102 protein-coding genes, 2 tRNA genes and 1 riboswitch (1 of these 105 running past the window's edge) are annotated in these 115,343 nt (G+C 49.3%); of the genes, 18 read left to right on the forward strand and 86 right to left on the reverse strand.

The annotated features are described in order from the left end of the window. The 39 genes from H6A12_RS02270 to mtaB all read right to left on the reverse strand — a co-directional run. On the reverse strand, positions 1–205 hold a 205-nt coding region (locus H6A12_RS02270), incomplete at its 3' end, for a hypothetical protein (protein WP_204444340.1). Positions 206–211: 6 nt separating this feature from the next. Beyond that, on the reverse strand, positions 212–1,249 hold the full coding sequence (locus tag H6A12_RS02275; RefSeq protein WP_204444342.1) for an LCP family protein: 1,038 nt from the start codon (positions 1,247–1,249) through the stop codon (positions 212–214). A gap of 60 nt (positions 1,250–1,309) precedes the next feature. Then, positions 1,310–2,491: a methionine adenosyltransferase gene (gene metK / locus H6A12_RS02280; RefSeq protein ID WP_204444344.1), complete on the reverse strand. Its 1,182-nt coding sequence runs from the start codon at positions 2,489–2,491 to the stop codon at positions 1,310–1,312. Between the two features lie 90 nt (positions 2,492–2,581). Continuing rightward, positions 2,582–2,676, reverse strand: a riboswitch (SAM riboswitch). Between the two features lie 56 nt (positions 2,677–2,732). Then, the gene (locus tag H6A12_RS02285) at positions 2,733–3,197 is read right to left on the reverse strand and encodes a zinc ribbon domain-containing protein (RefSeq protein ID WP_204444346.1); all 465 of its coding nucleotides are present in this window, start codon (positions 3,195–3,197) and stop codon (positions 2,733–2,735) included. Between the two features lie 70 nt (positions 3,198–3,267). Then, positions 3,268–4,209 (reverse strand): uridine kinase family protein, encoded by a 942-nt coding sequence (locus tag H6A12_RS02290; protein WP_204444348.1) that lies wholly within the window; start codon positions 4,207–4,209, stop codon positions 3,268–3,270. Continuing rightward, complete coding sequence (gene hemZ / locus H6A12_RS02295; RefSeq protein WP_204444350.1) at positions 4,157–5,686, reverse strand: coproporphyrinogen dehydrogenase HemZ; 1,530 nt, start codon at positions 5,684–5,686, stop codon at positions 4,157–4,159. The genes H6A12_RS02290 and hemZ overlap by 53 nt, the downstream gene beginning before the upstream one ends. Next, positions 5,686–6,309 (reverse strand): MBL fold metallo-hydrolase, encoded by a 624-nt coding sequence (locus H6A12_RS02300; protein WP_204444352.1) that lies wholly within the window; start codon positions 6,307–6,309, stop codon positions 5,686–5,688. The genes hemZ and H6A12_RS02300 overlap by 1 nt, the downstream gene beginning before the upstream one ends. After that, on the reverse strand, positions 6,306–6,770 hold the full coding sequence (gene dtd / locus H6A12_RS02305; RefSeq protein ID WP_204444354.1) for a D-aminoacyl-tRNA deacylase: 465 nt from the start codon (positions 6,768–6,770) through the stop codon (positions 6,306–6,308). Before dtd ends, H6A12_RS02300 begins: the two co-directional genes overlap by 4 nt. Before the next feature lie 24 nt (positions 6,771–6,794). Further along, entirely contained in the window at positions 6,795–8,972 is a 2,178-nt protein-coding gene (locus tag H6A12_RS02310) for a RelA/SpoT family protein (RefSeq protein WP_204444357.1), read from the reverse strand. Between the two features lie 22 nt (positions 8,973–8,994). Next, complete coding sequence (gene recJ, locus H6A12_RS02315; RefSeq protein WP_204444359.1) at positions 8,995–11,022, reverse strand: single-stranded-DNA-specific exonuclease RecJ; 2,028 nt, start codon at positions 11,020–11,022, stop codon at positions 8,995–8,997. Between the two features lie 176 nt (positions 11,023–11,198). After that, complete coding sequence (spoVM, locus tag H6A12_RS13770; RefSeq protein WP_430623624.1) at positions 11,199–11,342, reverse strand: stage V sporulation protein SpoVM; 144 nt, start codon at positions 11,340–11,342, stop codon at positions 11,199–11,201. Next, positions 11,300–11,449 (reverse strand): hypothetical protein, encoded by a 150-nt coding sequence (locus H6A12_RS02325; RefSeq protein WP_204444364.1) that lies wholly within the window; start codon positions 11,447–11,449, stop codon positions 11,300–11,302. Before H6A12_RS02325 ends, spoVM begins: the two co-directional genes overlap by 43 nt. A 63-nt stretch (positions 11,450–11,512) precedes the next feature. Beyond that, positions 11,513–12,439 carry a ribosome small subunit-dependent GTPase A gene (rsgA, locus tag H6A12_RS02330; RefSeq protein ID WP_204444366.1) on the reverse strand — a complete coding sequence of 309 codons (927 nt, stop codon included), beginning with the start codon at positions 12,437–12,439 and terminating at the stop codon, positions 11,513–11,515. A 60-nt stretch (positions 12,440–12,499) separates the two neighbouring features. After that, entirely contained in the window at positions 12,500–14,527 is a 2,028-nt protein-coding gene (pknB, locus tag H6A12_RS02335; protein ID WP_204444368.1) for a Stk1 family PASTA domain-containing Ser/Thr kinase, read from the reverse strand. Positions 14,528–14,544: 17 nt separating this feature from the next. After that, complete coding sequence (locus H6A12_RS02340; RefSeq protein WP_204444370.1) at positions 14,545–15,267, reverse strand: Stp1/IreP family PP2C-type Ser/Thr phosphatase; 723 nt, start codon at positions 15,265–15,267, stop codon at positions 14,545–14,547. Between the two features lie 17 nt (positions 15,268–15,284). After that, the gene (gene rlmN / locus H6A12_RS02345; RefSeq protein WP_204444372.1) at positions 15,285–16,319 is read right to left on the reverse strand and encodes a 23S rRNA (adenine(2503)-C(2))-methyltransferase RlmN; all 1,035 of its coding nucleotides are present in this window, start codon (positions 16,317–16,319) and stop codon (positions 15,285–15,287) included. A 15-nt stretch (positions 16,320–16,334) separates the two neighbouring features. Continuing rightward, complete coding sequence (gene rsmB / locus H6A12_RS02350; protein WP_204444374.1) at positions 16,335–17,663, reverse strand: 16S rRNA (cytosine(967)-C(5))-methyltransferase RsmB; 1,329 nt, start codon at positions 17,661–17,663, stop codon at positions 16,335–16,337. After that, positions 17,663–18,355: a zinc metallopeptidase gene (locus tag H6A12_RS02355; protein WP_204444376.1), complete on the reverse strand. Its 693-nt coding sequence runs from the start codon at positions 18,353–18,355 to the stop codon at positions 17,663–17,665. The genes rsmB and H6A12_RS02355 overlap by 1 nt, the downstream gene beginning before the upstream one ends. Positions 18,356–18,380: 25 nt before the next feature. Beyond that, a complete protein-coding gene (fmt, locus tag H6A12_RS02360; RefSeq protein ID WP_204444378.1) occupies positions 18,381–19,307 on the reverse strand; it encodes a methionyl-tRNA formyltransferase in 927 nt (308 codons plus the stop codon). Then, entirely contained in the window at positions 19,308–19,805 is a 498-nt protein-coding gene (gene def / locus H6A12_RS02365; protein ID WP_204444380.1) for a peptide deformylase, read from the reverse strand. Positions 19,806–19,840: 35 nt separating this feature from the next. Beyond that, positions 19,841–22,285, reverse strand: a complete 2,445-nt coding sequence (gene priA / locus H6A12_RS02370) for a replication restart helicase PriA (RefSeq protein WP_204444382.1) — start codon at positions 22,283–22,285, stop codon at positions 19,841–19,843. Between the two features lie 20 nt (positions 22,286–22,305). Then, on the reverse strand, positions 22,306–22,521 hold the full coding sequence (locus H6A12_RS02375; RefSeq protein ID WP_204444384.1) for a DNA-directed RNA polymerase subunit omega: 216 nt from the start codon (positions 22,519–22,521) through the stop codon (positions 22,306–22,308). 29 nt (positions 22,522–22,550) lie between these two features. After that, complete coding sequence (gmk, locus tag H6A12_RS02380; protein WP_345941214.1) at positions 22,551–23,180, reverse strand: guanylate kinase; 630 nt, start codon at positions 23,178–23,180, stop codon at positions 22,551–22,553. Then, positions 23,170–23,442, reverse strand: a complete 273-nt coding sequence (remA, locus tag H6A12_RS02385; RefSeq protein WP_207753178.1) for an extracellular matrix/biofilm regulator RemA — start codon at positions 23,440–23,442, stop codon at positions 23,170–23,172. The genes gmk and remA overlap by 11 nt, the downstream gene beginning before the upstream one ends. Positions 23,443–23,460: 18 nt before the next feature. Further along, a complete protein-coding gene (locus H6A12_RS02390; RefSeq protein ID WP_204444389.1) occupies positions 23,461–24,339 on the reverse strand; it encodes a YicC/YloC family endoribonuclease in 879 nt (292 codons plus the stop codon). Between the two features lie 163 nt (positions 24,340–24,502). Next, on the reverse strand, positions 24,503–24,895 hold the full coding sequence (locus H6A12_RS02395; RefSeq protein ID WP_204444392.1) for an RrF2 family transcriptional regulator: 393 nt from the start codon (positions 24,893–24,895) through the stop codon (positions 24,503–24,505). A gap of 77 nt (positions 24,896–24,972) precedes the next feature. Next, positions 24,973–26,049 (reverse strand): RNA polymerase sigma factor RpoD, encoded by a 1,077-nt coding sequence (gene rpoD, locus H6A12_RS02400; protein ID WP_204444394.1) that lies wholly within the window; start codon positions 26,047–26,049, stop codon positions 24,973–24,975. 57 nt (positions 26,050–26,106) lie between these two features. After that, the gene (gene dnaG, locus H6A12_RS02405) at positions 26,107–27,855 is read right to left on the reverse strand and encodes a DNA primase (protein ID WP_204444396.1); all 1,749 of its coding nucleotides are present in this window, start codon (positions 27,853–27,855) and stop codon (positions 26,107–26,109) included. Between the two features lie 15 nt (positions 27,856–27,870). Further along, positions 27,871–28,869 (reverse strand): deoxyguanosinetriphosphate triphosphohydrolase, encoded by a 999-nt coding sequence (locus tag H6A12_RS02410; RefSeq protein ID WP_204444398.1) that lies wholly within the window; start codon positions 28,867–28,869, stop codon positions 27,871–27,873. A 95-nt stretch (positions 28,870–28,964) separates the two neighbouring features. Next, positions 28,965–29,588 (reverse strand): YigZ family protein, encoded by a 624-nt coding sequence (locus tag H6A12_RS02415; RefSeq protein ID WP_345941215.1) that lies wholly within the window; start codon positions 29,586–29,588, stop codon positions 28,965–28,967. A 98-nt stretch (positions 29,589–29,686) separates the two neighbouring features. Beyond that, the gene (gene rpmE, locus H6A12_RS02420) at positions 29,687–29,884 is read right to left on the reverse strand and encodes a 50S ribosomal protein L31 (RefSeq protein WP_204444402.1); all 198 of its coding nucleotides are present in this window, start codon (positions 29,882–29,884) and stop codon (positions 29,687–29,689) included. Between the two features lie 118 nt (positions 29,885–30,002). Continuing rightward, positions 30,003–30,839, reverse strand: coding sequence for a nucleotidyltransferase domain-containing protein (locus H6A12_RS02425; RefSeq protein WP_204444405.1), 837 nt, complete (start codon positions 30,837–30,839; stop codon positions 30,003–30,005). After that, positions 30,811–32,319: a sensor histidine kinase gene (locus H6A12_RS02430; RefSeq protein WP_204444407.1), complete on the reverse strand. Its 1,509-nt coding sequence runs from the start codon at positions 32,317–32,319 to the stop codon at positions 30,811–30,813. Before H6A12_RS02430 ends, H6A12_RS02425 begins: the two co-directional genes overlap by 29 nt. Beyond that, entirely contained in the window at positions 32,306–32,992 is a 687-nt protein-coding gene (locus H6A12_RS02435; protein ID WP_204444410.1) for a response regulator transcription factor, read from the reverse strand. Before H6A12_RS02435 ends, H6A12_RS02430 begins: the two co-directional genes overlap by 14 nt. A gap of 87 nt (positions 32,993–33,079) precedes the next feature. After that, complete coding sequence (gene rsmI, locus H6A12_RS02440) at positions 33,080–33,910, reverse strand: 16S rRNA (cytidine(1402)-2'-O)-methyltransferase (RefSeq protein ID WP_204444412.1); 831 nt, start codon at positions 33,908–33,910, stop codon at positions 33,080–33,082. Between the two features lie 24 nt (positions 33,911–33,934). Further along, positions 33,935–34,672, reverse strand: coding sequence for a methyltransferase (locus H6A12_RS02445; protein ID WP_204444414.1), 738 nt, complete (start codon positions 34,670–34,672; stop codon positions 33,935–33,937). After that, a complete protein-coding gene (locus H6A12_RS02450; RefSeq protein WP_204444416.1) occupies positions 34,662–35,393 on the reverse strand; it encodes a VTT domain-containing protein in 732 nt (243 codons plus the stop codon). Before H6A12_RS02450 ends, H6A12_RS02445 begins: the two co-directional genes overlap by 11 nt. A 149-nt stretch (positions 35,394–35,542) precedes the next feature. Further along, on the reverse strand, positions 35,543–39,286 hold the full coding sequence (locus H6A12_RS02455; RefSeq protein WP_204444419.1) for a phosphoribosylformylglycinamidine synthase: 3,744 nt from the start codon (positions 39,284–39,286) through the stop codon (positions 35,543–35,545). Between the two features lie 28 nt (positions 39,287–39,314). Continuing rightward, positions 39,315–40,631 carry a tRNA (N(6)-L-threonylcarbamoyladenosine(37)-C(2))-methylthiotransferase MtaB gene (gene mtaB / locus H6A12_RS02460; protein WP_204444421.1) on the reverse strand — a complete coding sequence of 439 codons (1,317 nt, stop codon included), beginning with the start codon at positions 40,629–40,631 and terminating at the stop codon, positions 39,315–39,317. 181 nt (positions 40,632–40,812) lie between these two features. On the opposite strand from mtaB, the gene H6A12_RS02465 reads away from it, so the two are divergent. Beyond that, positions 40,813–41,043 carry an HPr family phosphocarrier protein gene (locus tag H6A12_RS02465; RefSeq protein WP_204444423.1) on the forward strand — a complete coding sequence of 77 codons (231 nt, stop codon included), beginning with the start codon at positions 40,813–40,815 and terminating at the stop codon, positions 41,041–41,043. Positions 41,044–41,172: 129 nt separating this feature from the next. Here H6A12_RS02465 and H6A12_RS02470 read toward each other — a convergent pair whose 3' ends face one another. From H6A12_RS02470 to trmB, 8 genes are all read right to left on the reverse strand, one after another. Further along, positions 41,173–41,436: an HPr family phosphocarrier protein gene (locus H6A12_RS02470; protein WP_204444425.1), complete on the reverse strand. Its 264-nt coding sequence runs from the start codon at positions 41,434–41,436 to the stop codon at positions 41,173–41,175. 233 nt (positions 41,437–41,669) lie between these two features. Further along, the gene (gene trmD / locus H6A12_RS02475; RefSeq protein ID WP_204444427.1) at positions 41,670–42,410 is read right to left on the reverse strand and encodes a tRNA (guanosine(37)-N1)-methyltransferase TrmD; all 741 of its coding nucleotides are present in this window, start codon (positions 42,408–42,410) and stop codon (positions 41,670–41,672) included. After that, on the reverse strand, positions 42,400–42,915 hold the full coding sequence (rimM, locus tag H6A12_RS02480) for a ribosome maturation factor RimM (protein ID WP_204444429.1): 516 nt from the start codon (positions 42,913–42,915) through the stop codon (positions 42,400–42,402). Before rimM ends, trmD begins: the two co-directional genes overlap by 11 nt. A gap of 68 nt (positions 42,916–42,983) precedes the next feature. Next, positions 42,984–43,217: a KH domain-containing protein gene (locus H6A12_RS02485; protein ID WP_204444431.1), complete on the reverse strand. Its 234-nt coding sequence runs from the start codon at positions 43,215–43,217 to the stop codon at positions 42,984–42,986. A gap of 45 nt (positions 43,218–43,262) precedes the next feature. Further along, complete coding sequence (gene rpsP, locus H6A12_RS02490; protein ID WP_204444434.1) at positions 43,263–43,505, reverse strand: 30S ribosomal protein S16; 243 nt, start codon at positions 43,503–43,505, stop codon at positions 43,263–43,265. Between the two features lie 87 nt (positions 43,506–43,592). After that, positions 43,593–44,933, reverse strand: a complete 1,341-nt coding sequence (ffh, locus tag H6A12_RS02495) for a signal recognition particle protein (protein WP_204444436.1) — start codon at positions 44,931–44,933, stop codon at positions 43,593–43,595. Positions 44,934–44,951: 18 nt separating this feature from the next. Next, entirely contained in the window at positions 44,952–45,323 is a 372-nt protein-coding gene (gene ylxM, locus H6A12_RS02500; protein ID WP_204444438.1) for a YlxM family DNA-binding protein, read from the reverse strand. A gap of 78 nt (positions 45,324–45,401) precedes the next feature. Next, on the reverse strand, positions 45,402–46,124 hold the full coding sequence (trmB, locus tag H6A12_RS02505; protein ID WP_204444440.1) for a tRNA (guanosine(46)-N7)-methyltransferase TrmB: 723 nt from the start codon (positions 46,122–46,124) through the stop codon (positions 45,402–45,404). A gap of 158 nt (positions 46,125–46,282) precedes the next feature. Here trmB and H6A12_RS02510 point away from each other — a divergent pair, with 158 nt between their 5' ends. Then, positions 46,283–47,461, forward strand: a complete 1,179-nt coding sequence (locus H6A12_RS02510; RefSeq protein WP_204444442.1) for an ROK family transcriptional regulator — start codon at positions 46,283–46,285, stop codon at positions 47,459–47,461. A gap of 31 nt (positions 47,462–47,492) precedes the next feature. Here H6A12_RS02510 and H6A12_RS02515 read toward each other — a convergent pair whose 3' ends face one another. The 6 genes from H6A12_RS02515 to H6A12_RS02540 all read right to left on the reverse strand — a co-directional run bounded on the left by H6A12_RS02515 (position 47,493) and on the right by H6A12_RS02540 (position 53,382). Next, the gene (locus tag H6A12_RS02515; RefSeq protein ID WP_204444444.1) at positions 47,493–47,963 is read right to left on the reverse strand and encodes a hypothetical protein; all 471 of its coding nucleotides are present in this window, start codon (positions 47,961–47,963) and stop codon (positions 47,493–47,495) included. Positions 47,964–48,081: 118 nt separating this feature from the next. Beyond that, positions 48,082–49,800 (reverse strand): phospho-sugar mutase, encoded by a 1,719-nt coding sequence (locus H6A12_RS02520; RefSeq protein ID WP_204444447.1) that lies wholly within the window; start codon positions 49,798–49,800, stop codon positions 48,082–48,084. A gap of 79 nt (positions 49,801–49,879) precedes the next feature. Further along, positions 49,880–51,040 carry a putative glycoside hydrolase gene (locus tag H6A12_RS02525; protein WP_204444449.1) on the reverse strand — a complete coding sequence of 387 codons (1,161 nt, stop codon included), beginning with the start codon at positions 51,038–51,040 and terminating at the stop codon, positions 49,880–49,882. Positions 51,041–51,129: 89 nt separating this feature from the next. Continuing rightward, complete coding sequence (locus H6A12_RS02530; protein WP_204444451.1) at positions 51,130–51,750, reverse strand: Rnf-Nqr domain containing protein; 621 nt, start codon at positions 51,748–51,750, stop codon at positions 51,130–51,132. Continuing rightward, positions 51,747–52,388, reverse strand: a complete 642-nt coding sequence (locus tag H6A12_RS02535; RefSeq protein WP_204444454.1) for an Rnf-Nqr domain containing protein — start codon at positions 52,386–52,388, stop codon at positions 51,747–51,749. Before H6A12_RS02535 ends, H6A12_RS02530 begins: the two co-directional genes overlap by 4 nt. Beyond that, positions 52,381–53,382: an RnfABCDGE type electron transport complex subunit D gene (locus tag H6A12_RS02540; protein WP_204444455.1), complete on the reverse strand. Its 1,002-nt coding sequence runs from the start codon at positions 53,380–53,382 to the stop codon at positions 52,381–52,383. The genes H6A12_RS02535 and H6A12_RS02540 overlap by 8 nt, the downstream gene beginning before the upstream one ends. A 113-nt stretch (positions 53,383–53,495) precedes the next feature. Between H6A12_RS02540 and H6A12_RS02545 the strand changes: the two genes are divergently transcribed. Beyond that, positions 53,496–54,068, forward strand: coding sequence for an adaptor protein MecA (locus H6A12_RS02545; RefSeq protein ID WP_204444457.1), 573 nt, complete (start codon positions 53,496–53,498; stop codon positions 54,066–54,068). Here H6A12_RS02545 and rpe read toward each other — a convergent pair. The 7 genes from rpe to ychF form a co-directional block, all read right to left on the reverse strand. Then, positions 54,051–54,692, reverse strand: a complete 642-nt coding sequence (gene rpe / locus H6A12_RS02550; RefSeq protein WP_204444459.1) for a ribulose-phosphate 3-epimerase — start codon at positions 54,690–54,692, stop codon at positions 54,051–54,053. The two genes, H6A12_RS02545 and rpe, sit on opposite strands and share 18 nt — an antisense overlap. Before the next feature lie 395 nt (positions 54,693–55,087). Then, entirely contained in the window at positions 55,088–56,485 is a 1,398-nt protein-coding gene (locus H6A12_RS02555) for a S1C family serine protease (protein ID WP_204444461.1), read from the reverse strand. Positions 56,486–56,514: 29 nt separating this feature from the next. Further along, complete coding sequence (locus H6A12_RS02560) at positions 56,515–57,990, reverse strand: sensor histidine kinase (RefSeq protein WP_204444464.1); 1,476 nt, start codon at positions 57,988–57,990, stop codon at positions 56,515–56,517. A gap of 13 nt (positions 57,991–58,003) precedes the next feature. Then, positions 58,004–58,711 carry a response regulator transcription factor gene (locus H6A12_RS02565; RefSeq protein ID WP_204444466.1) on the reverse strand — a complete coding sequence of 236 codons (708 nt, stop codon included), beginning with the start codon at positions 58,709–58,711 and terminating at the stop codon, positions 58,004–58,006. Positions 58,712–58,875: 164 nt separating this feature from the next. Next, on the reverse strand, positions 58,876–59,541 hold the full coding sequence (locus tag H6A12_RS02570) for a potassium channel family protein (protein WP_204444468.1): 666 nt from the start codon (positions 59,539–59,541) through the stop codon (positions 58,876–58,878). A gap of 12 nt (positions 59,542–59,553) precedes the next feature. Beyond that, a complete protein-coding gene (locus tag H6A12_RS02575; protein WP_204444470.1) occupies positions 59,554–60,174 on the reverse strand; it encodes a potassium channel family protein in 621 nt (206 codons plus the stop codon). 20 nt (positions 60,175–60,194) lie between these two features. Then, positions 60,195–61,289, reverse strand: coding sequence for a redox-regulated ATPase YchF (gene ychF, locus H6A12_RS02580; RefSeq protein ID WP_204444472.1), 1,095 nt, complete (start codon positions 61,287–61,289; stop codon positions 60,195–60,197). Positions 61,290–61,586: 297 nt separating this feature from the next. Between ychF and H6A12_RS02585 the strand changes: the two genes are divergently transcribed. Further along, on the forward strand, positions 61,587–62,705 hold the full coding sequence (locus tag H6A12_RS02585) for a phosphotransferase enzyme family protein (protein ID WP_204444474.1): 1,119 nt from the start codon (positions 61,587–61,589) through the stop codon (positions 62,703–62,705). A gap of 65 nt (positions 62,706–62,770) precedes the next feature. Here H6A12_RS02585 and H6A12_RS02590 read toward each other — a convergent pair whose 3' ends face one another. Beyond that, entirely contained in the window at positions 62,771–64,513 is a 1,743-nt protein-coding gene (locus H6A12_RS02590) for a class I mannose-6-phosphate isomerase (RefSeq protein WP_204444476.1), read from the reverse strand. A gap of 149 nt (positions 64,514–64,662) precedes the next feature. Between H6A12_RS02590 and H6A12_RS02595 the strand changes: the two genes are divergently transcribed. The 4 genes from H6A12_RS02595 (at position 64,663) to H6A12_RS02610 (ending at position 69,692) form a co-directional block, all read left to right on the forward strand. Next, positions 64,663–65,535, forward strand: coding sequence for an ROK family protein (locus H6A12_RS02595; RefSeq protein ID WP_204444479.1), 873 nt, complete (start codon positions 64,663–64,665; stop codon positions 65,533–65,535). A 167-nt stretch (positions 65,536–65,702) separates the two neighbouring features. Continuing rightward, complete coding sequence (locus tag H6A12_RS02600; protein ID WP_204444481.1) at positions 65,703–67,460, forward strand: sensor histidine kinase; 1,758 nt, start codon at positions 65,703–65,705, stop codon at positions 67,458–67,460. Further along, the gene (locus tag H6A12_RS02605) at positions 67,453–68,229 is read left to right on the forward strand and encodes a response regulator transcription factor (protein WP_204444483.1); all 777 of its coding nucleotides are present in this window, start codon (positions 67,453–67,455) and stop codon (positions 68,227–68,229) included. Before H6A12_RS02600 ends, H6A12_RS02605 begins: the two co-directional genes overlap by 8 nt. Then, the gene (locus H6A12_RS02610; protein ID WP_204444485.1) at positions 68,226–69,692 is read left to right on the forward strand and encodes an ABC transporter substrate-binding protein; all 1,467 of its coding nucleotides are present in this window, start codon (positions 68,226–68,228) and stop codon (positions 69,690–69,692) included. Before H6A12_RS02605 ends, H6A12_RS02610 begins: the two co-directional genes overlap by 4 nt. 90 nt (positions 69,693–69,782) lie before the next feature. Here the strand turns inward: H6A12_RS02610 and H6A12_RS02615 are convergent, their stop codons facing one another. The 12 genes from H6A12_RS02615 to H6A12_RS02670 all read right to left on the reverse strand — a co-directional run bounded on the left by H6A12_RS02615 (position 69,783) and on the right by H6A12_RS02670 (position 86,369). Beyond that, entirely contained in the window at positions 69,783–71,852 is a 2,070-nt protein-coding gene (locus H6A12_RS02615; RefSeq protein WP_204444487.1) for an elongation factor G, read from the reverse strand. Between the two features lie 261 nt (positions 71,853–72,113). Beyond that, positions 72,114–74,612 carry a hypothetical protein gene (locus H6A12_RS02620; protein WP_204444489.1) on the reverse strand — a complete coding sequence of 833 codons (2,499 nt, stop codon included), beginning with the start codon at positions 74,610–74,612 and terminating at the stop codon, positions 72,114–72,116. Between the two features lie 27 nt (positions 74,613–74,639). Then, on the reverse strand, positions 74,640–75,389 hold the full coding sequence (rlmB, locus tag H6A12_RS02625) for a 23S rRNA (guanosine(2251)-2'-O)-methyltransferase RlmB (RefSeq protein WP_204444491.1): 750 nt from the start codon (positions 75,387–75,389) through the stop codon (positions 74,640–74,642). A 356-nt stretch (positions 75,390–75,745) separates the two neighbouring features. After that, complete coding sequence (locus H6A12_RS02630; RefSeq protein WP_204444494.1) at positions 75,746–76,918, reverse strand: sodium ion-translocating decarboxylase subunit beta; 1,173 nt, start codon at positions 76,916–76,918, stop codon at positions 75,746–75,748. 25 nt (positions 76,919–76,943) lie between these two features. Beyond that, positions 76,944–77,342 carry an OadG family transporter subunit gene (locus H6A12_RS02635; protein ID WP_204444496.1) on the reverse strand — a complete coding sequence of 133 codons (399 nt, stop codon included), beginning with the start codon at positions 77,340–77,342 and terminating at the stop codon, positions 76,944–76,946. Positions 77,343–77,456: 114 nt separating this feature from the next. Beyond that, entirely contained in the window at positions 77,457–78,248 is a 792-nt protein-coding gene (locus H6A12_RS02640) for an amidohydrolase family protein (RefSeq protein WP_345941216.1), read from the reverse strand. A 17-nt stretch (positions 78,249–78,265) separates the two neighbouring features. After that, positions 78,266–81,211, reverse strand: coding sequence for an N-acetylmuramoyl-L-alanine amidase (locus H6A12_RS02645; RefSeq protein WP_204444499.1), 2,946 nt, complete (start codon positions 81,209–81,211; stop codon positions 78,266–78,268). Between the two features lie 41 nt (positions 81,212–81,252). Further along, positions 81,253–82,620 (reverse strand): glycoside hydrolase family 10 protein, encoded by a 1,368-nt coding sequence (locus H6A12_RS02650; protein WP_204444501.1) that lies wholly within the window; start codon positions 82,618–82,620, stop codon positions 81,253–81,255. A gap of 28 nt (positions 82,621–82,648) precedes the next feature. Further along, the gene (locus H6A12_RS02655; RefSeq protein WP_204444503.1) at positions 82,649–83,830 is read right to left on the reverse strand and encodes a hypothetical protein; all 1,182 of its coding nucleotides are present in this window, start codon (positions 83,828–83,830) and stop codon (positions 82,649–82,651) included. 37 nt (positions 83,831–83,867) lie between these two features. Beyond that, positions 83,868–84,161 carry a YlmC/YmxH family sporulation protein gene (locus tag H6A12_RS02660; protein ID WP_204444505.1) on the reverse strand — a complete coding sequence of 98 codons (294 nt, stop codon included), beginning with the start codon at positions 84,159–84,161 and terminating at the stop codon, positions 83,868–83,870. Positions 84,162–84,206: 45 nt separating this feature from the next. Further along, positions 84,207–85,604, reverse strand: a complete 1,398-nt coding sequence (locus H6A12_RS02665) for a sulfatase-like hydrolase/transferase (RefSeq protein ID WP_204444507.1) — start codon at positions 85,602–85,604, stop codon at positions 84,207–84,209. Between the two features lie 15 nt (positions 85,605–85,619). After that, a complete protein-coding gene (locus tag H6A12_RS02670) occupies positions 85,620–86,369 on the reverse strand; it encodes an AAC(3) family N-acetyltransferase (protein ID WP_204444509.1) in 750 nt (249 codons plus the stop codon). Between the two features lie 182 nt (positions 86,370–86,551). On the opposite strand from H6A12_RS02670, the gene H6A12_RS02675 reads away from it, so the two are divergent. Then, positions 86,552–87,025, forward strand: a complete 474-nt coding sequence (locus H6A12_RS02675) for a GNAT family N-acetyltransferase (RefSeq protein ID WP_204444511.1) — start codon at positions 86,552–86,554, stop codon at positions 87,023–87,025. Positions 87,026–87,066: 41 nt separating this feature from the next. Here the strand turns inward: H6A12_RS02675 and rlmH are convergent, their stop codons facing one another. The 3 genes from rlmH to H6A12_RS02690 form a co-directional block, all read right to left on the reverse strand. Then, positions 87,067–87,543 (reverse strand): 23S rRNA (pseudouridine(1915)-N(3))-methyltransferase RlmH, encoded by a 477-nt coding sequence (gene rlmH, locus H6A12_RS02680; RefSeq protein ID WP_204444514.1) that lies wholly within the window; start codon positions 87,541–87,543, stop codon positions 87,067–87,069. 16 nt (positions 87,544–87,559) lie between these two features. Further along, positions 87,560–88,351 (reverse strand): MBL fold metallo-hydrolase, encoded by a 792-nt coding sequence (locus H6A12_RS02685; protein WP_204444516.1) that lies wholly within the window; start codon positions 88,349–88,351, stop codon positions 87,560–87,562. A 73-nt stretch (positions 88,352–88,424) separates the two neighbouring features. Then, positions 88,425–89,708 carry a UDP-N-acetylglucosamine 1-carboxyvinyltransferase gene (locus H6A12_RS02690; RefSeq protein WP_204444518.1) on the reverse strand — a complete coding sequence of 428 codons (1,284 nt, stop codon included), beginning with the start codon at positions 89,706–89,708 and terminating at the stop codon, positions 88,425–88,427. A 317-nt stretch (positions 89,709–90,025) separates the two neighbouring features. Between H6A12_RS02690 and H6A12_RS02695 the strand changes: the two genes are divergently transcribed. From H6A12_RS02695 to H6A12_RS02710, 4 genes are all read left to right on the forward strand, one after another. Next, positions 90,026–92,170, forward strand: a complete 2,145-nt coding sequence (locus H6A12_RS02695) for a GH92 family glycosyl hydrolase (protein ID WP_204444520.1) — start codon at positions 90,026–90,028, stop codon at positions 92,168–92,170. 108 nt (positions 92,171–92,278) lie between these two features. After that, positions 92,279–92,671, forward strand: coding sequence for an ArsR/SmtB family transcription factor (locus H6A12_RS02700; RefSeq protein ID WP_204444522.1), 393 nt, complete (start codon positions 92,279–92,281; stop codon positions 92,669–92,671). Between the two features lie 15 nt (positions 92,672–92,686). Beyond that, complete coding sequence (locus H6A12_RS02705; RefSeq protein ID WP_204444524.1) at positions 92,687–92,908, forward strand: cation transporter; 222 nt, start codon at positions 92,687–92,689, stop codon at positions 92,906–92,908. 22 nt (positions 92,909–92,930) lie between these two features. After that, positions 92,931–94,793 (forward strand): heavy metal translocating P-type ATPase, encoded by a 1,863-nt coding sequence (locus H6A12_RS02710; protein ID WP_204444645.1) that lies wholly within the window; start codon positions 92,931–92,933, stop codon positions 94,791–94,793. A 44-nt stretch (positions 94,794–94,837) separates the two neighbouring features. Here the strand turns inward: H6A12_RS02710 and H6A12_RS02715 are convergent, their stop codons facing one another. The 5 genes from H6A12_RS02715 to H6A12_RS02735 form a co-directional block, all read right to left on the reverse strand. Further along, positions 94,838–95,515 (reverse strand): hypothetical protein, encoded by a 678-nt coding sequence (locus H6A12_RS02715; RefSeq protein WP_204444526.1) that lies wholly within the window; start codon positions 95,513–95,515, stop codon positions 94,838–94,840. Between the two features lie 33 nt (positions 95,516–95,548). Continuing rightward, positions 95,549–95,950: a hypothetical protein gene (locus H6A12_RS02720; RefSeq protein WP_204444528.1), complete on the reverse strand. Its 402-nt coding sequence runs from the start codon at positions 95,948–95,950 to the stop codon at positions 95,549–95,551. A 563-nt stretch (positions 95,951–96,513) separates the two neighbouring features. Then, positions 96,514–96,601 (reverse strand) — tRNA-Leu (locus tag H6A12_RS02725). A gap of 113 nt (positions 96,602–96,714) precedes the next feature. Then, positions 96,715–98,502, reverse strand: a complete 1,788-nt coding sequence (locus H6A12_RS02730) for a Na/Pi cotransporter family protein (RefSeq protein WP_204444530.1) — start codon at positions 98,500–98,502, stop codon at positions 96,715–96,717. Between the two features lie 132 nt (positions 98,503–98,634). Next, the gene (locus H6A12_RS02735) at positions 98,635–100,014 is read right to left on the reverse strand and encodes a potassium transporter TrkG (RefSeq protein ID WP_204444533.1); all 1,380 of its coding nucleotides are present in this window, start codon (positions 100,012–100,014) and stop codon (positions 98,635–98,637) included. A 160-nt stretch (positions 100,015–100,174) separates the two neighbouring features. Between H6A12_RS02735 and H6A12_RS02740 the strand changes: the two genes are divergently transcribed. Further along, positions 100,175–100,251, forward strand: a tRNA-Arg gene (locus tag H6A12_RS02740). Between the two features lie 772 nt (positions 100,252–101,023). Here the strand turns inward: H6A12_RS02740 and H6A12_RS02745 are convergent. The 5 genes from H6A12_RS02745 to H6A12_RS02765 all read right to left on the reverse strand — a co-directional run bounded on the left by H6A12_RS02745 (position 101,024) and on the right by H6A12_RS02765 (position 110,014). Further along, positions 101,024–101,701 carry a hypothetical protein gene (locus H6A12_RS02745; protein ID WP_204444535.1) on the reverse strand — a complete coding sequence of 226 codons (678 nt, stop codon included), beginning with the start codon at positions 101,699–101,701 and terminating at the stop codon, positions 101,024–101,026. 4 nt (positions 101,702–101,705) lie between these two features. Next, on the reverse strand, positions 101,706–102,569 hold the full coding sequence (locus H6A12_RS02750; protein ID WP_204444537.1) for a class C sortase: 864 nt from the start codon (positions 102,567–102,569) through the stop codon (positions 101,706–101,708). A gap of 3 nt (positions 102,570–102,572) precedes the next feature. Further along, positions 102,573–104,312, reverse strand: a complete 1,740-nt coding sequence (locus tag H6A12_RS02755) for a SpaH/EbpB family LPXTG-anchored major pilin (RefSeq protein WP_204444539.1) — start codon at positions 104,310–104,312, stop codon at positions 102,573–102,575. A 76-nt stretch (positions 104,313–104,388) separates the two neighbouring features. Continuing rightward, positions 104,389–109,554, reverse strand: a complete 5,166-nt coding sequence (locus H6A12_RS02760) for a Cna B-type domain-containing protein (protein ID WP_204444542.1) — start codon at positions 109,552–109,554, stop codon at positions 104,389–104,391. A 310-nt stretch (positions 109,555–109,864) separates the two neighbouring features. Next, entirely contained in the window at positions 109,865–110,014 is a 150-nt protein-coding gene (locus H6A12_RS02765) for a hypothetical protein (protein WP_204444544.1), read from the reverse strand. A gap of 74 nt (positions 110,015–110,088) precedes the next feature. On the opposite strand from H6A12_RS02765, the gene H6A12_RS02770 reads away from it, so the two are divergent. The 4 genes from H6A12_RS02770 to H6A12_RS02785 all read left to right on the forward strand — a co-directional run. Further along, positions 110,089–110,253: a hypothetical protein gene (locus tag H6A12_RS02770; protein ID WP_015535538.1), complete on the forward strand. Its 165-nt coding sequence runs from the start codon at positions 110,089–110,091 to the stop codon at positions 110,251–110,253. Positions 110,254–110,397: 144 nt separating this feature from the next. Beyond that, on the forward strand, positions 110,398–111,246 hold the full coding sequence (locus H6A12_RS02775; RefSeq protein ID WP_204444546.1) for a ParA family protein: 849 nt from the start codon (positions 110,398–110,400) through the stop codon (positions 111,244–111,246). Next, positions 111,200–112,174 (forward strand): ParB/RepB/Spo0J family partition protein, encoded by a 975-nt coding sequence (locus H6A12_RS02780; protein ID WP_204444548.1) that lies wholly within the window; start codon positions 111,200–111,202, stop codon positions 112,172–112,174. The genes H6A12_RS02775 and H6A12_RS02780 overlap by 47 nt, the downstream gene beginning before the upstream one ends. Positions 112,175–112,452: 278 nt before the next feature. Further along, positions 112,453–115,343: the 5' portion of a SpaA isopeptide-forming pilin-related protein gene (locus tag H6A12_RS02785; protein WP_204444551.1), read on the forward strand. It continues 1,339 nt past the right edge of the window; only the first 2,891 of its 4,230 coding nucleotides appear in the window; the start codon lies at positions 112,453–112,455; the stop codon falls past the right edge of the window.

Consider the following 115,343-nt stretch of genomic DNA (forward strand, 5'->3'; position numbering starts at 1 on the left):
ACTTTTTTCGAAGTTTTTTCGAGGTTTTCGCTCCCGCGACTCTCTCGATATTCCTTCTCATTTCCTTGTTTTTCCTGTCCTCCGTGACAGCTATATTATAATACCACACACCCCCCACTTTGTCAACACCTTTTTTCATCTTTTTTTGACTTTTCTTTCTTATATAAAAAGAACCACTGCATGCACCGCATACAGTGGTTCTCATATTCTCTTATTCTTGTTTCGATACAGGCACGGACACATCCGATTGTGCAAGTGTCTCAGGGCTCACATCATCATAGACAAACGCCCGCCATGCATCGGAAGCGCTCTGCAAATCCACATGCAGACACTGCTGTCCGAGTGTATCATAAATCGTTCCCTTGCCATTCAAATGGCGGTTGAGCGGAATGCGCATCTCTTCCATGGAAACATCGCGCAGCATGATGCCACAAAGCGACAGTACCTCCCCGATATCCACGGACGTCTCCACATACGGAAGCGTCTTTCGTGCAAATTCAGGATAGGAAACCGGGTTCATCGCAAGCGCCTTTTCAAACAGTGCACGCATCACGATACGCTGACGCTCCGTACGGTCAAAATCGGCATTGCCTACCTTGCGGATACGCGCATATGCGACCGCCTGTGTTCCGTTAAGCGTTTGCATCCCGGCTTTTTGGATATAGTCCTCCCCTAAACCGGCGACAATCGCCTGCTCTTCGATATTTTCGTTTGCGGCAAGACGCTCTTTCTCTGAAACCTCGATCGGTACGCCTCCTACCGCATCGACAATCTGTGCCATTCCGTCAAAATTGATCGTTGCATATTCGGTGATATTCGTACCGAAGTTCTCATTGATCGTTTTGACAGCAAGCTGCGGTCCGCCATAAAAATACGCCTGTGTCAGCTTGGTTTGTCCATGACCCTCGATTTTCACATACATATCCCGCATCAGAGAGCTGAGCTTGATTTTGTTGTGCTGTTTATCCACCGACAAAATCATAATGGAATCGGAATGCACCTGCTTTTCATCGCCGCGCCGATCTACGCCGAACAACGCGATATTCACAATATCACTTGCACCGTCGTCTTTGACGCTTTCCTGAATGCCCAAATTGCTCTCATCCAGCTCGTTGTGCTGATATTCTGTCAAAATGCTCATCACATAACCCAAAACGGCAAACACGATGAGCAGCACAATAGCCCAAATCGAAAATTTCACCCACGGACGCAGTTTTGTCTTGTGTCTTTTTTTCACTGGCTTTTTCACCGCTTTTCCTCCTTGCAGGAACCGGTTCTGCGCGTCGTTACACGCAGGCAATCAGTGAAATTATGCAAAGCAAGCGCGCAGTTCATCCACGCGGTTGCGTTTCTCCCACGGCAGATCGAGATCTTCGCGGCCTACATGACCGTATGCAGCCACCTGTTTGTAGATCGGGCGACGGAGATCAAGTGTGCGGATGATGCTTGCCGGACGCAGATCAAACACGCGGCTTACAGCTTCTGCGATTTTCTCATCGGAATAAGCACCTGTACCGAACGTATCCACGAGAATCGACACCGGTTTTGCCACGCCGATTGCATATGCAAGCTCGACCTCACATTTTTTTGCAAGACCTGCTGCAACAACGTTTTTCGCCACCCAGCGCGCTGCATATGCCGCACTTCTGTCCACTTTTGTCGGGTCTTTTCCGGAGAATGCACCGCCGCCGTGACGTGCATAGCCGCCATAGGTGTCGACGATGATTTTTCTGCCGGTCAAGCCGGAGTCACCTGCCGGTCCGCCGATGACAAAACGGCCGGTCGGGTTAATTAAGTATTTTGTATTTTCATCGATCAATGCGCCGTCAACGACCGGGCGTACAACGTGTTCGATGAGGTCTGCACGGATGGTTTCAAGTGTGACATCCGGGTCGTGCTGTGTGGAGATGACGATGGTATCGACACGAACCGGCTTGTCCTCTTCATATTCGATGGTAACCTGGGTTTTTCCGTCCGGACGCAGATACGACAATGTGCCGTTTTTGCGCACTTCGGTCAAACACATTGCCAGTTTATGTGCCAGGCTGATCGGCAGCGGCATCAGCTCCGGTGTTTCGTCGCATGCGTAGCCGAACATCATACCCTGGTCGCCTGCACCGGTCTGGTCGTTGTCCTCGCTCGAACCGGTTTTCTGCTCGAGTGCTTTGTCGACACCCATTGCGATATCCGGCGACTGTGCATGAATTGCAGTCAGCACGCCGCAGGTGGTGGCGTCAAAGCCGAATTTTGCACGGTTATAGCCGATTTCCTCGACGGTATCACGCGCGATCTGCGCAATGTCGACATAAGTGTCGGTTGTAATTTCACCCATCACCATAATCATACCGGTAGTGGTGGTAGTTTCGCATGCAACACGCGCCTGCGGGTCATGTTTTAAAATCTCGTCTAAGATTGCGTCAGACACCTGATCGCAGATCTTGTCCGGATGTCCCTCTGTCACACTTTCAGATGTGAAAAAATGTCTTGCCATAAAAAAGCTCCTTTCATCATTTCCTTGTCGAGCCCAAAGAAAAACGCTCAGGAACATCCTGAGCGTCTTGTTTCACCTTGTTGGGTCAAAACCTCATCTTCGGATCGTTCCTCTGGATTTAGCACCTTACATCAGTAGGTTGCCGGATTTCGTCGGGCCAGTCCCTCCATCACTCTCGATAAGGTATTCAATTTACAATGGTATATTATACGGTAACGAACGTTTGTTGTCAAGAGAAAATTTATTCCGCTGCATTTTCTTCTTCACAGCAGCCGCAAGTTCCTGTGCAGCAGCAGGAATCTTCCGCACTTTCGCAGCAGCAATCTGCAGCCGGCGCTTCGGTACAAAGCTTTTCACCGCATTTTAAGCAATACACCGCATCTTTCGGATTGACTGCGCCGCAGTGCTCGCACAGCTGTTTGTTCTGCATCGCGACCATTGTGCGCTCGATTTCATCCAGCCGTGCAAACTGTGCATCGATCTGCTGTGTCAATGTTTCCACAGCCTCAGAATTACTCTGGTTCGTTTTTACCAGACGATACATTTCCATACCGAGCTTTTCATGCAGCCGTTTGATCTCGCCGGAAACACGAACCGTTTCCATTTTGTATTTTGACAGTTCCACCATTTCACCGGTTTTCTTTCCTGCCGCATCTGCAATGAACCGCAGTTTTTCCATCCATTCATCCACATTGATTGATGCCATACCGCTCATCCTCCTTTTAAACGTGTACGGTTTTTGTTTATTATATACGCTTTTATGCGAAAATACAACGTCACGCCAAAAATTCACGAAGCACCGTCTTTTCCGGGAGATAACTCTCAGAAAGCGGCACAAACATCGAAAGCGCTTCGCGCAGACGCATAATTTTTGCACGGTACTGCGCGCTCACCTCATCCGCAGAAAGCACCGACGAAAGATAGTGTGTCCAAATCGCCGGCTCATACAAAACCGTCGAATCCACAATAAAATCGGCTTCTTTTTTATAGGGGATGATATTCGCAATCTCACTGCGCACAACCTCCACCCACATCCCCATTGTGCCCTCCACCGGATTGTTCCGATGAAAATGATCACGCACAATCCGGCGGATCAGACGGATTTCACGTGCGGTGAGCACACGTTTATCATCCAGCACATAGTCGGAGTTCGGACTGATATAAAGCTTTAAAAAGCTGTTTTTGTCGTGCTGCGCTGTAATTTCAGGATTTAGCGCATGGATTCCCTCGACCACCAGAATCGAGTCGTGATCGACTGTGATCTCACGGCGTACAGGCGAACGCTTGCCGGTGGTAAAATCGAACATCGGAAAATCGGCTCTGCCGTTTTTCAACAGCGTATCAAAACACCGGGAAAGTTCCTCGTGATCGAGTGTATGAATCGATTCAAAATCCGTTTTGCCGTTTGGCAAGCGCGGCAGTTTATCACGATCCACAAAAAAATCATCGAGAGAGATCACCGCAGAACGCACGCCTTCCGCTTCTAAGTAAGCAGAAATTTTTCCTGCCGTCGTTGTCTTTGACGAAGCAGACGGCCCTGACAGCAGCAGAATCGAGCACTCACCGCGTCGTTTTGCGATATTCTGCGCCGTTTCCAAAAGCTGATCCTCATACATCCGCTCCGACCATTCCACAAGCTTCTGCGGATAGTAAAGCACCATACCGTTAATCCAGCTGACGCTTACTTTGTTGTTCTCGTCCTTCCCTGCAAATGTCATAAATACGATCCTTTCTTGAGAGAATTTCTTCAAACCGATCGATGTATTCAAAATGATATTTGTAGTTGAAAATGCGGGAAATCGGCTCGGTTCCAAGTCCCACAAGCTTTGTCACGCCGCCCGCACCGCAGGCGAGAATCGTCTGAATTTCATCCATGATATAGATGTTATAAAGACTTTCCGTGTGTTTTTTCGCATAGCCCACATTTTCAAGGTTGCCGACTGTATTTTTCTGCCGGTATAGATAATATGGAAAATATCCGGCGTTTATGAGTGTTTTCTGCGCATATGCCGTCATTCTGCCCGTCATGTCGGATTTGACATAATCGCGCATCGACGTTTCAAAAAACAGATCGGCACTGCGCTTAATCGACAGCGTATGCACCGTAATATTTGCCGGATCGAGCGAAACGGCACGATCAAGCGACCGGCAGAATCCCTCATATGTATCGCCCGGCAGTCCGGCGATCAAATCCATGTTAATCATGGTAAAACCGCACTCTTTTGCGAGCTCGTAACTGTCCACCACATCCTGTGCGGTGTGTTTGCGGCCGATTTTCTGCAAAACCGCATCCTCAAATGTCTGCGGATTGATGCTTACACGGGTGGCGCCCGCTTCTTTGATCACCATGAGCTTTTCTCGCGTAATCGTGTCGGCGCGTCCCGCTTCAACGGTATATTCCCGCACATGCGGCACATCAAAATACGCCGCTACTGCATCGAGCACGCGTTTTAACTGCTCTGCCGACAGCGCAGTCGGTGTACCGCCGCCGACATAGATTGTATCAAGCGATAAATGCTCATCCTTTGCGACCTGTGCCGTCTTTTCGATTTCGCGGCACAGCAATGTGACATATTCGTCAATTTTATCGGTTGCTTTCCGGCTTGTGATCGCGTGGGACACAAACGAACAATAGCTGCACCGGCTCACACAAAACGGAATCGCGATATACAGCGAAAACGAATCCGGTTTTAGCTCTTTAAGCATCGGCTCCTGGGTGTCAGCCGTCAAAAACGCGAGGTCAAGCTTTTCGTCCGATACAAGAAAGCGGTCGTGCAGTCCTGCGCGGATCTCTTCGTCCGGCTTTCCGGCTTTGCGTTCGCGCTGAATGATATTCACCGGGCGTACACCGGTCAAAATGCCCCACCGCGGTGAAACACCGAGGCGTTCTTCCAAGATACGATAGAGCATGACGCACAGCACCCGCTCACACTCCTGATCGTATTCACGAAGTGAGCCAAACGAAATCTCCGGCGCGATCGTTTCTTCACGCGCTGTTTTCTCGCCGTCTAAACAAACAGTCACCGAAAGGTGCGTGTTTTCTCCCTGGACATCGCGGCAGGTCAGCACATAGTCATGTTCCTCACTTGCCACCGGTTCCTCAAAGCGGTGCTCAAAGCGCACCACCGGGAAAAACAGCTTGCAGATGCCCTCTAATTCATATTTGAATTGCTGTCCGTTAAAATATATGGTCATTATCTTTGCAGATACGGATTGGTTCGCCGCTCAAATGCGAGAATGGTTTCCCCGCCATGGCCTGACAAAATCCGTGTCTGATCCTCCATCCTGTCAAATTTTAAAAGCGACTGCATGAGTGTTTTCGTATCGCCGCCCGGCAGATCGGTTCTGCCGACACTGCCCATAAACAGTGTATCGCCCGTGAACACGACATCCTCTGTACAGAACACCATCGAACCGGGCGTATGTCCCGGCGTAGCCATCGCGGTGAGGGTCACCTCATCGAGCGAAATCGTGTCGCCGTCTGCAATCAGCCGGTCGGGCATTTCGCCTTCATATCCTGCAAAGCTTGGGAAGAATGCACCGTCGACATCCCACGGCGCTAAAAAGCGATCCTTATCAAGCGCAGGCACAACAGTCTGCGCGCCGGTTTGTGCTTTCAATACGCTCGCCGCACCGATATGATCAAAATGGCCGTGCGTAAACAGCAAAATCTTTGCATTCAGTCCGTGTGCATGCAACAGCGAGAGGATTCTCTGCGGCTCTGCACCGGCGTCAATCACAATCGCATTTTTCTGTTCAGTTTCAATGATATAGCAGTTCGTTTGAAAGATGCCGACTGCCAGCGAATACACGTTCATGCTTTTCCCTTTCTCATCTCGTCAGTGTCCATCCAGATGGTCACCGGTCCGTCATTTACAAGCGAAACATCCATATCCGCGCCGAATTCGCCCGTCTGCACATCGCGTCCGGTGATTGCGCGGAGTCTTTCGCAGAACTGTTCATACAGTGGCACCGCCACCTCCGGACGTGCCGCCTTGATAAACGAGGGACGCTTTCCGTGACTGCAATCGGCACCGAGTGTAAACTGCGAAACGACCAGAAAATCGCCGTCAATATCGGTGATACCGCGGTTCATCTTATCGTTTTCGTCGCAGAAAATGCGGATGCCCGCCACCTTCTGTGCAAGATATTCCATCTCGCTTTCCGTATCGCCGTCCATCACACCGAGAAACACGAGCAATCCCTGCCCGATTTTCCCGATCACCTCGCCGTCAACCGTCACATCGGCACGGCGCACACGCTGCAATAATGCACGCATTCGTTTTGTCCTCCCGTCTTTTTATTACCGTCCCGAACGCTCGACCGAAATGACGCCCGGAATCTTGCGGACTGCTTTCATAATGTTTGAAAGCTGATCGACGCCCTGAATACCGATGGTCACCACGATATTTGCGTTCGCATTTTTTAATTCTCTTGCCGTCACCTCATGCAGCGGCACATGGAATCCCGCGATCGTCACTGTCACATCGGCAAGCAGCCGTTCACGGTCGTTTGCAACAATGTCAAGCGTTGTGCGGAAGCCTTTGGGCATGACCGACTCGGCAAAATGCGCCGGAATCCACCGTTCCCGCTGGCTCTCGTCCTTGAGCGCCGCACGCACGTTCACGCAGTCCTTTTTGTGAATGGAAACACCGTGACCGCGGGTGATAAAACCGATGATCTCATCGCCCGGCAGCGGATTGCAGCACTGTGCGAATTTCACAAGGCACTGATCGATTCCCTCGACAATGACGCCGTTGGATGCTTTCTGCTGCACGTTTGAAATGATCTGTGCCGGATTCGGCACATCGGCAGGCTTTGTCATTTTCAGATAATCGTCTTTTATACGCGGCATAATCTTTGACAGCAATACACCGCCGTAGCCGATTGCCGCATAAAAATCATCAACATTTTCAAAATGCTGACGCTTTGCAATCGACAGCACAAATTCCGCATACGCATCCGCAGACAGATTGATATAATTGCGCTTAAATTCTGCCTCCAGCTGCTGTCTGCCCTGGACGATATTTTCCTCACGCCGCTCTTTTTTAAACCACGCACGAATCTTGCTGCGCGCTTCACTCGTCTTTGCAATGTTGAGCCACTCACGGTTCGGCCCGTGATCTTTATTTTTCGATGTGATAATTTCAACAATCTGACCTGTTTTCAGCGGTGTGTCAAGCGGTACAATGCGTGAGTCAATTTTGGCGCCCACCATCCGGTTGCCAACCGCACTGTGAATCGCATACGCATAGTCAATGACCGTCGACCCCGCCGGCAGGCTCTTGACGTCGCCTTTCGGTGTCAGCACAAACACGTCGTCGGTTGCAAGGTCTGTTTTGATCGTCTTGACAATATCCTCCGCACCCTCGGATTCCTGCTGGGTTTCCAAAATTTTGCGCACCCATGCAAGCCCTTCTTCGAGCTTATCCTTGCCGGTGATGCCGGCTTTGTATTTCCAGTGCGCCGCAACACCGTATTCTGCCGTATAGTGCATATCCCAGGTTCGAATCTGAATCTCAAACGGAATGCCCTCGCGTCCGATGACCGTCGTATGAAGCGACTGATACATATTCGGCTTTGGTGTGGAGATGTAGTCTTTAAACCGGTTCGGAATCGGGCGGAACATATCGTGGATGATACCCAAAATATTATAACACTCGATAACAGTCGAAACGATGATACGCACCGCGTAAATATCATAGACCTCTTCAAAACTTCTGCCTGCCATATACACTTTGCGGTAGATGCCGTAAAGACTTTTGACACGGCCTTCGATATGCGGCTCCATTCCGTATTCGTAAAGCCGTGCCATGATGCGGTCCTGCATGTTCTGTACGAAGTTTGACCGCTGTGTTTTGTTCATCTCGAGTGTGCGCTCGATCTCCTGACAGGCCACCGGATCAAGATAATGGAGCGCTAAGTCCTCAAGCTCCTCTTTTACCGCGCGAATACCTAGGCGATGTGCAATCGGTGCAAATACCTCCATCGTTTCGAGTGCCTTTTCGCGCTGTTTTTTCTCCGGCATAAAACGCAGGGTGCGCATATTGTGCAGCCGGTCAGCCAGTTTGATGATGACCACGCGCACGTCCTCCGACATAGCAAACAGCATTTTGCGCACATTTTCTGCTTGCTGCTCTTCTTTCGTAAACAGCGGCAGCTGACCGAGTTTTGTCACGCCATCCACCATGAGTGCAACATCCGCGCCGAACTGTTTTTTGACTTGTTCGACAGTGACGTCCGTATCCTCCACCACATCATGCAGAAGACCGGCGCAGATACAGTCGGAATCCATGCCAAGCTCCGCTAAAATACACGCCACTTCGATGGGATGAATGATATATGGCTCACCGGAAATGCGCTTTTGCCCCTCATGCGCCTGTACAGCCAGATCATACGCTTCTTTGATTTTATCAAAGTCAAGCGTTCGTTCCGCTGCCTCCATCCGCTGCTTTAGTTCCTCAAACGATAAATAATCCATAAATCCTCCCCCGCTCCGTCAATCAGGACAGACGCCGATATGTCGGCGTCTGTGTCAGATCTGCCTTTTTGGTGGGTGCACAGAGCGCAAACGTGCCGCCCGATGTCACAGAAAGCAGATCAGCTTCTTTTAATATATCCAATAAAACCAGAAGTTTACAATAATTGATTGTTTTTTGTCCCAACGCAAACAGCAATCGTTCGGAATCGAATGAAAGCGATGCATTTTGACGCAAAAAGCGATACACAACGGCAATTTCCTCTCTTGTCGGAAGTGCACGTGCGCGAACGCCGTCCGAAACCGGCTCTCCGCGTTTGATTTTTTCGTAATAGCCTTTCGCGTTGAAAAAGCGCATTTCATCAAAATCGGCAGGACGAATATCCCGCAGCTTGAGCGAAACGCTCTGTCTTCCATTGTATTCATTGATCTCGGCCGTAACCGCAAGGTCGACATATGCGCCGACTGCAAACGGAACGGCGTTTGCTTCCATTCCAAACCACAGCACCGACGCTTCCTTTTTGTCAAACACAACCGATAGCCGCTGATGTTTCCCGCCGGAAAGCGGTGTAATCGCTGTAATTTGCGCATTCTTCATCAAGAACACCGGTGTTTCGTTTTCCGCGCCGAACGGTTCAAGCTGACTGATTTGAAAAATCGTTTCAACCGTCAAATCAGCGGCAGTCAATTCGCCTGCAAGTAAAAGTTCCTGCTGCGGCATAAAATCAAACTGCTCTTTTGCATACGCTTCCATTCCGGCACAAAACGCCGGAAAATCCTCCGCTTTGAGCGAAAAACCAGCCGCAAGCCGATGACCGCCGTACTGTGTGAGCGTTTCGCAGTTCGCCGAGAGTGCTTTGAACAAGTGAAAATCACCGACACTGCGCGCAGAACCGCGCAAAAACCCGAGTTCATCCATCGACATAAGAAGCGTCGGCTTTCCGTATTTCTCCAAAAGACGCGCCGCCACAATGCCGATCACACCGTGATTCCAGTGTTCTCCGCGCAGAATCAGCAGCCGGCCGCGCAGAAGTCCCTGATTTTCAGCAATCTGCGCTTCAATCTCCGACAGGATCAGCTGCTCCTCCGCCTGCCGTTTTGCATTCATATCGCAAAGCGATGCGGCAAGCTGCTGTGCTTCCTCCGCGTCTTCACTTAACAGAAGCGAAAGTGCCAGTTTCGCACTGCCGAGTCTGCCTGCCGCATTGATGCGAGGCACAATCGAAAACGCCACGGTCTGCGAAGAAAGCTTCTGCGGTACAATTCCTGCCTGCTCCATCAGTGCACAAAGTCCCGGAAGCTCACAGTACCGAAGCGATGAAAGCCCTTCCATGACAATCCGACGGTTTTCCGAAACGAGCGGCACGACATCGCCGACCGTTCCGATTGCCGCAAAATGCGAAAAGCTCTCGAGCGCGCCTTCCATATCGTTGTCAAGTGCGCCGACCAATTTGAGTGCAACACCCACGCCGGCCAAATCCTTAAACGTGCTCATATCATCCTTGCGATGCGGATCGACAACCGCAACCGCCGCCGGAAGCAGTTCACCCGGCTGATGATGATCGGTGATGACCACATCGACACCAAGCGACGATGCATAGTCTACCTCGTCCACCGCAGAAATGCCGTTGTCCACCGTGATAATCAATGTGACGCCCTCATCCGCAAGCGTTTTGATCGCCCCGCGGTTCAAGCCGTATCCTTCGGTTGTTCGTTCGGGGATATACACGGTCACATCGGCGCCCATCAGCTGCAAATAGGTAAACAGCAGTGCCGAAGCGGTCACGCCGTCACAGTCATAGTCACCGTATACCGCAATTTTTTCCTGTGTATCGAGTGCGGTCTGAATCCGATCGACTGCCTGTTCCATATCCGCCATATCAAACGGGGAGGAAAGCGGTGACTGCCGGTCAAAAAAACGCGCTGCCTGTTCATAAGTACGATATCCGCGCGACAGAAGCACCGATGCCGTCAGCCGGCTGATGCCGCATTCACTCGCAAGCGCGGATACATCTTCCCTGCGCACTGTTTTCATCGACCAACGTTTGACCATTTTCACACCCTCGTTTTCTCTCATACAATTTATTCATGCGGCCTTATTCCAAAAGGTATACCACACCCAGTTTAATTTAGATAATATTATAGCATTCCCGCAAATAAATTTCAATCTTAGACAAAAAAGAACGGATGCGTATGCATCCGTTCTTTTTTCTATGTTTGTTTGCGCAATTAAACATCCTCTTTTTGAATTTTAAATATGAGCCGAAGAATTCCTGCCAAAAACTTTGGACTTTTCAACACAACAACTTTCATGAAAATCGGCCTCCCTCTCAGATGCGTTTGCGCAGCAGCCAAACAAGCGCGCCGATACATGCAAACAGCAGCACATATTTAAACGAAACCATCAAAAGCAGTACGCTGACCGCACCGCACACCATTCCGTACAAAAATGGCGCAAGCATGCACTTGCATCGTTTCACAACGCTCACCTGCCTGTTTGTGTATACCCCAGTATACGGCAAACGTACAAAAAGTGTGACACCTCACCGTCTTAATGGCTTTTTCATCTTTTTGATTTCCCAGTCTTTTAGCTGTTTTGCCTGCTCATAAAACGCGCAGTAACTCTCGTATCGATGCTTGTCAATCACACCGTCTGCAACCGCCTCACGCACGGCGCATCCTTTCTCCGCCGTATGCGAGCATCCGACAAAACGGCACGCTCCCTCATAGGGCGAAAACTCACGAAAACAGCCGGCAAGCTCCTCTTTTCGAATGAGCTCATACTGACCGATTTCCATCGTACCAAATCCGGGCGTGTCTGCGATGAATCCGCCGCCGCCCGCATCATACAGCGTTACATGACGCGTTGTATGCCGGCCGCGTCCAAGCTTTTGGCTGATTTCGCCCGTGTCCACGCAAAGCGACGGAAACAGATTATTTAAAAGTGACGATTTTCCAACGCCTGTGTTTCCTGCAAATGCGGAAATTTTTCCCGCCATCATCTGCCGGATGGTATCAAGATGCTGCGGCTCTTCGTTTGAAAGCGACAGCACCTGAAAACCCGCCTGTTCATAGACACGGCAAAAGGAAGAAGCATCTGCCAGATCAATTTTTGTGACGATCAAAACCGGTTCAATATGCTTATACTCGCACACGGTGATCATCTTGTCAATGACCTGCATATTCGGCACAGGATCACAGATTGAGATCACCAAAAACAGCTGATCGAGATTTGCGACAGGCGGCCGCACCAGTTCATTTTTCCGCGGCAAAATCGCCGTAACCGTACCGCCCTTTTGTTCTTCTCCGGGGAAAAATTCAACCAAATCGCCCGCCAGCGGTGTAATTTCATTTTTACGGAATGCGCCCCGGCCGCGGCATTCGTACAAAACACCGTCTGCCATACAATAATAAAATCCTGCAATTGCTTTGACAATCCGGCCTGTTTTTGTCTCCAAACGTTGTGTCATTCCTTTCCATTCACAAAAACGGACCCATCGGGTCCGTTTTGCGTTGTTTCTTTGCGTATTTTATGCATTAGGCTTCGATGATTCGGAAGTTTCGGAAGATTCCTCTGAAGATTCTACAGAAGATTCAGGTGCAGAATCTTTGATGAGGCTATAATCCGGTCCGAATTTTGTGCTTGCCGATTGTGTTTTAAAGTCGATCACATATTTCGCAAATGTCCTGCCGTTGACTGTAATTTCGACTTCGTTATACTCCTGCTCGGTGACTTTGCCGTTCACTTTGCCGTTCATGCTCACAAACACCATCGAAAGTGTTCCTTCTTGTTTCGGGTTAATCTGCTTTGTTTCAAGCAATGTTCCGTTTACACTGATGACAAACGAATAGCTCTTATCGCTTGCATCACTCGGGAATTTGATGCTGATCGGAACAGAAATCTCTTCGGCAGAAGCGCCTTTGCTCACTTCCACGTTGATTGCCGTTCCTTTGGAAACGCGCGAATCTTTTTTGATGCTCTGCGAAACGATGGTGCCTTCCGGCTCATCCGATTCCACTTCGGTGACTGTTCCGAGCGAAAGGCCAAGCAGTGTCAGGCGATTTCTCGCGGAAACGACTGTCATTCCAAACAAATCCGGCACCTGAACCGGCAGATCTGCCGAACCAAGGCTTACAAACAGAGTCACCGTTGCGCCTGCTTCCAGGTCCTCGCCTGCTTTCGGGTTTGTGGAAATGATGCATCCCGCTTCTACCTCGGAATTCGTCTGGCGAATCTCTTCAATCTCATAACCTGCGAGTGCCTCACGTGCTTCCGACACCGTTTTTTCGACAACATCAGGCATCGGAATCGTCTGCATACCGCTGCTGACAATGACCTCGACTTCCGAGCCGACTTTGACTGTCATGTCCTTTGCCGGTTCCTGCGAAATAATCTGGTTTACATCATATTCAGCAGACGGAATTTTGTCTTTAATGACGATTTTGACGTTCGGCAGTTCTTTCTGCGCCTCTTCGACCGTTTTTCCGGTCAGATTCGGCAGCACCACGTCCGGTGTTTTCTGTCCGAGGCTTTTAAAGAAGAAGAACACCGCAACCGCCGCAAGCAGTACGCATGCCACTGCAACACCTGCCAAAATACTGATCGTATATTCGCCTTTTTTCTTCTGCTTTTCACGGCTTGCCTTTGCTGCGTGATCGTGCACCTCGGGACGTTCAAAATATTTGGTCGAGCCGTCCTCATTAAAATATTTATACTCAAACACAACATCCGGATTCTGTTTGAATTCATCAATGTCCTTAAGCATTTCGGAAGCCGACTGATACCGCAGCGCACGGTCTTTCTGCATCGCGCGCAGTGCGATTTCCTCAAGTCCCACCGGAACGTCCGGGTTAATATCCGTCAAAAGCCGCGGCTCTTCCTGCATTTGCTTAATCGCAATTGCCACAGGTGTTTCACCGTCAAACGGAACCTGTCCGGTCAGCATCTCATACAAAATGATGCCCACCGCATAAATATCGGTACGCTCATCGGTCTGTTCGCCGCGCGCCTGTTCCGGACTGATATAGTGAACGGAACCGATTGCTTTATCCGCAACTGTGCGGCCGTTTTCGCGTGCAAACCGCGCAATGCCGAAATCCATCACTTTGATGGTGCCGTCCTGCAAAAGCATCACATTCTGCGGTTTTACGTCGCGGTGCACAATGCCGTTGTCATGTGCATGCTGCAGCGCGCGCAGAATCTGAACCGTAAAATGGATTGCCTCTTTCCAGCGCACAACTTTCTGCTGACTGATATATTCTTTGAGCGTGATGCCGTCAATGTATTCCATGACGATATACTGCACGGAATCGCTTAAATTCACATCGAAAATCTTTACAATATTCGGATGCGAAAGCATTGCAATCGCTTTTGATTCATTGCGGAACCGGCGTCTGAACTCCTCGTTGTTGAGATATTCCTCTTTTAAAATTTTGACTGCAACATACCGGTTTTCGAGCACGTCATATGCTTTGAAAACAACGGCCATTCCTCCAAAACCAATCAGCTCCTGGATCTCATATCTGCCGTCAAGCTTTTTGCCGATATATTTATCCATTGGCCAAAAACCTCCCTTTATTCGATCACAGCGGCCGTGATGTTATCGGTTCCGCCGGCTTTTTTCGCTTCTTCAATCAAACAATCACACGCATATTGTCCGCCGTATGCACGCAAAAGCGCCGCAATGCGGCTGTCCTCCACCATGCTGGTGAGTCCGTCGCTGCAAAGCAGGAGTTTATCTCCCGGCAAAAGCGCTGTCGAAAGTGTATCCACATCCAATCGGAGCGATACACCGACTGCACGGGTAATCATGTTGCGGTTTGGATGTGTCCGCATTTCTTCGGGTGTGATCTCGCCTTTTTCCATCAGCTCCCAAACCAAGGAGTGATCCCGGGTCAGCTGTGAAAGCACGCCGTCTCGAAACAGATAAATCCGGCTGTCTCCGACATGCGCGCAATAGGCAGTATCCTCGCGCACAACAGCGGCAACGATCGTCGTTCCCATTCCGCGCAGTCCCGCCTCGGTCACCGATCGTGTGTACACCGCACGGTTTGCCTCTTTGACAGCGTCTGTCAGCAGGGATTCTGCTTCACATGCATCATTTTGCGCAATCGCTGCAATCAGCGTATCAGCGACAATGCGGCATGTCATTTCGCTCGCAATGTTCCCGGCGGATTGCCCGCCCATACCGTCGCACACAACCGCAAATCCCTGGCGATCATCAAACCGATGCACACAAAAGATGTCCTGATTCATACTGCGGCAGCATCCGATGTCTGTTTTTCCGTAAAACTGCAAACCATATCCCTCCTTATTCAAAGCTGTTCCCGCCGAAGCTGACCGCATGCGGCACTGATGTCCGCACCGAGTGTCCGGCGCACTGTAGCATTGATTCCGCGGCGGATCAAGCGCTGCTGAAACGCATAGATCCGTTCTTTCTGCGATTTTTTATATGATGTTTCCTTGATTTCGTTGACCGGAATGAGATTCACATGACAAAGCATTCCTTTTAATCTTGACGCCAGTTCGTCCGCACATGCATCGCTGTCGTTTAACCCTGCGATCAACGCATATTCAAACGAAATCCGCCGCGACGTTTTCTCAGCATATCGTCTGCACGCGGCAATGAGCTCATCAATCGGCCATTTTAAACTGACCGGCATCGTCTGGTTGCGGATGGTATCGTTGGGTGCATGGAGCGAAACGGAGAGGGTCAGTCCAAGCTGTTCTTCTGCCAGCCGGTCAATACGGTCAACCAATCCGCAGGTCGAGAGCGACACATGACGAAGACTCAGATTCGCACCGCGCTCATCGCTCACAAGCCGTAAAAATTTCAGCACGTTGTCATAATTATCAAGCGGCTCGCCGATGCCCATGAGCACGATGTGACCGATTCGCTCACCCAAATCCCGCTGTGCCGCATACAGCTGCTCGATGATCTCCGACGGCGTCATATGCCGCACAAATCCGGCTTTTGTCGACGCACAGAACGAGCATCCCATGCGGCAGCCGATCTGTGTTGAAATGCAAATACTCTTGCCGTGCTCATATGTCATCACAACCGATTCGCACAGCGACCCGTCCGGCAAAGAGAAAAGATATTTGACCGTACCGTCAATCTTTGATACAAGCTTTTTTTCAATCGTATGCGACGTGATGAACGCGCATTCCTCAAGCTGTGCAATCAGTGCCTTTGAAAGGTTTGTCATCTCGCCAAACGACGTGACCTGCTTATGATGAAGCCAGTCAAACACCTGTGCCGTGCGAAACCGCGGAAGAGAAAGTCCGCTCAAAAATGTACCCAGTTCGTCAAACGAAAGCGATTTGATATCCGTTTTCTGCGCTGTCATAGCTTCCTCCCCGCATTATTCCCTGCGTGTCATTGCCGCAAAGAAAAATCCATCCGTATTTGTTTGATGGGGCAACAATACTGCCATAAAATCCTGTATAAAATCTATTTTACCGAATTTTTCTGATAAATTCAACGGGGCAGCCCAATTATTTTCCGAAAGGAACCGCAAAATCACGTCCTCGTTTTCGGCTTTGTTTGTCGTACACGTCGAATAAACAAGCACCCCGCCCGGTTTTAAGTTCTTTGCCGAATGAGAAAGAATCTCATACTGAAGCTTCGGCAAATCGGCAAACGAAGCGGGATCTTTAAACCGAATTTCCGGTTTTCTTCGAAGAATGCCAAGGCCCGAACACGGCACATCGCAAAGGATCCGGTCTGCCAAAGGCAAATCGTCGCCCGTCCGCGCATCCCGCACCGAGGCATCCACAATCGAAAGTCCCAAGCGATGTGCGCCTTCTTCAATCAAGCGGCATTTGTGCTCGTACAGATCGAACGCATGAACCACACCCTGGTTGTTCATCTGCTGTGCAATCGTAAAGCTTTTCGATCCCGGTGCGGCGCACACATCGAGCACCGTATCGCCCGGCTGTGCACCGAGCGCCTGCGCGCAGAGCTGGGAGGCGGCGTCCTGAATATGAAACCATCCGTCCCGGAATGCATCCAATCGCAGCAGACTTCCCGTATCCGAAAGCACAACGCAGTTTTCAATCCATTCATGTTTTTGTGCCGTCACACCTTGACGGGCAAGCATGTCGCACAGCGTATCTGCGTTAGCTTTCAAAGGGTTCACCCGCGCGTAGAGCGGCGGGCGCTCAAGTGCCGCTTTTGCCATTGATTCGGCGTCTGCTCTGCTGTACTGCGCTTCCCACTGTTTTAACAGCCACACAGGACACGACGTTTCCACCGAAAGCCGCTTAATCGGTGCATAATTCTTCGAAAACGACAGAACGTCCGCACCTGCACGCTGGACATTTCTGAGAATCGCATTCACCATTCCGCGTGCACTCGTCTTTTTGACATACGGCACAAGCGACACGGTCTCGTTGATTGCCGCACGTGCGGGAACACCGTCCATGAAGCAAAGCTGATACACGCCCATGCGCAAGAGAATCAAAATCTCGCGGTCAAGCGCACGCACGCCTTTTTTCACATACTGACCGATTATCGCATCAAGTGTGATCTGCCGCTCGAGCACGCCATATACAAGTGCCGCCGCAAATGACGCATCCGCACCCGAGAGCTTTGCCGCTTTAACTGCCTGGTCAAGTGCGATCACCGAATAAGCCGCATCTTTTTCTACTTTTAACAGTACGTCAACTGCCAGTTGTCTTGCTGTTTTCATCAATCGTTCCGTCTCCCGCGAAGTGCTAACAGACGCAAGAGGTTTGCCACCGCAACCACCAGTGCCGCCACATACGTCATGGCAGCCGCCGACAGCACACGCCGCGCACCTGCAAGCTCTGTCTGATTTAACATCTGATCCGTTTCGAGTGTACGAAGTGCCCGGCGGCTTGCATTAAACTCCACCGGCAGGGTGATAAGCTGAAACAGCACCACTGCCAAAAACAGCAAAATGCCAAGATCTACAAGCCACAAATAACCGAAGATAAGGCCCAACACCGCAAGCGGTACCGCAAGCGACGAACCGATATTCGTAATCGGAATCATCGCCGCCCGAATTTTTATGGGAAAATAGCCCACATCATATTGAATCGCATGACCTGCCTCATGTGCTGCCACACCGATTGCGCCAACCGACGAAGAACCGTACACCGAATCAGACAGCCGGATCACATTATTCCGCGGATCAAAATGATCGGTGAGGTTTCCAGCCACCTGCTCAACGCAGATATGGGAAAGGCCGTTGCTGTCCAAAATGCGGCGGGCAGCCTCTGCCGCCGTCACACCCTGCATCGTGTGCACCTGGTTATACTTTTTAAACGTCGACTGTACTTTAAACTGCGCAAACAGCGCAATCAGCATCGCCGGAACAACCAAAATCCAGTAATACGAATCAATATAAAAATAAGGCATCGTTCATTCCTCCAAAAAAGAGTATTTACCCCAGCAGAATCCCACTCTTTGCACGTCTGCCGCGCAAAAAGTCGGCGCCGTTCATTCGTTTTGCCCCTTCTGCCTGCACTTCGCAGAACATAATTCCCTGATGATCGCCGCACACAACGACAAACCGGTTTTCATCAACCAGTGTGCCCGGCGTTTCCTTATATTCTGTGCGAATGAGCGCACTTTTATAAACCTTTAACCGTTTTCCTTCAAATTTCGTCACAGCGCACGGCCACGAAGAAAGCCCGCGGATCTGATTGTGCACAAGCTGTGCCGGTTTCTGAAAATCAATCGCACACAGCTCTTTTGTGAGCATCGGTGCATAGGAAGATTCCGCGTCATTCTGCGGCACACGCGCCGCTTTGCCCTCTTCCATCTGATAGATCGTTTCGATGAGCAGGGATGCCCCCAGTTCGGAAAGCTTATCGTGCACTTCGTCTGCCGTTTCGTTTTCACCGATCGGCGTTTTCATCTGCAAAATCATATCGCCGGTGTCGAGTCCCTCTGCCATATACATTGTCGTGACACCCGTTTCGGTTTCACCGTTTAACACGCTCCACTGAATCGGACCTGCACCGCGGTATTTCGGCAGAAGCGACGCATGGACGTTTACACATCCGCGCGGCGGGATCGAGAGAATCTCTTTCGGCAGGATCTTTCCGTATGCCACCACGACAACCAGCTCCGGTGAAAGCGCACGCAGAAGCGATGCAGCTTCTCCGGTTTTTAAGGATACCGGCTGAAATACGGGAATGTCATGCGACTGCGCGCACACCTTAACCGGCGGCGGCGTCATCTGATGGCCGCGGTTTTTCGGTTTGTCCGGCTGTGTAAACACGCCGACCACCTCATGACCGGCCTGCACCAGTGCATCAAGACAAGGAACCGCAAAATCGGGCGTACCCATGAATACAATTCTCATTTATCTTCTTCTCTTTCTCTTATTTTTAAACGACTCTTCCGTTTCATACATCTCGGTCGCATGATCAGGGAACAGCACACCGTTTAAATGATCGATTTCATGACAGAACGCACGTGCGAGCAGTTCCGTGCCCTCCGCTTCATATTCGTTGCCGTCGCGATCGAATGCACGCACTTTGACATGATTCGGACGTGTCACCTCGCCGTATTCCTCCGGAAACGACAGGCATCCTTCGGTGCCGGTCTGTTCGCCGTCTGTTTCGATGATCTCGGGATTTACGAGTTCATACAGACGATCACCGCAGTCGATGACGACGACACGTTTTAAAATCCCGACCTGTACTGCCGCAAGGCCCACACCGTCGTTTGCATACATTGTTTCTCTCATATCATCGAGAAGATCGTGCAGTTTTTTGTCAAACACTGTCACTTCACGCGACCGCTTGCGCAAAATCTGATCTTCGTCTTTTTCAAACACCACAATATTTCGTTTTGCCATTGGTTTTACTTCCTCCTTTTTTCATCCGTCTTTGTCTATAACACTTCGCCGTTTACATCGGCAAAGATCGTCACACCTGAAAAAATCCGCTCCCGTCCGCACCGCTTTAACACGTTTGTTAGCATTGCCCGAAACGGCGCGTTGTTGCGGCACTTCATCACAATTCGGTAGCGGTATTTTCCGCTCACACGCGCCACTGCCGCCGGAGAAACGCCAAGCACCTTGAGCGCAACCCCTTGTGCCTGCGTAGCCTCTTCTTCAAGCACAGAAAGTGCTGTCGAGGCGGCGTGTTTGACTGTCTGTTCTTCCGCCGCCGCGAGTCCGATCGTCACAAGGTCACAAAACGGCGGATACATGAGCGTTTTGCGCAGTGCAATTTCCTCGCGGTAAAATGCGTCATAATCCTGTGCCGCCGCATATTGAATCACCGAATTGTCCGGCGCATACGTCTGGATATACGCACGCCCGGCCTTTTCGCTTCGGCCGCTTCGTCCGACAACCTGCGTAATCAGCGAAAACGCACGCTCCGTACTGCGGAAATCGCCCGAGCCCAAACCGCTGTCCCCGTTTAGCACGGCGGCAAGCGTCACATTTTTAAAATCGAGTCCCTTTGCAATCATCTGCGTGCCGATCATCACGTCGTATTCCCCGCGCCGGAACGCATCAAACCGTTGTTCATACGCGTGGCGCGAATACGTCGTATCCGTGTCCATCCGAAGCACACGAATGTCCGGAATCAATCGGTTTAGCTCCTCTTCAATCCGCTGGGTACCCGCGCCGGTGCGTTTTAAAATCCCGCCGCAGGAAGGACATCGTGCTGTGACCGGTTCGCTGTGGCCGCAGTAGTGGCACATCAGCCGTTCGTTCGCCCTGTGATACGTCAGCGCCACATCGCAGGACGGGCAGGTGAGCACTTTGCCGCACGCCATACACGTCGCATATGCCTGATAACCGCGGCGGTTTAAAAGCAGTATCGACTGCTCACCCGCCTGCTTATTTTTTGAAAGTTCGCCGATCAGCGTACCGCTCAAAAACGACAATGCCGCTTCCGGCGGTTCTGTTCGCATATCGATCAAAAACACCTCGGGGAGCACGGCATTTGCATACCGGTTTTTGAGCACGAAATACGCATACTTCCCGCGCTCGGCCTGATACCGCGAATCAATCGACGGCGTTGCCGAACCGAGCAGAAGCGTTGCATGATGTTTTCCGCACCGCCATTTTGCAATGTCTCTTGCATGATACCGAGGCGACGCGTCCGATTTGTACGAACCCTCGCCCTCCTCATCCATGATGATGAGGCCGATATCGGCAAGCGGAGAAAACACGGCGCTTCGTGTGCCGACCACAATCCGCACAGCGCCTTGCCGAATCCGTTCAAATTCGTAAAGCCGCTGGGATGGTGTCAGTCCCGAGTGAATGACTGCCACGATCTCGCCGAACTGCGCGGTAAACTGTCCCACCATCTGCGGTGTGAGTGAAATCTCAGGAACGAGCATCATCGCATTTTTGCCCATGGCAAGCGTTTGCTCGATGAGCTTTAAATACACCTGCGTTTTTCCGCTTCCGGTCACACCTTGAAGGAGTGCGGCGTTCGGCTTTGGTTCGCAGACAAGTGCAAAAATCCCGTCGGCAGCGTTTTGCTGTTCTTCACTGAGCACAATTTCGTGCCGCACCGACAGTTTATTTTGTGCCGGCGAAAACGACTGTGCACATTCCTTTTCAAAATAATACGCGCCGCCCTTTTGCACGAGTGCCTTGAGCACCGCCTCGGTCACGCCGCACAGATAGCAAACCTCTTTCGGTGCGGCTTCTTTGACGGTGCACAGCATCCGATAAAGCTCCGCTTGTTTTTTCGAAAGCGGCACCGTGTCTGCATCAAACGTCTCACACACCGCCACACGCCGCTCTGTCGGCACTGCAACCTTTCGACAGGCATTTTCTTCACAGACAATCACGCCTGCATCAAGCAGTGCGCGCACGGCTGCGTTTTTATTTGCGGACTGCTTGCTTTTTAGCAATGCACGCAATTCTTTTTCTGATTTTGATGTGGAAAGAAAATTGAGAATCTGCTGCTGTTTTGCCGGATATTCCGTGATTTCCTCATCTGTCAGCCGTTTGGCTGTGCGAAAGGTCTGTTCGACCGTCACATTCGTGCCAATCGGCAGAATCGTGCGCACCGCTTCATAAAACGTGCAAAACGTATGCTGCACCAAAAACGATGCCATCTCGGTCATCTCGCTTGTAAACAGCGGTGTTTTGTCAATCAGCGCTGCAATCGGCTTTAAAGGCGGATCGTCCGGTTCTTCGGTGATCGCAGCGACAAATCCCTGTACTTTTCTGTTTCCGCCGCCAAACGGTACGAGCACACGGCATCCCACCGCCACCTCACCCAAAAGCGAGGACGGAATCTGATAGGAATAAGGCGTGTCGATCGCATAGACGGCTTTTTCCACATAAACGTGTGCAACGCTTCGCATTTCGCTGCACCTCCCGGCTCTTATTCGAGCGTTTTGCCGATATCTTCGCGCTCAACCAGTTTGTAGTCACCTCTTGCAAACTGCTCCACTGCGAGCTGAACCGGTTTTTCAATCAAAATTTCACCGTTTTCCTCGGCTTCCTCTGCGATCGCACGCGCACGTTTTGCCACGCCGATGACGAGTGAATAATAGCTCTGGTTACCCTGTAAAATGTCAGAAGCAGATGGTCTATGCATAATAAAATCCTCCTAAAAAATCATGTTGTTTATTCGCAGACGGCCTGTTTTTCAGAAAGAAGCGCGTCCACGGTGGCTGTCATATGTTTGTTTAAAAATGACTGCGAGCGGATAATCGACCGCAGTGCATCAGCAGTTTCCTCGACGACATGGTTTGTCACCACATAGTCGCAGGTGTACGCAAACGGAATTTCCTCCACAGCACGTGCAAGCCGTTTTTCAACGACCTCCGGTGCTTCTGTGCCGCGGCCTACAAGCCGGGCACGCAGTTCCGAAAGGCTCGGCGGCAGAATGTAGATGGTCACTGCATCCGGGCGAAGCTTGCGCACCTGCTCGGCGCCGTCCACTTCGATCTCCAGAACGACCGGATGACCGTTTTCCATATGGTCGTCAACCGGTTTGCGCGGCGTGCCATAGTAGTTTCCGCAGAAGCATGCATGCTCCAAAAAGCCCTCCTCGCCAATCAGCGATTCAAACTGTTCCGTTTTTAAAAAATGATAGTGAACGCCGTCCACTTCGCCTTCCCGCGGCTGGCGTGTCGTTGCCGAAACGGAAAGGAAAATATCCGGTTCCCGCGTCAAAAGCTCTTTGATGACCGTTCCCTTTCCGCATCCAGACGGGCCGCAGATGATAAACAGCTGTCCTTTATTAGCTTTCACTCTCGTCGTCCTCCTCTTCGTCATCCTCGTGCTCAATCACGCGGTTTGCAACCGTTTCCGGCTGGATTGCCGACAAAATGACATGATCGGAATCCATCACAATGACTGCGCGCGTGCGGCGGCCATAGGTTGCATCAATCAAAACGCCTTTGTCGCGCGCATCCTGAATAATCCGCTTAATCGGCGCAGATTCCGGGCTGACGATCGCAACCAGCTTTGAAGCGGAAACCATGTTGCCGAATCCAATGTTGATCAGTTTCATCACGATGTCCCTTTCCGATTATTCCACATTCTGAATCTGTTCGCGGATTTTTTCGATCTCCGCTTTCATCTCGACGACCAGATTGGTCACGCGCAGATCCTGGCATTTAGAACCGATGGTGTTCACTTCGCGGTTCATTTCCTGGACAAGGAAGTCGATTTTTCTGCCGGTTGGCTGATCGCTGTCCATCATGGATGCAAACTGTTTTAAATGACTGCGCAGACGAACCGTTTCCTCGTCGACGGCAATTTTGTCAGCAAACAGTGCCACTTCGGTGAGCACACGCGCTTCGTCGACCGACCGGTTTTCGAGCACTTCTTCAATTTTTGCAGTCAGCCGCGCTTTATAATCAGCCACTGTCTGCGGTGCATATTCCTCCACCTTCAAAAGGTGTGCTTCAATCGTGTTTAATCTGCCGCGGATATCGTCATAAAGTCTTGCACCCTCAGCTTTGCGCATCGAAAGAAAGCGTTCGAGCGCTTCTTCGGCAACCTGTTTGACACTTTCCCAAACGGCATCCTCATCCTCCGGCACCTTTGTCACCTGAAAAATATCCGAAAAGCGCGTCAGGGTCGAAAGCGAGAGTGTATCGGAAAGACCAAGCGGTTTGCCGAGCGAGCGAAGCGCCTCAATATAACTGCGTGCCAGCGGTTCATTCACGGAAACCTGTGTGTCTGCGCTGTCTGTCGAAAAAATCGTCACGCCGACTTCCACTTTACCGCGGGCAATTTTTGTGTTCAAAAGCGCTTTGAGCTTTTCCTCTAAATAACCGTATGCACGCGGAAGCCGTGCATTGCACTCAAAATAACGGTGATTGACCGCTTTCATTTCTACCAAAATATCTTTGCCGTTCACAGTTTCCTGTGCCCGACCGTAGCCGGTCATGCTGTTAAACATAAAAAGCAACCGCCTCCTTTTTTATAAAAGCAATTTCCAATCGATATTGTATCAGATTTCTCCGCGCGAAACCGCAAAACTTCATCTTTTATTCATATTATTCATAATATATTTACAATTATAAATCAAAAAGAAAAGCCGATGAAATCATCGGCTTTCTTTCTTATAACAAATCGGCAATTGTAACGGCAGCCAGCTTTTCCTGTACCGTCTTGCTGATATCAGAGAACACACGCTGTACTTTGCAGCAGGTGTTTTCCGGCCGTGTGCAGTCACCGCTTTCCAAACAGCGACTGAACACATATTTTCCCTCTACAAGCTCCAAAATATCGCGCAGTGTGATGTCTTCGGGAGAACGATTCAGTTCATAGCCGCCCTGTGTGCCTTTGAACGAACGCACCATCCCGCCGCTCACAAGATTTCTTAAGATTTTGAGTGCAAACCGCAGCGTTACGCCGGTATTCTGCGCAATCGTATTCGCATCACAGCGGCATCCCCACTTTGCCAGATATACAACAATCCGCACGGCATAATCCGATTCCAATGTAATATGCATCCGCACACCCCTTTCCGGTCAAAACTATACTGTATTACTATACATTATAGTCCATTATTCCGGAAAAGTCAAATCTTTTAATCCAAAAAGTCTTTAAGCTTTTTGCTGCGGCTCGGATGACGCAGTTTCCGCAGTGCTTTTGCCTCGATCTGACGGATACGTTCACGAGTGACGTTAAACTCTTTGCCGACCTCTTCGAGTGTGCGAGAACGACCGTCCTCGAGTCCAAAGCGCAGACGAAGCACTTTTTCCTCACGCTCGGTCAATGTCGAAAGCACATTCGACAGCTGCTCTTTGAGCAGGATGTGTGAAGCTGCATCATCCGGTGCAAGCGCCTCATCATCGGGAATAAAGTCACCCAAGTGGCTGTCCTCTTCCTCACCGATCGGTGTTTCGAGCGAAACCGGCTCCTGTGCGACACGCATAATCTCGCGCACTTTGTCGATCGGCATATCGAGCTCTTCTGCGATCTCCTCGGCGCTTGCCTCGTGACCGTTTTTATGCAGAAGCTGGCTCGACACCTTTTTGACTTTGTTGATCGTTTCGACCATATGCACCGGAATACGGATGGTACGCGCCTGATCGGCAATCGCACGAGTGATTGCCTGACGAATCCACCACGTTGCATACGTCGAGAATTTAAAGCCTTTCGTATAGTCGAATTTTTCGACCGCTTTGATAAGGCCCAGGTTTCCCTCCTGAATCAGGTCAAGAAACTGCATACCACGGCCGACATATCGTTTTGCAATGCTGACGACCAGACGCAGGTTTGCTTCGGAAAGGCGTTTTCTTGCGCTGATGTCGCCGTTTGCCATACGGGTTGCAAGGCTGATTTCCTCATCGGTTGTTAAAAGCGGCACGCGGCCGATCTCTTTTAAGTAAACCTTGACCGGGTCATCGATATTCACGCCTTCTGCCTGCAGCTGCATTTCAACAGAATCGGTTTCATTATGATCAAAATCAATCGTTAAGTCGGCGGTAAAGTTCTCGACCACCTCAATATTATTTGCTTTCAGCGACTCGTAGAGCTCCTCCACCTGCTCCATGTCATAGTTCAAGTCCTCGAGTGCGTCTGTAATTTCCTGTGTTGTGACTTTGCCGCTTACCTTGCCATGTTCCAGCAAATCGGCAACGGTGTTTTTCTTTTCTGCCATAAAAGTAGTCTCCTTTTAAAAAACGCGTGGTGATCTATGAAAAAACGGACAAGTCCGTTATTTTTTTGATTTGAGTTTTTGACGGTACTGTTCGATTTCGCTGGCATCCGCCGTTTTGACGGAATCAGCGGAAAGCACCTCGTGAAACGACTTGAGCACCCGGATATAGTCCGCGAGCATTTCCTCCGTCACTGAAAATTCTGAAGAACGTGCCAGAATCCGTGCGACGCCGCTTGTTTCCTCGCTCGAAAGCAGTGTTCCAATCAATGAAAGCGACACATCCCCGCTCTCATCATAAAGCTGTTTCATCGCGGAAAATACACGCTTATGATAGCTTGTGACAAACTGGTCGGGGGAAATTTCCCGCAAAACCCGCTCATAGCCGTCCGGATGACGCAACAAATAGGCGATGATGCCCTCCTCGGCTGCCGCTTCCTTTAAATGCTGCGCACGCTCAGGGTTTAACCGGTCGCGCACGACTTCGCGGTTTGTCTGGATGGCGTCCCACTCTTTTTTTTCACGGGTACGCCGCTTTTTCGAAAGTACTGCGGACAGCTGTGTCATCACCGTTTCCGCCGGAATCCCAGCCTCGCGTGCAACCGTTGCCGCATACACTTCGCGCGAAAGCGGATCGTCAATCTCCGAAAGGATGTAAGCGCATCGTTTGACATATTCGATTTTTCCCATGTCGGTTTTCATATCGACGCGGGACTTGACCTGCGCAAGCTCATAGGCGATCATATCGGACGCATGGTTTAGTAAAATTTCAAACCGTTTGGCGCCGAACGTCTTGATATATTCATCGGGGTCTTTTGCACCCTCCATACGGAGCACCTTCACCGAAAGCCCTGCCGCACCAAGCAGATTGATCGCGCGGTGCGTTGCGGCTTGTCCCGGCCCGTCGGAGTCATAGGCAATCACGACTTCTTCGGCATATTTGCTCATGAGCCTTGCCTGTTCTTCCGTGAGTGCTGTGCCGAGCGTTGCAACGACGTTTTCAAATCCGGCGGCATAGATGGAGATGACATCCATATATCCTTCCGCCAGAATGAGCCTGCCGTTCGTCTTTCCTTTCGCAAAGTTCAGCGAAAACAGATTGCGGCTTTTTTTAAACACCGGCGTGTCATCCGTGTTTAAATATTTGGGCTTACTGTCGTCTAAGACACGTCCGCCGAATCCCACGACGCTTCCTTTTAAATCAATGATCGGGAAAATGACACGGTTTCGGAATTTATCGTACACATGTCCTTTTGACGAACGGGAAACGACTGCCGCATCGAGCATTTCCTCCTGCGTATAGCCTTTGCTGCGCAGAAACTCTCGCAGGCTGTCCCACGAATCAGGCGCAAAGCCAAGTCCGTACGTTGTAATCGTCGCATCGGAAAGCCCGCGGTCTTTTAAATATTCATAGCCGGAGGCACCTGCCGGTGATTTTAAGCACCGGTGAAAAAAGCGTGCAGCTTCGCGGTTTAGGCTGTAAATGCGTGCTTTGTGACGTGCCGCACGGTCGTCGCCATCCTCGGGAACGGCAAGTCCCATCCGTTTGGCAAGATACCGCACCGCTTCCGGATAGTCAAGATGCTCCGCCTCCATCACAAACCGGATGGCATCGCCGCCTTTTCCGCATCCGAAGCAGTAAAACGACTGACTTTCCGGATACACCACAAACGACGGCGTTTTTTCCGAGTGAAACGGACACAATCCCTTTAGGGTACGCCCTGCTTTTTTGATGTCAATATAGGAACGAATCAGATCTTCGATATCGCACTGCGATACAAGCTGTTCGATAAAACTGCGCGGAATCACAATGCATCCCTCCGATCAGCGCGTCCAAAACTTCGGAATAAACAGTTCTTTGTAAAGCTCCACCGCATAATGGTCCGTCATGCCGGCGATATGATCGCACACCGCCTTAGAGAGACCGAACCGCCGGATAATCTGTCCGTAAAAATCGGGGAGTTTTTCCGGATTATCATAAAAATACGTATAAAGCGCTTCCATCACGCCGTGCGCTTTGTCCTCCTGTGCTCTGGCGGCCGGTGTGCGGTACACCTCATCAAACATAAAGTCCTTCAGCCGCAGATGCGCTTTATAAATCTCGGGCGCCATGCGGATCGAATCGGTCGAATGCTCCACGATTGACCGTAGGATCGTTGTAATCCGTTCGCTTTTGGTACGTCCTAAGATGTACAAACAGTCATACGGCAGATCCGTGTCCCGCAGCACACCTGCACGCACTGCATCTTCAATGTCGTGGTTAATATATGCGACTTTATCGCAAATACGCACAATCTGACCTTCCAATGTTTGTGCAGGTGCGGTGTCGTCCGAATGGCAGGCAATGCCGTTTTTCACTTCATACGTCAGATTTAAGCCGCGGCCCTCGTTTTCCAAGAGTTCCACCACACGCACACTCTGCAAATTGTGACGAAACCCGTTTTCACACAGCGTATCGAGCGCCCGTTCTCCGACATGACCAAACGGCGTGTGTCCAAGATCATGCCCGAGTGCAATCGCCTCGGTCAAATCTTCGTTTAACCGAAGCGCACGTGCCGCCGTCCTTGAAATCTGCGAAACTTCAAGCGTATGTGTGAGGCGAGTACGATAATGGTCGCTCGACGGCGCCAAAAACACCTGTGTTTTATGTTTTAACAGCCGAAACGCATTGCTGTGAATGATGCGGTCGCGATCCCGCTGATAAGCGGTACGCAAATCACATGGTGTCACCGGCCGTGTTCTGCCGCGCGTATTTGTGACATGCGCCGCATAAGCAGACAGCGTTTGCCGTTCCATCTGCTCAAATGTTTCGCGAATGGTCATCGTTTCGCCTCTTTTCCGCTAAAAAATAAGTTCCAACTATATAATACAGAAAAAAATCAAAAAATCCTTTTTGAAAAAATAATTTTTTTAAAAAATCATGGCATATCGTCAAAAAACGTGTCAGCCACCACCGGCGACACCTGCCCGTTCGACAGTTCTGTAAGTGCCTTTTCAAACGGCTCATAGCGATCTTTGCGGATGATGAGCGTCAATGTCACATCCTCGGCAAACACGCTGTCCTCCACCCGGATCTGATAATCCGGCAGAAGATAGGTAAGCTTGCCGTAAAATCCGTATTCGCACCGCACCGTCATACGGATACACGGTGCCATATGCATCACATGCGCCGCATCGACGGCAATTTTCGCGCCGTGGGAATACGCGCGCACCAGTCCGCCGGTACCTAACAGAATGCCGCCGAAATAACGCGTGACAACGACACAAACGTCTGTCAGTCCCTCTTTTTGCAGCACATCCAGCGTCGGCACACCGGCAGTTCCCTGCGGCTCACCGTTATCCGAACAACGCGAAATCTGTCCCTCGCGGATGACATAGGCATAGACGTTATGTGTGGCGTTCCAGTGTTCTTTTGAAATTTTGGCTACAAACGCCTGCGCTTCCTCTTCGGTTTTGACCGGCGCAATGTGTCCGATAAAGCGCGATTTTCGTTCCACAAACTCAGCCGTTGCCGCTTCTTTAATGGTTTTATACGATGTCACACGAACCGCCTCCTGTTTTTTCGACCGATTTTTTATCCCGTAACAAACAGAAAGCGATGCAGGATTCTGCATCGCTTATTTTGTGCCGGAGCAAAAGATTACATGCCGAAACGTTTTTTGAATCTGTCGACACGTCCGCCGGTGTCATTGAGTTTCTGACGTCCGGTGAAGAACGGATGACATTTCGAGCATACCTCAACTCTGATGTCTTTTCTTGTAGAACCGGTTTCGATAACCTCTCCGCAAGCACATTTGATTGTAGTCTGTTCGTAATTCGGATGAATTCCCTGTTTCAACTTCTTCACCTCTTTCAAAGCGTTAGTCTTACAATTCAATATAATATCATATCCAAAGCAAAAAAGCAAGCTGTTTTTTTCGGAAAAATCCAACAAATTTGATCTTTTTCAAAGAAGATCAGCCGATATGCGCAGATAAATCCGCTCTGACCGCACGCAAAAGCTCCCGCTGCCGAAGCAATGCATCAACGTCCCGCGGTGCAGACAGCAGAAATTCCACGTTTTGAAGCAGTGCGCTTGGACAGTACGGCAGCGTGCTAAGTGCCTTTTCCAGTTTTTTGTCGCCGGTGAAATACGTTTCATTGACCGCGAAAATCACCTGCACAAAATCCATCACCGTATGCACCAGAATCGGCGCAATAAACATCAGATCCGCCCGGCGAATCGCACTTTCATAGTGGAAGTTCTCAAGCCATGTATCAGCCCTGCCCATAAATTCGCGGATAATCGCCTCTTTGAGCTTTCTCGGATACACGCGCGCCTGCTCGTTATACTGTTTGATGACTCCGTCCGGGTCATATACCGGTTTAATGAAGCTTGCCTCGCACAGATAGATATATGTGTAATATCCGTTTGACGTCCATGTTGCCGGAATGATTGAAAATATTCCGTCTAAACAGTCCTTGACACCTGCATCCATCTTCTCGATCGTGCGCGCCGTTACTTCCACCGGTGTACCCTGATACGTAAAATCCATGCTGCCGCCCCACGGCGTCGCATCAAACGATTCGTCAATCCATGGCGTTGTACCCGCATCCGCAGCCGCCGTGATGATCGCTTTGCGCGCTGCATACGGCTTTGCGCCGTCCGCAAACAGATACAAATCAATATCCGACGACGGATCGGCGACGCCTTTTGCATGCGCACCCGCCAGTGCAATCGCACATCTTCCCGTTGTCGTTTGCTTTAAAATCTCAATAATCGCATCAATTTTTTCCTGCGTTTGCTGATCCATTGGCTCCCTCTTCTTTCTGCGCTGTATGTTCTTCATTCGGCAGCGGCTTTGTTTCATCATACACCGTGAGGCCAAACCAGAATGTACTTCCCTTGCCGAGCGCCGTATCGACACCGAACGGTGCATTGTGTCCGTTCAAAATGGCTTTGACAATCGAAAGACCCAGTCCGGTTCCCATACCCGGACGATCCGTCTTGCGGTACGGTTTATAATACCGATCCCAAATGAGCGGCAGATCTTCCGGACGAATGCCTTTGCCGGTGTCTTTCACAGAAATATACGCAATGCCGTTTTGCACAACAAGCGACGCTGTAATCACTTTCGGCTCACCGATATGGTTGACCGCGTTATTTAAAAGGTTATAAATGACCTGCTCAATCCGCATTTCATCTGCATACACAAAACAGGAATCCGGCGTGTTGCACACAAACGTAAAGCCTTCTGTTTCGGACAAAAGCTGATAGCGCGACAGAATGTCATGCAGCTTTTTCGCACCATCAAACACAGTCTTATTCATCATGACCTGACCGGCCTGCATACGTGAAAGATCAAGCGCATCGCTTGCCAATCGGTTCAAACGGTTCGTTTCGTCGACAATGATATCGAGCTGTTCCTCGCGTTTTTCCTTGTTGTCACCAGTAATGTCCTTAATCATTTCGGCATAGCCGCGGATCATCGTGAGCGGTGTGCGCAAATCATGCGACAGATTGGCAACCAGTTCCCGCTGCAAGCGATTTACTTTGGAAAGCTCGGTCGTCATCCGGTTAAAGTTTTCGCACAGATCGCCGATTTCGTCGTTGTTTTTCACCGGAACCGAAACATCAAGATTCCCGCGCGCAACATCCTGTGCCGCATTCGACAATGTCCGAATCGGTTTTGAAATAAACCGTGCAATCAAAAACGCCGCAATCGTTGCAAGTACCACCAAAATGATCGACAAATATGCAAGCTGATTGCTTGTGACCGTTGCGGCCTCCCGCACCGGTGCCAGCGTTTGATTGACAAGCAGAACATAAGGATCTTCGTCGTATGTGGAATATTTTTGCGTACAGAAAATCAGATACTCCGTTTTGGCCGCCTGATCCCAAACATCCAAAGGTCCTGTAATCTCACCCGCCATTGCACGTCGGACGAGTTCCTGTCCGACACCGCTGTTTCGTTTGTGAATATAACAGTCGTACGGCATGCCCTCGACCTTGATGATCTGTCCGCTTCGCTGGATAATCTGTACACAAAGCCGGTTTTTCGCAACAAGGTCCAAAATACCGTTCTGCGAACCGATATAGCCAAATCGATTGATCTCCTCTGCGATTTGATCGCATACAGCGGAAAACTCCGATTTTTTCATTCCGACATAGTACTGCTCCAAAAACACGACCTGAAGTCCCCAGATGAGCAGCAGTACAGCAATGACCACCGCCATGATGGCGCTCCAGATTTTTAACAGCAGCGAAATGCGAAAATGCTTATTCTTCATCATACCGATAGCCTACACCCCAAACGGTTTTGATCAGCTCGCGGTATTCTCCAAGGTTGTTGCGGAGCATTTTGACGTGTGTATCAACGGTACGGGAATCGCCGTAAAAATCGTATCCCCAGATTTCATCGAGCAGCTGCTCGCGTGTCATTACCGAGCCTTTGTTTTTGATAAAGCACACGAGCAGTTCAAATTCTTTCGGTGTGAGCGAAAGCTTTTTGCCTGCAATCGTCACTTCATACGACATCGGATTGACGACCAAATCTTTATACTGATAGGGTTCTTCGTTTTTCTCCGGCTCGCCGCCGTTTACGCGCTTGAGCACTGCTTTGACGCGTGCAATCAGCTCTTTTGGCGAAAACGGTTTGACGACATAGTCATCCGCGCCCAGTTCAAAGCCGAAAATCTTGTCGTATTCTTCGCCTTTTGCAGTCAGAAGAATCACCGGTACATCCGATTTTTCCCGAATCATGCGCAGTGCTGTAATACCGTCCATAAACGGCATCATAACGTCCATGATAATCAAATCAAACGGACGATCGCCCTCCGTTGCCATCTCGACGGCCTGTTTGCCGTTCGATGCCTCTGCACACGAAAACTCCTCAAATTTCAAATACTGACAAACGATATCCCGGATTCTCGATTCATCATCCACCACTAAAATACGAGCTGCCATAAAAAACCCTCCTGTTTTTTCGATTATTAGACAAAGTCATTATATCATGCACATTTGATGTTTGTGTGATGATTCTGTTTCAAAAAATCACGACTGAACGAGCGCTTTATAAATGTCTGCTTTTTTGTATCCATATTCCTTTGCAAGCCGTTTGGATACTTCTGTCGCCCGTTCGCCGCCTTCCACTAAAGATACACCAAGCGCACAGACTTCCTCAAACGAAAGTGTTTCTTCATTTGCCTGCTCCGGCGCACCGGAAACAACCAGCACAAATTCGCCTTTCGGTGTGCTCTCTGTAAAATGTGCGAGCGCTTCACCCATCGTCATCCGCAGCACCTCTTCGTGAATTTTGGTAAGCTCTCTGCAAACGGAGATCTGCCGATCTTCGCCGAATGCTTCACAAAAATCCGTCAGTGTGGTGAGCAGTTTATGCGGCGCTTCGTAAAAGATCATTGTACGCATTTCATTTTTCAAAGATGCCAGATGCGCCATGCGTGATGTCCGGTTTACCGACAAAAAGCCCTCGAATGTAAATCGTGACGTAATGAGTCCGCTCACAGCAAGCGCTGAAATCACCGCACTCGGTCCCGGCACCACTTCCACGGGAATATTATTTTGTGCACAAAGCCGCACCAAATCTTCACCGGGATCGGAAATGCACGGCATTCCCGCATCCGACACAACGGCACACGTTTCACCCGCCAAAATCCGTCCGATGATCTGTTCGCCTTTTTGCCGCAAATTGTGCTCATAATAGCTGATCATCGGTTTTTTGATTTCAAAATAGTGCAGAAGCTTTCCGGTCACGCGTGTATCCTCTGCGGCAATAAAGTCCACCTCCCGCAGTGTCTGCTGCGCCCGCGGGCTCAAATCGCCAAGGTTTCCGATCGGTGTTCCCACAACATATAATTTTGACAAATTCACTTCGTCCTTTCTCTTATCTCATTCACCTTTTTCAAAACTGCCGCCGTACATCCGGTGCGTTTCCGCGGTATATTCGCCGTTTTCATACACAAAAAAATTCGGCTCAATCCGCAAATGCGGCTTTGCACCCCGCTGTCCCATCAGCAAAAAGAGCCACGGCGCGCTGTCTTTGTCCCGGCACACAAGCCGGAGCCGTTTCGGCTCGATGCCATACTGCCGAAACAGCACCATTGCATCGGAAAGCCGTTCCGGCCGCTGGCAGATGCAAAACCGTCCGCCGAACCGTAAGAGCCGCTTTGCCGTCTTGCAAAGATCTTCAAGCGTGCACATCGTTTCGTGTCTTGCAATCTGTTCGGCAGTTTCCTCGCTCAAAATCCCGCCGCCTGCCGCTTTGTACGGCGGATTGCAGGTAATTAAATCAAACTGCTCGCCTTTGAGTGTTTCTCTGCTTGTAAGATCGGCGCAGACCGGAATGACCGGCATCGCTGTCGACGAATCCCGCACGGACGCTTCAAACTGCATCACACCCTGCTGCTGAATTTCAACGCCGACCACTTCGCGCGGCTGTTTTGTGCGTGCAAGCAGCATCGGAATAATCCCACATCCTGCGCCAAAATCACAGACGCGCTCACCGCGCTTCGGCTTTGCAAAATCGGCAAGCAGAAACGCGTCAATTCCAAACGCATGCGCCGCGCTCGTATATATCGTGATCTCATCACCGATTGTCTCTTTTGACCATTCCGTTTTACTTCTCACGCGTCTGTCTCTCCTGCTTTTTCTCTTCGCGTTTTTTCATCAGCCGGTCATTGAGCCAGATGCCTAATAGTCCCACTGCACCGATTGCCAAAAAGATAAGAATCGACTGCACCCATTGTCCCTGACTCAAGCTCTCGCCCACAAATGTGGACGAAACGATCGACGGAATCCGCGCAACCGTCACGATGATAAAAAACGAAAGCGGCCGAATACGCGTAAGCGGCATAAAATACGTCAGCACATCTTTTGGCGTGCCCGGGATAAAAAACAGCAGAAACACAATCGTTTCAAGCTTTTTCTCGTTGTGCAAAAACGAAAACCGCTCAAACTTTTTGCTGTCGCTGAGCGTGTCCGCAAATGACTTGCCGAGCCACTTAACACCGTAAAAAATGAGAATGGTGCCCGTGAGCATGCCGAGCGTGCAGATCACATATCCCCAAAACGTACCATACAAAAGCCCTGCAATCACCTCGACCGGTTCGCCGGGTATGATCGCCACAACAACCTGAAGCACCTGAATTGCAAACAGAATGCAAACACCCCAGATTCCTTTGCTGTAAATAAAGTCCTGAAATGCTTTTCTGCCCGATTCGTCTTTTAATGAAATGATCCATGGCATCATATAAACCAATAAAACAATCACAAGCACAATCGCAGTGATGCCGATGGTCCATTTAATCATCTTTTGCCGTTTTTCCTTTTGGGAACATTGCTGTTTCACGCCAACGGTTCTCCTTTTCCGCATTGTTTCTTTCAATATAGCATGACTTTTAAAAGATTGCAAATCCAGAATGTAAAAAAACTTGCTTTTTATCGAGAAAAAGAAAAACGAGCCCTAAAAGAGCTCGTTTTTCATGCATCCACTGCATATTATTTTGTAAAGTATTCCACACCGGAACGGAAGATCTTCTGATCTTTTTCGCCGTATACGTTTTTGGAAATATGTTTGCCGACACGTTCGCTGTGTGCCATTTTACCGAGCACACGGCCGTCCGGCGAGGTGATGCCCTCAACTGCCATATAGCTGCCGTTCGGGTTGTACGAGAGATCGTAAGTCGGCTGACCTGCAAGGTCAACATACTGTGTTGCAATCTGACCGTTTGCCTTGAGCTGTTCAAACAGGTTTGCGCTACAGATAAACCGTCCCTCACCATGAGAAATCGGCACGTTGTAGACTTCGCCTACATGTGTGTTATACAGCCACGGTGATTTGGTGGAGCAGATTCTGGTGTTCACCATCATCGACTGGTGACGGCCGATTGTGTTGAAGGTCAGTGTCGGCGATTCTTCTGTGATATCGCGGACCTCACCGTACGGTACAAGACCCAGTTTGATAAGCGCCTGGAAGCCGTTGCAGATACCGAGCATCAGGCCTTTGCGGGTATCAAGCAGTTCCATGACCGCATCTTTGATCTGCGGGTTTCTGAAGAACGAGGTGATGAATTTCGCACTGCCCTCCGGCTCGTCGCCGCCCGAGAAGCCGCCCGGAATCATAATCATCTGCGACTGTGCAATCCGCGAAGCAAATGCGCCCACTGATTCTTCAATCTGTGCGCTGGTGAGGTTTTTGATCACGAAGATCTCTGCTTCTGCACCGGCATTTTCGAATGCACGTGCGGTGTCATATTCGCAGTTGGTTCCCGGGAACACCGGAATCAGCACGCGCGGTTTTGCGAATTTCTCAGGGCTTCTGATAATCTGCTTTTTGGTCAGCAGCGGCACACGGATTGCCGGATAGCTGACAGCCTGCGGTGCCGGCTGTTTTTCCGTGCTCTGATACGGGAACACCGGAGCGAGCACCTGCTCATATTTTTTCTGCAGGTACATCATGTCGACCACTTCTGAACTCGACAGGATGAGGATGTATTTCGAAATCGTCACACCGATGACCGGCAGGTTTTTAACGTCTGCGTGGCTGTCGATTTCCAAGAGGAATCCACCGTAAATCGGGTTGAACATCAGTTTCGGCGAAATCTCTTTGGTCAGTTTTGCGCCGATGCGGTTGCCCATTGCCATTTTTGCAAGTGCTTCGGACAAGCCGCCGTAAGTAAGTGCGGAGCAGGAGTGTACAACGCCCTGTGCGATCAGGTCTTCTACCTGTGTAAACACCTTTTTGACCGAATCAAAGTCCGGCTCGCCGTTTGCACGGTAGGACGGTGTGATGAGCACGAGCGGGTTGCCGCAGCGTTTGAATTCCTGCGAAACGGCACGTTCTGCAGTCGTGAGCGAAACAGCAAACGAGCAGAGTGTCGGCGGAACGTCGATATTCTCAAAGGTACCGCTCATGGAGTCCTTGCCGCCGATGGAGCCGATGCCCAGTTCCACCTGTGCTTTATAAGCACCGAGCAATGCAGCCATCGGTTTACCCCAGCGTTTCGGATCGTTTTGGGTACGCTCAAAATACTCCTGGAATGTGAGCCAGCATTTTTTGTGGCTTCCGCCCACAGCGATTGCTTTTGCAACCGATTCTACAACAGCGTACATTGCGCCGTGATACGGGCTCTGTTCGCTGATATACGGGTTAAATCCCCATGCCATGACAGAACAGGTTTCTGTTTCACCGTTCACCGGGATTTTTGCGACCATGCCCTGTGTCGGTGTGAGCTGGTGCTCGCCGCCGAACGGCATCAGTACGGTGTTCGCACCGATGGTCGAGTCAAAGCGCTCGGAAAGGCCTTTCTGCGAGCAGAGGTTTAAGTCGCAAAGATGCTCGACTACGTCGTCTGCAGTTACTTCACGGTTGTGCACCGGTTTCACGGAAGCGGATGTAATTTCAATATCGGTGTGTTTGGTTGCACCGTTGGAATTTAAGAAGTCACGCGACAAGTCAACAATACGTGCACCGTTCCATTCCATCGTCAGACGGTTTGTATCGGTGACGGTTGCCACATGGGTCGCCTCGATGTTTTCCTCGCCGGCAAGTGCGATGAAGCGGTCTTTGTCCTCTGCACGGACAACGCACGCCATACGCTCCTGCGACTCACTGATTGCAAGTTCAGTGCCATCCAAGCCGTCGTATTTTTTCGGCACGCGGTTTAAGTCAATGTGCAAGCCGTCTGCCAGCTCGCCGATCGCAACAGAAACACCGCCTGCACCGAAGTCATTGCAGCGTTTGATCAGACGGGTAACTTCCGGGTTACGGAACAGACGCTGAATTTTTCTCTCCTCCGGTGCGTTGCCCTTCTGGACCTCTGCACCGCAGGTTTCGAGTGACTCGATGGTGTGCGATTTCGAAGAACCGGTTGCACCGCCGCAGCCGTCGCGTCCGGTCCGTCCGCCGAGCAGGATGACAACATCGCCCGGAGCCGGCACTTCACGCACAACGTTCTCAGCCGGCGCTGCACCCATAACTGCGCCGATTTCCATACGTTTTGCCGCATAGCCGTCGTGATACAGCTCGCTGACCTGTCCGGTTGCCAGACCGATCTGGTTGCCGTAGGAGCTGTAGCCTGCTGCTGCGCCGGTGACGATTTTTTTCTGCGGCAGTTTGCCTTCGATTGTATCCTCAACAGCAACGAGCGGGTTTGCTGCACCGGTCACACGCATTGCCTGATAGACATATGCACGGCCGGACAGCGGATCGCGGATTGCGCCGCCCAAGCAGGTTGCAGCGCCGCCGAACGGTTCGATCTCGGTCGGGTGGTTATGCGTTTCGTTTTTGAACATCAGCAGCCAGTCCTCTGTCTGACCGTTCACGTCCACTTTGATTTTCACAGAACATGCGTTGATCTCTTCAGACTCGTCGAGATCCAACAGTTTGCCTTCGCTCTTTAACTGTTTTGCACCGAACACAGCCAGATCCATCAGGGTTACCGGTTTATCGGTTCTGCCGCGATAGAGCACCTCGCGTGCTTTCAGATAACGCTCGTACGTCTGTTTGATATTTTCGTCGGCAATATAGACATTGTCGATGTTTGTAAGGAAGGTGGTGTGACGGCAGTGATCCGACCAGTAGGTGTCGATCATGCGGATCTCAGTGATTGTCGGGTCACGATGCTCGGTATCTCTAAAGTAGGATTGGCAGAATGCCAGGTCGTCCGAATCCATTGCCAAACCATAGGATTTGACAAAGTTTGAAAGCTCCTCTTCCGAAAAACCGATGAAGCCGTCGAGTGTTTCAACGGTTGTTTTCACTTCATAGTTCTGCGCCAGTGTTTTGGGCATCTCGAGCGAAGCTTCGCGGCTTTCAACCGGGTTAATCAGGTACGCTTTGATTGTGTCGATCTCCTCTGCTGTCAGTTCGCCGGTGAGAATATACACCCGTGCGTTGCGAACCGTGGGACGATCGCCCTGCACAAGCAGCTGAATACACTGTGCACACGAATCGGCACGCTGGTCAAACTGTCCCGGCAGATATTCGATGGCAAACACGTGCTCGTTTTCTGCACATGCGGGAAGATCAAAAAAGACATGATCCACACTGGGCTCAGAAAAAACGGTCGGTTGTGCTTTTCTGAACACTTCCTCCGATACACCCTCGACATCGTAACGGTTAATCAGCCGCACCGACTCAAGCGCCGTCATCTGCAAAGACGTGCGAACATCCGAAAGGATGCTTTTTGCCTCCACGGCGAACGGCGCTTTTTTCTCCACATAAATTCTGTAAACTGACATGCTGGTTTTCCTCTCCTGTCTATAAAGTTCACATTTCTTCCGGCAAGGCACCGGAAACGATCTCTCCGCTGCATCCCTCGCTGTCGCAGGACACAAGACGCACCGGAAGAATTTCTCCGCAGATATCCCGATCACTTGCCGCAGTCACCCGCGTATAGTTTTCGGTATATCCGGTATACAACCCGTCAGGCTGTCTGGTTTCAAACAGCACCGACTGGACAGTCAAAAGTTGGGACTGCAAAAATGCAGCATGAAGCGCATCGGTTCGCTTGATCATCTCGCGGCTTCGCGCTTCTTTGACGGATTTTGGAAGATGTCCGTCCATTTTTTCGGCACGCGTACCTTCTCTGATCGAGTAGGCAAACACATGAACGCGTGCAAACCCGATTTTTTCGGCAAACGAAACGGATTCCAAAAAATCTTCCTCTGTTTCGCCTGCAAATCCCACCATAATGTCGGTAGTGATCGCGGCGTTATCAAACCGCGCACGAATCCGCTCAACAAGTGCTTCATATTCTGCTGCCGTATAGTGGCGGTTCATCCGCTTTAAGGTGCGGTCGCAGCCGCTTTGCAGCGAAAGGTGAAACTGCGGACAGAATTTTTTCTGCCTTGCCATGCGGTCAAGGTCATCGTCCGTCAAAAGCTCCGGTTCAAGCGAGCCCAAACGCACCCGCTCAATTCCATCCACCGAGCAAGCCGCTTCCACCGCTTCGGCAAGTCGGAAAGCACCGGTTTCCTTTCCATAGGAGCTTAAATTGATGCCGACAAGCACCACTTCTTTATATCCGTTTTGTGCGAGAACGGAAAGTTCTGTTTTAATCTCTTCAATCGGTTTCGAGCGAATCGGACCGCGTGCTTTGGGGATAATGCAGTAGCTGCAATATCGGTCACAGCCATCTTCAATTTTGACAAACGCACGCGTGTGCTCTGCAAAAAAGTCAGCCTGCATCGGCTCAAACGGTTCGCCCGGTGTGTGCGGTGAAAGTGTGACGACACGCTGTTTCTCTTCGATTGCTTTGCGCACACTACTTAACAGCCCGCGGCGGTCTTTGGCACCCGCCACGACATCCGCTTCCAGAATCGCGGCTGCTTTTTCGGGGAAGGCCTGCGGAAAACATCCGGTGAGCGCAACCACTGCGTGCGGGCTGCGCCGCTTCGTCTGACGCACCAGCTGCTTTGTCTTTTTGTCGCCGGTCGATGTAACGGTGCAGGAATTGATCACATAAACGTCCGCTTCTTCCTCAAACGGCACGATCGTAAATCCCTGTGATGCAAAATACTGCGAAAGCACTTGCGTTTCGTATTGATTGACTTTGCAGCCAAACGTATAAAATGATGCCTTCATCTGTTCCCCCGTGAGTCATTTCTTATGCAATTTATGGAAAATCGCTCGATATTCGCATGTTGTTTAATACAATTATAAAGGATTTTCATGAAGTTTACAATTAGCAGTTGACGAAAAAGAGTTGACCTGTTATATTTGAATTATAGTGAAAAACTATAAAACAACTTTAGGAGGTTTCCATATGAAAACAGTCATGATCCGCTTAAACACTATCAACGATGTCAAAGAATTTGTAAACACCGTCTGCAAATGTGATTACGATGTCGATTTAATCTCCGGCAGATATGCTGTTGATGCTAAATCCATCATGGGTATTTTCAGCCTCGACATTTCCAAACCGATCAAACTCGATGCACATACCGACAACGCAGACGCGTTCTTTGCTGATATCAAAAAATTCATTGTTGAATAAGAAGTGACTCTAAGCACGAAAACGCACCGGAATACCGGTGCGTTTTTTCTTTTGATTTTTTGCGCACATCAGACCTATGACAAAAAAATAAAACTGCCGCAAAGCACTTGCAGCAGTCTTTTCGTAAGATTATTCTGTAAAACCGTTGTCGATCAGACGAACCAGGCTGTCAACAGCCAGCTGCTCATCAACACCGTCCGCAATGATGCGAATGTCCGTGCCGCCGACAATGCCGAGCGACAATACACCAAGAAGGCTCTTCGCGTTCACGCGGCGCTCATCTTTTTCCACCCAGATCGACGATTTAAACTCATTTGCTTTCTGAATAAAGAAAGTGGCCGGACGTGCATGCAATCCTACCTGATTTTGAACTTTTACCTCACTTACGTACATCTCAAGCGCTCCTCTTCATCATAAATCTAATTAAAATATAGTATAAATCAAAGTGTGCGATCTTATTATAACATAATCATTGTGCTCGTCAACGCATCCGAAAAAAATTCCGAACCGTTTTTTTCGATTTTCTGCTTTTTCGCCATTTCGCCCCGTTTTTAGATTTCCCCCGATTGTGCAACTCTTACACAATTTTTTCAACGCAAGAAGCAGAATGCACAGGAATTTATTTTCTATTTCCCAAATAATTCCGGATGCTTCTGCATGAGTTTTTGTTCTTCTTTGGTAAGGGAATACTTCTCATACAAATCGGGACGCTTTTCGCTCGTGCGCACAAGCTGTTTTGCACGCCGCCAGTCGGCAATATTCTTGTGGTGTCCGGACAAAAGCACTTCCGGAACGGGTTTATCATGCCAGATTTCCGGGCGGGTATACTGCGGATACTCGAGTAATCCGGAAAAATGACTTTCCTCTTCATAGCATATGCTGTCTGCCAATACGCCGTCACACATCCGCGCAACCGCATCCGTTAAAACGAGCGCAGGCAGCTCACCGCCGGTCAGAACGTAATCACCGATTGACACTTCCTCATCGACGATTTCTTCAAGCACGCGCTCATCCACGCCCTCATAATGGCCGCACAGCAAAAACAGATGCTCCATCTTCGCATATTCGACACACCGCTGCTGTGTGAGCACCCGGCCCTGCGGAGAAAGATAGATCACGTGCGGTTTTTTCGGCAGTTCGGCACACACCGCCTCATAGCAGCGGAAAATCGGGTCAGCCTGCATCACCATGCCTTTTCCGCCGCCATAGCCGTAGTCATCCACACGGCCGTGTTTATCGGTCGTATAGCTGCGGATATTGTGGCAGTGCAGTTCGATCAATCCTGCGCGGCGTGCACGTCCAATGATGCTCTCGTTGAGCACTGTCTCGCACATTTCGGGAAACAGTGTGGCAATATCAATCCTCATCGTCAAAAAGCCCTTTCATCGGACGAATTTTCATCACGCCCGCGTCGATATCGGTATCAATGATGACCTGACGGATCGCCGGAATCAGCGTCACTTTCTTGTCCTTCTCGATGTGATAGACATCGTTTGCACCCGTCTGACTGACATCGGAAAGCGTGCCGTATTCGATCGTTTCATCATCTGCGTCAATCACACGCAGACCGATCAGATCCTGCACAAAATAGGTACGGTCATCGAGCTTTACATCTTCACGCGCCACATACAAAATACGTCCGCGCAGTGCATTTGCCTGCTCGACGGTGTTGGCGCACGAAAGCTTCAATACGACAATATTTTTGTTCAAACGGCCTTTTTCCACGTTGACCTTTTCGTTTCCTGCGTCAAAATACATCGTTTCAAACGACAGCAGAAACGACGGCGAATCACTCCACGGCTGGACACGCACTTCGCCTTTCAATCCGCTGGTTGAAACGATTTTTCCAATTTCCAAAAACGCTTTTTTCATGCCGGGTTCCTCCGTATTCTTTTCTTTGATACGCAAAACGGGAAGCAAACGCTTCCCGTTTTTTCGTATCAGTCAATTTCGACTGCAACTTTTTCTTCTGTGCGCGATGCACCTGCGCGCATCACCACACGGATTGCTTTTGCAATCCGGCCCTGTTTGCCGATCACACGGCCCATATCGTCTGGTGCGACATGAAGATGATATACGGTGACGCCTTCCTCATTCGGCTCGTCAACCGTCACATTCACAGCGTCCTTATCATTGACAAGGCCTTTTGCGATGGATTCCAACAACTCTTTCATATTGCCCTCCGTGATTCCTTTGCGTTTTGCAAAACGGATGTCTGATTACAGAGCGCCGTTGTCTTTGAGCAATTTTTTCACAGTGTCGGTCGGCTGAGCACCGTTTTTGATCCACTCTTTTGCTTTGTCTGCGTCAACTTTTACAACAGACGGATTTTTGGTCGGATCATAGTAGCCGATCTCTTCGATGAAACGACCGTCTCTCGGATATCTCGAGTCAGCCACAACGATGCGATAAAACGGTGCTTTTTTTGCGCCCATACGGCGAAGTCTGATTTTTACTGCCATTTGAAAAGTCCTCCTGAAAAAAATAGATTACATATTGTATTAAAATATATAGATTCAACCCACTGTAAGCGGGAGAATATCAAAAATTTACTGCATTGGGAAATTCGGCATCCGCATCCGGCGACCTTTTTTTCCTTTCATATTGCCGCTCATCATCTTCATCATCTTCTGCATCTGCTCAAACTGCTTCAGCAGGCGGTTGACGTCCTCGACCTTACGGCCGCTGCCGGCTGCAATACGGCGTTTCCGGCTCGGATTGATGATTGACGGTTTTTCGCGTTCTTCCTTTGTCATTGAGGTGATCATCGCCTCGATATACACAAGCTGACGGTCATCGATATCCATATCTTTGATTTTCGCACCGACGCCCGGGATCATCGATAACAGCTGCTTCATCGAACCCATGTTGCGGATCTGATGCATCTGATCCAAGAGATCATTCATATCGAAGCTGTTCTGCTTCATTTTCTGAAGCATCTCATCTGCTTTTTTATCGTCAAGCGCTGTCTGCGCTTTTTCAATCAGTGTGAGCACATCGCCCATACCGAGAATACGGGATGCCATACGTTCCGGATGGAACGGCTCGATCTCGTCGAGTTTCTCACCCATACCGACGAATTTGATCGGCTTTCCGGTCACTGCCAGAACAGAAAGTGCCGCACCGCCGCGGGTGTCGCCATCGAGCTTTGTCAAAAGCACCGAGTCGATGTCCAGTGCATTGTGGAACGATTCTGCCACATTGACGGCATCCTGACCGGTCATTGCATCGACCACCAGCATGATTTCCTGCGGTGAAACGGCTGCTTTGATGCGTTTTAACTCATCCATCAGCGTTTCGTCAATATGCAGACGGCCTGCGGTATCGATAATCACAATGTCATTGCCATAGTCTTTTGCGTGGCGGATGGCCGCCTGTGCAATTTTCACCGGATCGCCCTGCCCCATCTCAAACACGGGTGCGCCAACCTGCGATCCAACCACCTTGAGCTGATCGATTGCCGCCGGACGATAGACGTCACACGCGACAAGCAGCGGACGGTGATTCTGCTTCATAAAATATTTTGCAAGCTTTGCCGCATGCGTCGTTTTACCGGCGCCCTGCAAGCCGCACATCATCATAATAGTCGGCGGATTGGAAGCAAAGCGAATCCGCTGATTCTCATTTCCCATCAGCCGGCAAAGCTCGTCGTTTACGATTTTGACGACCTGCTGTGCAGGTGTAAGGCTTTCCATAACCTCTGCACCGACGGCACGTTCGCTCACCGATTTGACAAAATCGCGCACGACTTTATAGCTGACGTCTGCTTCGAGCAGTGCCATTTTGACTTCGCGCATCGCTTCTTTGATGTCCTGTTCGGTCAGTTTGCCTTTGGACCGCAGCTTTTTAAACGCCGCAGACAATTTATCGGACAACGATTCAAATGCCAAATCTGTTCCTCTCCTTACTTATGCGTTTTTCTCAACATAGCGTTCGATCACACGCTTGATCTGATCGATATTATCGGAAACCGCCCGCGAGTGATGCACCGCATCATTTTCCCGTGCAATCCGGTCGACAACATAGCCGATTTCCTGAAATGCTTTGAGCGTTTCGATGTACTGATCGAACATATGAAGCTTTTCCTCAAGCTCAAACAAATAGACCTCGCCGCGCTTAATCGAGTCGCGCACACCCTGGCGTGTGATTTCCTGATGCTCGGCAATCTCCGAAAGCGAGAGATCCTGATTATAATAAAGGTCGATGGCGTCGCGCTGTTTTTGTGTCAGCATATTGCCGTAAAAATCGAGCAAAACCGCAACGTTTAAATTCTTACTCATCAACCCACATCCTTTTTTGCGGCTTGTAAAGCAATTAAGCTTTACAAGTGGATATTATACCGAAAAAGAAGAGCCGTGTCAAGCCTTATTTTCCGCGGTTTCTAAACTTTTTTCGCGTCTTGGCGCCAAAAATTCGCCCGGCTGTTTGACTGCAATCAAAAACTTGGTTTTGATCCCCTGTGCGGTATACATTTCCTCATGTTCCGTACGGTAATTCGGCGAAAAGCCGCTCGTGTGCAAATCATAAGTCAGATACCGGATGGTGAATCCCATCTGCTCAAAATAACCGATCGAATGTTTAAACAGCAGATCATCGTCCGTTTTAAACCAGATTTCGCCGCCGTCTTTTAAAAAGGCGCGGTATTTCTCAAGCTGGCGCGGATGTGTCAGCCGTTTTTTGTGCTGGGACGGCTTAAACCACGGATTACAGAAATTGATGTAGATCCGCTCTGCCTGATCGGCCGGTGCATCCGAAAAATCCATGTCAATCCGTGTAATCTCCATACTCGCAAGCAGAATATTATCCACTGGACGCTCTGCCTGTGCATACGCTGCTTCGATTGTACGCCGCGCAACACCCAGCATATCGCTGATTAAATCAATCCCGATAAAGTTTACCTGTGGGTTTTCAACGCCCGCCTGCGCCAAAAAGCGGCCTTTTCCGCATCCCAACTCCACATGAAGCGGCTGTTTTTTTGAAAATACCGTGTCCCATTTTCCTTTATATTCCTGCGGTTCTTTCACATAATACGGACAAGCCGCAAGCTCCGGCCGCGCCCATTTCTTCGCACGCATCCGCATCAATCGTCACATCCTTTTTCCCATTCTTCCAGCGTTTTATCATATCATGCGAGGTGCCAAAAAGCAACCGTTTCCCATTTGATTCCTGCGAATTTCTTGACACTGTGCCGTGCGCGCCGTATAATACAAATGAGTATCTAACAGAAAGCGGTGAACATATGCCGGCAGGTAACCAGACACTGTTAAAGCAGAACAATCAGCGTGCGATTGCCAAATATATCATTGAACACGGGCCGATTTCCAGAGCCGATCTTTCCAAAAAGCTCTCCATCAGCAAGCCCACCGTCTCCGCAAACATCACTGCACTGATCGAACGGGATCTGTTGATGGAAATCGGCTTTTCCGAAAGCGAAATCGGCAAAAAACCGATGCTTGTGGATTTTAATAAAAATGTACGGTATGTGCTGGTACTCGATTTTATCAGCTACATCACACGCGGCAGAATTCCGGTTGCTGTCTGCAATTTATATTGTGAACCGATTTTTATTGACTTCATTTCTCTTCCGCCCGATTTTTCCGGTGCATGGATTGACAGCGAAGTCCCGCGGCAAATTGACGCACTGTGCAAAGCACACCACATTCCGCATGAACAAATCGGAAAGCTCGTCATCACAGCACCGACTTCCTGCTACGATGAACAGCATATTCCGTTTGAATGCCGCAACGGCGATAAAATCAATCTGGCAGATGTGTTTCACGAGCAATTTGCCGGAAAAATCGCTGTCAAGAACGATATTGACTTAGCCGCGCTCGGCGAAAAGCATTTCGGTGTCGGAAAACACGTGGATAACCTCTTATTTGCATGGATCGGACTCGCAATCGGCGGCGGTCTGATTTTAAACGGCAATTTATACGAAGGACATGCGCATTCCGGTGGTGAGCTTGCCTATTCCATCGTCTATAACGACTGGCTTCACCGTTATGACGAATTGCAGAACATCACCTCACTGGAGGGTATTCGCCGTTATATCGCCGCCCATCCCGAAGAAGCGGCCGCCTCAGTGCTTGCACCGCACTTTAAAAATGATACCTTCTATCTTGATATGATGATCGAAGCTGCTGCAAACGGCGATATCTTCTGTATTCAGTTTGCAAAAGATACCGCACGCGTCGTTGCTCGCGTGATTGCAAATCTTGCATACACACTGAATCTGCAAATGGTGATTATCGGCGGTGAATACACCGGCTTCGGCAGTATTCTCACCGATACGGTCATGCACTGTCTGGCACAGATTCCGTTGCCGCCGCCTGCTGTCACCATTCCGTTTTACACAAACTCTGCGATGTACGGTGCGTTCCGCTTTGGTGCCGACAGCATTTTAAAAACACTCATTTAATACAAAAGACCACCGATTGGTGGTCTTTTTCTTATTCTGCATTTGTGAGCAATGCGGATACCTCGTCCAATTTTGCAAACGCCTCTTTCATCGCCTCGTCACCGGGTGCAAGGGAATCGACAAACGATTGATTGAACGTCGACGGACTCAATTCACCGATTGCTTTTTCGTAAATTTCAATACCGGCGGTTGCCTTTGCGGCACTTTCCGCAAGCAGGGTCTGCACCTGTTCATATTCGCTCGGTGCCTTGAGTTGTGACAGAGATGCATACGCCTGTTTCATTGCCGCAAGATCGTCAAGCACCTTTTTCTTTGTTTCATCAGTGATGGAAGAAAACATGGCATCCAAATCGGCGGAAAACGGTTCGGTGGCATCGGAAATCGCTGTCATTGCTGTGCGTACCGACTGTAAATATTCTGTATTTTTTTGTTCACTGCTTGTACATCCCACCAGCAAAAAAGCGGCAATCACACAAAGCAGTGCGCATAATTTTCGTTTCATGAAAAATCCTCCCGCATGCATGTTTGCATTCTACAGTTTAACACAATGCTGCTTCATTTGCAATAAAAGAAAAAACACGGAATCGTAAACGATTCCGTGTTTTTGTGTGAACGTTCAATCAGAAGCCCAATACTTTTGTAAACGAAGCTTTCATCTCTTCGATTGCAGCCAGTGCACCCTCTTTGGTTGCGCTGATTGCAGTGTAGTATGCTTTGATTTTCGGCTCTGTGCCGGACGGACGAAGCACAATGCTGTTGCCGTTTGCCAGTGTAAACGACAAAACGTCCGATTTCGGCAGTTCAATGACAGTTTCTGCGCCGGATGTCATATCAACTGTTTTGCTTGCCAAATAGTCGCTGAAGCTGACAACAGCCTGACCTGCGATCTCTTTCGGTGTATCGGTGCGCAGCGAAGTCATGATGGCTTTCATCTGCTCCATACCGGCAGCGCCTTCACAAGTGAAGCTCTGCTGACGGTGGATGTAGTTGCCGTATCTCTCATAGATGCTGTTGAGTGCGTCGAGGATCGAAACGCCTTTGAGTTTGTAGCTTGCAGCCATTTCGCAGATGAGCATCGAAGCGACAACTGCGTCTTTATCTCTTGCATAAGTACCAGCCAGATAGCCGTAGCTCTCCTCAAAGCCGAACAGATAACGCTCGGTTTCACCTTTCTGCTCAAGATACAGAATCTGCTCGCCGATGAATTTGAAGCCGGTCAGCACGTCGATGACTTTTACACCGTAATCTGCTGCGATTTTTGCTGCGAGCTCGGTGGTAACGATCGTTTTGACTGCGATCGGATCTTTCGGCATAGTGCCTTTTTCGGTGCGCTGTTTGCAGATGTATTCCATCAGCAGTGCGCCCACCTCGTTGCCGGTGATGAGCACATATTCGCCGTTTTTGTCCGGAACAGCGATGCCAACACGGTCACAGTCCGGGTCGGTTGCAAGCAGCAGGTCCGGTTTGACCTCTTTGCACAGGTCAAGACCAAGTGCAAGTGCTTCCGGAATCTCCGGATTCGGGAACGGGCAGGTTTTGAATGTGCCGTCCGGCAGCTCCTGCTCTTTGACGACGGTTACATCTTTGATACCGCGCATTGCAAGAATTCTGCGAACCGGAATGTTGCCTGTACCGTTGAGCGGTGTGTATACCACTTTCAGGTTTGCTTTTTCGCAAGCTTCCAGATCGAGCGCCTGTGCTTTGACGTTCTCCAAGAATTTCTCTTCCACTTCCGGTTTGATATACTCGATGCTGCCGTCTTCGATTGCTGCATCAAAATCAACCAGTTTCACGCCGTGGAACAGGTCAACCTTCTCGATCAGGCTTAAAACACGGTCAGCTGCTTCAAGTGTCAGCTGGCAGCCATCCGGGCCGTATGCTTTGTAGCCGTTGTATTTTGCCGGGTTGTGCGAAGCGGTTACCATAACGCCCGCATCACAGCCAAGCTCACGAACGGCAAACGACAAGCACGGTGTCGGCATCAACTGCGGATAGATGTATGCTTTGATTCCGTTTGCTGCAAATACGCGCGCGGTCTCTTTTGCAAACTTATCCGATTTGATGCGGCTGTCGTAGCTGATTGCAACGCTCGGCGACTCAACTGCTTCGTTCAAATAATCCGCAAGACCTTGGGTTGCTTTGCGAACGGTATAGATGTTCATGCGGTTTGTACCCGCGCCAATCACACCGCGCAAACCACCGGTGCCAAATTCAAGTTCACGATAAAAACGGTCTTTGATCGCATCGGTATCGCCGGCAATCGCTGCCAGCTCTTCGCTCAAATCTGCGTCTTCCAGTTCGGTTTTGCTCCACAGTTGATACAATTCCATTTCCTTCATGACAGTTTCCTCTTTCCATTGCAAAATTTCCTTGTCCCAAGGAACCTTTTTATTAAAGCGGTCACCCGCTATAATACAATTATACCACAAGATAGCTCTCGATTTCCAGTTCTTCAAGCACCGGAAGCAGCGTTTGCACATCTTTTTGCAAAATAACCGGCATCAGTTCACCTGACAGCGTTGCATCCGCTTTCATCTGACGAAGCATTTCTTTTGCAATCGTCAAATCATCTGCCTCTGTGCCAAATTTCTGCGAAAGCACGCTTCTTTGCTGCGCAATCGAATCAAGACTTACTTCCGGTGCATTTTTCTCATAGCCGATTGCACGCAGATCGACAAGTCCTGCATTTTCACTCAGTGCAGTCTGCTCTGCCATATCCACCCAGTTATATACCGGTACATCACCGGCAGCAGCCTGCATTTCATCGAGTGTTTGACCGAGAATCACAGTCCGTGCCGGTTCGGTCAAAATGGTATTCATATTCCGCGTATTGCGCGTCGGGAAGTTCACATCACTGACAGCAATCTGCTCAAATCCTTTTGCTGCCGCATCGGCTGCAAGCTGGCTCAAGTACAGTCTTGCTTTCTCCATATAGGGGTTAAGCCATGCTTTTCCGCCCAGCTCCACAGAGGAATCAAGCCAGTTTGTCGTGAGCTGATTTGCATAGGCAAAGGAGTTTTCGTTGCGTACATGCGCCGCTTTTGGGTCTCTGAGTCCCGTGATATGCGCCGCCGGCGTAAGTCCTGCTTTTTTGATCTCTGCACACAGCGCCTGTGCGTCAAATGCATCCGCACGCACTGTATTCAACCGGATTGCTTCCGCAGCATCCGACTGATACCAGACATCGCCGTTTTCATCTTTTAATGTGACAAACACAGTCGTATATCCCTGTGCTTTCAGTTCATTCAGATAATCTGTGAGCGCTGTACCGGTCAAAGATGCCTTGTCCGGTGTCATCACAACACCGCGCACTGCTGTCTGCTCCGGTTCTTCGCTCGATTCAGGCAAGGATTCCTCCGGTGTACTCTCGCTCGGAACACTCGACTGCGTGCTTTCTAAAGACTGCTCGGGTTTTGCAGAAAGCCATCCGCCGATCGCCTTGCTCACCATATATCCAAACCCAACCAGCAGCACCAAAAGCAGCACGAATAACACGCCGCGCGCCACACGTCCCGGTAATTTGGAATGCGTCTTCTTATAAATTCGCTTTGTTCGCACAACTTTTCTTGGTCTTGCCATAACAATCTCCTTAAAAAACAAACATCCTGATGGGAAACTCCAGATATTCTTTGTTTTATGCAGTCAAAAACAAAAATATGCCTGTCCGCTTAGAACGGAAGCTCATGTCCGATAACGCCATACAGTGCAAGGGAAACAAGTCCGATGTAAATGAGCGTAATCGGAAATCCGCGAAACGCTTCGGGAACGGATTCGCTCGACAAGTGCTCGTATGCGATGCGCACCGTATACGATGCAAGCATAAAGCCGATTCCTGTACCGATTGCAAATCCAAAAAACATGCCAAACGAACCTGTCACGTTGTTGGTTGCAAGCAAAAGTGCACCCAGCACCGCACAGTTGAATACACCGACATGGATAATCGAGAGAATTTCCTGCTTGCGTTTTTTTGCGAATTTCTGTGTCAGCAGCAGTGCAATCACATACATCACACCGATGACTGCAACATAAACCGGCGGCAGTACATAATAGGAATAGGAAAGCGGTTTTAAGAGCGGGAAAATGAAGTAAACCGCAATCGACGAAACTGCCAGCATGCAGGTCATAATCAGTCCAAGCAAAAAGATATTATATTTTTTGCGCACCGAAAACAAGACGGTTGAAACGCCGATCGAGCGCGAAAAAATTGTATTTTCAATAAAAATAGCAATCATGGCATAGGTGAACATATCACCAAGGAATGTCCGAAGCGCACTCATAAATTCATTCATTGAAGGCCCTCCTCTTTTGAGCGGGGATGTTCAATCCGCTTGCGGATGATGTTTCCGAGTGCAGCCAAAAGACCCACCAGAATAAAGCCGGAAAACGGCATAAGCAGTGCAGGTGCAACAACCAGCTGGTTCACTGAAACACCGAACAATGCGCCCGAACCAAAGAACTCACGAATCAAGCCGACCAGCACAATGACGATGAAAAATCCAACGGTATGACTGAATACATCAACTGCCATATATCCTTTATTGTGCTTGTGGAAGCGGGATTCGCTCTTTACAACAATCAGCGAGTTTGCCACAAGAAGCGGCAGGAAAATACCGGTTGTATACAGTGCATCTTCAAACATCCAATCAATCAGCATTGCTGTCGGAACAAAGACCACACAACCGATGAGTGCATACAAAATCGTACGAATGGTATAGGGAATCCGTTTGGAAATAAACGAAGAAAGCATCACTGTTAAAAACGTGATAATCATAAAGCCGATGCCGAGCGACACTGCATTTTTACAGCTGTATGCCGCTGCAACAACAGGTGCCAAGATAAATCCGCGCTCCACCACAGGGTTTGTCATAAACAAGCCGTTTAATTTTTGGAGTTTTTCGCGGTGGCGCTGATAAAACGTCTTATTCAACTGCATCACCTGCTTTCTCTGCGGATGCTTCCGCATGATGATGGGATTTGCGCAGCCGCCGTTTCATTCTTGACCATGCAAACCGGAGTTTGCGTGCATAGCGGTCGCAGGACGGCGAAAATGCATTTGCCAAAAGAAGCGCAAAGACAAATTCTACGTCGAACGATCCAAACCGGCGCATCAGCACGACAAAGATACCGAGCAGCACGCCATAGATGATTTTACCCGATCCGGTTTTCGGCAGTGTGCACGGATCGCTTGCCATAAAGGTAAGTCCGAACACCAGTGCGCCCGATGCAAATTCAAATTCGAGCGAATGCATACGTCCCGTCATCAAACGCGGGAAGAAAACGGCACAAAATCCGACAATCGCAATCACCGGCACAATCACGCGCAAAGAAACGGTACGGCGGAAAATCAAAAACAGCAAGCATGCCGCCAGCACGATCATTACAGTCGCGCCCATCGGACCTGCAAAATTACCGAGCAGCAAATCAAACACACCAATGTTCGGCGTGCCGCCAACACGCAGCGTACTTGCCGGTGTTGTGGAGAAAATGAGCGTCTGCGAAAGCGGCTGCGGATACTCATTCATCACCTGCGGCCAGCAGATTGTTACAAATGCAATTCCTGCGGCTGCCGGATTGAAAATATTCATTCCTTTTCCGCCGAACGGATGCTTTGCGATGCAGATGCCGAACAGCACAGCTGCCACAACCATCCAGACGGGCGCACTCGCCGGCATTAACAGCGCCGTAATCAGCGCGGTGATCAAATGGGAAAAATCCCCTTTTTGGATTCTGCGCTGACCGCGCAGCAAGGTGCAGACATATTCCGCTGCAAACGCGGTTACCACTGCGGATGCGATGATCCACAGCACCTGAATACCGTATAAATAAATCGGCATGACACAAAGCGCGCACAAAACCAGCAGCATATTGATCTCCCGCCGGCGTATCACGGCTTGTGTATTCGTTTTTATCGTTTGAGACATTTTTTCTCCTCCGTGTTTTTCCTGCCGCATGAAACATCATTCTTTGCAATATGATGCAAGAAACAGGCTTTTTTAACCGTTTATCAAAGAAGACTGCATTGGAGTGATTGTCTTTGAAAATAGAGCTGTTTGATCGACGCGGCATCAAAATCGTACTGAGTGCCGCAGATCTTTCAAACCTGAATCTGACTTACGAAACGATCGATGAACAGCATCCGCAGACACGCCGCGCACTGATCTTGCTGATGCGCGCTGCAAAACAGCAAACCGGCTTAGATCTCATCAGCAAAAGTCTGCTGATCGAAGCCTATCCGTATGCCGACGGCGGATGCATTTTATATATCTCAGAAAAAGAATCATCCGGCACCGCAAAACATCATCCGTGTGAACATGTATTCAAACTGCCCTCTCTGTTTCATGCCGTTTGCGTTTGCAGAACGCTTGAGCAGTATTTCGGACACATCATTTTAAAAAGTGCACTGTATCATCAAAATCATATCTATTATCTGATTTTATACTCGTACAATGCGGCAGATCCGCTTTTTTTAAAGCTGCTTGCCCCATACGCCGCCTGGCGAATCGAGTCAAACACAGCCGGATTCCTGATTGAGGAGTATGCGCAGCCGGTGTTTGAAACACAGGCGACCGCATCAATCAGTGCATTATTTTCAAAGATGCATGAGTGAATGGACAGCCGCAGCTACATCGTCGCTTGCAAATACATACGAACCGGCAACCAGTACATCTGCACCGGCCTGTGCACAAATTGCCGCAGTCTCCAGGTTGATGCCGCCGTCCACCTGAATCGGAACGTTCAGACCGTTTTCATTACAAAATGTGCGCAGTGCACGAATTTTCGGCACCGTGTCGAACAAAAACGACTGTCCGCCGAATCCCGGTTCCACCGTCATAATCAGCGCAAGATCGAGCGAGTCCATCACGTCGTAAAGCACTTCTACCGGCGTACCCGGTTTAATGGCAGCGCCCACCTTTGCACCCGCATTCCGAACTGCACGAATGACTTCTTTTGGATCGTCATCCGACTCCATATGAAATATTACAAAATCCGCACCGGCTTTTACAAACCGCTCCGCATAGATAAGAGGATTGGAAATCATCAAATGAACGTCAAGCACCTGTGCAGTCAGCTTGCGCACAGCAGAAACAATCGGCAGTCCAAACGAAATATTCGGCACAAAATGACCGTCCATCACGTCAATATGAACCCATTGAGCTTCGCTGATGCGTTCAATCTCCTTGTTCAAATTTCCAAAATCGGCTGCAAGAATCGATGGTGATATAATATTCATGAAACAACTCCTATCAAATATTCCACTGCTTTCACAAAAGAAAGTCAGACGATACCAATATTATTTTACTAAATTCGCCTCGCATCGTCAAGGTAAACACCCTATTTTCTTGCTCTTGCTTCCATAAAAATTGTAAAATCCCGCACACTATTTTGTGTTTTTGCAAACACACAATCTTTTTTTCACTCAGACGCCGAAACAGCAACCGATTCAAGAGGCATTTATGCACACAAAAACCTCGTGTCTGTCTTTTGCATAAAATAAGATACCACACGCGGAAGTGTGCAGAGAAAGTGGACTTGTCCTTTAAAACAGCTTTCTGCAGCTTTATGCAGCAGTTCCGCTTTCAATAAAAAAGCCTGCCTTTCTTTTTGAAAAGGCAGGCTTTTTTCAGATTACGCTGTTTTTTCCGCAAGAACGGCGGTAATTTCAACGGTCGAAGCCACGCCCGTTTCTTCATTCACACGATAAACCGTCAGCAAAATGGTATCTCCCGGTGATTTGGAAACAAGCACCGCATCCACCGTCTGGGTGTCATATACCTCTTGATTGTCAAGCTTTGTGATGATATCGCCCACTTGAAGTCCCTGTTTTGCGACATCGGCATTCTCGTCAATCGCAATGACGCGAAGACCGCGCGGAATGGAATTGAGCTCGGCGATCGTTTCGGAGATCGGCCGGTATGTGATGCCAATATAGACACGGCCGGTCACATATCCGCTTTGAATCAGCGATTCAATAATCGGTTTTGCATCGTTTACAGGAATGGCAAATCCGATTCCTTCAAATCCCTCCTCCGCAAGCTTTGCAGAGGTGATGCCAACGACCTGACCGTATTTGTTCACCAGCGCACCGCCGGAATTTCCGGGATTGATGGCTGCATCGGTCTGAATAAAGTTGACATTTGAACCGAGGGTCGACACATATACACTGCGGTTGAGCGCAGAAATATATCCGTGGGTAAAGCTGCCCGCAAGCGCAAGACCGCTCGGGTTACCGATAACGATTGCTTCGTCACCGACCTCAAGCTTATCGGAATCACCGAATACCGCTGCGTGCATACCGGTTGCATCCACTTTCAAAACGGCAAGATCCGACTGCCGGTCACCGCCGATAAACGTTGCGATATAGCTGTCGCCATTCGAGAGAATGACTTCAATTTTATCATAAACCGCGCCGCTCTCTTCATCGGTCACGACATGGTTGTTTGTGACAATATATCCGTCCTCACGGAACACAACACCCGAACCTTGGCTTGCAGGCTGTGTGCCGGTCACACCACGCACATATCCCACGATACCAACCACTGCCGGCTCCACCTTACGGTAAATCTGGCTGTTTGTAAGCGGCTGTCCTTCGACAATCTCATCGTCCGCTGTGCCGTCCGGCGTTGACTCCGTCTGAAACAACGGACCGGAAGCCTCTGAATTCTCCGGTTTCTGCGTGTTTTTCATCGTACCGCCCAGCAAAACGGCAGCAAATCCGCCGGCAGACAGCACAAACAGCACACTCATGACAATCGCGAACACACGCAGTCCCATACCCGGTTTCTTTTCTTTTTTGGGTGGCTGCTGCGGATCTGTTCCGCCGATGGGACCGTAATCACAATAGGTCCACTGCGGCTGCGGATTGGGTGATGCAGAATATGGATCGTTTTGATGCATTTGCTGCGGCTGATGAAACGACTGTGTATTTGTTTCATCTGCCGGCATCGGGTTTTCCGGATGATGATTCATCGGTTCTCCCTGCCCGTTTTCACCGCCTTCAAACGGCGGTCTATATTCTTCCTGCATGAAAGCTCCTCCTTATTTTCACACGCCGGTCACGTATTCTCCGATTCCAGAACCGCCGCGGCATTCTTTTTGAATTTCACGCCCTGACGCATATACGGCAGCGAGAACATAAATTCCACAAACTCGCCCTCTGTACTGCGCACAATGATTTCGCCGCCGTGCAGACTTACAATCGAGCGAACGATATAAAGTCCAAGTCCGACGCCGTTTTTATCCAGTCCTCTGGAACGATCCGTTTTATAAAACCGATCGAAAATTTTGGGGATTTCCTCTTTGGTGAGCCCTGTGCCGCTGTTTTTGACGCTCACATAGATATGCTTTGCGTCAGACGAGAAATCAAACGCCAGATATCCGCCGTCGTTTACAAATTTCACGGCATTTTCCGTCAGGTTATACACGACCTGATACATCAAATCCGGATCGGCCTCCACCATGACCTTTTCATGATCGAGCCCGCGGACTTCAAGATGTTTTTCTTCAATCTGCTTTTCAAACAAAAACACCGTCTGACATATCGTATCCACAATATTGAATTTCGTGCGCTTCATCTGCATTTCGCCTGCTTCAATCCGCGAAAGATTGAGCATCGTGCGCACAAGCCGTGACAGCCGCTTCGTTTCCTCCGACACGATCGTCAGATAATGCCGCTGTTTTTCCGGCGGAATCGTTCCGTCCAAAATGCCGTCTACAAAGCCGGAAATTGTCGTCATCGGCGTTTTCAGCTCATGAGAAATATTTGCCGTAAAGCTGCGGCGCGCGCTTTCCGTGGTCGACAGCGACTGTGCCATCTGATTTAATGACATTGCAAGCTGACCCATTTCGTCATAGCTTGTCACTTCAAGACGCGTGTCAAACTCGCCTCTGCCGAATTTTTTCGCCGCCTCTGACATCTGACGAAGCGGTTTTACAAGCTGTACTGAAATGAAATACACCGCAATCGACGCAATCACCAATACAACCGCAGCGGAAATCAAAAACATCTTGATCAGTTCGTTTAGAAAAACCTGCTGCTGTCCCATATCATAGACAGAAACAAAAATGCAAAATGTCTGAAGATTTGCCGCCGCTGTCACAGCTACGGTATGATACCGCCCGTCATACACGCCGCCCAATTTCCCGAGCTCCGCATAATTTCCTGTCGTAACAAGCGTTGTAATAATGTCAGACGGGATCGTCTGCGCTGTATGACGGCAAGGCGTTTGTTCAGTACAGTAAATCGTCTTGCCTTCCGCGTCGGTAATGAAAATTTGGGCACCGAGTGTTTCAGCGGTATTTTTCAAATAGACATCAAACGTTGTCTGCGTAAACCCGCTCGTTCCCGCAGAATACTCCGCAAACAGTTTGCCGATGCTTTTGGCATTCCGGTTTAAGGAATCAAACGTCTGTGTTTTGTTGTACTGTGCAGCAAATCCCAAAAACACCGTGCCCAAAATCACAATGCTTGTAAGGATCAATGCCGCACAGATCGTAAAATATTTCGAGAAAATACTTTTTTGCATCGTCATTGTGCTGTTTCACTCATTCCGAAGCCGGCGAATCTTTCACCTCAAATTTGTATCCAACGCCCCAAACTGTTTTTAATGCCCATTTGTCGGAAACGCCCTCGAGCTTTTCGCGCAGACGTTTGACATGTACGTCGATGGTACGGGAATCGCCGTAATACTCAAATCCCCACACCTCGTCAAGCAGCTGGTCACGTGTGTAGACGCGGTTCGGATTCGACGCAAGATGGAACAAAAGCTCCAGCTCTTTCGGCGGCGTATCCACAACTTTTCCGTCTACTTTCAGCTCATAGCGTGTCATGTTGACAACAAGTTTATCATACGAAACCTCTTTGACTTCCTCTGCCTGAGAAGTCTGCGAAATGCGGCGGAACACCGCTTTAATCCGGGCGACAATCTCTTTGGTGTCAAACGGTTTGACCACATAATCGTCTGCGCCGAGTTCAAGACCAAGTACTTTGTCGAACGTTTCACCTTTTGCGGTGAGCATGATGATGGGCACGTTTGATTTTTTGCGGATTTCGCGGCAGACCTGCCAGCCGTCAAGCGAAGGCAGCATGATATCAAGCAGAATCATATCAGGGCTGAGCGCGTTGAATTTCACAACCGCCTCCTGACCGTCATGACACAAAATCACGCTGTAGCCCTCTTTTTCGAGATAGAGACGCAGCAGCTCGCAAATGTTTTTATCATCGTCGACAACCATAATTTTTTCAGAAGCCATTAAAATCTTCCTCCCTGCAAACCGATTTTTGAATTAAGGCTGTTTTTCAAACCAATTTATAATGAAAGTATACCATATCGGACAAAAAAGAAGTGAATAAACCGTAAAGATTTCCCTTTAAAACAATGAAAGCAGCCGGGTTTCCGGCTGCTTTCTGCGCTTTTTTACAGTGTTTCAATTTTTAAAAGCTGCTGTACTTTATACAGCGCGTCATTTTTCGTCAAAAACAGCACTTTGTCGCCTGACAAAAGCTGTGTTTCACCACGGGGAATGATCGTTTTACCACCGCGGCTGATGGAAATAATGACCGCAACACTCGGCAGCCGAATCTCCGACAGACGAATGCCGTGGAGCTTATAATCCGGCGGAAGCACTGCCTCACAGATCGACGCCTCGCCCTGATTGATGGCAACAAGCCGTTTGATTTTCGCTGTATCCACCTCATGCTCGATGAGGCTTGCAATGTTCTCGGTACTGCTGATTGCAATGTCAATGCCAAGCTCGCGCATCACGCGTGCATTTTTTGGGTTGTTAACCTTTGCAATCGTTTTTTTGACGTTAAACACCTGTTTGGCAAGCTGACAGCTGATGAGATTTCCCTCATCCTGTCCGGTGACACTGACAAATGCATCGCACTGTGCAGTTCCAGCCGCTTTGAGCACATCTGTCGTCGTGCCGTCACCCCAAATGACCGAAACATCGAGATTATCTGCCACAAACGCACAGGTTGTGCGGTCTGTGTCAATCAATGTCGGAACATGCCCGTGCTCCATCAGTGTTTTTGCCAGATAATATCCGACTTTTCCTGCACCTACAATTACAACACGCATTGCACGTCCTCCTCAATCCACGATGGTGCTGATCACAAGCCGATCAGTTACTTTCAGTTTTTCTTTGCAGTTGTTGTTCAAAGACATGGTATCGTCCTCGTGCAGCACCGCAAACAGCGAAGACTGTTCGCCCGGATCATACGCAAACGCTGCCATGCCCACCAATGCACGCGGAACCGGATGAATCGAAAACTTCATTGTATGCGATCCGATATTGAGCATCCGCGGCAAATCATGTTCCACAACAGCGGAATGAATGGCGCTCACCGTCAAATGCGTCGGGCAGACCGTGCTTAAACCAAAATGCGAGAACACATCCTCACGGTCCGGTGTATAAATCCGTGTGACCACGTTTTGAATGCCGAAAATCTTTTTGGCAACCTGACTGACCATGATGTTCACGTTATCATCCGAACTGACTGCCGCAAGCGCGTCACAGTTCTCAATGCCGGCTTCTCGCAGAACATCCTGATCAATCGGCACACCGCATGTTTTCATTCCGTCAAAATCATCGGGAAGCGATTCTAGTCGCTCCTCACTGCGGTCAACGACTGAAACCATGTGTCCTTCTTCCGCCAGTACAGTTGCAAGCCGGGCACCGACTTTTCCACATCCTACCACAAGAATATTCATAACTTTCTCCTCAACCTGTCTTACACATTAAACCGGAACAGCACAATATCGCCGTCACGCATTACATACTCTTTTCCTTCTGAACGGACAAGGCCTTTTTCCTTTGCCGCCGTCATCGAACCGCATGCCATCAGATCGTCATAGGAAACAACCTCTGCACGAATAAAGCCGCGCTCAAAATCGCTGTGGATTTTGCCGGCAGCCTGCGGCGCTTTGGTACCTTTGGTGATCGTCCAAGCACGCACCTCCGGCTCACCTGCGGTCAGATAGGAGATCAGACCTAACAGTGCATAGCCCTCTTTGATGATACGGTCAAGACCCGATTCATGAAGATTCAGTTCCTCCAAAAACATTGCCTTGTCCTCAGCAGACATATCGGAAATTTCCTCTTCAATTTTTGCACAGATCGGCAAAACAGCCGCGTGCTCTTCTTTTGCAATTTCGCACACCTGTTTGTAAAACGGATTGGTATCGATATTGTTCACAAAATCGGATTCACTCATGTTGGCCGCATAGATGACCGGTTTCATCGAAAGCAGCGAAAAGTTTTTTGCAAGTGCTGCTTCCTCTTCGGTCAAATCGAGTGAACGTGCCGGTTTGCCCTCCTGCAAGCATTCCTGAATGCGAAGCGCCAAATCAAGCTCCGGCTGATTCTTTTTATCGGATTTCACAAGCTTTCTGAGTTTGTCAATCCGGCGGTCGATGATCTCCATGTCGGAGAATACCAGTTCCAAGTTAATCGTTTCAATATCGCGCGCCGGGCCGATTTCGCCGTCGACGTGGATAATATTCTCATCTTCAAAACAACGGACAACGTGGACAATCGCATCCACCTCACGAATATCCGCCAAAAACTTGTTGCCAAGACCTTCGCCTTTGGATGCACCTTTTACAAGGCCTGCAATATCCACAAATTCAAGCACAGCCGGCGTAAATTTCACCGGGTGATACATTTCTGCCAAACGGTCAAGCCGCTCATCCGGAACAGACACCACACCGACGTTCGGCTCAATCGTACAAAACGGATAGTTTGCGCTTTCTGCTCCCGCATTGGTGATTGCGTTAAACAAGGTGCTTTTGCCGACATTCGGCAGCCCTACCATACCTAATTTCATTTCATTTCCTCTTTCATCATCAGTTGAAAAATTTGATTTTGCCCTCATTATACATCATCTTTTTTTCTTTTTCAATGTGCACAATGACAGATTTTGCGAAATACACGCCGCATTTTCCTTTTTTTTTGCTTAAAAAAGCGCTTTTACCTTTACAAACGCGAAAAAGCGGAGTATAATAATATTAAATATCTCATTTATAAAAATAAAAGCGGCGCATTTGCTCCGCTTTTTGTTTGCGCACGCATTCATCTCGGTGCATATTGAACATGCCTTTGGCCAATCGGAGGAATCTCTATCATGAAAAACAGCTTAAACTATGCGGCACGCAATCAAGCATTGGCTGCATATGACTTTGGCGGCGAAATCACAGACGCAATCCGCTTCGGCAGCGGCCATATCAACGAAACCTTCAATGTTTCTGTGCTTCGCGACAACAATGAGACCAAGCGCTTTATTCTCCAGAAAATTAACACGAATGTTTTTAAAAATCCCGGACAGGTAATGGATAACATCATCGGTGTCACAGAATACCTGAAAGAAAAAATCAAACAGCGCGGCGGTGATCCCTCACGCGAAACGCTTTCCGTGCTGCGTACGAAAAAAGGCGAAAGCTTTTTTAAAGACAGCGCAGGCGGCTGCTGGCGCTGCTATGAGTATGTAGAAGACACCTTTTCGCTCGACAAAGTCGAAGTACCCGATCATTTTTATCAGGCGGCAAAAAGCTTTGGTGCATTTCTTTACATGCTCAAAGATTACGATGCATCCTCACTCTATGAAACGATTCCGCGTTTCCACGATACACCGCATCGATACAGAAGCCTGCGCAGAGCCGTTATTGCCGACAAATTCGACCGCGTCGAAAGCGCAATCGATGAAATCGCATTTGCCGCAAGACATAAAAAAGACTGCAGCCGGCTGTTTGACCTGCAAAAAGCAGGTGAACTGCCCTGCCGTGTCACACACAATGACACAAAACTCAACAATATTTTGTTTGACCCGCAGACAGGTGCAGGCATCTGCATCGTCGATCTCGATACCATTATGCCGGGACTTGCATTGTTTGATTACGGCGATGCCGTCCGTTTCGGCGCCTCAACTGCGCTGGAGGACGAGCCCGATCTTGACAAGGTGCATTTTGACCTGAATTTGTACGAGCTGTACACCAAAGGCTATCTCGAAGGCACAGACGGTGCGCTCACACCGCTTGAATGCGAATGCCTGCCGTGGGGTGCCAAAATCATGACACTCGAATGCGGTATCCGTTTTCTCACCGACTATTTGCAGGGCGACACGTACTTCCGCACGCATTATGATGATCATAACCTCGTCCGCGCACGCACACAGTTTAAACTCGTTGCGGAAATGGAAGAACACTGGGAAGAAATGTACGAGATCCTGCACAAATATATCGGCTGATTTTACAGCATCAAAAAAGACCTGTTAAAAAAAACAGGTCTTTTTCTTTTTTATATTGTGATTGATTAACCGCGGACTTCCGCACGGATGACTGCACAGTGTTCACCTTCATGAAGCGGCGCAATCCGGTATGCACCCGCACCTGCCGGAACGATAAAGGTTTCCGCATAATGAACGGTAAACGGTTCAAACGCACCGGTCGGTGAAGAAACAACAGCCGCTTCGCCTTCAATCAGGTTGAGCATGCTGACGGAATCATTCCGTTCAAGGTCAAACGGCGCATCAAACCAAAAGCGTGTGGTTTCCAAAAATTCGAGTGCGTGCAGTCCGGTGTGCTCTGCTTTCAAATGTTCATCTTCATGGAGCACACGCACTGCATTGACGAGATTTTCATGCACCCAATCCGTTGTACGGTCAAACTGAATCACCTGCTCACCGTGCTCGATGTGAATCGGACGCGGACGGCCATCCAATCCCAAACGTCCCCAGTCATACAGCTTGAATGTGAAAATATACGGCGTCGCACTGATCTCAAGCACCATTGCGTTTCTGCCGGAGCAGTGCACTGTGCCTGCCGGAATCAGGAAATGGTCGTGCTTTTTCGCCGGAATGCGGTTGACATACCGTTCTGCATCAAACGGCTCGCCTGTTTCCTGTGCTGCTTTGAGCGCTTCAATCATCTCTTCCGGCTTTGTACCGGTTTTGATGCCGAGATACACGCATGCGTCGTCCTCAGCATCGAGCAGGTAATAACTTTCATCCTGTGTGTAATGCATGCCAAACGTCCGCTGAATATATTCGGTCAGCGGATGCACCTGAAGCGACAGATTGCCGCCGTCCATTGTATCAAGGAAGTCAAAGCGGATCGGGAACTCCGCGCCAAACCGACCGTATACCCGGGTACCGAGCAGTGCCTGCGGCTGATTGAGCACGAGATTCATTGCCGGAATCTCCATGACATCTTCACCGTTTTTGAGCAAAAGGCTGTTCTCCTCCGGAACACCGTCAAAACTCCATGCAAAGTTTTTCTCGTTTTGATCAAGTCCGCAGATCTGTTTCATCCACTGACCACCCCACGGACCGGGATCAAAATACGGAACCGTACGGAACGGCTGATGTGCAATTTGCTTGAGTGCCGCACGGAAATCATCGCCGTTCATCATTTTCGGCATCCCTTTTTTGTTTGTATCAATCAGAAAATCAATCGTTTTCAAAAGCGGCTGTTTTAAGCGATCGCCCAAACGCCACTCAATGAAAAAGCCGCGTTTATATTTTGTGAGCTGTGGATCATCCGGATTGTCACAGCGCCAGTTGGTACCGCCTGCACGCCAGCGCAGCTGAATCTCCCAGCGGGACAGATCACAATAAGCTGTCACATCGCCCGGATGAATGAGCGAAGCACCTGTGCCTGCCACGACACACACACCTGTGTCGACTGCGTCAAGCTGTGCGCGCGCCGCTTCAATGGCATCGGATTCGTAATAATCGGAAAGCTTTGCCGTCGTCATTTTTCCGAACACGCGGTCATCCGTCAGTTCTTCTTTCCATGTATCTGCAAGTTTTTCTTTTGAAAATGCGCAGAAATCTGCATCAATCAGGCACACCGGAGAAAGCGCATCTGCAAGCGCAAACAAATCTGCACGATCCACACCCGGATATGCTTCCAGCACAACAATCGTCTTTTCTTTTTCGCAAGCAGCCAGAATCTTTTTCGCAATCGCCGCGAACCCTGTTGTAATCTCCCCTGCAACAGAAGTAACCGGCGCTTTTTCATAGTTATGATAACTTTTATACTGTTTCGTCAACATGACCACTTCCCTTTTTACTTGTTTCGTTTTATATCATACATTATGTAAATACATAATGCAACTGTTTTTTGCATTTTTCAGAATATGTATTTACATATTTGAACTTTCTGATATAATAAACACATGAGGACGAAACAAGGAGGAGTTGTATGGCTCATTATCTGGCTGCTGACTTTGGCGGCACTGTCATCAAAACACGCATCTTGGACGAAAACGGCAGCTTTTGCTCACCGATTCGGACATTTCCTTCCCGGTCGAAAGAAAATGCCGACACCTTGCTCTCACATTTTAAAGCAGTACTGCACGATGCACTGGATGATGCACCCGATCCGCAGGATGTGCAGTTTGCCGGACTTGCATTCCCGGGACCGTTCGACTATGAAGCCGGAATCCCGCTGATGAAAGATATCAATAAATATGATGCGCTATACGGTGTAAACCTGCTCGAATTTTTCGGTGAACATTTTCCACAGATGACATTTCAGTTCGCAAACGACGCGGATCTGTTCGGACTTGGCGAATATCGTTTTTGCGGCGGTACGCGTCCGGAACGCGTCATGTATTTGTGCATCGGCACAGGACTCGGCTCCTGCTTTGTAGAAAACGGCACACTGATTAAATCCCGCGACGACGTACCGCCGCGCGGCTGGGTATTCGACACGCCGTTCGAAGGAGATATCATCGATCGGCTGGTTTCCGGTTCTGCACTTCGTCAAATGATGAACGAAATCCCGTCACTGCGCGCTTTGCCCGATGTCAAAGCTGCCGCAGATCGTGCGCTCGCAGGAGATCCCGACGCCATCACATTATACCATGCATTCGGCGGCCGTCTTGCGCGGGCAGCTGCACCGTTTCTTGACCGGTTCTCTCCGGGCATGCTCGTCATCGGCGGGCAGATCGCCAAAAGCTTTGCGCTGTTCGGCGATGAAATCCGTCAGGTATGCAATGACAGACAGATCGCACTGCATCTCTGTCCGGATTCTGCCGATTTTGCAATGAAAGGTGTTTTGTGCTTATTTTAACAATTTCATCGACGAGAAGCGGCGGCAACGCCGCTTTTTTTATTCCTAAAAACGATAGTTTATAGTCAAAAACAATAGGTTCGAAACAATTTGTTCAAAAATGCACTTGCTTAACCTGTCTTTGCCTTTTATAATGAAGACGTAATCTTAATGAAAGGAATTCTGCCATGCCTCCTCTGTTTCAGCACAAAATGTATTACTCCGGACTCATCAAAAAAGCCATCGTTTTACTTTTTTGTGCTGTATTATTGTTTTTGTTTGTCGCAGAACAAATCATCACAAACGCGGCAAACAGTTTCTATGCCTCTACTGCATCGGGATTTGAAACCATTCAAAACCGCCTCGACTACGCTGTGCAACGAATTGATTTTTTCATGAACCGCGTCTATACAGACGAAGCCATTTTAACCGATTTTCTGCGGTACTTTTCTCATGACGCTGAAAGCTATCTCTCCTCAAGACTTGATCATTTGTCCTATGACGAAAAGGAGAGTTATTTTCTTCGTGAATGCAAAAACTTTGTCATCGAATCCGGCTATCAGATTTCGTCTATCGTATTTTTGTCAAACGAAAAAACGGCGAACCTGATTCATTATTCCAAAAGCGGCAATATCACGTTCGAGTTTTCCGTTCCTGAACGCGATCTGTTTTCACTCCAATACGACACCGACGGCGCATACACCTATGTAAAAACGCTGCCCTATCCGAATGATGTTTCACAAGAGATGGGAAAAATCTTTTTCATCTTCAACAAAGAAGAAACGCTTGGCCGTGCGCTGCCGTCCTTCTGGGGAACAACCGTGCTTGAAACGCAGTACGGCAACATTATACTCACCGGTTCCAAAGAGGAGTACGACAATTATTCCATGCAAATCCTCACCTCTGATTCAGTCACCGGTGAATTCAGGTCTTCTTTATTCTCTCGCACCTACTATACCCGTCTGACCGATAAGCAGTACAATGTTTCGCTGATTTCGTTTGTAGACGCAGCTGACGTATATCAAAAGCAAGCTACATTGTTTCTCTATACGATTCTGATCTTTATATGCGGATATTTCCTGATTTTATTTTATTTCGTGCATCGCAGCCGTCATGATGCAAGCTTTGTCAGCGATATCATTGCATCCATCAACGCTGCAAAGCAAGGTGAGTTTACGCGCACCATTCTGCGCAAACGAAACGACGAATTCGGTTTGATTGCAGAAGAGTTAAACGACATGTCCGAAAAAATGAATGACTACGTCAAAAAGGAATTCATCTTGAAGCTGGACCAGGAAAAGGCGGAAATGGCTGCTCTTCAAAACCAAATTGACCCGCATTTTTTATACAATACACTCGAGATCATTCGTTCCCGTGCATTGCTTTATGGCAATACCGAAGTATCCGACGCGATTTCAAACCTCGGCAGCATGTATCGCCATATTGTACGTGCCAAAAGCGAATTGCCGCTTTCTGACGAGGTAACGATTTTAGACGAATACATTCGATTGATGGAATTTAAATATCCGGACAATTTCTGCTGCCAAATCGACATCGCAGAGGAAATGATGACGATGATGACCGTCAAACTGTGGATGCAGCCGATTGCAGAAAACTTCTTAAAACACGGATTCCGTCCGGACAATCCATATAACCTGCTGATGATTGTCGGCGAACGCACAGAAACCGGTTATCATATCCTGTTTTCCGATAACGGCACCGGTATGAGTGAAGAGGCCATTGCCGCTTTATCCGAGCGTCTGCACGATGAATCACTTCAGACCTCATCCGCAAGCATCGGTCTGCAAAATGTATATCGCCGGCTGCGCTATTTTTACAACGATCAAATCGCTATCAACATTTACAACAACAAAGAAGCCGGAATGACCGTGGAATTTTTGTTCACTGATCCGCTTCCTTTCCTTGAGGAGAATGAACATGTATAAAATGCTTATTGTAGACGATGAACCGCACATCATTGAAGGCGTTCGCCGTATCATTGACTGGAACCGATATCAAATCACTGATATTCAGGCTGCTTACAGCTTTTCGAAAGCTGTAAAGCTTGCATTGTCACAAAAGCCGCATATCATTTTGACCGACGTACGCATCGGCGAGGAATGGGGCTATGAGCTGATTGAACAGCTCACACGCGCTGAACAAAGCAGCGTATTTATCATGATGAGCGGATATGATGATTTTAACTATGTACGCAAATCACTTTTAGCAGGTGCACGCGATTATCTGCTCAAACCGATCGATAAAATCAAACTCCAAACCATCATTGAAAAGGTTATCGTAAACGATCTGCACGGCATCATTCCCCAAAACACGGCAATGGAGCAGATTGACCCGATTCTGCACGTTCCGCTGTCCAGCCTCTCGAAGCTCACCAACAAAGTGCTGCTGATCGTTCAAAGCTCGTACAGCGAAAACTTAAACCTCAAATACATCGCCGATATGTTCCAAATGAACAGTGTCTATATCGGACAAGCATTTTTGAAAGAAACGCATATGAAGTTCAGTGAGTATGTGCTCGCATACCGGATGCATGTAGCCTATGAGCTCTTAAAAACGACAGACGAAAAAATTTCGTACATCGCACGGCGTGTCGGGTTTCAGCATCAAAGCTATTTCTACTCTCTGTTCCGGCACTATTATGACGTTTCTCCAAGCGAACTGCGCAGTATGCAGAAGGAGGAAGAAAAACAATGAGCCGCAGCCGTCGTATTCTCACTGTTTTGGTATGCTTTTTATTTATATTTGTTTCCTCCGGCTGTGAAAACGCCTTGCAAAGCGATACAACACCTGAAAAAGAGCCGATCAATCTGATCTACTATACCATCGGCAATCCAGATCCGGATTTACCCGAAGTCAACGAAGCGCTCAACGAACTGCTTGCCGAAAAAATCGGTGTCACCATTACGTATAACAAAATTGCATGGGCCGATTACGGCGAGCGTTTGGCAGCAATCATCCGCTCCGGTGCTTATTTTGACGTTGCCTTTTGTTCCACGCCTTCACAAGGCGATTTTATCGGCAATGCGCAAAAAGGCGTCTGGATGCCGCTCGAAGGGTATCTTGAGACGTCTGCAAGCGAAATGTATGAAGCGATTCACCCGTTTTACTGGGATGCTGTAACGCTCAACGACCATATCTACGGCATTCCGACAAATAAGGAAACATGTGCGCTTGAAATGTTCATGTTTGCCAAAGATCTTGTGGACAAATATCAAATCGATATTTCGCGGTATCAGACGATTGAATCACTTGCGCCGATTCTTGACGTAGTTGCCAAAAACGAACCGGAATATATCCCGTTTGAATTTGATACAAACGCCAGAAATCTGTTCGCGCAGGACGGATATGAAACACTTCTCGGACATCTGCCGCTGATGGTCAACTCGCTGGATGAGAGCTGCACGGTGGTCAATATTCTGGAAACACCGCTTGGCGAAAGCCGTTTAAACACGATGCGCAATTATTATACAATGGGCTATATCAATGAAGATGCTGCCATTAAAGAAAGCGGCAGCTTAGTAAAAGATGAACGTGTTTTCTGCAAAATTTCTTCGGGCGGCCCGTATTCCGAAGTCCTGTGGTCTGCTGACCGCGGATATGATATCGTTACTCAGGCGATCTCCCCAAAGGTGATGACAACGGAATCGGCACGCGGCGGTATTATGTGCGTGAACGCCAAAACGATTCACCCGATGGAAAGCGTCGATTTTTTAAACTGCTTGAATACAGATCCGGAAGTACGCAACATGATCAACTTCGGCATTGAAGGCAAGCACTATACACTGACCGACAAAGGTCAGGTACACCGCATTTCCAACGACTATTCCGGTGTGCAGTATACACAGGGAAACTGGTTCATCTTAAAAACACTCGAAGGTGAACCGCTGAACAAATGGGATGTGTTCCGTGACTTCAATGAATCGGTGCAAAAATCGCAGACACTTGGATTTACGGTTGATCCGACACCGTTTGCTTCTGAGCTGGAAGCTGCCGAACGCGTGTGTGAGCAATACTATTCTTCGCTCATGACCGGAAGCGTCGACATCCAGACATATCTGCCCAAATATCTAGAAGACTTAAGAGCCGCCGGCATTGACAAAATCGCTCGCATTCTCCAAGATCAGCTGACCTCTTGGAAAAAGCAGCAATCAAATTGATTTCCCCTCTCCTTTCTTTTTTTATAAACACACAAAGAGAACAGCCATTTGGCTGTTCTCTTTGTGTGTTTCTTATTTGTTTATGGTTATTTATTCGTCTGTTCCAAACAGCACTCTTGCACGCTCAATAACGCCTGCTGCCAGCTGATTCGGAAGCTGCTCATACCGTTCAAAAGTAAACGTGAACGATCCGCTGCCCTGTGTCATCTGACGGACGAGCGTTGCAAAATCGTGCATCTCGCTCATCGGGACATCTGCTTCAATCACAGTGGTGCCATCCTCATCCGGCGACATACCAAGCACACGGCCGCGGCGTTTGTTCAATTCGCCCATCATATCGCCTGTATTTGCATCAGGAACCGTAACGCTCAAATGACCGATCGGTTCAAGCAATACCGGAGAAGCCTGCTGCATGCCGGCTTTATAGGCAAGCGATGCCGCTGTTTTAAACGCCATCTCGGAGGAGTCTACCGGGTGATACGAACCGTCAAGCAGTGTTGCTTTCAGTCCGACAACCGGATATCCGGCCAGAATACCGCGGGTAATCGATTCGCGCAGGCCTTTTTCTACTGCCGGGAAGTAGTTCTTCGGCACAGCACCGCCGACCACTTTCTGATCGAACAGAAGATCTTCGCCCTCATACGGCTCAAACTCAATCCACACATCGCCGTACTGGCCATGGCCGCCCGATTGTTTCTTGTGTTTGCCCTGTACTTTGACTTTCTTTTGAATGGTCTCACGATATGCAACAATCGGCGGTTCAAGATTGACATCTGCGCCGAATTTTGTTTTCAGTTTTGTGATGACGACATCAAGATGCTGTTCACCCAAGCCGGAAATGACCTGCTGATGCGTTTCTGCATTCTGTGCAAATGCAAGTGAGCCATCTTCCTCAAGCAGACGCTGCACACCCTGTGCAATCTTGCTCTCGTCGCCTTTTGCTTTCGGCATAATCGCCATGGAATAGCACGGTGCATCATATTTCGGTTTTTCCACTTTCACAGAAACACCATTGCACAATGTATCGCCTGTTGCTGCGTTCATCTTTGCGGCAACGGCAATGTCACCTGCCGGCACAACACTTGCTTCCTCCTGCTTTTTGCCTCTTAAATACGAAAGCTTGCCGACTTTTTCGGTCTGTCCCGTTGTCTGATTGACAACTTCCATACCGCTCGAAATCTTACCGGAAATCACCTTGATATACGAAAGCTTGCCGATAAACGGGTCTGCTACCGTTTTAAACACCTGTGCAACGACCGGGCCTTCCTCGTCGCAAATAATTTCAACCGGATCGCCAATCTCATCTTCTGCCACAACACCTGTCATCTCCTGTGCGGTCGGCAGGAAATCTGCAATGCCGTTTAAGAGCAGGTCAATTGCCTCCATCTCCTGTGCAGAACCACAGAACACCGGTGTAACCGATCCGTTTTTAATGCCCTCATGCAAGCCTTTTGCAAGCTCTTCTTTTGTAAATTGTTCGCCGGAGAAGTATTTTTCAAACAATTCCTCATCCGTTTCCGCAACTGCCTCACTGATTGCCGCAATCAAACCGTCAATGCGATGATCGCTCTGCGGCACCGGCACTTCTTTTGCCTTGCCGTTTTCATATGCATATGCTTTCATCTGGATTAAATCCACATAGCATTCGACCTTCTTGTCGCGCATGACCGGAACGACCAGCGGGCAAACCGAAGGACCGAAAATGGATTTTAACTGTTCGAGTACCTTGTAAAAATCAGCGCTTTCACGATCCAGCTTCGAAACAAAAATCACGCGTGATTTTCCTTTTTTCTTTGCGAGTTTGTATGCTTTTCTGGCGCCGACTGTCACGCCTGATTTGCCGGAAATTGTAATGAGCACGCTTCCTGCCGCCTGCACACCTTCATACAAGCCGGTGGTAAAATCAAAAAGGCCCGGGCAATCAAGCAGATTCACCTTTATATCCCGGTACTCATATGGCGCTACCGCGAGGCTGATCGAAGCTTTCCGTTTGATTTCCTCCGGATCATAGTCACAAACGGTATTTCCGTCTGCAACCGTTCCCAAACGGTCCGATGCGCCGGTTGAATATAAAAGCGCTTCCACCAGTGTTGTTTTGCCCGAGCCGCCGTGGCCTGCAACCGCAACATTTTTGATTTGATTCGATCTGTACTGTTTCATAGTGTCACCATTTCTCCGCGCAGTTTAAAACTGACACAGCAGCGGCGCGGACACAGCTGTGTTTTTGCTCGAACGCCAAACAGGTTTTACGTCTTTGGGTAAATAAAACAAATGGCACGATGCTTGTTAAAGAAATAATATCACATTCGCACATACAATACAATACGAAAATTAAAAAAACACTGTGATATTACGAAAAAATTTTCGTTACCACAGTGTTTTTTTAGTAAATAGATAAAAAATGTTTTTTAATGGTTCCTGTTACAGTCTCAAATTCCGCTGATACATCCAATAAATGAGCAGAAGCACAATGCTGCATGCGGCTACAGCAGCTGCACTGAGCGCAATCATTTGTCCAAATGCAAACAAGGCAGTCAGCAGCAGCGAAAGCAAGATTGTACCAATCAAATACAACCGCTTGCCAAAGCGTACACAGCGTGTGAGCAGCTTGCAGGCCGCCAGAGACACCGCAAAGCTCTCCATATCACCGCTGTTCAACAGTGTGATGCTCATGCGTTCACGCGGCTGCATTTTTGCCTCAAACGGCTCATGCAGTCTTGCAGGGATCACTTTAATTTCCTCCGACGACAGTCCAAACACACGCATCAGCAGATCCGCATCAATCGCCGCATCCACCGACGAAACAACAACACCAATCTTTTGACGCTGCAAAATGGACAGCATGGTGCGTACCGATTCTGTCGCCACAAATTCTACAATAAATGCGGCATACAGCTCGCCTTCCCGTGCCAAGTAGATGACTTCCTGCCCTTGCTCGCGGTATTGATTTTCATACTCGCGTTTCGGCACTGCAACCGAATGATGAATCATCAAATCACGGTTGCCGATCAAAATCCGTTTCTGATCGACCCACGCAGACAGTCCCATCAGATCCTCATACTGAATGGAATCAACCGGCTTTAGCAGTTCTTCTCTGCCGTTGATAATGTACAAAAATGTATTGCGAAGCACGCTGTTTGCCTTGCAGACAACGCTGGCTGCGTCCACGATTGCCGTATCGATCCGTGTTCCCTGGAATGTTTTAATGCCGTGCAGCTCCACTGCGCCTTCCGGGAATAAATCAGTCGCATGCATCATTGCAGCGTTGACATCTGCCGCATCCATCACGCTCTCCCAATCCGGAATCGAAACACCGTATTCCTCGAGCAACGCTTTGCTGCCATGCAGGGACATCTCACAGATCACAGGCGCTACAACGCCAGCCGCAAGCGCCTCTACGGCTGAAAAAACAGTCAACGCGCCGTATAGATTGCTGGTAATCGCATAATATCCGCCTGCACAGCAAATCCCCAAAAAGAATGCCCCGAGTGCAAACCGTCCGTATGTTGCATCGATCGGTGTTCCTTTTTGCTGACGTGTCAAAAATCCGTCAAAAAAGTCTGCCTTCACATTTGATGCAAGCACCGCCTCTTTTTCCACCGAGAGGCCGCGCGCCAATTCTCTTGATACTGCATTCTCCTGTGCAATCGAAACACCGTATCGTTCGCTGTTTTCTTCCGTCATAAACAAAAAGCTCTTTTCCTGACGTTTTGCCTGCCACACGCGCGCACAAGCACCTGCAAACAATGAAAGGCTCATCACCGGTGCATACATGACGGCATATCCTGATACAATCTGCTGCGGTGCAAAGGTAAAGAACACGCCGCAAGCAGCGGTAAACAACAGCGTCATCAACGCGAATCCATCTTTTTTCGATCCGCGGCCGATTGCGTCAAACATTGGGAAGTTTGCAATCAGGCACAAAACAAGCAGTGCAAGATTCGAAACAGCATAATAAAGCGACGGAATCTCCACCACACCAAACAAATAGATGGACTCTTTCCCCATCTGAACACAAGCAAGCAAGATCCCTAAAAATGCACAAATTCCTGACATCACACAGCTCACCTGTGCACGGCGGCGCCATTTCCGCATCATCGCTGCCACCTGCGGCTGCTGAGACGGGAATACATACTCATCTTCCTCTGTCAGCTCATATTCCTCTGTGGAAGTTTTCAGCGTACGCGCTTTCTCTTGATGCGGTGTCTCCACAATCGTTTCTGCCGCAGTATTTTCGATTGCCGCATTGAGCAGTATAGACGATTCCTGTGCAGTCGGCTGTTCTTTCGGATTTGAATCTTCATTCGCTGGTGTCACCGGAGTCTCAGGCTCGCTCACCATTTCTTTTGTCTGCACTTCCTCAGCTGAAACGGCTTCTGGTTCTGGCGCAATCTCTTTCTGGAGCGGCTCTGCTTTTGTTGATAAATCCGCTTCGTCCGCCTCTGCTTGCGCAAAGGAAAGCGGCGAATCAACGGTCGGCGCTTCTTTTTGAATCTCCGGCGGCTTTTTGGGCTCCAGCACAAATGCATCAACACGCTGCATCCGCGCTTTATGCATCTCTTTGAATGCTTCTACCCCCATACCGAGCGTCGGCGCCGGCGTATTGTCTACTTCACCTGAAATCTGAACGCGGATTGCCGCTGTATGTCCTTTTTTCTGTTCTGTTTGGATTGCAGCAAACCGTCTGGTCAGCGAATTGGTCTGGACGCGAACTTCACGTTCGATCTCCGCTTTTTCTTCATCCGTAAATTCACGGCTGTCCTTTTTCAATTCTTCTTCCTTGCTTTTGGTGAGAATTTCGCGGATCAATTCATCAATTTTATCCATGTCAACCGTAGATGTGCCCTGACGGTCAACTTTCATATGTTCACCTTGATTGAGCTCCTCCAAAATGTCATCGACGCTCATTTTGTTTGCCATCTTCCCCACTCCTTTGTCCTATTTCTATCACGCATTCCGCTGGCGAACCACTTCATACATCAAAATTCCTGCCGCAACAGACGCATTGAGCGAATTGATCTGTCCATGCATCGGCAGCGATACAATAAAATCACATGCTTCTTTGACAAGACGGCTCATTCCTCTGCCTTCCGAGCCAATCACCAATGCAACTGCACCGCGCAAATCCGTTTGATCAAACGAATTGCCGTCCATATCGGCGCCATACACCCAGATATTGCGCTCTTTGAGTTCCTTGATGCAGGCAACCAGATTGGGCACGCGCGCCACTTTGACAACCGATGCCGCACCGGCACTTGTCTTATATACCGTGGCATTCAGCGAAGCACTGCGCCGCTTCGGAATAATTACACCGTCTGCACCCGCTGCCTCCGCTGTACGCAGAATGGCACCCAAATTATGCGGGTCCTCAATCTCATCGGCAATAATCACAAACGGCGGGGTTCCTTTTTGTTCGGACACTGCCAGAATCTCCTCCACAGTCGAATACTCTGCACATGCAAACATCGCCAGCACACCCTGATGATGAATATCCGGCGCCATCTCGTCCAGCTTTTTTCTGGAAGCCGTTTTGACAACCGCGCCCGATTCTCTGGCAAGCGCTTTGATCTTGCCGATACTGCCCGAAAGTTCTCCTTCTGCAATATACACAGTATCCGGCGTCTTGCCCGTCCGCAGTGCTTCAATCACTGCGTTGCGTCCGCCGATCATCTGCACATCTCGTGTTCCTTTTTCCATGTCCGAAAGCCCTTTCCTTGTTTTTCTTACGTTTATATTTTATTATACCACAATCCGATTTTTATTTACAACTACAATCACTCAAATCCAACATGCTTTTTCTTTTCCATTATACACATCGTAGTTTTTCGTTGTCAAAGGACAAAATTTTCCCCAAAACAGTTTTCCACGATTTCCACCGTGTTGTTGAAAACTCAGTTGAAAGCGTGGAAAAACGGGCTTGATTCGCGAATGTTTTCAACAGTTCTGCGCAGTGTTTCAACATTTCACGCGTTCTACCCATTGTATAAGGCATATTTTATTCCACAAAAAGAAAAAAGCTCCGCAGAAAGCAGAACTTTTTTACTTTTAAAATATTATGCAAAGATTGCGAGCAGAACACCTGCAGCAACTGCCGAGCCGATAACGCCTGCGACGTTCGGACCCATTGCATGCATCAGCAGGAAGTTGGTCGGATTCGACTCTGCACCGACACGCTGCGAAACACGTGCAGCCATCGGTACTGCCGAAACGCCTGCCGAACCAATCAGCGGGTTGACCTGACCTTTTGTCACGATGTACATCAGTTTGCCGAACAGGACACCGCCTGCTGTACCGATGCCGAACGCAATCAAACCGAGGATAATGATCTTAATTGTCTGGAAAGTCAAGAAATAATCCGCAGTTGCGGTTGCACCAACGGTAACACCCAGGAAAATCGTAACGATATTCATGAGCTCGTTCTGGGCTGTTTTCACCAGACGATCCACAACACCGCTCTCTTTCATGAGGTTACCGAGCATCAGCATACCCAGAAGCGGTGCTGCCGACGGAACAATCAGCGAAACAACGAGTGTAACTGCGATCGGGAAGATAATTTTTTCGGTTTTGGAAACCGGGCGGAGCTGTTTCATAACGACAGCGCGCTCTTTTTTCGTTGTCAGCACACGCATGATCGGCGGCTGAATCAGCGGAACGAGCGCCATATACGAATATGCCGCAACGGCGATGGAACCGAGAATGGTCGGTGCCAGTGATTTTGCAACATAGATTGCAGTCGGGCCGTCTGCACCGCCGATGATGCCGATTGCTGCTGCAAATTCCGGCGAGAAGCCGAGCATAACAGCGCCGACAAATGTGACGAAAATACCGAGCTGTGCAGCTGCACCGAGCAAGAAGCTCTTCGGATTCGCAATCAGCGGACCGAAGTCAGTCATTGCACCAATGCCAAGGAAGATAAGCGACGGGTAAATACCCAGTTTTACGCCCAGATACAAGAAGTCAAGCAAACCGCCGTTTTTCATGACTTGTCCAAAATCAATTTCTTTATTTACAAAGAAATCCATGTGGAACATTTCGGTCATCGGCAGGTTTGTCAAGAACATACCAAATGCGATCGGCAACAGCAGGAGCGGCTCAAATCCGCGCACGATTGCCAAATAAATCAATACAAACGAAATGCCGATCATCAGCCAGTTCTGCCACTGCATCGCAGCAAGACCGGATGTCGTCCAAAGATCGGAGATCGTGTTTACAAATACGTCAAACATACTGTCAGATTCTCCTCCTTCTCAGTTAAAACGGACGGGTGTTTTCCGCAATACCAGCCGCATTCCAAGCGCTTCTGCCGGTTTTTGCGCGTTTTACACTGCGCAGTGCAAACGGTTTGTCCGGACCCATCATGCATGCAATCGCAGCTGTGATCGCTGCAACCACTTCTTCACTCACACCGGCTTCCACGTTCGGAAGTACTTCCTGTTTCGGTGCAGACGGTGTCTGCACTGGTTTTGCAGGTGCTTTTTCTTCCTTTTTGGAAGCGCTGCCGCTGTTTTTGCTGATTGAGCTGAAGATTTTGCCGAGCAGCATGCAGATCAAAACCAGGATGATCAGAACTGCAAATACGACAACCAGTCCGACCAGGACAACCGAACCGGTCTGCGTCCAGTCAATGTTCGCAAAGTAACTAAAATCCATACTCGCATCTCCTTCTATCAGTTTATCATGCTGCCCGCAGGCAGACGAACTTATAAAGTATTATAACGCATCTTTTTGCGTTTTTCAATTCTATTTTCTTCTCAAATATTGATTTTATTTTTCATGCAGCACAACGCGCGAGAAATTTTTCCAGAGGATCTGTTCTTTCACATCTTCCGAAAGATTTAATTTCTGAAACCGTGCAAGCTCGTCCTCATGTGTCCACATCGGAAAGTCCGTGCCGAAGAAAAACCGTTCTGCTCCCATTCGTTCAATCAACTCTGCCGCCTGCTCCGGTTTTAAAAACGGAAGTGAGCTCGACGTATCAAAGTAAACATTCGGATATCCGTGGTACACCTGCTCCACTTCGTTCCAGCACGACCATCCGCCGAAATGCGCACCGATACAAACAAGCTCCGGGTATTTATCCATCATACGTGCAAGCTTTTTCGGATCGGAATAATCGTAACGGCGGTCACCCGTATGGAACAAAATCGGCAGTTTTCCCTCTGCAGCCCGGTAAATCGGCTCTGCACACGTATCGTCGATTGCAAACTGCTGAAAATCAGGGTGCAGCTTTAAGCCGTAAAATCCGGCTTCGATCGCTTTTTCCACGGTTTCTTCAATATTGTCAATGCCCGGATGAATCGCTGCAAACGGAACAAACGCCGGATGCATCTGTGTTTCTTCTGCCAAAAACCGGTTAATTGATTCCACCTGATCCGCACGTGTTGCAACCGAGCAGACCAAGTAACGTGAAATTCCCGCTTTTTCACCACTTTTCAAAAGCGCCTCAGCCGTTCCGCCGGCATCCATTTTGATGTCGTAAAACGAACCAATGGAATCGACCGCCCGCTCGGCCACTTTTGACGGGAAAATATGTGCGTGTGCATCGATGATCTGCACGGAAATCTCCTCCTTCTTTAACGATATGCGCTGTAATAATTCACGACACCCTGTGCCACTGCTTTTGCAAACTTCTGCCGATGCGACGCGCTCATTGCAAGCGCCTCATCCGACGGATTCGACAAAAATCCGCATTCAATCAAAATACCCGGACGCTGTTTGCTCCGCGTCACATAGAAGTTATAATGCGCATATTTGTTCCATTTACTTGACGGCATCACACCTTGCACCTCTGCCTGCACTGCTTTTGCAAGCGGCTGTGAGAACGGTGTGTTGTAGTATGTCTGGACGCCATACGGCCCTGAATCATTGCCGGCTGAATTATAATGCACCGAAATAAACAAATCACAGTTGCTCGTATCACCGTACTGTGCACGCTGTTCAAGCGACAGATATGTATCGCTTGTCCGCGTCATGACAACCGTTGCACCACGTGCACGAAGCTCGTCTGCAATCGCCTGCGCCTGAAGCAGTGCAACTTCTTTTTCGTCCACGTCTTTTCCGGCTGTTGTACCCGGGTCCCATCCGCCGTGACCGGGGTCAATGCAGATTTTTACGCCCGACAGATTGGAGGTTGCACCATGGTTAAACCGAAGCACAAGTGTATTTGACGAATATTCCGCATAGCAGCCGTAGTATTTTCCGGTTTTGCGCATTGTCAAAATGATCTGATACCGATACATTTTGAATTTCGAATCATAGATCCGCTGTGTCTTTGCACCGGAGAAAATCGGACTCGACGAAAGATTCATCGCCACATTTTCAGCCTGCAGCTCGGATGCATAATCGAGTGTGATCGTGACCGTGTTGGCTGCAAACTGATAACTTGCACCGATTTCATCCTCGTCACTGACAGGACCGGGCGACAACGCAATCGAAAACGGCGCATTCCAGTCAAGCGCAATGCGGAACACAGTTTCTGTCCCCTCCACGCCGGCTTTTAAGCTGTTGATTGTATTATTGCCGCCAAATGCCAGATTTTGAATCGTAACATCCGATGATTTAATGGTTGTGCCTGAACGAAGGTTTAAATAACTTCCGTTTTTGCTTTGAATAACGTCACGGGTATTTTTCGGAAGCGGGAACAGCACACCTTCTGCATACGTTGGCGTAGACAAATACGGATATTTTTCGGCATACGTGCTCGTCACGACCGCATGCTGCAAAACAGCGCCACCGCCTTGACCGCCGCTTCCGCTCTCTTCACCGCCGCCCGACGATGAACTGTCCGAACCGTCGCCGCCCGATGGCTCATCCGTTTTCATGACCGTGATCGAGCCGCCGCGCTTGGATTCGCTCATGCCCGCATACGTTGCATAGACCGATACGCTGCCGAGTTTTTGATCCGACGAAGTCGACTGCGGACAAGTATAGCTTCCGCTGTAGTAAACATACAGCGCATCCGCAGTATCCGCAGCACCGCTGTCCTTCTGAGTCAGACGGATCGTTTTTCCGTTTAATGTCGCAGAAACGGACGCCCCCTTGTATGCCATTGCACCGATCTCCAGTGTTGTGCCGCCGACAACCGTCATACTCTGTGACGGCGTTACGCTGTCAATAATTTTTACGCGGCGCTCCACCGTATAGACAACGGTTTTTCCCTTATGCTCCAATTTGATTTCATTTTTGCCGATTTTTAAGTCGACCCACTCACTGAAGCCGCCTTTTTCCGAAGGTTCGATCACTTCACCGTTTAATTTTACTTCCTGTGTCGAGTCAAAGCTTCCGCGGAACTGAACGGATTCCTCGTATGTCACAGTGTTCTTCTGTGCAGGAAGCGTGATTTTCAAATCCTTAAACAATTCATCCTCTGCATACTCGTTCTGATAATATTTCATGAGCAGCGTGAATGCACCGTTCGGATCAGTGAGCAAATGAGAAAATCCCGTGAATACACTGCCGTAGTAATTGCCCGATTTGAGTGCAGTGGAAACCTGGCGTGCAAGCTCATCCGTGCCGTCAAATCCATTCGGCGCGCACGCTTTTTCACCTGCGTGTGTCACCACCATCGGCAAATTCTGCTCTTTGCAAACGGTTCCCCACTGCGAAACGGCATCCGCAAACGGAACAGCCGCATCATCCAGCGCATACGGCACTGACACATTCAAAAAGTCATAGTTTCCGCTTTTTGCAGTCTTCAAACTGTCAAAATAGCCGTCATCAAACGAAGCAAACGGCGCTTTCGATCCTTCTTGCCGCTGGCAGACCGCCGAAACGGAAAGGCCTACCGGAAGCGACGGGTTCACCGCATGAACTGCCTGTGCGACGCGTGCACTTGTTCCTTCGGAAACCGAACGCGCCCAGTCTTCAAACGAAGCTGCGGAGCCTGCGTTCATATACGCCTGATACAGCGCACCTGTTTTCTCCAACGTGCTCTTTGTAATCATGATACCGGTAAGCGGATAGTTTTGCACCAGTTCAGCCGAGACATCTTCCAAAAGCTGCGGCGACGCAATGCCGGGAATATCATACTGTGTGCCGTCTGCCGCCAAGAGCGTAGAAATCGGCAGCGCCGCATAGACCTGGATGCCTTTTTCAGCGGCTTTTTCACACAGCACCGACAGCACGTCAACCGCTTCCGATTTGAGCAGATCCGATGCAAAAAGCGCCTGCCCGTCTTTTAACACATCGACAAACAGCGTGTTCATTTCATACGTTTCCATGTTCGAAACGAGCGTATCAGCCTCCGCAGTGACAGACGTCTCATCCATCTGCAAAAAGCTGTCTGTGCCCGGTTGAATCCAAACCGCACGAATCTGATCGGGAATGGTTCTGTCATAGATCGACTCTTCTTCGGATTCCTCCAGTGTTTCGTTTGTACCGGTTGTCTGGGCAGCAGCAAGTGCCAGACGCTGATTTTTTGCCATCAGCCAATAGCCAAACACAACCGATGCTGTTAACACCAGCACGCCCAGCACTGCCCCAAGACTCAAAACAGCTCGTTTCGCTGTTATTTTCTTCATCCTTTCACTTCTTTCCTTCCTGTCTAAGCCGTTTTATCTCACTATTTGATATTGTCATATCGATATAAACACCAGCCGGCCGCTTTGCCCGATACGGAATCTGCTTTCTGCCGTTCGATGATATCGGACCCGTATTTATACGGTGCCAAACCGATATAAAGCTTCACGCTCGACGCTGTGACAAACGACTTCCATTTTTCAAGCGTCATTGTAAACGGCTGGACGGTGTGCGCATAGTCCCAGTAAATCTGCGGCATCACGTAGTCGATGTAGCCGGATTTACTGCACCAAAGCGCAAGATCCGTCGAGAGATATCCGGTATCGGACGCCGGCAATTTGCTGTCTGCACGGAATCCGCCTGCCGGACTGACGCCGAACTGCGCCGAACTGCGCACCGATTTCACGGTTTGATACAGCGATTTTACAAGCGCTGTATTGTTCGCTTTTGCCTGTGCAGTCGTATCGCCGTACTTTGACGGCGCATCGGCATAGAAATAATCATCAATATGGATGCCGTCAATCGCATAATTCGTAAGCAGTTCCTTTGCACCCGCTGTAATCAAGCTGCGCACCTCGGCATTGCCGGGCTTTAGCCACCAGGTACCGCTGACATTCACCATATAATCATCGCGATTTGACGCACGGTACCATTTTCCGATTGCATACGACTGATCTACCTTTTGCATATCTCCGTCTTTCATCAGACGATACGGATTGATCCATGCATGAACCGAAAGCCCCTGCGCCCTTGCCTGTGCAACGATGATCTGCATCGGATCGTATGAAAGCGCTTTTCCTGTCTGACCGCTCACGGTTCTTGACCACGGAAACAGCTTCGACGGATAAATCGCATCGCCAAACGGACGCACCTGCACAAACACAGTGTTGATTCCCTTTTGCTTGCAGGTTTTCATCATGGATGCAATTTTTGTGGTAAACGTCGACTGCGACGAACCGGCAAACGCAGAAAGCTCGATATACGAAATCCAGACGCCGCGCATTTGTGCGGTCTGCGGATTAGAGGGCGTACTGCTGCTCCCGCCAGCTGACGGCTTGGAACTGCTTCCCTGCGAAGATCCGTTTGAACTGCCTTGCGACGACGATCCGTTCGAACTGCTTTGTGACGATGATCCGCCGGGCGATTCATTTGAGGAATCCGACGAAGAAGCAGTGTCCGATGCACTGTCAGACGTGCTGCTTAAAGACTCTGACGCCGCTTCATTTGCTGATTCAATTTGGTTCATTAAATCACCCATCACAGACTCCGGTTCCTCACTCTGGTCTGCGATGGAGTCCACGATTTCTCCCGATTCCATAAGCCATGAAAGCTCATCGGGTACATATGGCTTACACGCGCCAAACAGTACTGTGACCGCCAGCACAGCGGCCAAAAGCACTCGTTTTTTCATACGATACTCCTTATCAAACACACCGTTTTTATTTCACATCAAAATCATCTGACTGAATGTCCTCAAGCGGACGCAGACGCGCTTCCTCAAGCTCCATTGTGAACTGCTCAATGATTTCATCCGTTGTCATATCCATAAACGACGGACGCGACGTCACGCCGGACTCCTGTTTGGTTTTTATTTCAGAAGATACAGGCTGTGTTTTTGTTTCGCTGATCACCGGCGTTTGTGTCACCGGCGGCTGCGGTTCGGGTATTGTCTGAGTCGATTTGCCGATTTCAGCCATCAGCTCATCGAGCAATGCATCCACGCCTTTTTCATAATCAAAACGAGTGCTCTGTTGTTTCGATACCGGCTGCGGGTTCTTTTTGGCAATCGTTTCTTTTAAAATATCAGCCACAGGCGGCTGCGGGTTCAGCTTGTCTTCCTCCGCTTTTGCCGGCACTGGTTCTTTCACTGTTTCAACAGATTCCGGCACTGTTTTCTGCTTTGGTTCCTGCTCTGAATCTTGTTTCGGTTCCTCGTTTTTTTGCAGATCGACAGTTTCTTCAGTAACCGAAACGTTTTCATTGATCATATCAATCCGGAGTGTTTGTTCAGATTCTGTTTCGTCTGCCTCTTCCTGCACCATTGCCTCTTTGATCCGACGCCGGTGCGCCAAAAATGACAGCACAGCAATCCAGACAATCAAAACAAAAAACGGCACTAAAATCATCACAAAAAAGCCAACAGGCATCCGCACAAAGTCAAACAGCGTACCTACCCCTTTGACCACGTACGCCACAGTGCCAAGCACCTGCGCCGGTGTAATCGTCATCAGCTGCGGAGAGGATGTGCGTGTCACAATCTGAAAACTGCCGTCGTTCTCCGCCAAAATACGCGCAAGAACAAATCGTCCATCGATCAGCTCTTCGTTCGGAAGATCGGTTGTATTTTCAATTAAAACGCAGTCTCCCACTGCATACGGTCCGTTTTGCGACATCACCACCAAATCACCGCGCACGAACGGTTCCTGTGCTACATCGGACGTAATCGGCACAAAACCGTTTCCAAACAATGCCGGTACAGTTTCAGTTTCTCTCGCACGCACGTCAATCCAGTTGACCGTAATCACAAACGTCACCGCACAAATCAAAATGAGTGCCAGCAACACCGTGACACCTCTTCTGACAATCGCGCCACCTGCTTTCTTTTTCTTTTTCTTTGCCATTTGCTTTTCCTTTCTTTTTTCTGTGTCTTGCTGCGCATCAAGAAAACAGCTGCTCAAAAAAATTGGGCTTTGCCTTTTTCTCCACTGCAGACAGTGAATCACTGCGCACCAAAATCGTATCCTCGCCGATTTTTTCAATCTCGTTCCACGGAATTGTCAAATCGGCGCCGCGGCCGAATAAGCCAAACAGCCGCAGCTTCCCAAAGACGACGACTGCACGCACCTGCGCGCTTTCGGCGTCAAATAAAATATCATCCACAAAGCCGATTTTCATACCGTCTGTCACGTTGATAATCTCTTTGCGTTTAAACGAAGTAAAATTTGCTGTCATATCGCGTTTCCCCTTTTTTGCATTCCTATGCAAAAAAGGCGCGTGTTATTCCTGCCAAAATGCGCGGGTGCACTCGTTTTCGGGATTGTCCTCATAAATCCTGTGCGCAGAAAGAAGCTGTTTTTCAAGCGAATCACGCACTGCGCGATACGATTCGTCATGATACAGATTGCAAAGCTCGTTCGGATCGTTTTGAAGATCAAACAGCTGTGTGCAGTCCGGATTATTTTTATACCGAAGCAGCTTAAACCGACGGTCTTTCATGCCGCGGATGAGATGCGTGTACGCAAGATACAGTGTTTCACGCGCCGGTGCATCCTCGAGCAGTGTCGGCAAAAAACTTTTGCCCTCGACAGGCGCCGGGACTTCCATCCCACAGAATTCACACAGCGTCGGATAAATGTCCATCAAATACACATAGGCATCGCGCCGCGCACCCGCAGGAATGCCCGGGCCACGCAAAATCAGCGGCACACGAATGCTGTGTTCATACAGATTCTGTTTGCCCATCAAGCCATGACGTCCCACAGCCAGTCCGTTGTCACCGGTATACACGATGATTGTGTTTTCAAGCTGGCCGGTACGGCGCAGTGCATCGATCATTCTGCCGACATAGGCGTCAATATGCGAAATCATTGCATAATAATCTGCAATGTGTTGGCGAACTTCCTGTTCTGTGCGCGGATAAGCGGCGAGATTTTCGTCGCGGTCCTCGCCGATTGCCGGATTGATGCCAAAATCAAACGGATGTGATTCCATAAAGTTTTCAGGCAGCGAAATCTTTTTTGGATCATACATCTTTTTAAATTCTTCCGGCATTGTCCGCGGATCGTGCGGCGCAAGCATTGCCGTATAGAGGAAAAACGGTTTTTCATGTGGCTGCTCAATAAACCGGACAGCCGCATCGGTGAAAAGCTCTGTCGAATGTTTTCCGGCTGTAATCCGCTCCGCGATCGTATCCATCGGGTGATTGCAATGCAAAAAATTCGGCGTAGTGCGCACAATGTGATCGTACACACCGTCTTCGTGATAGCTGTTCACCGGCACATTCCAGTGATCCCACATGCCGCCGAAAAAGATTTCGTCACCGCCGCAGAAACTGCGCGCATACGACTCTGTGCCGTTGTGCCATTTACCGATGCCGAACGTTTCATATCCGTTTTTTAGAAACTGCTCACCCATTGTCACATCGGTTTTCGGAATTTCCTGTCCTGCGCCGTACAGATGGAACAGCGTTTTTCCGGAGTTGATCATCGCACGGCTCGGCATACACACAGCGCCCGAGGTGCCGCCCGGAATATGCGCGTGCGTAAACGCAGTACCCGACTCTGCCAGCCAGTCAAGGTTTGGGGTGTGGATGTCATCATTTCCAAGCGCATGAATCGTATCAAAGCGCTGGTCGTCTGCCAAAATGAACAGAATATTCGATCTGTTTGCCATCATGTTCCCTCCAATTTCTTACGGTTCATCGACAAAAAAGCGTTCTTTTTTTCGGATCGCACTCTTTGCAGCTTCTGCTGCTGCGGCTGCATCAATCACATAGGCGTCCGCCTGAAGGACTTTTCCCATATGAAGCTGCGGCTCGGTCAAAAGATCGGCAAGCCGGTCATACCGCTGAATCAGCGGACCGAATGCGTGCGGATAATAAATTTTCCGCACCGTATGTTTTTTGCCGTCTGTGAGTGTGTATAAACATGGCTGGCGTCCCACGGCATACCGCACGCGCGCCATTTCCTCCACACCATGCATGAAGGTATTCGGGCGCAGTCCGCATCCGAGCATCAAAATCTTTCCGTGGAGAAGCGGCAGCTGCCAAAACGGCGAATGCGGTCCGACAGGCGTTTCATCGAGCGCATGCCAAACCGTCATGCTGTACGCATATTTTCCCCACGCACAAACCGAATGCGTCGGATGGACGCTCCGATACTGTGCATATTTCGTGCGAAAGCACTCCGACAGTGCACCCACACAGCTTTTCGTTTCGCGGATATCAAACACCGGCGACTGCCTGGTGACAGTTTCATAGGAAAGAGCGGGAATCAGCAGTGTTCCCTGGTCGGTCAAAATCTCCATCAATGTTTCGATCACTTCTTCTGCACGAAGCTCCGGCACACCGAGTGCGTGCATCGAAGAATGCACCAGCAGCACATCGCCCGCTTGAATGCCAAGCCGTTTTAAATCAATCATCAGTCGTTCTGTATATTTCATGCAGCATTCCTCCGTCTGCGTATTGTCATACCTATACAGTTTTTATTGTACTGAAAATCACATCTTTTTTCAAGTGCATTCCCGCTTTTTTGACAGGAAAATCCCGCCTGCCGCTTCTTGCATTTCGAATCAAAATATGATATAACCAGCTTAACAGTATCAGAATAAAGGAGGAGCTTTCCATGCCGGATATGCTTGTAAATCTCTCACACGATCATTCGTGCGGCGACCTGATTGCCGCATTGAAAGAAGAAGGAATCTTCATCAAACGCGCAATGGCGCCCGATCTTTACGAAATCATCGCATTTGTTCGCGAGCAGTTTAATGAAAAATGGGCAGGCGAAACAACCAAAGCGATTTTGAACACACCCGCTTCCTGCTTCATTGCCGTAAAAGACAAAAAAGTCATCGGATTTGCGTGCTATGACGCAACCGCACGCGGCTTTTTCGGTCCGACCGGTGTGCTCGAATCGACACGCGGCAAAGGTGTCGGCAAAGCACTTTACTTAAAATGTCTGTGTGACATGTGGGAGCAGGGCTATGGCTACTGCATCGTCGGCGATGCAGGTCCGGTTGATTTTTATAAAAAAACATCCGGTGCTATCGTCATTGAAAACAGCTGGCCGGGTGTCTACGGAAACTTGGTCGGTGTATAATCGCGCCATACAAAAAAGCGTCTGCGATGCAGACGCTTTTTTCATTTATGATATTTTCCGCCCGACTGAATCTGAAATGCGCGGTACACCTGCTCGAGCAGCATAATGCGTGCAAGCTGATGCGGAAATGTCATCGGCGACATCGAAAGCTTGAACGCGCCGCGCTGTTTGACCTCATCCGAAAGACCGAACGAGCCGCCGATCACAAATGTGATCGTACTCTCGCCGCAGTTTGCAAATGAAGCGATCTTCTCCGCAAGCGCGGGCGAGGAAATCGTTTTTCCCTCGATGCAAAGCGGCACACAGACGCCTGAAAGCTTTGCAAGAATCTGTACGCCCTCTTCCGTCAGTCCCTTTTGAATCTGGGCTTCGCTCGGTTTGTCCGGCAGACGGTATTCGGACAGCTCCACGATTTCAAGCTTGCAAAAAGCGCCGAGCCGTTTTGCATATTCCGCCTGTGCATCACGCAGATAGGACTCTTTGAGTTTTCCGATACAGACAATTCGGATTGTTAACATGGCTGTTCTCCCTTTCTCAAAGCGCAATCACCTTTCCGCAGTTCTGCGGCGGCGCCACCATCAGTGAAACGTCTTCGTTTATTACAGCACCCGCCTTTGAAAGTGCAGAAATCGTTTTAAAATAGGCAAGCTCCGGGCGGTTGTTCTGTTCACTTAAATGCCCGAGCAAAAAACGCGTCGTCCCATCCGCAAACAAGCTTGCCACCGTATTGGCACAGTCCTCATTGGAAAGATGTCCGTGCGACGATGCAATCCGGCGCTTTAAATAGGACGGATACGGTCCTTCTTCGAGCATCTGCGGATCGTAGTTTGATTCAAGCAGAACAAGTTCACTGCCCTTTAACCGGTCATAGATCTCTTCGGTCATGTGACCAAGATCGGTGCAGGTGCAGACATACCGCCCGTCCGGCAGTGTCACACGATAGCCGAGCGAATGCGCGGCATCGTGCGGTGTTTCAAAGGCAGAGACAGAAAGTCCCGCAAATTCCGCCGATTTATGCTTGATTTCACACACAGTTGCGCCTGCCGGAATCATATCCTTTTCAATCAGCGCTTCAAGTGTTTTGCGTGAACCGTAAATCGGCACGTTTAACTGTTTTGCTACAACCGGCAATCCTTTGATATGGTCACTGTGCTCATGCGTGATGAAAATAGCACGAATCGCATTCCGTTCGATCGAGGCAAGTGAAAGCTTTGAAAAAAGCTGCCGTGCCGACAGCCCGATATCAATCAAAACGCCGGCTTCACGCGTTCCGAAATACGTTGCATTCCCTTTTGAAGAGGAACACAACGGATAACAAAATGGCATGGGTCAAGGTTCTCCTTTTGATGTCAACGCAAAAAAAGGGTGCCTTGCACCCTTTTTCTTTGATACGAAAATATTACAGTGCTTTTGCAATCTCGCTGTCCGGCACGACAATCTTTTTGATATCGGCACCGAGCATTTGCAGTTTCTCTTCAATGTCCTCATAACCGCGCTCAATATGGCGGATATCTTCAATTTCCGTCACACCGTCAGCAACCAGTCCGGCAATCACCATTGCCGCACCTGCACGCAGATCGGTTGCTTTGACCGGCGCACCGGAGAACTTTTTCGGACCTTCAATGATGGCGACACGTCCGTCTACAGAGATCTCCGCACCCAGCCGGCGCAGCTCATTGACATAGCGGAAACGGTTGTCCCAAACACCCTCGGTGAGCAAAGAGGTTCCCTCCGCCAAACATAAAAGCACTGCAATCTGCGGCTGCATATCGGTGGGGAAGCCCGGATGCGGCATTGTTTTGACGTTTGTTTTCACATAGGGCTTGTCCCCGGTGACACGAATCGCATCGTCAAACTCTGTCACAGTGACACCGATGCTCTGAAGTTTCGATGTGATCGATTCAAGATGTTTTGGAATGACGCCGCGAATCAGCACATCGCCGCGCGTCGCCGCAGCAGCCACCATATAGGTACCTGCTTCAATCTGATCGGGGATGATGTTGTGTACTGTTCCGTGCAGTTTTGTGACGCCGCGCACTTTAATCACATCAGTACCGGCGCCGCGCACTTCTGCACCCATCGCATTCAAGAAGTTTGCCAAATCCACAATGTGTGGTTCTTTTGCGGCGTTTTCGATGATGGTTTGTCCCTCGGCAAGCACCGAGCACAGCATCGCATTGATCGTTGCGCCAACCGTTACCACATCAAAATAGACATGTGCGCCTTCGAGTTTTTCGGCAGACAGCACAACAACGCCCGATTCCACCTCGTGCGTCGCACCCAGCGCGGTAAAGCATTTTAAATGCTGGTCAATCGGACGTACACCGAAATCACATCCGCCCGGAAGCGGCACTTTCGATTCGTGGAATTTACCCAGCAGTGCGCCCATGAAATAGCTCGATGCACGCATGCGTCTTGCCATCTGATACGGCACTTCCGGCGTTTTGATGCCGGTCGGGTCAATTTGAAGCGTATGTTTATTGATAACGGTGATTTTCGCACCCATTTCATTTAAAATGTCGACAATGCTGGAAACGTCGCTGATATTGGGGATATTCTCAATGACACAAGGTTCATCACAAAGGATGGTAGCCGGAAGAATTGCAACGGCTGCATTTTTGGCACCGCTGATTTCAACTTCGCCGACCAAACGATGGCCGCCGTGAATCATGTATTTTTCCAAATCGTTCGCTCCTTTACATACTATCGATTATAGTATAACATAAAACAAAAAAGAATACAAAGATTTTCACAAAAAAACAATCGGATTCTTTTGTTTCGAATTTGTACAGAAAAACGAAACCGTCCGCCCAAAAAAGCGCAGGAATCATGCCGCTCTTTCGCTGATGCAAAGCGGCCTTTTTACCATACACGGTTTTGCGTTCATTTGTGTAAACAAAATTTTAAAATTCATGCTTGTATTTTTCGTTTGGTTGCGCTATCATAATCACGAATTGGTTGTCCCCGCCTGGGGATCGTAAAAAGAGAGGAGATATTTGAATGATCGATTACACAAACTATGTTGACACGAACATCGGCACTGTAGGCCATCTGCTGACCTCCACATCGCCGAGTGTTTTGTCCCCGCATGGTGCGGCTGTGGTTGCACCGCTGTTTCGTCCGGGCATGAAAGACCGCTATAACTCCGACAAAATTTTCGGATTTTCCGCAGGTCTTACAGCTGTGATGCCGACCGCTTACGAAGACCATGCACCCGACTACATGAAAACGGCAAGTGTGTTTGACCACGATATGGAAACCGCACGCCCTGATTTTTATGAAGTTCTGCTTGAAGACCACGACATTTTAGAACGCCACACCGCTTACAAAAACACTGGTGTGTTCTCGTTTACATTCCCGGAATCGTGCGAACCGGCTGTCGTGTTCTACACCAAGTTCTGCACAGCATACAAACACGAAGGAAACCTGCTCGCATTTTTCGCCGCAAGACATAAAAACGACGCGCCGTATCTCGGTACCATTTTTGCGCTCAGTGATGTCGTTTCCGTCGAAGCATACGACATTACCACCCCGCAGGACTACCGCCCGCACATCAATGAAGAGGCCAAAGCAGTTGTTGTACGCTTTTCCTCCCGCGAAGTGACGCTTCCGTTTGCTGTATCGTCGCTTTCGATGGAGAGCCTGTTCGAATGCGCACAAAACGGCATGCTGTCGCGCTCGTTTGACGAAGTGCGCAGCGACTGCAACGCCGCATGGAACGACGTACTCGGCAAAGTCCGTGTACAGGGCGGCAGCGAATCGCACCTGCGTTCATTCTACACCGCAATTTACCGTGCCGCTTCGAGAATGCACAATTACAGCGTAAACGGCAAATATAAAGGCTTCGACGGCAAGATTCATGACGACGAAGGCCATGGCTATTATTGTGACGACGGTATCTGGGACACATTCCGCGGCATGCACCCGCTCCAGCTTCTGCTCGAGCCGCAGGTACACGAGGACACACTTTGTTCCTATCTTAGAATGTACGAGCAGAGCGGATGGCTGCCTCGCTTCCCGTATTTAAACGGCAATATACCGTGCATGCTCGGTCATCACACCGTTTCTCTGTTTGCAGAAGCTGCTGCAAAAGGTGTTTCGTTTGATCTGCCGCTCGCATATGAAGCAGCATACAAAAATGCAACAAAGCGCACCATGCTTCCGTGGCGCGACGGTGAAGCAGAAGATCTGACCAAATGCTATTATGAAAACGGCTTCTTCCCGGGCCTTGAAGAGGATGAAGAAGAAACCTGCGATGCTGTTCATGAATTCGAAAACCGTCAGTCGGTTGCCGTCACGATCGAGCATTCGTATGACGATTGGTGTGTTGCACAGCTTGCCGCAAAACTCGGTCATCACGACGAAGCCGCACTGTTTTTGAAACGGGCGCTTAATTACCAGAACGTCTACAACAAAGAAACCGGCTTCATGCATCCGAAAAAAGCGGACGGCACCTTCACAAAAGAATATAATCCAAAATTCTGCGGCGGTCAGGGCGGACGCAAATATTTCGCTGAGAACAACGCTTACATTTATAACTTTGCCGCACAGCACGACATCCCGGGCACCGTCGAGATGATGGGCGGCAAAGACGCATTTGCCGCAAAACTCGACAATCTGTATGTCGAACAGTATGACGGCGTGCTCAAATCGACATTCCTCATGCAGTATCCGGATGCCACCGGCCTGATGGGTCAGTTCTGCATGGGCAACGAACCGAGTTTCCATATTCCGTATCTGTATAACTACTGCGGACAGGCATACAAAACACAGCGCAAAATCCACGAAATCATCGATATGTGGTTCCCGGATTCCCCGCTCGGCATCTGCGGCGACGAAGACGGCGGCGCAATGAGTGCATGGATGGCATTCTCCGCAATGGGATTCTACCCAGTCAACCCGGCAAGCGGCAACTACGACATCGGCAGTCCGATTTTTGACCGCGTGGAACTGACACTGCCAAACGGCAAGGTCTTCACCGTCATCGCTGAGGGTGCTTCCGGCAAAGCAAAATACATCCAGTCGGCATCCTTAAACGGCGAACCACTAACCGCCCCGCTGTTCAGCCACGCACAGATGATGGAGGGCGGTGAGCTTCGTCTTATCATGGGCGAACGTCCGAACAAAGCACTGTTTGCGGAATAAAATCGTTATATCGCTAAAAACGCCTCCTTTCAATCGGAGGCGTTTTTCTTTTTTCAAAAATCGTCAATTTACCGTTGACTTTTCCGTTTCCGGTGATATAATAAACATATGAACAATGATTCATATGATGAGGTGATCAAATTGACAGAAGCAGAGTCCCCGCGCTGTGACTATCTCCATGCGCACGACGAACTGGTCGAAGCGGTGAACGAGCGGATGCCAGACGAAGAAATTCTCTACGATCTGGCGGAGCTTTATAAAGTATTCGGCGACAGCACACGCATTAAAATTTTGTATGTCCTGCTCGAATCGGAGATGTGCGTCTGCGATATCGCACAGCTTTTGAACATGAGCCAGTCGGCGATCTCACATCAGCTGCGTGTTTTAAAGCAGTCAAAGCTCGTGAAATACCGCCGCGACGGCAAGGCTGTGATGTATTCGCTCGCAGACGAGCACGTCAAAACAATCATCAACCAAGGTATGGAACACGTTGAGGAATAACAGGGAGGATTTTTGATGAAACAGACATTTAAAATGGAGAATCTTGACTGCGCAAACTGTGCAGCAAAAATGGAAGCAGCTATTGCTAAAATTGACGGTGTAGAAGATGTATCGATCAGCTTTCTGCTTGAAAAAATGACACTCGAAGCCGATGAATCCCGTATGGATGACATCTTAAAAAAAGCACAGAAAGCCTGCAAAAAAGTTGACGCGGACTGCCGCATTGTTCTGCCGTAAAGGGGTGTTTTCTAAGATGAAACTGACAACCAAACACAAGAAAACGCTTGCCCGCATCATTGTGTCCGTCGTATTGCTGCTCATCGCCTGCTTTTTGCCGGTATCCGGATGGCTCAGACTGTGTGTATTTCTTGTGCCATACCTGCTCATTGGATGGGATGTGCTGTTTCATGCAGCCCGGAACATTCTGCGTGGTCAAGTGTTCGACGAAAACTTTCTGATGGCATTGGCGACTGTCGGCGCATTTTTCCTCGGCGAATATCCCGAAGGCGTTGCCGTGATGATCTTCAGCCAAGTGGGCGAATTGTTTGAGAGCGTTGCCGTCAACCGCTCGAGAGATTCCATTCGAGCGCTGCTGAGTATCCGTCCCGAAACAGCCACTGTCAAACGGGACGGCAATCTTTTGACCGTATCGCCCGACGAAGTACAGATCGGCGAAACGATTGTTGTTGCTCCGGGCGAACGCATTCCGCTTGACGGAACGGTGTTGACCGGTGAATCGTTTGCAGACACATCTGCACTGACCGGTGAGTCTGTTCCGCGCGTTCTCTCTCCGGGCGACACGGCGCTGAGCGGCTGTATCAATCAGACAGCGGTCATCGAAATCGAGGTAACAAAACCGTTCACCGAATCGACTGTTTCCAAAATTCTCGAGCTTGTAGAAAAAGCCGCCTCCCGCAAAGCGAAGACCGAAACGTTTATCACGCGCTTCGCCAAATGGTACACCCCCTGCGTGGTCATCGGCGCAGCGATTCTCGCCACCCTGCCGCCGCTCATTCTGCAAACCGGATTTGCCGAATGGATTCAGCGCGCGCTCATTTTCCTCGTTATTTCGTGCCCGTGTGCGCTTGTCATCAGTGTTCCGCTCGGATTTTTCGGCGGTATCGGCGCGGCATCAAAACGCGGTATCCTCATCAAAGGCAGCAACTATTTAGAAGCGCTTTCCCATGCACAGACGGTCGTATTTGACAAAACCGGCACACTCACAAAAGGCAGATTTTCCGTTTCCGGCGTGTTTGCCGCAGACGGGTTCACCGACGAACAGCTCCTTTACTACACTGCGGCTGCTGAATCGTTCTCCTCTCACCCGATTGCACAGTCTTTAAAAGCCGCCTGCACCGATGCACAAAACGCCTCTGTCGAGCAGGCATCCGAACAGGCAGGTCACGGCGTTTGTGCCATTGTTGACGGTCATACAGTCATTGCCGGAACGGAACGCTTCTTGGCTTCGCAAACCATTTCCGTTTCACCGGTCAGCGAGCCGGGAACCATCGTATACACAGCGGTGGACGGCAGATTTGCCGGTGCAGTGCTCATCCGCGACGAAGTAAAACCGCAGGCCGCACAGGCAGTCGCTCAACTGCACGGCGTTGGCATCTCGAAAACGGCAATGCTTACGGGTGACTCCGCTGTAATCGGCAAACAGATCGCCGCCGAAGTCGGTATTGATGACGTTCACGCAGAACTTTTGCCGGATGCAAAAGTGTCGGCGCTCGAAACCATCGCTTCTTCCACAGAAAACGGTACGCTTGTCTACACCGGCGACGGCATCAACGACGCACCGGTACTCGCACGCGCAGACGTCGGTGTGGCAATGGGAGGACTTGGCTCTGATGCTGCCATTGAAGCAGCCGATGTCGTCATCATGGACGATGATCCGACAAAACTCACCGATGCCATCCGGATTGCAAAACGCACCATGCGGATCGTCAAACAGAACATCGTATTTGCGCTGGGTGTCAAATTCGCTGTGCTGATTCTGGGTATTTTCGGAATCGCCACCATGTGGGAAGCGGTATTTGCAGATGTCGGTGTATCCGTAATTGCAATTTTGAATGCAATGCGTGCACTGCGGTACCAAAGCTCATCCGAAAAATCAAAATAATCGAACGCTAAAAAGCCCGCCGAAGATCTTCGGCGGGCTTTTTGTTATGGATGTGTTTTAAAATAAGGCGTGTCTTCAGTCGTGCATTCACACAAATCCCAGAGCATGCGCCGGCAGTTATCAAACGCTTTCTGCGGATTTTGTTCATATGGTACCGGATTTTGCTGTGCAATATCCGCTTTCATCAGCGTCAGATACTCCTCAAACGTTTGACTGTCGATCTTTTTGCCGATGCAATCGGCAAATTCTGCCCGAATGTAGTCACATGCTTTTTCATAAGACGGCGCTTTGGGTCCTACAAGCGATCCCTCCGACCGAAACGGCAGCCGATCTTCAAACAGCGCACGCACTTTAGTCACATACGCCTGCTGATCGGTTTCAAACAACGCAAAATCAACGCTTGGACTTCCCTGCTCATGCGCAATCATCTCAGCAAGCACCGTGCTGTCAATGCGGTCTTCGTATTCCTTGCCGACCGCATCGATCGCCTCCTTGCGGTTTTGATGCGCAGCCTGCGGCGGCAGTTTTTCACTCTGCTCGCCGGTTTCCTCTTCCGGTTCCGATCGTTTCGGCGGGTCCGGCGCAGGAACAGAGGTTTCCTGTTTGTCTATCAAATCGGGGATCAGCGTGCTTTCTTCTGTTTCCGTATACTGCTTACAGCCCGTGCACAAAACCGCTACCGCAAGCAACGCAATGATTCCACTCAAACAAATTCGTTTCATACAATCACCTAACTTTATGATTCTCCGTCGAGCTTAATCACGGGGTCCCCACGGAGACTGAGCACCATGACGTTCTTGTCCTGCGGTGAATGTTTCATAAAACGGAAGTGATTTCGGGTCCTTGAGTTCATAAAAATATCCGTCGATTTCGAGCATGCATTCTTCCTGTTCATCAATTTCCGGATTCAGCCGATAAAAATAGATACGATACTCTCCCGACTGCGTTTTGAACGCTGCAACGCCAGGTCCGCCGCCGACAGTGTCCTTCCTGTCCGGTGCTTTTTCGATACGTTTCACCTCGGCACTCTGAATGAAATCCGTCCACATCTTCACCAAATCTTCATCGTCGAATACTGCCCAATCGGCTGAATCCAGCGGCATATGCTCCTCTATTTCCAAAATCGGTTCTTCCAGAAGTTCTTTGTACTGCTTCATTTCCCGAAGCGGCTCCCACTGCGGCGGTTTTTGATTTACAAGGAAAAATGAAACGCAAATGACCGCCGCAATACAGATCGCACCGATACAAATCAGCACGATTTTTAATGGTTGCTCATAGGGTTCGCCTCCTATTTTGAATTAAAATAAAAAACGCGCATTCCTGTTCATTGGAATCAACCCCTTAAGATCATCCGTAATTGGTGTTATTTTCTTGTCAATCTCATTATATCAACCTTATTATAATATGTCAACAGTTATCAAGATATATAAATCAATTTTCTGAATATATTTTTATTTGCGCCTAAGGCGCACCTGCGGTGGGCACGCCGCGCACGCAGAGACTGCATATTTTCTTACTTTGATTCCCGCGTCAAACTTCGCCGCGAGCGTCTCACTCTATAAAAACAAAAAACCTGCGGCCGCGGCGCCTAAGGCGCTTTGATTCCGCGCACGCAGAAACTCCATATTTTCTTACTTTGATTCCCGCGGCAGACTTCGCTGCGAGCGTCTCACTCTATAAAAACAAAAAACCTGCGGCCGCGAATTGCTGACCGCAGGTCTGGTGCTGGTGACCGGAATCGAACCGGTACGAGGGAAAGCCTCACGGGATTTTAAGTCCCGGGCGTCTGCCAGTTCCGCCACACCAGCACAAAATTACTTTATTATTATAGTAAAAAAACAGCCGCTTGTCAAGAAAAATCTCTTCAAACACAAGAAAAAAGCGACGGAATGTTCCGTCGCTTTTTGTAGTTCGCAAAGAATCAGATGCGGGAAAAGTATTTCTCGTTGTATTCTTTGAATACGCGGCTGTATTCGCTGTCTTCACCTTCGTGCATCTGTTTGATATATTCGTGACGATCCAGCGTATCAAGCTGATGCTGATAACCGATAACATACACCGCGATATTGGAGCAGTGGTCGGAAATTCTCTCGAGGTTTGTCAGCAGTTCGAGGAACACAAGACCACCGTCAATCGTGCACTGACCGTTTTTCAGTCGTTCAATATGACGGAATTTCAAGGTGTCTTCCATCTTATCGACAATTTCCTCAAGCGGCTCAACGCGTGTTGCCAGCTTGCTGTCATTATCTTTAACGCACGCAAGCGCTAACTCGATAATTTCAGTGACAGCATCCGAAAATGCATGAAGCTCTTCAATCGCTTTATCAGAAAGCTTCACACCCTTTTGATGAAGCTGTTCTGCCAATTCAAGCACATTGATTGCATAGTCACCGATACGTTCGAATTCCACAATCAGCTTCATCTGATAGGTGATTGTACGGCTGTCCTGCTCACTAAGCTCTTGATTGGTCATGTCAACCATATAGCGGTTCAATCTGTCCTCCATACGGTCGATCGCATCTTCAAACTCAAGAATATTTTCTTTTTTCTTTAAATCAAACGACTGGAACATTGTAACAGAACGTTTGAAGTTTTTCTTTGCATAAGTGCCCATGAGTTCAATGATCTCTTTGCTGTGCGAAAGCGCCAGCTGCGGTGTACGCAAAAAGCGCTCGTCCAACACAGAAACCTGCGGAACTTCTTCGTCCTGACCTTCGTTCTTTTTGCCGCGAACCGTCAAAACAGCCAGCTTTTCAAGCAAACCGGTGAACGGAATGAACAGGATGGTGGTCACAACGTTAAATGTAATATGAACGTACGAAATTCCGGTCATAGAAATCGGATCATTCCAGAACGGGAAGCCGATAAACATCTGGATTAAATAAATGGCGATGAAGAATATAATGGTACCGATAATATTAAAATACAAATGCACCATTGCTGCACGGCGTGCGTTTTTGTTTGCGCCGATACTTGAGAGCAGTGATGTCACACAAGTACCGATGTTCTGACCGAGAATAATCGGAACCGCCGCCGAAAACGGAACCGCACCGGTTGCCGCGGTCGTCTGCAAGATTGCAACAGATGCCGACGAACTCTGGATAATCGCTGTAACAACTGTACCAACAAGAATGCCCAAAAGCGGATTGGACAACGTTGCGAAAATATTGCGGAACATGTCTGACTCAGACAACGGTTTGAGTGCATCGGTCATGATCATCATGCCGTTGAACAAAATTGCAAATCCGAACATAATCTCTGCAATCATACGCGGTTTGCTTTTTTTGGTGGACATGATCACAATAATTGCAATCACCGCAATTACCGGTGTAAACGTTTCCGGCTTTAAGAATTTTAAGATCATGTTTGCACTGTTTGCATGATTCGGGTCAGCAAGACTGACAATCAACGATGTCACGGTTGTACCGATGTTTGCACCCATGATAACACCGATTGCATTGCGCAGTTTTAAAATGCCCGCATTGACCAAACCGACCACGATGACGGTTGTTGCGGAAGAACTTTGAATCGTCGCAGTGACGACCAAGCCCAAAAGCAAGCTTTTAAAAACATTGCTTGTCATTTTTTCAAGCGCTTTTTGCATTCGTCCGCCTGCCGCACGTTCAAGGCTGTTGCCAAGCAAATTCATGCCGAACAGAAAAAACGCAAGTCCGCCTGCTGCCGTAAGCACACTTAAAAACGTTTCCATAAAACCTCCAACATTTCATCTGAATTTTTCTGATCGCTTTCTTGTACCAAAATACCTGATACGAGTTCATCATACCATAAATCGACACGTTATGCTATAGAAAAATTAAATTTATATGAAATCTTTTTTAAGTTATCCAACCATAATCTTGCCTTCCGGCAATACGGTACTCTTTTGAATCGGGCGCATTGCAAGCGAAAGTGCCAATGACATCGGGCCCACACGTCCCAAAAACATGGCAAGAATCAGTGCAATCCGGCCAAATACACTTGCGTGTTCTGTGACACCGATGGTCAAACCAACCGTACCAAACGCAGACACCGATTCAAACAGCGCATTGATTTCCGAAAACATCTCCGGGTTGGCTGTAAAAATGACAACAGCTGTACAGATCATCACCGCAATCAATGCCGCCACTGTAATTGCCAGCGCTTTATACACAACGCCTTTTTCCACTTTACGATGATTGATTACGGTATCATTCTTTCCGGTTAACACGCAAACAACCGTTGCAATCAAAACAAACATCGTTGTAACCTTGATACCGCCGCCGGTGGAACCGGGTGCTGCACCAATAAACATCAGCGCAATGACGGTAAGTTTCGCGAGTCCGGTCATATTTTCAAGCGGAAATGTATTGAATCCGGCTGTTCTTGAAGACACCGACAAGAAAAAGCTGTTTAAGACCTTTTCGCCCGCGTCCATTGAACCGAGTGTTCCGGGATTTCTCCATTCCAGCAATGCAATAAATAATGTTCCAAGCACAAGCAAACCCGCTGTGCCGATGAGTACTACTTTTGTGTGCAGTGTAAGCCGTTTGCGCACCTTTGCGTGATAGATGTCCTGCCATACAATAAAGCCCAAACCACCCGAAATAATGAGTACAGAAATCGTGATTAACACGAGCGGATTATCGTAAAGCGGACACAGGCTGCTTTGTGCACCAACACCGCCCAGCAAATCAAATCCGGCATTGCAATAGGACGATACGGCTAAAAACAATGAGTGAAAAATTCCCTGTACGCCATATTCCGGAACAAAAGCGATCATCAGCACACATGCACCGGTCAGCTCAAACAAAAGCGTAAGAATCAAAATCATGCTCATCAAACGACTGATATCGACTGTCGTATCTGAACTGATGGATTCTTTTGCCACCTGAATGCTTTTAAATCCGGCTTTTTTTCGAATGGCAAGGTTAAAAAACGTTGCAAACGTAATAAGTCCCAATCCGCCGCACTGAATCAACGCCAAGATCACTCCCTGGCCAAATCCTGAAAAATACACACCGGTATTCTGTACTGTAAGGCCTGTCACACAAGTCGCAGATGTTGCAGTAAACAACGCATCAAGCGGCGAGGTAAACTGACCCGATGCAGAAGAAATCGGCAGCATCAATAAAAGTGTTCCGACAAAAATAAGCAGCGCGAAACTGCTCACAATCACACGTGCCGGATTTGCTGAAAACCGGCGGATAAGACTTCCTTTATTTTTACCAAATTGCGTCAGCACGAATGTTTCCTCCTAATTTTATTTGTCAATCCATTGTGCATTATACCACCCGAATGAACAGATTACAACCATATTGTGAACAACGCAATTTCGATTTGCATTTTTCCTCCTTTTCGATTATAATAAAGATTGTTTCTTGTGCATATTTAAAAAAGGAAATGTTTCCGTAGCTCAGCTGGATAGAGCGACCGCCTCCTAAGCGGTAGGCCGGGTGTTCGAATCACCTCGGGAACACCAAAAACTCCGCCGGAAAACCCAGTGAAATCAAGGGTTTCCGGCGTTTTTTCATTTTTACGGGAAAAGAGAAAAATCGTGAAATTCACAGATTTTCATTAGCAAATCTTCCGTCAGCTAATGGAAATTAGAACTAATGTCGTCCGCCTTTCAGGTGTACGGCTTGCTAATAAAAATTAGCAAAAAAATCGCTGTTTTGATAATGAAAATGTCCTCTCTGCTAATGGAAGAAAAAATTGAGCAAAATTTCTGCTAATGAAAAAGGCGGTCGTTACCCTGTTAATTTGTTCATTTAGCGGAAGGCGATACTTTGCTGTCCCACAGGGCCTCAGCGATATCCTCCACATGCCGGACAGATACATCTCAACGAGAGCTTCCTCTACGCTACCTCGCACAAGTTCCTTGAGTTCACTCTTGATTCTCCCTCGTTTAGTTGTACAATTTTCTTGGACATGGTTGCTGCCCTTTCGAATGGTGTGTCGCAACTTCATTCTACCAGAGACCGCAAACCATATCTTTTATTTTGGCGAAACTTATTCTACCTTATCCCGCTTACCTTTACACTCTGTAAGATTTTCCAAACAACTTACTATCTACAACTATCGCTCCAACATCTTTCCTATGCAGTCCTCCAATGGAATTCTTTTTTAGAGTTCGCTGTCCAATATGTTTGATACCTACTGAATCAAAAAGTTCTTTTTCTTTTTTCTCTTTTCTCACTTAATATAAAAAACAGCAAGTGCTGCTTCATTCGCAACATTTGCTGTTTTTTATATTATCCTATTTTTTTGAATGATATTAAGCCTACCAGTAAACAACTCATCCCAGTAGTCAGCCAAAATATTCCCTCTACCAGCCAATTAGTATCTCCCGTATCCGGTTGCTCCACAACGGGATGATATTCAAACTTTGGCGTTGCCGTTACGGAATAAATCAATGTATCATCAATCATCACCGGAATGCTGACAAGAAATGGATCTGTTTGATACGATTCATTTTTTTCAGAAACCGAAGTTCGCACAACAAGATATAATCCTGTTTCAAGAGAATTAAAAACAACTTGCCCATGTTGATCTGTTGTCTGTTTTATTGACAATAGATTCATTTTTTCAGCATATGCTTGCAGCGCTTTGGATTTTGCACGCAGTTCTTCATCGGTCAAATTGTCCCAATCACAATCAAATGCTTTAAACGCTTCACAGATTTGATAGGTAAACGACGGAGATCCCTCCGCATTTCCCACCGAAACAGTTGCAATCTGCACCACTGCATACGTATCCCCTGCCAAAAAAAACGTATCATTATCGTGATGCACCTTACACTCTATTTGCAGTGATCCCGATTGTTCTCTGGCGTAAGCCGGTGCACTTTGACACACAAACAGTGTCAGCAACGCAACCAAAAACACAAGCTGCCGGCAGTGCCTTGTACAAATCGGCAGAGACTTCTTCATGTTTTCATCTCCTCTTTTGATATAAGCGTAAAATGCGGATGATAATCAGACGCAGCAAGAGAACCCCGACTACAATCATTGCACCCAGTAACATATGACGGTATTGCATGGGAAGCCTTTCCCAAAACGATTCGTTTTGCAGTAAAGTATTCTCTATTTCTTCCGGATTATACGCACTGCGCACGCCGCGAACCAATAAGCGATGTGAGTTAATCCCATATGGTGTACAGGTAATCAGTGTAACATAATCCTGTCCAGGTGTAATTGCAAGCGCATCCATCTCATCCGGTAACACCGTGAGAATTTGATCAACAGTATAGCACATTGTCTGATTCAAAACTTTAATGAAAAATTGATCTCCAATTTTCATGCGGTCTAGATCTGTGAACAAACTGTATGTTGGAAGTCCACGATGACCGGATACCGCCGCATGTGTGGAGGCACCGCCTACAGGCAACGAGGTGTTTTGCAGGTGTCCTACACCCACTTGCAAAACGTTCTCCTTTGTACCGTGATAAATCGGAATGGTTGTATTCAACCGCGGAATCGAAATATAACCCATCATACCGTTCCCGTCAATATCCAATAAATCCCAGTAGCTGTCGAGTGTGATCGGTTCCCCGTTTTCATCCGTCAGCGGTGCACCGCCGCCGGTCATGCCGGCAAGCTGCTGATTGTATTCCTGTGCTTGTGCCAGCAGCTGCGCAATCTGTTCATCTTCCATTTGACGGATCGTCTCATCGTAAGATGCCGTTGCCTGACTGCCGTTTTTTTCCGCCAAATACTGGCTGAGCGACGGATAAATCAAAATCCCGAGACCCAACAGAATCACCAACACGCGGATCAATCGCCACAGCTTTTCTTTCATCAATTATGCCTGTGTGCTTTTTTTCTTTCTGCGCGGAACAAAAATGCCTGCGAGCACGACACCGACACCCAAAATGGTCAGGCCAATCGTACCGATGCTACCGGTTTCAGGCAGTGTAATACCGTTGTTGTTGAGCACAGGGATGACATTCGAATCAGACGCTTCGGCCGTTTTATCATTGATGATGTAAACCGGATCCTCGTAGCTCGGTGTCTTTTCATTGACCGTTTCACCGGAAACACGAATTTCAATTTTAATCGGATTGGTCAGTTTGTTATAACCGGCAGGCGCTTTTACCTCATGGAGATAGTAGGTGCCTGCTTCCAAACCGCTGATGGTGATTGCTTTGTCCGTGGTTGTGAAATAAATCGTTCCTTCTTCTTTTTCTTTTGCGACACGATAATTATCACCTGTTGCAATCAGCTCAATGCCATTTATAACATCGGCATAATCTGCACCATAGTTGCCGTCTGTGATGACTCCGCCACTATTTCTCAGCTGATCTTCTTTGCTGAGGATAAAGGTAGCGCCTTCCAAGTAGCCTGTTGTACCTCCATTCCAGCTGCCGGTGTATTTGTGCACATTGATATCATATGTGTAAACTTTCGTTGTACTCGGTGTAGATTCACCTGTTCCACCACTCACAGGATCATTGCTGTATTCAACTTTTGCACTGTTGGTTACCGGGTCGGTAGTCACTGCGTTTTCGTTGATAACAGCCTTATAAGTAACAGTGATCGTCTTACCCGTTTGAATGCCAGAAACACCTTTCAGATTTTCAAATGCTACTGTCAGGGTATTATTGTTGCCGGAAGTCGGAGGAGTGACTTTATAAGAAGTCTGCACTTTTTCATTGTCAACAGAATCGATTGTCACCTCGACACTGTCCCGTACAAAAGTCAAACCGTTAGACATGGTATCGACGAAATTAAATTTATACGTCGTATAATCGGTCATATCCGGAACGGTCGATGTGAGTCTAAAGGTTACGGTATCACCAATCTGAGCACTGCCGGTTTCCGCATAATTACCATTCGAATCAGTCTGCACTGTTTTGTCAACGGTTGGATAGACGCTCTTGATGTTCCAAGTTGCATTCAATTCGTCGGTGGGAATGTTGATGAGCATTGCATCCGTTGCACGGCTGTCTTCACCTGTCGAACCGCCCTCTGGGAACACCAGATAGTAGCCGGCATTGAGATCTGTAAAGGTTGCTTTACCTTTTTTCTCGCCTGGGGTTACGGAAACAGCTGTGGCTGTTTGTGTCTCGCTCAAATTAGTAAAGGCAGCAGTATGTGCGCGGTACCATTTCTGTGCTTTGTGTGCAAAATCAGCAAGCGTTCCTTTGTTCTGCTCATCGTTTTCGAGCGATTTTACATATTTAAGCGCTGCTTCTTTGTATTCCTCATTGGTTGGAGTACCGCTGAATGTCGCGCCACCCACAGTCACAAGCTCATCTTTACCGATGCCGCCGTTGCCAGGCTCTTCTTTAAAGAACTCGAGCCACGCATCTTCCAGTACATATGAGTCAAATACATAGCTGTTTGATGGTTCGCCCACTGTTGCGCGAGCGGTAAACATCAAAATTGCAGTAACCTCTTTACCGATCAGTTGATCGCCGGTTACAGTAAGATTACCGGTTGCCACAACATCGCCCTTTGCGGCAAATGCGGTAGCAGAAACGCATACCATCATGGCAAGCGCCAACAAAAGCGCTGTCATTCGTTTGAATGTTTTTTTCATTTTGGTCATTTCCTTTCATGCATCATTTTGGTTTATACCCGTTTCACCTTCTGAATCATACAGAAAGCAACAATCCTCATGCACCCTCCTTTCTGCCGCCGCGGCGCTTGCGCACCAGCAAAGCCGGCAAAAGAATTCCTACGCCAACCACAACAAAAATCAGACTGCCGATACCGCCGACATCCGGCAGTTCGGGATCATGATGGTTCGTGATAGTGACTTCATAAATTCCCTCGTTGTAGCCAAGCGTTTCAGTATATCCTGCAACAGCCTGTTCTTCAAACGAGTAAATATAGTAGGCTTTAACTTGATCGGTGGGCGCGCCTTGTTCATCGGATTCGTATTCGATCACCGGCAGATCCGCCACAATTTTGCGCCAAAGATTGCTGTCGTTCGGCACAAGGTCTTCTGTCGTCAGTGTGATCGTTCGATACAAGACCTGTTCACCGATCTCTTTACCATCCGGCGCAAATTTTTGCTGATAGATATCAATTTTAATTTCTCCGGGACGCAAGCCGTCAAAGTTGCCCCAATCATCCCAGATTTTGTTGATCGTCAAATCGACGGTATCTTCACACGGGTCTGCTGTCTGTCCAGGCTCCGGTGTTGTCGGCTGCGGATTGTCCGGTGCATTGGCATCCATCATGAGTACAGCCTTCGCCGCGCTTACATATACAAGGAGTTCACGCTGTGTGTTGGATTTTCCGGTTTCCAGCGCGCCTTTTAAGTCATTAAACGTGTCAAACAGCGCGAGATGCGTCACATCATAGCGATTATAAGTGATATCCACGGATGTGTCCTGCTGTGCAGATGCAAACGCTGTACCGCCAGCCAAGATGACTTGTGTGAATGCACTGTTAAATGGGCGATAGATGGAATAACGGTTGTTGTTACCCTCGATTGACGTAATTGTATTGAAGTCATAGACTGATTTTAAATCATTATATCCACTGAATGGTCCCACACGGTCAGCCGTACCGCGGACCACGTCACAGCGTATCATTGTGCAGTTCGACAGCTTTCCCTCATGGTTATAGCCGACAAAACCACCGCTGATACCCATCGGATGCGTACCGTCCGCATCTTGAGAAGCACCACCGCCAAACACGTCATATCCGTTATTCACGCCGGTAACCGTACACTGATTGAGTTCCGTTCGATTTCCTTTGATCAGATTGATCTCTGCATTTTCAAGGTCTTCACGTTTAACACCGTCCTGCTCACTGCAGGGCAAGCGAACCACTGAATCGCCAATGGTAACAATCGCAATATCCGTCTGCTGATCAGGATTATCCGCCTGTTTTGACAGTGCCACCGTAATAGGCAGTCCGAGCAATTCAACTTTCAGCGTATTTCCGTCACTTAACAGCTCAACCTCCAAAATACCAAGGTTCAAATCCCCCAGATTAATGCTTTCCAGTCTTGTGTCATTGAGATATAACGCTTCAAGCAATTCATTAACCACTTGCAAAACTGCCTCAAGCAATACCGACTGGATCTGTGCGCTGACAATATAGTTCATATCGGTCTGACCGATAAAACCACCGGCTACCTGCTCGCTCGTCACTTTTTTCAGCTGCGTTGCATGGCTTGAATCGATGCGGCCAAGATCACTGTATCCTACAAATCCGCCGGCAATCGGCTGTTCACCGCCTGCCGCTTCAATGACAGCACCCATAGCATATCCCTGCACGCTACTGTCGTACACCTGAGAGCCAAAGAGATCAAGTGCACCCACGGTTGCACCCAGAAGCTTCGCCAATATTTCAGCGCTGTCGATATCAACAACACCGCTTTTGCCCATATGGCCGACAAAACCACCGGTATAATTGCATCCGCGCACTGTGGAAAGGCCACTTGCAGCACTGTTTCGAATGGTTCCGTTGAGCAGCCCGCCGCCAAATCCACCGGCGCATCCGGTTTGCCGTTTTTCATCCATGATACCTTCGGCAGTCGTAGTATGCGCTTGTACGGTATAGCCTTCTTTAATGCCCTGCACACTTGCATGATAGATATAGGTACGCAGAACATCCAGGGCATCCACACTGCCGAGATTGATGAGTGCACCCAAAATGTCGGTGGTTGCACCCTCTGCATTAGTGCCGGATATCTCTGCTACAGCCGCCGTATCGGCCAGACCGAAGAAGCCGCCAGCATACAGTCCGCCGTCAACACTGTGCAGCCCTGTCACAGCCAGCATATCGCCTGCGGCATCCCTTTCTCCGAGAACTGCCGCCTGTATATAGCCTGCGAAACCGCCGGCATACGGCGCATATTGCACCGTTGCGTTATCTGTTGTATATGCGCCGCTGACAACGAAGCCCCATGCCTCATCAGCAGGAGAAACAGAAGCCTTGTGGATTGTTGTAACCGTTGCAGGCAGCAAATCAACCAAATTTGCGGCGCTTGTAATCACATGATCCAAAATTCCCTGCAGCAATCCATCGGATGCATTTGTATTCACGCTTGCCAGTGAAGCTGCCGAAGCAAGCCCCACATAACCGCCGACTGCATTGCGTCCTGTTACCCGGCGCAAATTCCGCACATCACACGAAGCGAGGGGTGCAGGGTATTTTTCCGTAGACTGCCAAAGCTGCGCGCTTGGCAGTCCATCGCTGTTAAGCTGAATCTGTGCGCCATAGGAACAACCCACATAGCCGCCGGCATACCCTGCATCATCAGTTACAAGCCCTGTGGACTGCACAGTCATACCGGAAGTGTATCCCTGGACGGAAGAGTGTTTCACTGCAGGTACAAAAACTTCTGCAAGCTTGATCAACTGACCGACATTTAAATTGAGTCCAAGAATGGAGATGTTTCCGAAATCCGCTGCCCCACCGGTCTGCATCTGTCCCGCAAAACCGCCTGCAGCGTGCCATCCGCTCACCAATTTCACATCGTATGCCATACAACTGGTCAGTGTACCACTGCACATCAATCCGACATAACCACCGGCATCACCGCCTGAACGCGCAAGCATTTCGTCTGCCTCACTGCGTCCCGCAACAACATGAAAACCGTATATATACTGTTTCAGCTTATCCTCAAGCTCTTGCTGCGTCTCCGCTTTTCCATTGAGAGACAGCGTGTATCCGTAACCACCGTGAATTCCAACATATTCGACCCAGCGATTCCATGTATCCAAATCAAGATTTGCCAGAGGGCCATATACTGCTGTATTTTCCTGTGTTGGATAAACAACACTCAACGCACCCAAAATATTGTTTACACTGACCAGTCCCTCAAGCAGACTTACGCCTCCTGTGCTTGCCGTATCCGCAGATTCCATCAATCCGACATATCCCCCCGCATATTCTGCACCGTACACGGAACGAATACGGTCTGCTGTACACAAACTGATCGGTCCGGCATATGCCTGTGTACTTTTCCATGAATCTGTATTGAGACCCCAGATACTGCCTCCCATATTATGACCGACATAACCGCCGGCCATTCCGCGCTGCACAGCCTCATCGGAAAATGCCTGTGCACGTACTGCACCGCCACACGGCACGCAATCGGTGGTACTGTTTCGAATGGTAGGAATAAATGTCTGTACCAAAGAAGCCAAAGCGGTGTCTGTGCTCACCAACGCATCGAAAACGCCAACATTTTCCATCAATCGTGCTGCATCACCGGGCATCATTTCTCCAACATAGCCGCCCGCCGCAATCTGTCCGATCACATATTCAAAAAGATTTGCATGAGAATCCTGAATATGACCGCCATACACAGCTCCTGCATATCCGCCTGCCATGCCATGCATCGTATGGCTCTGCGGCATGACCGCACTCGCTAAAACGGAATATCCCCCGGCACTGCCTGTCACATCAGAATGTTCGATCGTTGTTACAACGACCGATAACACATCCAGCACATTCGACAGCTGTATGCTGCTGCCAAGTACTTTCAGTCCGCCGCCGACCGATGCCGCGCTTCCGATATTCATATTTCCAACAAATCCGCCTGCATACCGGCCGCCGGTGACAGCATATGTGCTCTGTGTGCTGTCAAAATAACTGGGCGCCTCCACTGCTTCAAGATCGTCGGGCGGTGTTACAGTTGTATGTTTTAAACTCTGCACATCACAATACGAAATCTGTGCACCGCTCGCATAGCCGACGAATCCGCCCGCACTGCCGGAAGCAATATCTATTTCATCAAATTTTTTGGCGACAACGGTGAATCCGTTGTCGGATTTAACGCCTGCATACTGTACATACGGCACATATGCCTCAACAAGAGCGAGCAGATCAGAAAGATTAATATTGAGCCCGTCAATTCCGCCCAGAATGGAAATGCCGCCGCCGGCATCTGCCAATGCACCGGAAGAAATGATTCCTGCAAATCCGCCGCCGTATGTCTGCCCGTTGACATGATCAATATTATATACTGCATACCAGTCAGATTCTCCGCGCACAGCGTTATTGACCTTTCCGCTCTGCATTTCTCCCGCAAATCCGCCTGCTACCTGCGCCTCAGTGTATCCGCCGTCGATAAAACGAACCGTACAGTCCGTATAAGACGGAATGAGGTATGTGACAGTTCCAAGCAACTGATTTAGTTGTATCAGCTTCAGAATATTATCTTCTTCAGCCACTTCAGCCAAACCGCCCGTTTGGGATGTGCCGACATATCCACCCGCAAATCCATCCCAAAGCGGTGCTGTAACAGAGTTTAATTGACTGACATGCGAACGTGTAATCTGTGTGCTGTTGCTCTTGCCGATAAATCCGCCTGCAGCAAAATCCGTCACATCGCTCGTATTATTCGATGCATTTGCTGAAACCCTCAGGCCGGTTTGAATACCGGTTACATGACAATCAGAAATCTGAACGCGCACACCTTCCGCAACGGATAAGAGGTTTTTGAGTTCCAGCAGCTCAATGCCGAGCAAGCCAAGCTTTAATCCGTTGCTGCCTGCCAAATCACCCGGTCCCGCGCATCCGACAAATCCGCCTGCACGGTTGTTTGCCGCTACCGAAGAAATCTCAGAAAGCACAACATTCGAAGCGGTTCCGCCTGTTGCAAGTCCGATTGCACCGCCGGCATAATCACCGACCGCCGTCACATGATATCCGCCGGAACATCCTGTTACCTCCGTATTGGACAAGGTGAATCCAAGGAAATTTCCGACACCAAGTGTTCCGTTGAGCAGTCCTGTCACACTTGCAGTTCCCAGGCTGCCTGCAATACCGCCGGCATAATCGCCGACCGCCGTCACAGTCGAAAGACCATGCAATTCATTATTCCGCTGTGCAATTGTTCCTACAGGAGGAATAGAAGTATGGCCTCAAAGCCGCTCGTCGCGCGCCCCAGTTCTCCAAGAGATAACAGGCCCGACAAACCAATTCAAAAAAGCTCAAAAAGCCCGGAACCATGCGGTTTTTCGGGCTTTTTCCTTTCCAAAAAGTCTGTTGTCCTTTGTCCGATTTTGGAAGGATTTGACCTTGCCTGACCCGGTTTTTCTTGATTAATAATGGGGCAACAGGCCCTTTTTGACCCCGTTATGATTAAAAAATGGGGCAACTGCGAGCCGAAATCGGGGTGTTTTAGAGGGTATTTTCCCCTTCATTTTTTCGATTCCATGACAGCCTTTGTGAACGGTTTTTCTTTTGAAGGGGATGTCCTGATTTGTCAGGATTTGACCAAACCGAATCCAGTTTATCTTGTTCTTCTGAGTTGCCGCTGTTACGTTTCAAGTGGATGAACTCTCGCACATTTGCGGCGTAGCGTTCCTTCCATATATACTGAAAGCGTAAAGGAGGAACGCCCTATGAAAAAACGGAAATTCAAGATATACCTCACCCCCGCCGAGAACAGTATTGTGATTCAGAGCCTTAATCACCTGCGCAATACTATGCTCCGTGAAAATCGGGACACCGGCTGCCTGGATGAACTTCTGCTCAAAGCCATGTGCGCCCCGGTGAAGAAGATGTAAAATTACATATCGCAGCTTAATGAGCCGCTTATTCTTTTCAGAAAGAGTAAGCGGCTTTTTTCATGTCCATCTTTCAGACTCCCCATACATAGCCGTCCGTCTTGCCAACGGGCGGCTAAATCTACGAAGAAGGAGGACATGAAAATGCCGGAACAGAGAAGCCGCCCGAAGGAAGGCCGTGTCATCGCATTGGCCAACCAGAAAGGCGGCACAGGCAAAACCACCACGACGGTGAATCTGGGCATTGGTTTAGCCCGTCTGGGGAAAAAGGTGCTGCTCATTGACGCAGACCCCCAGGGCGACCTCACCACCTGCCTGGGCTGGCAAGACCAGGACAGCCTGCCCACCACCCTGGCCACGGTCATGGAAAAAGTGATCCGGGATGAGCCATTCACCACAGATGAGGGCATTTTGCACCACATCGAGGGTGTAGACCTTATGCCCGCCAACATTGAGCTGTCCGCGCTGGAAATGAGCCTGGTCACCGCCATGAGCCGGGAGTTTACGCTGAGAACCTATGTCAATGAGGTCAAGAAGCACTATGATGTGGTTCTCATTGATTGTATGCCGTCCCTGGGCATGATTACGATAAACGCCCTGGCTGCGGCGGACAGCGTGATTATCCCGGTGCAGGCCCATTATCTTCCCGCCAAGGGCATGACCCAGCTTATGAAAACCATCAATAAAGTGAAGCGGCAGATCAACCCGGCTCTGAAGGTGGACGGGGTGCTGCTCACTCTGGTGGATGGGCGCACAAACCTTGCCAGACAGACAGCGGATACACTGCGGCAGAGTTACGGGAGCGTGTTGAAAATTTATCGTTCCGAGATTCCCGTAGCCATCAAAGCCGCAGAGATCAGCGCCGCAGGCAAGAGTATTTACGCCTACGACAAGGGAAGCAAGGTGGCCCAGGCTTACGCGGATTTTTCAAAGGAGGTGCTGGCGGATGGCGAAAAGCAGCGGGCTAAACTTCCAGCTTCCCTCAGTCGATGATTTGTTTTCCACGGAGGAAGAACGGGCCGAGGCACGGCTTGAAAAGGTTGTCAATCTTTCGCCCTCGGAAATCAGCGACTTCCCGAATCACCCGTTTAAGGTTCGCATGGACGCAGCCATGCAGGAAATGACGGAAAGCGTGAAGCAGTACGGCGTATTAGTCCCTGCCCTGGTGCGCCCCAAACGGTCGGGCGGCTATGAAATGGTGGCCGGACACCGCAGGAAAAAGGCGGCGGATTTAGCGGGGCTTGAGGAAATCCCCTGTATTGTGAGGCAGCTCACCGATGATGAAGCCACGATTATCATGGTGGACTCCAACCTGCAGCGGGAGCAGATTTTACCATCGGAAAAGGCGTTTGCCTACAAAATGAAGCTGGACGCTATGAAAAGGCAGGCTGGGCGGCCACCAAAAGAAAATGGTGCAACAGTGTTGCCCCATTTTTCCGGGAAGAAAAGTCGGGAAATACTTGCGGAACAATCTGGCGAGAGCCATGAGCAGATACGCAAATATATCCGCCTTACCCACCTCATCCCGGAAATTCTGGAACTGGTAGATAACTCGGTTCTCAAAGACCAGGAAATGCTCCAGATTGCCATGCGCCCAGCGGTGGAGCTGTCTTACTTGCGAAAAGAAGAACAGGCGGACTTGTTCGCTATCATGGACGAGATGGACTGCACCCCGTCCCATGCCCAGGCTATCAAAATGCGCCAGATGTCCGAAGCCAAGACCGGCGAGGAACGGCTGGCCAAAGACGCCCTTGTTTCCATTATGAAGGAGGAAAAGCCCAATCAAAAAGAACAGTTCAAGATCCCAAAGGAAAAAATCAGCCGGTTTTTTGCGCCGGGGACGCCCACGCAGAAGATCGAGGACACCATTGTTAAGGCGCTGGAACTCTACCGAAAGCGCCAGCGCAGTTTAGAAAGATAACCCACTACCAAGGGAGCAGTGCGCCCATTTGCAGGGAACTGGCGTTTTCGCTGTTCCCCCTCTCCACACCTCACCCCCTCGTACAACCTAAACAGCCTAAAAAAGAAGATATTTGGGGAGGCTGATTCTTTCAGGAATCCACAGGTTTGCAGACAGAACGGATAAGGTGGAGAACGATTGGCGCGCCTCTCTTTTTTAGAACGTAAACAGAATCCAGCCGCAAGCAGCACATCCAGAGCGATGTGCTTTTTTTGCGGCCATTTCAAGGAGGTAACACGATGAAAGCATTGAGAAAGCCTCTGTCCCTGTTCATGGCCCTGCTCATGTGCCTGGGCGTGTTCGTAGGGACAGGAACCACGGCTTTTGCCGCAGGCGAAACCATGACGACGTATATGATCGACCTGCCCCGTGCCAATGACCCCAACAAGGCCGGCTGGGGCCATCCCGCCCTGAATTTCCTGGGCGGCTGGTCCACCGGAGAGAACGACAGCTTTTCCGTCCACACCCAGGACGCATTCAATGGCAGGGCCATCTACTGTATTGAGCCGGGCGTCGGTGTGAATACCGGCGACCAGTACACCGGGCGCGGTGAGGATTTCTGGGATAACTACCCGTCCAACTTAAACCCCACCATCCCGCCGGATACCATCAAGGAATATATCGGGCGGATCATGACCTATGGCTGGCAGGGCAACGCCAGCACTTCATGGATGAGCGGGGACCCGGAGGACGCCAGCAAGATCGCGGGATATATCGCTACCCAGCTTCTTGTTTGGGAAACTGTCGTGGGTGAGCGCGACAGCCAGTTTAACCATGTGGACGCCAATGCTCAGGGCAAAAACAACGTGACGGAATATATCAGCGCCGATCATCCCCTATACAGCGAGATTTTCAACCAGTATTCCGCCATTGAGAGCGCGGTCAAGCGCCACACTATGCTTCCCAGCTTTTTCAGCAGCACCGCCGACGCCGGGGCCTATGAGCTGAAATGGGACGGCCAGCAGTATTCCCTCACTCTCACGGATACCAACGGTGTGCTGAGTGACTACACCTTCTCCAGCAGCACCACCGGGCTGAATTTCTCCGTGGACGGCAATCAGCTCACCATCACTTCCGCCCAGGCCATCAAAGGTTCTGTAACGGTGAAAGCAGAGAAAATCTCTGCCCAGCGCAGCGGCGTTGTGGTTTGGACGGATGGCATTACCGGCGGCGGCAAGCAGGACTTTGCCACCTATGGGGAAACCGTGTCCGATTCTATGGTGGGCTATCTGAACCTAGAAGTGAAAACCGGCAATATGAAGCTGATTAAGACTTCCGAGGACGGACAGGTAGCCGGGATCAACTTCACTATCACCGGCGAGGGGTACAGCGCCACCAAGACCACCAATGAGGCGGGCGAGATCGACATCTCCGACCTCAACCCCGGCGTTTATACCGTAACCGAGCAGTCGATTGATAAGTATGAACCCCAGGAAACCCAGCGCGTGACCATCGTCAGCGGCCAGACTGCTACCGTGAATTTCAACAACAAGCTGAAGCGTGGCAGCCTGGAAGTGACGAAAACCAGCGAAGACGGGCTGGTGGAGGGTATGACCTTCCACTTGTACGGCACATCCCTCTCCGGGCAGCCGGTGGATGAGTATGCTGTGACGGATTCCAGCGGTGTGGCGCGCTTTGAAAACGTGCTCATCGGCACAGGCTATGTATTGGAGGAGGTGGATACCCCCATCCGTTATGTGGTGCCGGATTCCCAGACAGCCACCATCGAGTGGAATGAAGTTACCCACAAGAGCGTGAACAACGTGCTGAAGAAATTCCGCGTCACCGTCACCAAGAGCGATGTGGAAACGGGTGCGCCCCAGGGCGACGGTTCCCTGGCCGGCGCTGTGTATGGGTTGTATAAGGGAGATACTCTCATCGACAGCTTCACCACGGACGAGAACGGCCAGTTCACCACCGGATATTACGTCTGCGATTCGGACTGGACAATCCGTGAAATCAGCCCCAGCGAGGGCTACCTGCTGGATTCCACCATCCACAAGGTGGGTGCGGAGCCAGAGCTGTATGAGATTGAGCTGAACGATACCGCCAACGACGTGACGGAGCAGATCATCAAGGGCGACATCGCCATCATCAAGCACACCGATGACGGGGAAACCCAGATCGAAACCCCGGAATCTGGCGCGGAGTTCCAGGTGTTTTTGAAATCAGCCGGCAGCTATGAAAATGCCAAGGAATCCGAGCGCGATGTTCTCGTCTGCGATGAGAACGGCTTTGCACAGTCGAAAAAGCTGCCCTACGGCACCTATATCGTCCGCCAGACCAAGGGCTGGGAAGGCCGCGAGCTGATGGACGATTTTGAAGTGTATATCGCTCAGGACGGGCAGACCTACCGCTACCTTATCAACAACGCCAATTTTGAGAGCTTCATCAAGGTGGTCAAGGTGGACGCGGAAACCGGCGTCACCATCCCCTATGCGGGGGCCGGGTTCCAGATTTACCGCCCGGATGGCAGCAAGGTGGAAATGACCTTCACCTATCCGACGCCCACCACCATTGATACGTTCTACACCAATTCCGAGGGCTACCTTGTCACCCCGGAAAAGCTGGAGTACGGCTCCGGGTACTCTCTGGTTGAGGTACAGGCCCCCTACGGCTATGTGCTGGACAGTACCCCGGTTTACTTTGATGTGACTGAGGACAATTCCAGCGAGGAAGGCGGCGTGACGGTGATCGAAGTCACTAAGCCCAACATGGCCCAGAAAGGAATCATCAAAGTCAGCAAAACCGGCGAGGTGTTCTCCTCCGTGGTAGAAAGCGAGGGCGTTTACCAGCCGGTGTACGAGGTGCAGGGCCTGCCCGGCGCGGTGTTTGAAATTACTGCCCTGGAGGACATCTACACCCTGGACGGCACCCTGCGCTATTCTGCGGGCGAGGTAGTGGACACCATCACCACCGGCGAGGACGGAACGGCCCAGAGCCAGCCCCTCTACCTGGGCAAATTCCAGGTGAAAGAAATTCAATTCCCCCACGGCATGGTGGATACCGGCGAGAACATCACCAACGTGGAGCTGGTGTACGCAGGCCAGGAGGTGGAAGTCACCGAAACCTCTGCCAGCTTCTACAATCAGCGCCAGAAAGCCCTTGTGACGCTTGACAAGGTGCTGGA

This window comes from Merdimmobilis hominis (assembly GCF_016901855.1).
GTDB lineage: Bacteria > Bacillota > Clostridia > Oscillospirales > Ruminococcaceae > Paludihabitans.

Bases quoted from the DNA above. Each gene is read 5' to 3' on its own strand.
- rpoD (WP_204444394.1), bottom strand. From the start codon at position 26,049: ATGGCAGAAAAGAAAAACACCGTTGCCGATTTGCTGGAACATGGCAAG.
- rlmH (WP_204444514.1), bottom strand. From the start codon at position 87,543: ATGTTAACAATCCGAATTGTCTGTATCGGAAAACTCAAAGAGTCCTAT.
- H6A12_RS02290 (WP_204444348.1), bottom strand. From the start codon at position 4,209: ATGACATTTGCAGGGAAGGACGAGAACAACAAAGTAAGCGTCAGCTGG.
- H6A12_RS02750 (WP_204444537.1), bottom strand. From the start codon at position 102,569: ATGAAAGAAAAGCTGTGGCGATTGATCCGCGTGTTGGTGATTCTGTTG.
- H6A12_RS02745 (WP_204444535.1), bottom strand. From the start codon at position 101,701: ATGAAGAAGTCTCTGCCGATTTGTACAAGGCACTGCCGGCAGCTTGTG.
- H6A12_RS02665 (WP_204444507.1), bottom strand. From the start codon at position 85,604: ATGATGGCAAACAGATCGAATATTCTGTTCATTTTGGCAGACGACCAG.
- H6A12_RS02695 (WP_204444520.1), top strand. From the start codon at position 90,026: ATGATCGATTACACAAACTATGTTGACACGAACATCGGCACTGTAGGC.
- H6A12_RS02730 (WP_204444530.1), bottom strand. From the start codon at position 98,502: ATGGAAACGTTTTTAAGTGTGCTTACGGCAGCAGGCGGACTTGCGTTT.
- spoVM (WP_430623624.1), bottom strand. From the start codon at position 11,342: ATGTATCGGCGCGCTTGTTTGGCTGCTGCGCAAACGCATCTGAGAGGG.
- H6A12_RS02310 (WP_204444357.1), bottom strand. From the start codon at position 8,972: ATGGATTATTTATCGTTTGAGGAACTAAAGCAGCGGATGGAGGCAGCG.
- H6A12_RS02630 (WP_204444494.1), bottom strand. From the start codon at position 76,918: ATGTTTGACGTATTTGTAAACACGATCTCCGATCTTTGGACGACATCC.
- H6A12_RS02530 (WP_204444451.1), bottom strand. From the start codon at position 51,750: ATGAATGAATTTATGAGTGCGCTTCGGACATTCCTTGGTGATATGTTC.
- H6A12_RS02560 (WP_204444464.1), bottom strand. From the start codon at position 57,990: ATGACGATGCAAAAAAGTATTTTCTCGAAATATTTTACGATCTGTGCG.
- H6A12_RS02655 (WP_204444503.1), bottom strand. From the start codon at position 83,830: ATGGCAAAGAAAAAGAAAAAGAAAGCAGGTGGCGCGATTGTCAGAAGA.
- H6A12_RS02615 (WP_204444487.1), bottom strand. From the start codon at position 71,852: ATGAAACAGTACAGATCGAATCAAATCAAAAATGTTGCGGTTGCAGGC.
- H6A12_RS02585 (WP_204444474.1), top strand. From the start codon at position 61,587: ATGAAAAACAGCTTAAACTATGCGGCACGCAATCAAGCATTGGCTGCA.
- metK (WP_204444344.1), bottom strand. From the start codon at position 2,491: ATGGCAAGACATTTTTTCACATCTGAAAGTGTGACAGAGGGACATCCG.
- H6A12_RS02300 (WP_204444352.1), bottom strand. From the start codon at position 6,309: ATGAACGTGTATTCGCTGGCAGTCGGCATCTTTCAAACGAACTGCTAT.
- H6A12_RS02485 (WP_204444431.1), bottom strand. From the start codon at position 43,217: ATGAAAGAGTTGTTGGAATCCATCGCAAAAGGCCTTGTCAATGATAAG.
- hemZ (WP_204444350.1), bottom strand. From the start codon at position 5,686: ATGACCATATATTTTAACGGACAGCAATTCAAATATGAATTAGAGGGC.
- mtaB (WP_204444421.1), bottom strand. From the start codon at position 40,631: ATGAAGGCATCATTTTATACGTTTGGCTGCAAAGTCAATCAATACGAA.
- H6A12_RS02605 (WP_204444483.1), top strand. From the start codon at position 67,453: ATGTATAAAATGCTTATTGTAGACGATGAACCGCACATCATTGAAGGC.
- rsmB (WP_204444374.1), bottom strand. From the start codon at position 17,663: ATGAAAACAGCAAGACAACTGGCAGTTGACGTACTGTTAAAAGTAGAA.
- H6A12_RS02600 (WP_204444481.1), top strand. From the start codon at position 65,703: ATGCCTCCTCTGTTTCAGCACAAAATGTATTACTCCGGACTCATCAAA.
- H6A12_RS02555 (WP_204444461.1), bottom strand. From the start codon at position 56,485: ATGCAGGAAGAATATAGACCGCCGTTTGAAGGCGGTGAAAACGGGCAG.
- dtd (WP_204444354.1), bottom strand. From the start codon at position 6,770: ATGCGTGCATTATTGCAGCGTGTGCGCCGTGCCGATGTGACGGTTGAC.
- trmD (WP_204444427.1), bottom strand. From the start codon at position 42,410: ATGAGGATTGATATTGCCACACTGTTTCCCGAAATGTGCGAGACAGTG.
- rpsP (WP_204444434.1), bottom strand. From the start codon at position 43,505: ATGGCAGTAAAAATCAGACTTCGCCGTATGGGCGCAAAAAAAGCACCG.
- trmB (WP_204444440.1), bottom strand. From the start codon at position 46,124: ATGCGGATGCGTGCGAAGAAATGGGCGCGGCCGGAGCTTGCGGCTTGT.
- H6A12_RS02660 (WP_204444505.1), bottom strand. From the start codon at position 84,161: ATGACAGCAAATTTTACTTCGTTTAAACGCAAAGAGATTATCAACGTG.
- H6A12_RS02540 (WP_204444455.1), bottom strand. From the start codon at position 53,382: ATGTCTCAAACGATAAAAACGAATACACAAGCCGTGATACGCCGGCGG.
- remA (WP_207753178.1), bottom strand. From the start codon at position 23,442: ATGAAACTGATCAACATTGGATTCGGCAACATGGTTTCCGCTTCAAAG.
- H6A12_RS02755 (WP_204444539.1), bottom strand. From the start codon at position 104,312: ATGAAAAAAACATTCAAACGAATGACAGCGCTTTTGTTGGCGCTTGCC.
- H6A12_RS02525 (WP_204444449.1), bottom strand. From the start codon at position 51,040: ATGGCAAGACCAAGAAAAGTTGTGCGAACAAAGCGAATTTATAAGAAG.
- H6A12_RS02650 (WP_204444501.1), bottom strand. From the start codon at position 82,620: ATGAAAAAACGAGTGCTTTTGGCCGCTGTGCTGGCGGTCACAGTACTG.
- H6A12_RS02565 (WP_204444466.1), bottom strand. From the start codon at position 58,711: ATGGCTTCTGAAAAAATTATGGTTGTCGACGATGATAAAAACATTTGC.
- H6A12_RS02595 (WP_204444479.1), top strand. From the start codon at position 64,663: ATGGCTCATTATCTGGCTGCTGACTTTGGCGGCACTGTCATCAAAACA.
- H6A12_RS02410 (WP_204444398.1), bottom strand. From the start codon at position 28,869: ATGACCATTCGCGAAACATTTGAGCAGATGGAACGGCAAACGCTGTCT.
- H6A12_RS02570 (WP_204444468.1), bottom strand. From the start codon at position 59,541: ATGCGTGTTGTAATTGTAGGTGCAGGAAAAGTCGGATATTATCTGGCA.
- H6A12_RS02685 (WP_204444516.1), bottom strand. From the start codon at position 88,351: ATGCCATTTTGTTATCCGTTGTGTTCCTCTTCAAAAGGGAATGCAACG.
- H6A12_RS02520 (WP_204444447.1), bottom strand. From the start codon at position 49,800: ATGAAGGAAATGGAATTGTATCAACTGTGGAGCAAAACCGAACTGGAA.
- H6A12_RS02390 (WP_204444389.1), bottom strand. From the start codon at position 24,339: ATGTTTAACAGCATGACCGGCTACGGTCGGGCACAGGAAACTGTGAAC.
- H6A12_RS02720 (WP_204444528.1), bottom strand. From the start codon at position 95,950: ATGAAGCAGTACAAAGAACTTCTGGAAGAACCGATTTTGGAAATAGAG.
- H6A12_RS02455 (WP_204444419.1), bottom strand. From the start codon at position 39,286: ATGTCAGTTTACAGAATTTATGTGGAGAAAAAAGCGCCGTTCGCCGTG.
- priA (WP_204444382.1), bottom strand. From the start codon at position 22,285: ATGCGAAGCGTTGCACACGTTTATGTGGAAAAAGCCGTCTATGCGATC.
- H6A12_RS02435 (WP_204444410.1), bottom strand. From the start codon at position 32,992: ATGGCAGCTCGTATTTTAGTGGTGGATGATGAATCGAGAATCCGGGAT.
- H6A12_RS02670 (WP_204444509.1), bottom strand. From the start codon at position 86,369: ATGAAATATACAGAACGACTGATGATTGATTTAAAACGGCTTGGCATT.
- def (WP_204444380.1), bottom strand. From the start codon at position 19,805: ATGGCAAAACGAAATATTGTGGTGTTTGAAAAAGACGAAGATCAGATT.
- H6A12_RS02395 (WP_204444392.1), bottom strand. From the start codon at position 24,895: ATGCATATTACATTGGAATCGGATTATGCCGTGCGGATTGTTGTATAT.
- fmt (WP_204444378.1), bottom strand. From the start codon at position 19,307: ATGAGAATTGTATTCATGGGTACGCCCGATTTTGCGGTTCCTTGTCTT.
- H6A12_RS02510 (WP_204444442.1), top strand. From the start codon at position 46,283: ATGCCGGCAGGTAACCAGACACTGTTAAAGCAGAACAATCAGCGTGCG.
- H6A12_RS02515 (WP_204444444.1), bottom strand. From the start codon at position 47,963: ATGAAACGAAAATTATGCGCACTGCTTTGTGTGATTGCCGCTTTTTTG.
- H6A12_RS02425 (WP_204444405.1), bottom strand. From the start codon at position 30,839: ATGGATCAGCAAACGCAGGAAAAAATTGATGCGATTATTGAGATTTTA.
- H6A12_RS02590 (WP_204444476.1), bottom strand. From the start codon at position 64,513: ATGTTGACGAAACAGTATAAAAGTTATCATAACTATGAAAAAGCGCCG.
- H6A12_RS02285 (WP_204444346.1), bottom strand. From the start codon at position 3,197: ATGGCATCAATCAATGTGGATGAATGGATGGAAAAACTGCGGTTCATT.
- H6A12_RS02430 (WP_204444407.1), bottom strand. From the start codon at position 32,319: ATGATGAAGAATAAGCATTTTCGCATTTCGCTGCTGTTAAAAATCTGG.
- H6A12_RS02780 (WP_204444548.1), top strand. From the start codon at position 111,200: ATGGCGAAAAGCAGCGGGCTAAACTTCCAGCTTCCCTCAGTCGATGAT.
- H6A12_RS02465 (WP_204444423.1), top strand. From the start codon at position 40,813: ATGAAAACAGTCATGATCCGCTTAAACACTATCAACGATGTCAAAGAA.
- H6A12_RS02775 (WP_204444546.1), top strand. From the start codon at position 110,398: ATGCCGGAACAGAGAAGCCGCCCGAAGGAAGGCCGTGTCATCGCATTG.
- H6A12_RS02675 (WP_204444511.1), top strand. From the start codon at position 86,552: ATGCCGGATATGCTTGTAAATCTCTCACACGATCATTCGTGCGGCGAC.
- rpe (WP_204444459.1), bottom strand. From the start codon at position 54,692: ATGAATATTATATCACCATCGATTCTTGCAGCCGATTTTGGAAATTTG.
- ylxM (WP_204444438.1), bottom strand. From the start codon at position 45,323: ATGAGTAAGAATTTAAACGTTGCGGTTTTGCTCGATTTTTACGGCAAT.
- H6A12_RS02375 (WP_204444384.1), bottom strand. From the start codon at position 22,521: ATGCATAGACCATCTGCTTCTGACATTTTACAGGGTAACCAGAGCTAT.
- H6A12_RS02770 (WP_015535538.1), top strand. From the start codon at position 110,089: ATGAAAAAACGGAAATTCAAGATATACCTCACCCCCGCCGAGAACAGT.
- H6A12_RS02635 (WP_204444496.1), bottom strand. From the start codon at position 77,342: ATGGATTTTAGTTACTTTGCGAACATTGACTGGACGCAGACCGGTTCG.
- ychF (WP_204444472.1), bottom strand. From the start codon at position 61,289: ATGAAATTAGGTATGGTAGGGCTGCCGAATGTCGGCAAAAGCACCTTG.
- H6A12_RS02705 (WP_204444524.1), top strand. From the start codon at position 92,687: ATGAAACAGACATTTAAAATGGAGAATCTTGACTGCGCAAACTGTGCA.
- rsgA (WP_204444366.1), bottom strand. From the start codon at position 12,439: ATGACACAACGTTTGGAGACAAAAACAGGCCGGATTGTCAAAGCAATT.
- rlmN (WP_204444372.1), bottom strand. From the start codon at position 16,319: ATGACAGCGCAGAAAACGGATATCAAATCGCTTTCGTTTGACGAACTG.
- H6A12_RS02470 (WP_204444425.1), bottom strand. From the start codon at position 41,436: ATGTACGTAAGTGAGGTAAAAGTTCAAAATCAGGTAGGATTGCATGCA.
- H6A12_RS02575 (WP_204444470.1), bottom strand. From the start codon at position 60,174: ATGAATATTCTTGTGGTAGGATGTGGAAAAGTCGGTGCCCGGCTTGCA.
- rlmB (WP_204444491.1), bottom strand. From the start codon at position 75,389: ATGGAAAAAGGAACACGAGATGTGCAGATGATCGGCGGACGCAACGCA.
- recJ (WP_204444359.1), bottom strand. From the start codon at position 11,022: ATGGTCAAACGTTGGTCGATGAAAACAGTGCGCAGGGAAGATGTATCC.
- H6A12_RS02645 (WP_204444499.1), bottom strand. From the start codon at position 81,211: ATGAAGAAAATAACAGCGAAACGAGCTGTTTTGAGTCTTGGGGCAGTG.
- pknB (WP_204444368.1), bottom strand. From the start codon at position 14,527: ATGGATAAATATATCGGCAAAAAGCTTGACGGCAGATATGAGATCCAG.
- H6A12_RS02715 (WP_204444526.1), bottom strand. From the start codon at position 95,515: ATGAAACGAATTTGTTTGAGTGGAATCATTGCGTTGCTTGCGGTAGCG.
- H6A12_RS02620 (WP_204444489.1), bottom strand. From the start codon at position 74,612: ATGGCAAACAAAATGAGCGTCGATGACATTTTGGAGGAGCTCAATCAA.
- H6A12_RS02355 (WP_204444376.1), bottom strand. From the start codon at position 18,355: ATGCCTTATTTTTATATTGATTCGTATTACTGGATTTTGGTTGTTCCG.
- H6A12_RS02610 (WP_204444485.1), top strand. From the start codon at position 68,226: ATGAGCCGCAGCCGTCGTATTCTCACTGTTTTGGTATGCTTTTTATTT.
- rimM (WP_204444429.1), bottom strand. From the start codon at position 42,915: ATGAAAAAAGCGTTTTTGGAAATTGGAAAAATCGTTTCAACCAGCGGA.
- H6A12_RS02700 (WP_204444522.1), top strand. From the start codon at position 92,279: ATGAACAATGATTCATATGATGAGGTGATCAAATTGACAGAAGCAGAG.